Genomic DNA, 90186 nt, shown 5'->3' with positions numbered 1-90186 from the left:
AGCTAAGCCTTTCAGCGCCGATGGTACTGCATGGGGGACCGTGTGGGAGAGTAGGACGCCGCCGAGCAGTTATTGGTAAGCCCTGGTGGGAACTTAGGTTCCCGCCAGGGCTTACTTGCATTTGGTGGCCCCTCTGCGCGGGTTGGCCAAGGCTACGGGTAGGGTCGGAGTGCATCAATAGACACGTCCCCCACAGGAGGCCCCCGGGTGGAGGTCCAGGAGACGCGAGTCCAGACAGACCGCGTCCTCACCATCCCGAACATCCTCAGCATGGCACGCCTCGCAGGTGTGCCCCTTTTCCTGTGGCTGATTCTCTGGCCCAGGTTCGGTGGGCCGAACTGTGATCTCTGGGCGCTGCTGGTGCTGGCCCTGAGCGGGGTGAGCGACTACCTCGATGGAAAGCTCGCCCGGCGCTGGAACCAGATCAGCAGTCTCGGCAGACTGCTGGACCCGGCCGCTGACCGCCTCTACATCCTGTCCACACTCGTCGGCCTCACCTGGCGGGAGATCCTTCCGCTTTGGCTGACCGCCGCTCTGCTGGCGCGTGAGGCGATGCTGCTGGTTATGGTGTGGATTCTGAGACGCCATGGCTATCCACCACCCCAGGTGAACTTCCTCGGGAAGGCTGCGACTTTCAACTTGATGTATGCGTTCCCGTTGCTTCTTCTCAGTGACAGGGAGGGCTGGTTGCACTCAGTGGGTGCGATTTTCGGATGGGCGTTCGCCGGATGGGGTACAACCCTCTATTGGTGGGCAGGGATCCTGTATGTGGTGCAAGTCCGCCGACTGGTCAAGGCGGATACCACGGCCGACTGATCTCGCCGCAGTCCCTGAGCCTTGATACGGCGCTGAAGTCGGCCTGACCGTCGTCTCTCAAGGAGGACGCTTCCGACATGAAGGCCGTCGTGATGGCCGGCGGTGAAGGCACTCGCCTTCGCCCCATGACCTCGAGCATGCCCAAGCCGCTTCTACCGGTGGCCAATCGCCCGATCATGGAGCATGTGCTCCGGCTGCTCAAGCGGCATGGGCTCCATGAGACCGTGGTGACCGTTCAGTTCCTCGCCTCCCTGGTGAGGAACTATTTCGGTGACGGCGAGGAACTCGGCATGGAGCTCACCTATGCCAACGAGGAGAAGCCACTCGGCACGGCGGGAAGTGTCAAGAACGCGGAGGAAGCGCTCAAGGACGACACGTTCCTGGTTATCTCCGGTGACGCCCTCACCGATTTCGACCTGACGGACCTGATCCGATTTCACAAGGAAAAAGGTGCACTCGTCACGGTCTGCCTCACCCGGGTCCCCAATCCGCTTGAATTCGGCATCACCATCGTCGATGAAGCCGGACGGGTCGAACGGTTCCTCGAGAAACCCACCTGGGGACAGGTCTTCTCCGACACGGTGAATACGGGTATCTACGTCATGGAGCCCGAGGTCTTCGACTATGTCGCGGCCGATGTGTCCGTCGACTGGTCCGGGGATGTCTTCCCGCAATTGATGAAGGAAGGCAAGCCGATCTTCGGCTATATCGCCGAGGGCTACTGGGAGGACGTCGGCACCCACGAGAGCTATGTCAAGGCGCAGGCCGACGTCCTTGAGCGCAAGGTCGATGTCGAGATCGACGGCTTCGAGATTTCACCCGGAGTCTGGGTCGCCGAGGGTGCCGAGGTGCACCCGGACGCCGTCCTGCGCGGTCCGCTCTATGTCGGCGACTATGCGAAGGTCGAAGCCACCGCCGAACTTCGCGAACACACCGTCATCGGCTCCAATGTGGTGGTGAAGAGCGGTGCCTTCCTCCACAAGGCCGTTGTGCATGACAACGTCTATGTCGGCCAGCAGAGCAACCTCCGCGGCTGCGTGATCGGCAAGAACACCGACATCATGCGTGCGGCGAGAATCGAGGACGGAGCCGTCATCGGCGATGAATGCCTCGTCGGTGAGGAATCGATTATTCAGGGCAACGTCCGGGTCTACCCGTTCAAGACCATCGAGGCGGGCGCGTTCGTCAATACCTCGGTCATCTGGGAATCCCGAGGCCAGGCCCATCTTTTCGGGGCTCGGGGAGTGTCCGGCATCCTCAATGTGGAGATCACTCCTGAGCTCGCGGTACGGCTTGCGGGTGCCTATGCGACGACGCTCAAGAAGGGAGCGACCGTCACCACGGCACGTGACCACTCCCGCGGCGCCCGAGCCCTCAAGCGCGCGGTCATCTCGGCCCTTCAGGCCAGCGCGATCGAGGTGCGCGATCTCGAGAACGTACCGTTGCCGGTGGCCAGGCAGCAGACCGCCCGGGGCAGTGCCGGCGGGATCATGATCCGTACCACACCGGGGGTGCCCGACTCGGTGGACATCATGTTCTTTGACGAGCGCGGCGCCGACCTCTCCCAGGCCGGGCAGCGCAAGCTCGATCGCGTCTATGCCCGCCAGGAGTACCGGCGTGCGTTCCCGGGCGAGATCGGTGACCTGTCCTTTCCCTCCAGCGTCTACGACTCCTACACCGGTGCGCTCCTGCGCTCCGTGGACACCAGCGGAGTGGCCGAGGCCGGCCTCAAGGTCGTGGTCGACGCCTCGAACGGCAGCGCGGGACTGGTGCTGCCCAGTCTTCTCGGCCGGCTCGGTGTGGACGCCCTGACCATCAATCCGGGGCTCGACGAGGCACGTCCGACCGAGACTGCCGATACCCGCAGGTCCGGCCTGGTGCGACTCGGGGAGATCGTCGCGTCGGCGCGAGCCGCGTTCGGCGTGCGGTTCGACCCGGTGGGGGAGCGAATCTCCCTGGTGGACGAGCGTGGGCGCATCGTCGAGGACGACCGTGCCCTGCTGGTGCTGCTCGACCTGGTGGCCGCCGAGCGGCGCAGCGGGCGGGTGGCACTGCCGGTGACCACGACCCGGATCGCCGAGCAGGTCGCCGCATACCACGGCACCCAGGTGGAGTGGACCACAACGTCCCCCGACGATCTGACGCGGGTCGGCCGTGCGGAATCGACCATCTTCGGCGGGGATGGGCGAGGCGGATTCATCGTCCCCGAGTCCAGCAGCGTGTTCGATGGCGCGGCTGCGTTTGTGCGGCTGATCGGGCTGGTGGCTCGTACCCAGCTCACGCTCAGTCAGATCGATGCGCGCATTCCCCGGGCGCATGTCCTGCGCCGGGATCTGGCGACACCGTGGGCGGTCAAGGGCCTGGTCATGCGTCAGGTGGTGGAGGCGGCCGGGGACCGTTCGGTCGACACGACCGATGGGGTGCGGGTGGTCGAGACCGATGGGCGCTGGGTATTGGTGCTTCCGGACCCGGCGGAAGCGGTGACGCACCTGTGGGCGGAGGGGCCTGACGATGCCTCCGCGCAGGCACTGCTGGACGAGTGGTCCGCGGTGGTGGACGGCGCGGGACGCTGACCCGGTCCCGGAGTTGAGCCGGCGGGACATCGTCCTGCCGGTTCCGGATCCGGCACGCCGGTGGGGCCATTGGGAGACGACGCCCGCGACGTGCGACGATGTGCGGCATGCCGCAGCAGCCCCCCGTTCGGAGGACCTCGACCCCGCCTCCGCGCCCCGACGCCTCCATGTCGCTGCTGACCAATGTGATGGACCACAGCCTCGACGACGGCTATGCGGAGGCGGCGGCCAGGCGCACGGAGGGTGGCGGCGGGCTCCCGGGCAAGCTGCGGGCCAAGTTGGGGCTCGCCGCCGCGTTGTTGCTCGCCGCTGTGGTGGTGACCCTCGGAGCCGCTCAGGCGCGGATATCGGCGCCCACGCTGGCCAAGGAGCGCCAGGAGCTCATCAACCGCATCGAAGCCGAGACCTCATCGGCTGACTCGCTGCAGAAGGACGTCGACACCCTGCGCGACTCGGTCGGCACCACGCAGCGTGAGGCACTGCGGAAACACGGCGGTGACAAGGCGGAATTGGTGTCACTGCTCGCAGGCGCCACCGCGGTACGAGGGCCGGGTCTCAAGGTGGTCGTGGACGATGCCAAACAGGCCAGGACCAGCGGCGGCGGGCCGCGGGAGAGCAGTGGATTCTCGGACACCGGCCGGGTGCGCGACCGTGATATGCAGCGCATCGTCAACGGGCTCTGGCAGTCGGGCGCGGAAGCGATCGCCATCAACGACCAGCGGCTGACGGCGCTGTCGGCGATCAGGGCCGCCGGTGACGCCATACTGGTCGACAACAAGCCGCTGGTGCCGCCGTACACGGTGCTGGCGATCGGCAACGGCCAGCGGATGAGCACCTCGTTCCAGGACAGTGTCGACGGCCAGTATCTGCATGTGTTGCAGCAGAACTATGGGATCCGGACCGGTATTTCCGTCGAGGACGACATCCGGCTTCCGGCTGCGCCGAGTCTGATCGTGCGTACCGCACAGCCACGGACCAACACAGGGAAGGGCACATCGTGATCGCCGTACTGGGCCTCATCGTGGGAGTCGTGGTCGGGCTGGTGGTCCGTCCCGTGGTGCCGACGGCGGTTGAGCCCTATCTTCCCATCGCTGTCGTGGCGGCGCTCGACGCGGTGTTCGGCGGTCTCCGGGCGATGCTGGACGGGATCTTCGACGACAAGGTCTTCGTGGTCTCCTTCCTGTCCAATGTCGTGGTTGCCGCGCTGATCGTTTTCCTGGGCGACAAACTGGGCGTCGGGGCGCAGCTGTCCACCGGCGTCGTGGTCGTCCTGGGCATCCGCATCTTCTCCAACGCGGCCGCCATCCGGCGGCACGTCTTCCGGGCGTGAGGTCGATGAACACCGAGGACACACCGGGCGAGCCCGGCGAGCCGGAGCCGGGCGGTGAACGGGACGAGCCGAATCAGCCCGAGGAGAAGCCGTCGTCGGAAGTGGAAGCCGGTGCGGAGCCGTTGACCGGGCGTCAGCGGCTCATCAACGGCCTGTGGCCGCCTCGGCTGACCCGGGCACAGCTCACCGTGGCGCTGCTGCTGTGCGTACTGGGCCTGGGCCTGGCCATCCAGGTCCGGTCGAACAGCGAGAGCAATGCCTTGCGGGGCGCCCGTCAGGAGGACCTGGTACGGATCCTGGACGAGCTGGACAACCGCACCAGGCGGCTTGAGGACGAGAAGCGAAAGCTGGAGAGCCAGCGGACCGAGTTGGAGAGCAGTTCCAACCAGGCTGCCGAGGCCCGCAAGCAGACGTCTCAGAAGGAGCAGCAGCTCGGTGTGCTCGCGGGGACGGTGGCGGCACAGGGGCCCGGCATCGAGCTCACGGTGAGCGACAGCAAGGGGGCCGTGGAATCGGACATGTTGCTGGATGCCATTCAGGAACTGCGTGCCGCGGGTGCCGAGGCGATCCAGATCAACGATGTCCGGGTGATCGCCGGCACGTATTTCTCGGGCGGTGCCGGGAAGGTGACGATCGATGGCAAGAAGGTCTCGCAACCGTATAAGTTCAAGGTCATCGGCAAGCCTCAGGATTTGGAGCCGGCGCTCAACATCCCCGGCGGTGTGGTGCAGACTCTTCAGAAGGAACAGGCCGGAGTCAGCATCGTCCGGTCTGAGAAGATCGTTGTTGACGCCTTGCGCCCGGCGAAGCGGCCTGACTACGCTCGGTCGTCATCGCAGTGAGACGGGTGCGCGCAGGAGCTCTGCGGGGAGGGCGGCAGGTTGCGGGGGGTCGGCGCACCAAGATGGGGGTGCGTGATGGAAACTGTCTGTTGGCCGTGGACGTTGTAGAGATGTCCAGGTCGGATGGTGTGTGCAGCGAGGGTTGCCCTGCCCCACGGGCGGGTCTGTTTCGGTCAAGGGGAATCGCCCGTGAAGTTGTTTGCGAAGTTGTTCGGCAAGAGCGCACGCCAGAGTGGCGGCAGCGGTTCTGCTCGGCACCGGTCGGCGCGTCCGGTCGAGGGCGACGGGGGCCAGGAAGGGCGTCCCCTGTTCCGGGACCAGACGGCGCCGCCCGGCGGTGACGTTCCGGGTGGCCAGGGTCTTCCCCCCGTTGACCCCGCGGCGACAGGCCGCATAGGTTTCGGGGCACCACCGACCTCGAGCGCGGGTGGAGGGGCTGCCGTGCAGGTGTGTACGAGGTGCGGCCACCGGAGCGGCGAGACCAGCCGGTTCTGCTCCAACTGCGGTGCGCCGCTGCGGCAGGGGGCCGTTGCGGAGCGTGCCGCGGAGACCACCTCCACCATCTCCATTTCCGGCCTCGAGGCATATGACTCCGAGACCACCGGCCAGACGCCGATTCCGGCGCTCTCGCCGGAGGCGCAGGCGGCCGTCGAGGCACTGCCGCTGGGGTCGGCACTGCTGGTGGTCCGGCGCGGACCGAACTCCGGCAGCCGTTTCCTGCTGGACGGCGAGGTGACCACGGCGGGCCGTCATCCGCAGAGCGACATCTTCCTCGATGACGTCACCGTCTCGCGGCGCCATGTGGAGTTCCGGCGGGGTCATGACGGCAGTTTCACCGTCACGGATGTCGGCAGCCTCAACGGCACCTATGTCAACCGGGAGCAGATCGACTCGGCCGTGTTGTCGAATGGCGACGAGGTCCAGATCGGCAAGTACCGTCTGGTCTTCTTCGGCAGTCGGCGAGGCTTCTGACCCTCCCCCGAACTCCGTCCGGGGGGACCTCCAAGGGAAGGCCCATGCTGCAGACGTCGTCGGGCGGTTCCTGTTCTGCCGGATCCGCAAGTGCGGTTGATCGGCTGGTGAGCATCGGCACGGTGCTCAATCTGCTGCGTGAGGAGTTCCCCGAGGTCACCATCTCCAAGATCCGCTTTCTGGAGGCCGAGGGGCTGGTCGAGCCGCAGCGCACACCGTCCGGCTACCGCAAGTTCAGCGCGGCGGACGTCGAGCGGCTGGGACAGGTGCTGCGGATGCAGCGTGATCATTACCTGCCGCTCAAGGTCATCAGGGAGCACTTGGACGCGTTGGCCCGGGGTGAGCGAGTGCAGCTCCCCGCCCCCGGCCAGCCCCGGGATGCCGTCGGCCTTCAAGACGGTCCGGACGCGTCCGGGGGCGCCGACATCGGGCCCCAATCCCCGGCCGCCGGCCGGATCGGCCGGGAAGAGCTGCTGGCCGGCACGGGCGTGACCGAGTGCGAGCTGGCGGATTGGGAGTCCTATGGCCTGCTGGCGGCCCACCCGGACGGCGGATTCGACGCCGACTCCCTGGCCATAGCGCAGCTCATCGCCGACCTGGGCCGCTTTGGGCTGGAGCCACGACATCTGCGGGCCATGAAGGCCGCCGCCGACCGCGAGGCGGGGTTGGTCGAACAGGTGGTCGCACCGTTGCGCAGGCACCGTAATCCGCAGACCCGGGCCCATGCGGAGGCCACCGTCCGGGAGCTGGCCACGCTGTCCGTACGGCTGCATGCGGCTCTGGTTCAGACCGCACTGCAGATCCGCGCGCAGTGACGGCGGTGGCCCGACTACCCAAACCTGCCGAGCACGGCCTAGGGTTGCTGTGTGAACGAGCTCGATGTCGTGGGTGTCCGGGTGGAAATGCCCTCCAACCAGCCGATCGTGCTCCTGCGCGAAGTGGGAGGCGATCGTTACCTCCCCATTTGGATCGGACCGGGGGAGGCAACGGCCATTGCCTTCGCTCAGCAGGGCATGGCTCCCGCCAGGCCGCTGACCCACGACCTTTTCAAGGACGTGCTGGAGGCGGTCGGACAGCAGCTGGCGGAAGTCCGCATCACGGACCTGCGCGAAGGCGTTTTCTACGCGGAGCTTGTCTTCGCCAGCGGAGTGGAGGTCAGCGCCAGGCCGTCCGACGCCATAGCGCTGGCACTGCGCACCGGAACGCCGATCTACGGCAGTGACGGGGTGCTGGACGACGCGGGCATCGCCATCCCGGATGAGCAGGAGGACGAGGTCGAGAAGTTCCGCGAGTTCCTCGACCAGATCTCGCCGGAGGATTTCGGCACCAACAGCCAGTGAGGCGCGCCCGGTCGGTTGCGGCGCATTCGAGTAGCCTTTCCCGCTACGGGGACACGTAAAACCACTCTCTGGGTGATTATCACTCGGCGTGCCGAGTGTGGCGATCGTTGACGCACCCCGAGCGACTGCCTACCGTCGAGAAGGCAGGTCAAGGACGGAGGTCGGCGTGAGAAGCACGGGCGACGGTACAGCGGTCGGCAGTCCGTATCCGCTGCATGGGGGAACGGTCGAACCGGTGACCCTCCCCCATAACCTGAATGGCAGGGGAGGCACCCCCGTCCCCGCCGCGGCGGCGGTCACGGCTCCGCGCGGGCGAAACTCCCAGGGTTCGGTCGGCACGGACGATGGATCCGGCAGCTCCGACACCATCGGATACCGGGGACCGACCGCGTGTGCGGCTGCCGGGATCACCTATCGGCAGCTTGACTACTGGGCGCGTACGGGGCTCGTGGAACCCAGCGTCCGGCCCGCGTACGGCTCGGGCAGTCAGCGGCTCTACAGCTTCCGGGATGTTGTCGTCCTCAAGATCGTCAAGAGGCTGCTGGACACCGGGGTCTCCCTGCAGAACATCCGCACCGCCGTCCAGCACCTGCGCTCGCGCGGCATGGCCGATCTGGCCCAGATGACGCTGATGAGCGACGGCGCCACGGTGTATGAGTGTGTGTCGCCCGACGAGGTCGTCGGGCTTCTGCAGGGTGGCCAGGGCATCTTCGGAATCGCCGTCGGCGTCGTGTGGCGCGATGTGGAGAGCGCGCTCGCGCAGCTGCACGGGGAGCGCATCGACACCGGTGAGACGCTCGTCGGCCACAACCCCGCCGACGAACTGGCGCGACGCCGCAACCGGGCAGGCTGACCCTCCGGAACTCCGCGCCATGGGGGACGCCCGATCGTGCGTGCGGGCGATTGTCAGTGGTGTACGGCAGCATCGGTCGGGTGAGAGGCTCGCCGACCATCCTGCACCTGGACATGGACGCCTTCTACGCTTCGGCGGAGCAGGCGGCGAAGCCGAGCCTGCGCGGGAAACCGGTCGTGGTCGGCGGCATCGGCCCGCGAGGAGTGGTGGCCACGGCTTCGTACGAGGCGCGTGCGTTTGGTGTCCACTCGGCGATGGCGACGGCCCAGGCCCGGCGGCTCTGCCCCAACGCCGCTTACCTCACGCCCAGGTTCTCCCTTTACCGCCAGGTCAGCGATGTGGTCATGCGGCTGCTCGGCGAGCTGTCGCCATTGGTGGAGCCACTGAGTCTGGACGAGGCCTTTGTGGACTTGGAGGCGGGTGGCATCGAGCCCTCCTCGGCGGTCGTACGGGCGGTGGGCGAGGGGTTGCGCCGGGACATCCGGGCGGCCACCGGGCTGACCGGGTCGGTGGGGCTCGCCGGATCCAAGATGCTCGCGAAGATCGCTTCGGAGCAGGCCAAGCCCGATGGACTCATGGTCATCGAGCCCGGCACCGAGCTGGAGTTGCTGGGCCCGATGTCGGTGCGAGCGATCCCGGGTGTCGGCCCGGCCACCGCCGAGGCCCTGCGCAGGGCCGGTATCCACACCGTGGCCGAGACGGCCGAGGCCGGCGAGGCGGAGCTGGTCCGGCTGCTCGGCAGGGCACATGGCGCGGGGCTGTACGCCCTGGCCACCGGTCATGACGAGCGCCCCGTGGTGGCGGAGCGGGATGCCAAGTCCGTCTCGGTCGAGGACACCTTCGCCGAGGACCTGACCGATCGCACCCGGGTGCAGTTCGAGATCGCACGTCTCGCGGACCGCTGTGTCCAGCGGCTCAGGGCCGCCGGCCGGTCCGGCCGCACGGTCGTCATCAAGGTGCGGAGCTATGACTTCTCCACGCTGACCCGCTCGGAGACGCTGCGCGGCCCGACCGACGACCCCGCCGTGGTGCGGGAGGCCGCCGCCCGGCTGATCGACTCGGTGGACACCACGGCCGGAGTGCGATTGCTGGGAGTCGGCGTCAGTGGGCTCGCCGACTACACCCAGGAGGACCTCTTCGCCCAGGCGGCCGGCGACGCTGCCGAGGCAGGCCCACCGGAGGCCGTGGACGTCCGGGCGGAAGAGGAGGCCGGCGCCGCGCCGCGGCCCCGCCAGTGGCTGCCCGGGCTGGATGCGCGGCATGCCGAGTACGGGGCCGGATGGGTGCAGGGAAGCGGGGTCGGCAAGGTCACCGTGCGGTTTGAAGTGCCCTGGTCCGGCCCGGGGCGGGTGCGTACGTTCGCGGTCGACGACCCGGCGCTCGAGCCCGCGGACCCACTGCCGCTGATACGGCCCGCGGAGGCTCAGCCGCCCGGGCCGCCGCCCTCACCGGACAGCGATGAGGCCGACTGCGGGGCGCCCCACGACGGGAGGTCCAGCCGGTAGTGATGGTAGAGCTGCAACTCCTGCTCGGCGGAGAGATGTCGGCCGACCCCGAAGCCGGGGGCCTCCTTGATCAGCGCCCGCTCATAGGGGATGCGCAGTGTGCCGTCGACGATCTCGCTCGGCTCCAGCGGCACAAAGGCGTCCCGGCCGAACAGGCCGGTGCGTACGGCCGCCCACTCCGGTTCTCCGGTCGCATCGTCCAGATACACCTCGTCCACCGTGCCGATCTTCGCGCCGTCACGGTCGTATGCCTTGCGGCCGATCAGGCCGCGGGGGTCGATATCGGTCTGCACCTGTCCTCCCATGGGTCGCACCTGCCCCTTGGGTTATCTCGAGGGCTCGCCCGGAAGCTTCCGGACACCCCCGAAAACCACGAAAAGCCACAAAACAAGAAGTGGCCACTCGGGAAAGCCACTCGGAGCCCCGCTGGTAGGCTGGCGATTGGCCGCAGACCCCGTGCGGGAGAGTCCTCCAAAGGGCCCTGATGGGCATCGACGGAGGCGCCGAAGGAGCAAATCCTCCCCGGAATCTCTCAGGCACCCGTACCGCACGGACGAGGTCACTCTGGAAAGCAGGGCGGGCCTCGGTCGGGCACCATGCCGAGCCCCTCCTCACCGACGGTGAAAGCCGGGTTTCCGCGGCCCGGTGAAGCTCTCAGGTCGAGATGACAGAGGGGGAGGCCGTCCGGGTACCCGCGCCGTGGTACCCCTCGCAGGTCGCAATGACCAGGAGGCCTCCGCAGATGACCGCCCACCGCATCGCCCTTTCCGACCTGGAGCGCGGCATTCCGTTCGCCGACCGCCACATAGGCCCCGACGGCGAAGCCCAGGCCAAGATGCTCGCCCAGGTCGGCTTCGGCTCGCTCGACGAGCTCACCGCCGCCGCCGTGCCGGACGTGATCAAGAGCACCGAGGCGCTCCGGCTGCCCGCTCCCCGTACCGAGGCCGAGGTCCTCGCCGAGCTGCGCACGCTCGCGGACCGCAACCAGGTGCTCGTCCCGATGATCGGGCTCGGCTATCACGGCACGTTCACCCCGCCGGTGATCCTGCGCAATGTCATGGAGAATCCGGCCTGGTACACGGCCTACACGCCCTACCAGCCGGAGATCTCCCAAGGGCGTCTCGAGGCGCTCCTCAACTTCCAGACCGTCGTCGCCGACCTGACCGGACTGCCCACCTCCGGCGCCTCCCTGCTTGACGAGGGCACCGCGGCCGCCGAGGCGATGGCGCTCTCCCGCCGGGTCGGCAAGGTCAAGAACGGCGTCTTCCTCATCGACGCCGACACCCTGCCGCAGACCATCGCCGTCATCCGGACCCGGGCCGAACCCACCGGTGTCGAGGTCGTCGTCGCCGACCTCTCGGCGGGCATCCCCGACGAGATCGCCGAGCGCGGCGTCTTCGGCGTGCTGCTCCAGTACCCCGGCGCCTCCGGCGCCGTCAGGGAGCTCCGCCCGGTCATCGAGCGCGCCCATGAGCTGGGCGCGGTCGTCACCGTCGCCGCCGACCTGCTCGCGCTCACCCTGCTCACCCCGCCCGGCGAACTGGGCGCCGACATCGCCGTCGGCACCAGCCAGCGCTTCGGCGTCCCGATGGGATTCGGCGGCCCGCACGCCGGATTCATGGCCGTACGCGAGCAGTTCGCCCGCAGCCTCCCCGGCAGACTCGTCGGAGTCTCGGTCGACGCGGACGGCAACAAGGCATACCGCCTGGCGCTGCAGACCCGCGAGCAGCACATCCGCCGCGAGAAGGCCACCAGCAACATCTGCACCGCCCAGGTGCTGCTCGCCGTCATGGCCGGGATGTACGCGGTCCACCACGGGCCGGACGGCCTCGCCACCATCGCCCGCCGCGCCCACCGCTTTGCCACCCTGCTTGCCGAGGGGCTGCGCGCCGGCGGCGTCGAGGTCGTGCACGGCTCCTACTTCGACACCCTCACCACCCGGGTGCCCGGCCGGGCGGCCGAGGTGGTGGCGGCGGCCCGCGAACGGGGCGTCAATCTGCGCCTGGTGGACGCCGACCGGGTCGGCATCGCCTGTGACGAGACCACCACCCGGGCCCATCTCGCCTCCGTATGGGCCGCGTTCGGCGTGACGGCCGATGTGGCGGCGCTCGACGCGACGGTCGCCGAGGCACTTCCCGAGAGTCTGCTGCGCCGCTCCGACTACCTCGCCCATCCGGTCTTCCACCAGCACCGTTCCGAGACCGCGATGCTGCGTTATCTGCGCCGGCTCGCCGACCGCGACTATGCGCTGGACCGGGGCATGATCCCGCTCGGCTCCTGCACCATGAAGCTCAATGCCACGACCGAGATGGAGCCGGTCACCTGGCCGGAGTTCGGCGCGCTGCACCCCTTCGCCCCGGTCGAGCAGGCCGCGGGTTACCTCACGCTCATCGGTGAACTCGAGGAGCGGCTGGCCGAGATCACCGGATATGACAAGGTGTCCCTCCAGCCGAACGCCGGCTCGCAGGGCGAGTTGGCGGGGCTGCTGGCCGTACGGGCGTACCACCGCGCCAATGGGGACCTCCAGCGCACCGTCTGCCTCATCCCCTCCTCCGCGCACGGCACCAATGCCGCCAGCGCCGTGATGGCCGGCATGACGGTCGTCGTGGTCAAGACCGGTGAGGACGGAGAGGTCGACGCGGCGGATCTGCACGCCAAGATTGAGAAGCACCGTGACGAGCTGGCGGTGCTGATGGTCACCTACCCCTCCACGCATGGCGTGTTCGAGGAGCACATCAGTGACATCTGCGCCCTGGTGCACGAGGCGGGCGGTCAGGTGTATGTGGACGGGGCCAACCTCAACGCCCTGGTCGGCGTGGCCAAGCCGGGCGAGTTCGGCGGCGATGTCTCGCATCTGAACCTGCACAAGACCTTCTGCATCCCGCACGGCGGCGGCGGGCCGGGCGTCGGCCCGGTCGGCGTCCGCGCCCACCTGGCCCCGTACCTGCCCAACCACCCGCTGCAGCCCGCCGCGGGGCCGGTGACCGGTGTCGGGCCGATCTCGGCCGCGCCGTGGGGTTCCGCCGGGATCCTGCCAATCTCCTGGGCGTACGCACGCCTGATGGGCGGTGCGGGACTCAAGCGCGCGACCCAGGTGGCGGTGCTCGGGGCCAACTACATCGCCAAGCGTCTGGAACCGCACTACCCCGTGCTCTACACCGGCCCGGGCGGGCTGGTCGCGCATGAGTGCATCATCGACCTGCGGCCGCTCACCAAGGCGACCGGGGTGAGCGTGGACGATGTCGCCAAGCGGCTGATCGACTATGGCTTCCACGCGCCGACCATGTCGTTCCCGGTGGCCGGCACGCTGATGATCGAGCCGACCGAGAGCGAGGACCTTGCCGAGCTGGATCGTTTCTGTGAGGCGATGATCGCGATCCGCGCCGAGGTCGAGAAGGTCGGCTCGGGGGAGTGGGACAAGGACGACAACCCCCTGCGCAACGCGCCGCACACCGCGGCGTCGGTGGCCGGGGCATGGGAGCACTCGTACGGCCGTGACGAGGCAGTCTTCCCGGCGGGAGTGTCGGCGGCCGACAAGTACTGGCCGCCGGTGCGTCGTGTCGACGGTGCCTATGGCGACCGCAACCTGGTGTGCTCCTGCCCTCCGCTGGAGGAGTACGAGGGCTGACGTGCGTCGGGGCCGGCCCGGCGACCTCGCCGGGGCGGCCCCTCGGTGTTCCGTGCGTCGTCCTGCCGCGGCGCCGTCAGGCCGCGGTCACCACGTGTTCGGTGCCCAGCGGACGGTGCGGGTCGATGATCCGGCCGTCCGGCAGCAGCTCACCGGTGTCCTCGAAGCAGAGGACGCCATTGCACAGCAGGCTCCAGCCCTGTTCGGGGAAGTGCGCCACGAGATGGGCGGCTTCCCGGTCGGCGGAGTCGGCTGACGGGCACGCGGGCTGGTGCTGGCACATGGGAGGGTACTTTCGCTGGGATGTCGGTGATGCTGTCGCTGTGCTGCGGCTCGATGCGGTGGTCATGCCGCCCCCCGTTGCGATTCTGTCGGTCGGTCCCAGTGTTGCCCTACGGGCGTGATTCCGCAGGGATTTCACGTCAGCGGTCCTCACTGGGGAAGGACGCGTCACCCATGCGGGCGGTTGCCGTCAACCCGGCTGTCTCTTCGGGGGGTTCGGACCGCCGTGGCGGGCTAGTCCGATGGGGGGTACCTCTGTCCGTTCGGGGGGAGGGCGTCACCCTGCGTCCCCGGGCCGCGGGGCGCTCCCGGGATGTCTCAGGCCGAGGTCCGGAGCAGCGGTGCGGAGGTGAGCCGGAGGGTGAGGACGGGCAGCAGGTCGGCGAACCGGTGCGGACGGTGCGCGGCGATGCCCGGCGGGGCGGGCGCGAGTGGCACCAGCAGGTCTCCGGGGGCGGGTAGTCCGGATGCCGCGTCGGCGGTGAGATCGCCGTGCAGCCAGAGGGTGAGCATATAGAGGCCGGGGACGGACAGCAGGCGGGGCTGGTAGGGCGTCGTCAGCGACTCGGCCTGCCGAAGGGCGCGTTCGGTGGAGGCGACGTACGGCCCTTCGAAGAAGTGGGAGAACGCCCAGCCGTCCGGCGTCAGCATGGTCTCGCCCGCCGCCACCGCGTTATCGCCCGCCTTGATCAGGAAGCGCCATCCGGTGAGCCGGGTGCGGGGGGCCTTGCCGTCGGCGGCGCCGTGCTCCAGGACGTGCACGGGCAGCGGGAGTTCGCAGGTGAGCGGCCCCTGTGCGGACTTCAGGGATGGAGTGCGCGTCTCCCGGACTGCGGTGGGGGAGCCGAGGGCCGTGACGATGCTGCGGAGGGCAGGCGCGGGGGCAGGGAGTACGTGCAGCGGCATGATGGGTCGCCTCTCACTTCGGAGACACGTTGGTGCTGGGCAAGGTGACGACGCTGTCGGCGTGCGGGGTCAGAGGGGAGCCGGGGACCGACTGCCGGGGCGCCTGCTCTCTGCCTCACCCCGGAGTTTATACGACACATGTTCACATGATGTTTCGGCTAGCTGTCGCCGGTATTTCTGGCAAGGAGAAATCCGGGCCATGTGCCGGGAGGATTTCGGTGATTTCATGCCGGGCATACGCGCCTGGCCTCAGATTCTTTCCCGGCGACGGTAGGCCGAAACTCATCGGTATTTATCGCCAGCGCAATGCATCGTCTCGATCGGCAGCGCCTTGCCATCGGAATGTGCCGGAGTGCACTTGGGGAGAGCCTAGCGGTTATGCGGTGACGGCGAGGCGTTTCGATCGCCTCGCCTGGGCATCATCGACCGTGACGAGAGCGGCCGGCGCCGCGGGCGACCCGCTTGAGGAGGGACGCTGTCATGGGTGAGAAGGTCGCGGCCGAGGGGTTCGACCTGGCCGACCGGCAGCGCCACCGGGACAAGCTCCGGCAGTGCCTGGAAGGGCTGACGAGGCTGCTGGAGGAGAAGCGTTTCGACCGCCCTCGCAATCTGGTGGGATTGGAGATCGAACTGAATCTCGCGGGCTCCGACGGCATGCCGAGGATGATGAATGCAGAGGTGCTGGAGCGTATTGCGAGCCACGATTTCCAGACCGAACTCGGGCAGTTCAACCTGGAAGTGAACATTGTGCCGCACCGGTTGTCGGCGCGGGTTCTCGACCAGCTTGCCGAGGAGTTGCGCACGGGCCTCGCCTATGCCGACCGAAAGGCCCGGGAAGTCGGTTCCCGAATAGTGATGATCGGGATTCTGCCGACCCTCGCACAGGCGGACCTGGTGCCCGCGAACTTCTCCGCCGCCGACCGCTACATGTTGCTGAACGAACAGGTCGTCGCCGCTCGGGGCGAGGACTTCACCATCGACATCGCCGGGGTCGAACGGCTGACCTGCACCGCGCGCTCCATCTGTCCCGAAGCCGCCTGCACCTCCGTCCAGTTGCACCTCCAGGTCACCCCGGGCCGGTTCGCGGCCGTGTGGAACGCGGCCCAGTCCATCGCCGCCGTACAGATCGCGGTGGGCGCCAACTCCCCCTTCCTCTTCGGGCGCGAGCTGTGGCGAGAGTCCCGCCCGCCGCTGTTCGTCCAGTCCACCGACACCCGCCCGCCGGAGCTGCAGGCGCAGGGCGTACGGCCGCGTACCTGGTTCGGGGAGCGCTGGATCGATTCCGCGTATGAGCTCTTCGAGGAGAACCTCCGCTACTTCCCGCCGCTGCTGCCGGTCTCCGGTGACGAGGATCCGCTGCGGGTGCTGGACGAGGGCGGGGTGCCGCGACTGGAGGAACTCACCCTGCACAACGGAACGGTCTACCGATGGAACCGCCCCGTCTACGGGATCGCCGACGGGATCCCCCATCTGCGCGTGGAGAACCGGGTGCTGCCGGCCGGCCCCACGGTCACCGATGTCATCGCCAACACCGCCTTCTACTACGGCCTGATCCGGGCGCTCGCGGAGGAGCCACGGCCGGTGTGGACGCGGCTGCCGTTCGCGATCGCCGCGCACAACTTCGATGTCGCCTGCCGGCATGGCATCGACGCCGTCCTGCGCTGGCCGAAGGCGGGCCGCAACGGCACCCTGTTGCGCATGCCGGCCGTACGGCTCATCCGGGAGGAGCTGCTGCCGCTGGCGGCCGTCGGGCTCGATGCCTGGGGCGTCGAGCCGGCCGACCGCGACCGCTACCTCGGGGTCATCGAGGGCCGTTGCCGCTACCGCGTCAACGGGGCGTCGTGGCAGGCCGCCACCTATCACCAGGCGCTGGAACGAGGGCTGGACCGGGACCACGCCCTGGCCGCCACCACCCGCCGCTACTGCGAACTGATGCGGACGGGAGAGCCGGTCCACACCTGGCCGACCGGCCTCGCCGGCTGACACGGCCGCACCCCCTGTCGTACCGGCGCCGGGTCGTCGGGCAAGCTGTGACGACCGTGGTGTCCGCCGGGGCCACCCAAACGACTTGGGGAACGCGCCTCTCCTCACGTATGAGGGCGGGAGGAGAAAAGGAGACAGCTGTGCGGCAGAACGCCCAAGGCGGTACGGCCTCCCGGCCCGGGGTGCCCGCCGTGCCGCCCGCCGGCCCCGGCCTGTCGCGGCGGACGCTGCGGTCCGAGACTCTGCTGGTGCTGGCGCTGTCGCTCGGGGCCAGCGCGGTGTCGGCGCTGATCAGCTTTGTCGGCGCGGCCACCCGGCCGGGCGGGCTCAAGGAGCAGGCCGCCAGACTCAACTCCTCCCATGCCCCCGGACGGCCGTGGCTGGACCTCTCCTGGCAGCTCTTCGGCATCGCGACCGCCCTCGTCCCCGTCTTCCTGGTGGCCCATCTGCTGCTGCGCGAAGGCGCCGGCCTGCGATCCATCGGCTTCGACCGCCGGCGGCCGGGCTTCGACCTGGGACGGGGCGTGGCGGTCGCGGCGGCCATCGGCGGCACCGGACTGCTCTTCTACCTGGCGGTACGAGCAGCCGGATTCAACCTCACCGTGGTGCCGGAGTCGCTGCCCGATGTGTGGTGGAAGATCCCAGTGCTGATCGCCTCGGCCGTGCAGAACGCCGCGCTGGAAGAGGCGGTGGTCGTCGGCTATCTGCTGCGCAGGCTGGACCAGTTGGGCTGGACGCCCACGGCCGCGCTCGCGGCGAGCGCGGTGCTGCGCGGCTCCTACCACCTGTACCAGGGGATCGGCGGCCTCGTCGGCAACATGGTGATGGGCGTGGTCTTCGTCCTGCTCTACCGGCGCTGGGGCCGGGTCGGGCCGCTGGTGGCAGCGCATGCGCTGATCGACACCGTGGCCTTCGTCGGCTATGCGCTGCTCGCGGGCAAGGTGGGCTGGCTGCCCACGGCCTAGCGGCTCAGGCGAGCAACTCGCCGTCGATGACGGTGACGGCGGAACCGGTCAGCAGGGTGCGGTCGCCGCGCAGCGCCGTCCGTACCAGGCCGGTGCGGGCGGACGCCTGAAGGCCCGTCAACTCGGCGCGGTCCAGCCTGGCGGACCAGAAGGGGGCCAGGGCGGTGTGCGCGCTGCCGGTCACCGGGTCCTCGTCGACGCCGACGTTCGGGAAGAAGCAACGCGAGACGTAGTCGTAACCGCGTGCCGGGTCCTCGGCCGCGGCGGTGACGATGATGCCGCGGTGCGACCACCGGCCGAGCGCACGGATGTCGGGGGCCAGGGCCCGGACGGTCTTCTCGTCGGCGAGCTCGACCAGTAGGTCGCCGATGTGGCGGCCGGTGTCGTGGACGCTCAGCGGCCGGGCGCCCAATGCCTCCGCCAGACCGGCAGGGGCATCGGCTCCGGTGAGCGGCGAGGTCGGGAAGTCCAGGGTGATCGAACCGTCCTGGTGCGCCGTCGCGGCGAGGACGCCGCAGCGGGCGGTGAAGCGCACGGTGCCGGTGGCCAGGCCCATGGTGTGCAGGACATGTGCCGTGGCCAGCGTGGCATGTCCGCACATGTCCACCTCCGTCGTGGGGGTGAACCAGCGCAGCGCCCAGTCGGCGTTCGGGTCACCGGCCGGCTGCCGATGGGCGAACGCGGTCTCGGAGAGGTTGACCTCGGCGGCTGTCCGCTGCAGCCGGTCGTCCTCGGGGAATCCTCCGGAGTCCAGGAGTACGACCCCTGCGGGGTTGCCGGCGAACGGGCGGTCGGTGAAGGCGTCGACGATTCGGATTCGCATGGCCTGGACGCTAGGTGACCGCAAAAGCGCAGGCCAAGGCCAATTCGCGACACGTGGACCGATGAGCCGGCGCCACCTCTTGCGAACCGATCGGTTCCGATATATCGTTGACGCATCGCGAAAGGTCGATGATAAGAGGAGAAGACATGACGCGTTCCCATGGACATGAGCATCACCGCTCCGACCGGCCCGGTTGGGGCGATCGTGGCGGGCGGCGGGCCTTCGGGTCGTTCGGCCCTCCTTTCGGCGGGCCGCCCTTCGGGGGGCCGTTCGGCGGCCGCGGGCGCGGCGGACCGGGCGGCAGGGCCCGGCGCGGCGATGTGCGTGCCTCGATCCTGGCGCTGCTGGCGGACCGCCCGATGCATGGGTACGAGATGATCCGCGAGATCGCCGAGCGCAGCGGGGGCACCTGGAAGCCGAGCCCCGGTTCGGTCTACCCCACGCTCCAGCTGCTGGAGGACGAGGGTCTGATCACCAGCGCGAGTGAGGGCGGCAAGAAGCTGTTCACGCTCACCGAGGAAGGCCGCGCCGAGGCCGCCGCGGGGTCGAAGGCCCCCTGGGAAGAGGTCGGGCGCGGAGTCGACTGGGAGACGATGCAGGAGATCCGGCAGGCCGGCGTCGGGCTGATGGAGGCCTTCGGCCAGGTCTGGCGGACCGGCAGTGCCGAGCAGCGCGAGAAGGCCCTCGCAGTCGTCAATGAGTCGCGCAAGAAGCTGTATCTGATCCTTGCCGAGGAAGGCTGAGACCGGGGCGAAGTGCGGGTGTCCACACGGCATGTGGTGCGGACACCCGCGCAGCGCGTCCCTGAGGCCGGTCCGGCCTCCCTCCTCCTCAAGGAGGACAGCTCGTCCGCCCGTGCCCAACCGGGGTGGGACATACGAATGCTTCCCCCCGGGGATGCCGAGGACGGCCTGGGACTGATGGGGTAGGAAGGTGCAAAGCCGTACACCTGACACCGGACAGGCGGACGCGGCGCCCGCAAGACCGCTGAGCATGGCGCTGGCGTCGGCGGTCGCCGGCTCCCGCAGACGCGCCCTGCGCGATGCTGACCGGCAGGTCGACACCGCCCACCTGCTGCATACGCTGCTCGAGGCCGACCCCGAGGTCCGGGAGGCCCTCCCCGGTGGCCCGGCCCAGGTCGCACGGCTGCTCGGCTACCTCGTCCAGCGCTCCATCGGCTATGGGCTGCGCTGGCACGCCACCGTGGAGGACTCCGGTGCCCTGCCCGTACTCACCGACGGTGCCCTGCCCGGCTGGTCGCCCGCCGCCACTGCCGCCATGGCCCGGGCCCGCGCCCGGGCCGGTGCCCGGAGCTCCGGCCGGGTGGAAGGCCTCGACCTGTTCGCCGCCCTGGTGCGTGATCGCCGGTGCCGTGCGGTCGATGTGCTGCACCGGGCCGGCGTCGACACGGCGGCCCTGCTGGCGCGCCTCGACGGCCATGAGCGGGCTGCCATGAGCAAAAGAGGTGACGGTCCTGACGGCAGGTGACATGATGCCGCGATGCAGACAACTCAGGGGAGGGGTGCGGCGCTGGGGCTCGCCCTGGTCTCGGCGCTCGCGTTCGGCGGATCGGGGGTGGCGGCCAAGCCGCTGATCGAGGCGGGCCTGGACCCCCTCGACGTGGTGTGGCTGAGGGTGACGGGGGCGGCCCTGGTCCTGCTGCCCGTCGCCTGGCGGCATCGCGCGCTGGTGGTCCGTCGCCCCGCGCTGCTCGCGGGCTTCGGGCTGCTCGCCGTCGCGGGCGTACAGGCCTGCTACTTCGCGGCCATATCCCGGATACCGGTCGGCGTCGCCCTGCTGGTCGAGTATCTGGCGCCCGCGCTGGTGCTCGGCTGGGTGCGTTTCGTCCAGCGGCGGCCGGTGAGCCGTGCCGCGGCCGTGGGCGTGGTGCTCGCCGTCGGCGGGCTCGCCTGTGTGGTGGAGGCCTGGTCGGGGCTGGGCTTTGACGCCGTGGGTCTGCTGTTCGCGCTCGGTGCGGCGTGCTGCCAGGTGGGCTACTTCGTCCTGTCCGACCACGGAAGCGATGACGAGGAACCCGCCGACCCGCTCGGGGTCGTGGGGTACGGACTGCTGGTCGGCGCCCTGGTGCTGACCGTGGTCGCCCGCCCCTGGGACCTGCACTGGGCGCTGCTCGCCCGGCCCGCCGAGCTGAACGGCGTCCAAGTACCCGCGGCGGCGCTGCTGGGCTGGATCGTGCTGATCGCGACGGTGGCGGCCTATCTGACCGGAGTGCTCTCCGTGCGACGGCTTTCTCCGCAGGTGGCCGGGGTGGTGGCCTGCCTCGAGGCGGTCATCGCCACCGTGCTCGCCTGGGTGTTGCTCGGCGAGCGCCTCGGCGCGCCGCAGCTGGCGGGCGGCGCGACGGTACTGCTGGGCGCGCTGATCGCACAGACCTCCACGCCGAAGTCGGCCACCGGAGGGGATCCGGTGGCCGGCGGTGCGGGGCTACGGGCGGGTGCGGACGGGGAGTTGTCCGGCAGGTCCCTGTCGGCCTAGGAGAGGTCTAGGGGGTGTCCGGGGTGTTCCGGCCGCGGAGGCCGGTGAGATAGGCCGGGACGGGGATGCCGGGAGCCAGGTCGTCCGCCGGGACGGGTGCGCCGTATGCGGTGGCCACGGGAATGACCCCGCTCCAGTGCGGGAGGGCGACATCCTCCGGGTCGTCCCCGGGCCCGGCCGCCCGGACCTTGGCGGACACCTCGTCGAGGCCGATGTGCAGCACCGCCGTGGCCGCCAGCTCCTTGGCGCTCGGCGGGCGTGAGTCCGCGGCCCGGCCGGGTACGACCTGGTCGACGAGCGCGGCGAGGGCGGTGGTCAGCTCCGCGGCGTCGGTGACGGGGCGGGCCGTGCCGTGCACCACGACGGATCGGTAGTTGAGCGAGTGGTGGAAGGCGGAGCGGGCCAGCACCAGGCCGTCGACATGGGTGACGGTGAGGCAGACCGGCATGCCCGGATCCTCCGCCTGCCCGGCCGCGCGCAGCGGGGCGGAGCCCGTCGAACCGTGCAGGTAGAGGTTCTCGCCGATGCGTCCGTAGAGCGTGGGCAGGACGACGGGGGCCCCGTCGCGGACGAAGCCGAGGTGGCAGAGGTGGCCCGCGTCGAGTATCGAGTGGATCAACTCGCGGTCGTAGGACGTGCGGTCGCGGTAGCGGGTGGGGGTGGTGCGCTCGGTCCGTTCGTACTGCCCATGGCTCTCGGAAGAAGACGAAGAAGGCATTGCGTTCCCCATTGCACTAGTGCATACTCTGTTTTGTGTCAGGAGAATATCCGATCGAAGGTCGTTGTGGTGAGAGGTCTCATGTCGGGGGGCGCCTCATCGAGGGGCGTCGCGCAGCGGAGATCTCCGCGAGCGTGGAGCGCGCCGTCGGTTCCGGCCGGCTCGCTCCCGGGGAACTGCTTCCTCCCATGCGGGAGTTGGCGGTGGAGCTGGGCGTCAATCCCAATACCGTCGCGGCCGCCTACCGCGCTCTGCGCGACCGCGGGGTGATCGAGACGGCCGGGCGCCGCGGCAGCCGGGTGCGGCAGCGGCCGGCGAGCACCTCGCGCGAACTGATCGGGGTGGAAGCCGGTGAGGGCGTACGGGACCTCTCCACGGGCAACCCCGATCCGGCGTTGCTGCCCGAGCTCGGCGATGCCCTCGCCGCGGCGGCCGAACGTGCCCGCCGGCGCCCGGTGTTGTACGGGGCACCCGCCGTCGACACCGAGCTGGAGCGGCTGGCCCGTGCGGCCTTCGGCGCGGAGGGCGTGCCGGACGGCCCGCCGGCGGTCACCTCCGGAGCGCTGGATGGCATCGAGCGGGTGCTGGCCGCTCATCTGCGGCCGGGGGACGCGGTCGCCGTGGAGGATCCGGGCTGGGGCAGCCTCCTTGATCTCATTCCCGCCCTCGGTCTGCGAGCCGTTCCCGTGGCTCTGGACGACGACGGCCCCCTGCCCGAGGCGGTCGACCACGCCTTGCGGCAGGGAGCTCGCGCTCTTGTCGTCACCGGCCGGGCGCAGAACCCCACGGGGGCGGCCATCGGCGAGACCCGTGCCGAGGAGCTGCGCGCTGTTCTGTCCGGACACTCCCAGGTGCTGCTGATCGAGGACGACCACGGTCATGACATCGTCGATCTGCCCCTGTATCCGCTCGCCGGAGTCACCGAGCACTGGGCGCTGGTGCGCTCGGTCGCCAAGGCGTATGGGCCGGATCTGCGGCTGGGGGTGCTCACCGGCGATGTGGTGACGGTGGACCGGGTGCGCGGGCGGCAGCGCCTGGGACCCGGCTGGGTCAGCCATGTGCTGCAGGACACCGTGCTGCACCTCTGGCGATCCGGCGCGGTGGAGGCGGCGACGGTCGCCGCGTCCTATGGCAGACGCCGCGATGCCCTGGTGCGGGCGTTGGGAGAACGGGGGATCACGGCGTATGGGCGCAGCGGAATGAATGTGTGGCTGCCGGTGCCGGACGAAACCGGGGCCGTGGCCCGGCTGTTGCAGTCGGGGTGGGCGGTCGCGCCCGGTGCGCGGTTCCGGCTGGCCTCGCCACCCGGTGTGCGGGTGACGGTGTCGCCGCTGACCATGGAGGAAATAGGTCAGGTCGCGGACGCGCTGGCGTCCGCCACCGGACCGGTGCCCGCGGGGCGTTATGCCTGAGCAGGCTTCGACCGGCGTCTGTTCTGGGTGAGCGCCGCCCCGGCCAGCACGATCAGCGCTCCGACCGGGGTGTTCCAGGTGAGCTGCTCGCCGAGGATGGCGGCCCCGGCCGCGGTGGCGATGACCGGGATGAAATAGGTGGTCATGGTGGCCGTGGTCGGTCCGACCTCGGCGACCAGCCGGTACTGGACGAGCATGGCGAAGCCGGTGCCCAGCGCTCCAAGGGTGATGATCGCCAGGATCGGCATCAGATGAAGCGAGGTGGGCAGGGGAGCGGCCAGCGGGGCGGCAATGGCGAGTTGGGCGGTGCCGAGGAGCAACTGAGTGCCGCTCAAGGACAGATGGGAGTCGCCGGTGTCGGCCAGAGTGCGGCGCACATAGATCCAACCGACCGCATAGCTGGCGGAGGCCGTCAGTGCCATCGCGGTTCCGGCCGGGTCCTGCCCGGAGAAACCCTGCCAGGCCCCGAGCACGGTGAGGACGCCGATGAAACCGAGTCCAAGACCGGCGAACCGGCGCCGGGTCGGCCGGTCCTCGGAGAGCGCCACCAGGGAGAGCAGCATGCCCCACAGCGGCGTGGTGGCATTGCAGATGCCGGCCAGGGTGGAGGAGATGGTCAGTTCCGAGTAGGCGAACAGCGTGAAGGGGAGGGCGTTGAGGAGGAACGCCGCGACGGTCAGATGCCCCCAGGTGCGGGCGGAGCGCGGCAGCCGCTCGCGCTTGATGGCCAGGGCCGCGATGAGCACCGCCGTGCCGAAGAGCATGCGGCCGAAGGAGACATAGGGAGGGGCATAGCCATCGGTCCCCAGCTTCATAAAGAGGAAGCTGAAGCCCCAGACGAGGGAGAGGGCGCCGAACCGGACGCGCCAGTCCAGGGCGGGACGCCGCCGCCCGAGGACGTCGGCGGAGAGGGCCGTGCCGGAAGGCGATGACGAGGAGGGGGGTGAGGAAGGGCGGGACGCGGCGGTGGTGCTCATGGAATCACCATGGCGGATCACACCTATTAGGACAATCAAATAAATTTGGGCATTATCGCGTAGCATCGCTTACATGTTGAACCTGGACCGTCTTCGGACCCTCAGTGCCGTCGCCCGCCATGGTTCCGTCAGTGCCGCGGCCGATGGACTGCATGTGACGACCTCCGCGGTGTCGCAGCAGCTGGCCAAGCTGGAGCGGGAGACCGGCCAGCGGCTGTTGACGAAGCACGGCCGAGGGGTACGGCTGACCGATGCCGGGCGGCTGCTCGCCGAGCATGCCGCGCGCATCCTCTCCCAGGTGGAGCTGGCCCAGGCCGACCTCGAGGCCCAGCGTGGCCGGGCCGTCGGAGACGTCCTGCTCGGTGCCTTCCCCACGGCCGCCCGCGGCATGCTTCCCGCCGCGCTGGCCGAGCTGCGCGAAGCCCACCCCCAACTGCGCGCCAGGATGGAGGAGATGGACCCCGACGAGGGAGTACGGAAGGTGGAGCGCGGTGACATCGACATCGCCGTCGTCCTCGACTGGAACAACAAGCCGCTGCCGCTGCCGGACGGGCTGCACAAGGTCCTGCTCCTCGACGACCCCGCCGATGTCGCGGTGCCCGCCGGGCACCCGCTCGCGGGCCGCGAGGAGGTCACGCTGGAGGACTTCGCCGACGAGGATTGGGTCTCCTGGCCCCGGGGAGAGTTCTGCCACGACTGGCTGCTGTTCACCCTGCGCAGCAAGGGCATCGAACCCCGCATCTCACACATGGCCGACGAGCATCACACCCAGCTCACCCTGGTCGCCGCCGGGCTCGGCGTCGTGATCGCGCCCCGCCTCGGCCGGGGCCCGCTCCCGGACGGGGTCCGCATCATGCCCGTACGGCACACGATGTGCCGCCATGTCCATGCGATCTGGCGGACCGACGCGGACCGCAGGCCCTCGATCAGAGCGGCGGTCGGGGCACTGCTCAAGGCCGGGGCGGCCGTCGCCGGATAGCGCCGCACTACCGGGGCGGCCGCTTGCGGAAGTCCCAGGAGACCACCGTCTCCGGGGACAGCCGCAGCCATGCGTGGCGCCCGTCGTGCGGCATGGCCCGCGCCCCGAAGTACTTGGCGGCGAACAGCCGTTCAGGAGCACCGAGTTCCGGGCATTGCCCGCCGGTGCGCGGCACCTCGCCGACGACGGTGACCGGCCCGGCGAGCTCGGCGCCGCGCAGCTCCCCGTACTCCCGCCCGTCGTCCACCACCACCGCGACGCGGGCATCATGCCGCAGCTGGGCCCAACGCCTGCTGCGCACGAGGGAGTACAGCCACAACGCGTCTCCGTCCCACACAAACCACAGTGGCCCGATGTGCGGACGGCCGTCCCGGTCCACCGTCGCCACCCGGCAGATGCGCTGCCCGGTGAGGAAGGTGCCCAGTTCCTCCTCCGTCATCATGATCCGACGGCCGTTCCGTTGTGTTCCCGCCATCCCCGGGCCTCCTGACTGAATGTCAGAAATGGTGGACCCGGGTCCTCCCCGCCGCAAGGCCGGCCGCCGGCTGCTCAGCCCAGCGTGACGGAGTCGCCGCTCACCGAGATCTTCTCCTGTGACAGCGGCCGGGCGGCCGGTCCATGCCGCACACTGCCGTCCTTGATGTCGAACTTGCTGCCGTGACAGGGGCAGTTGATGGTCCCGCCCGACACGGTCCCGACCAGGCATCCCTGGTGGGTGCACACTGCCGAGAACGCCTTGAACTCGCCCTTCGTCGGCTGGGTCACCACCACCTTCCGACTGGCGAAGACCTTCCCGCCGCCCTCCGGGATGTCCGACGTCCGGGCCAGTGCCCCCTGGGCCGGTGCCTGGCTCTTCGGTGCCCGGCCGGTGGCCGTCGGCTGCTGTGGCGCGGTGCTCTGCTGCGACGCGGTGCTCTCGGGGTGCGTGCTCTTCTCGCCGCCACCCGACCCGCCGCACGCGGAGAGCGCGGCGGCCAGGCCGGCGGCTCCCGCCGTGACGACGGCGGTACGGCGGGTCGCACCCACCCGGGCCGCCCGTGGCGACGAAGACGAAGACGGTGATGAAGATGAAGATGATGAAAGGGTCATGCCCACTCCTCGGATGTACTTGCTGCCGGTCCTGCCGAAGACGGAAGGCCATACGCGACGGCCCGGCCCGGCGTTCAACTCCGTGCGCGGCCATTTTCGCGAGTCCGCGGTCCGCACCGCTGAGCGCCACGCGCCCGAAACACCGTCATCCCCGCAGTAACCTGGGGCGATGCTCCCCGAAGTCATCGCCACCCGGTATGTCACGCCCTTGCGTGAGGGTGGTTCGCTCCCCGGCATCGTCGAGGCCGACGATCTCGGCACCTATGTCATGAAGTTCACCGGAGCCGGACAGGGCCGCAAGACCCTGGTCGCCGAGGTCATCTGCGGGCAGCTGGCCCGACGGCTCGGCCTGCGCGTCCCGGACCTGGTGCGCATCCAGCTGGACCCCGTCATCGGCCGGGGCGAGCCGGACCCGGAGGTACAGGGGCTGCTGAAGGCCAGCGGGGGACTCAACCTCGGCATGGACTTCCTGCCCGGCGCTCTCGGCTTCGACCCGCTCGCCTTCGAGACCGATGCGGCCGAGGCCGGGCGCGTGGTGTGGTTCGACGCCCTCGTCGGCAATGTCGACCGCTCCTGGCGCAACCCCAATCTGCTGGTCTGGCATGGCGCGCTCTGGCTCATCGACCACGGCGCGACCATGATCTGGCACCACAACTGGCCGACCGCACAGGCCGCGGCCGCCCGCGGATACGACGCCTCCGACCATGTCCTGGCCACCTTCGACCCGGACCTCGCCGCCGCCGCGGCCGACCTGGCCCCGCAGGTCACCGAGGAGCTGCTGACCGAGGTCGTGGCCGACGTACCGGACGAATGGCTGGCCGGTGAGCCCGGCTTCGACGCTCCCGACGCCCTGCGCCGGGCCTATGTCGGGGTGCTGCTCGGGCGGGCCACCACCATCGGCGAACGGATCACGGTCGGCGAACGCAGCGGGGAAAAGCCCTCACAGGCGCCGGACTGGGTGCGGGTCAGGCTGAACAGGAAGACCGAGAAGTGATGACGCACAACGGACGCGAAGTCTTTGAATACGCGCTGCTGCGCGTCGTCCCGCGCGTCGAGCGCGGCGAGCAGATCAACGCCGGGGTGGTCGTCTACTGCCAGGCGCGATCCTTTGTCGCGGCCCGGGTCCACCTCGACGAGGCCCGCCTGCTGGCGCTCGACCCGACGGCGGACGTGGCGGGCGTACGGGCCGCGCTGCACGCGGTCGAGGGCGTGTGCGCCGGCGGGGACCGGGCCGGGCAGGCGGCCTGCGACGACGCCGGACGGCGGTTCCGCTGGCTGATCGCACCGCGCAGCACGGTCGTACAGCCCGGACCGGTGCACACCGGCCTGACCGCCGACCCGCAGGGCGAACCGGAGCGCCTGCTCGATCTGCTGGTCAGATGAGGTCGGTGCCCGTGCCATGGGCGTTGACAGCGGATGGCGCGGCTTCTAGCGTCTGATCGGCCAAGCTACTGAGCGGTTGCTCACCTGCGGTTTCCCGGGCGGTGAGCCACCTTCGAGGTGAGGAGAACCTGCATGTCCACCACCGAGCAGCGCGTAGCCCTGGTCACGGGCGCGGCCCGCGGCATCGGCGCCGCGACGGCCGTGCGCCTGGCCGAGGAGGGGCGCGCCGTGGCCGTTCTCGACCTCGACGAGGCGGCCTGCGCGGACACCGTGGAGAAGATCACGGCGGCGGGCGGCAAGGCGCTGGCGGTCGGCTGTGACGTCTCCGACTCCGCCCAGGTGGACACCGCCGTCGCCCGCGTCGCCGCCGGGCTGGGCGCGCCGTTGATCCTGGTCAACAACGCGGGTGTGCTCCGCGACAACCTGCTGTTCAAGATGAGCGACAGTGACTGGGACACCGTCATGAACGTGCATCTGCGCGGCGCGTTCCTGATGTCGCGGGCCTGTCAGAAGCACATGGTGGACGCCGGCTTCGGCCGCATCGTCAACCTCTCCAGCAGCTCGGCCCTCGGCAACCGGGGCCAGGCCAACTACGCCGCCGCCAAGGCCGGGATGCAGGGCTTCACCAAGACGCTCGCCAAGGAGCTCGGCAAGTTCGGCATCACCGCCAACTCCGTGGCGCCGGGCTTTATCGCCACCGATATGACGGCCGCCACCGCCGCCCGGGTCGGCATGGGCTTCGAGGACTTCCAGGCCGCGGCCGCGAGCCAGATCCCGGTGCAGCGGGTCGGGCAGCCCGGGGACATCGCCAACGCCATCGCCTTCTTCACCGGTGAGCAGGCCGGTTTTGTATCCGGCCAGGTCCTGTATGTGGCCGGTGGCCCGCTCAACTGACGGAGGAACACGGACAGATGGCAGCACAGGAGTGGGAGCCGACCGGACGCGTCGCCCTGGTCACGGGCGCCAGCCGGGGGATCGGCCGGGGGATCGCCGAGGCGCTGGTCGCCCGGGGCGACCGGGTGGTCATCACCGGCCGCAATGCGGAGGCCCTTGAGCAGGCGGTCGACAAGCTCGGCACCGACCGGGCGATGGGTGTGCCGGGCAAGGCCCATGACGAGGCCCACCAGGCGGTCGCCGTCGAGCGGGCCATGGAGGCCTTCGGCCGCATCGACTACCTGGTCAACAACGCCGGAACGAATCCGGTGTTCGGCCCGATCGCCGAGGTCGACCTCGGCGTCGTCCGCAAGGTCTTTGAGACCAATGTCGTCTCGGCGCTCGGCTTCGCCCAGCAGGTGTGGCGGGCCTGGCAGAAGGAGAACGGCGGGGCGATCGTCAATATCGCCTCCATCACCGGCCTCGCGGCCTCCCCCCTGGTCGGCGCCTATGGCATGAGCAAGGCCGCCATGGTCAATCTCACCCTGCAGCTCGCCCAGGAGCTGGCACCGGGGGTCAGGGTCAACGCGATCGCCCCCGCCGTGGTGAGGACCAGGTTCGCGGCCGCCCTCTACGAGGGGCGGGAGGCCGAGGCCATGGCGTCCTATCCGCTGGGACGGCTGGGTGAGCCCGAGGACATCGGGGGAGCGGCCGCGTTCCTGCTGTCCGATGCCGCGGGCTGGATCACCGGGCAGACGCTCGTCGTCGACGGGGGGCTCTTTCTGAACGCCGCGTTCTGAGCCCGGACGAGGACCGCGCGGCAAGCGTTGTCAGTGGGCGCCGGTAGGTTCTCTCCCGAGATCGGAACGAACCCCTGGAGGTTGCTGACGTGACCGTCACCGACGTGCTGCCCGAGTCCTGGCTCGGTGTCCTCGGCGAAGAGCTCGAGAAGCCCTACTTCAAGGAGCTCACCGCCTTTGTGGAGGAGGAGCGGGCCAAAGCGCCGGTGTATCCGCCGCGCGGGGAGGTGTTCGCCGCCCTGGAGGCCACCCCTTATGAGCGGGTGAAGGTCCTCATCCTGGGCCAGGACCCCTACCACGGCGCCGGGCAGGGGCACGGCCTGTGCTTCTCGGTCCGGCCCGGGGTCAGGACCCCGCCCTCGCTGCGCAACATCTACAAGGAGATGCGCGAGGAGCTCGGCTATGAGGTGCCGGACAACGGCTTCCTCATGCCCTGGGCCCGGCAGGGCGTCCTGCTGCTCAACGCGGTGCTCACCGTCCGGGGCGGCGAGCCCAACTCCCACAAGGGCAAGGGCTGGGAGAAGTTCACGGACTCCGTCATCCGTGCCGTGGCCGCCCGCCCCGACCCGGCCGTCTTCGTCCTGTGGGGCAACTATGCCCAAAAGAAACTGCCGTTGATCGACGAGGGGCGGCATACCGTCGTCAAGGGCGCCCACCCCTCGCCGCTGTCCGCAAAGAAGTTCTTCGGCAGCCGCCCCTTCACCCAGATCAATGAGGCGGTCTCGGCGCAGGGGCACCAGCCGATCGACTGGCGGATCCCGGACCTGGCCGTCTGACGGCTCAGCCCAGCTGGTGGCCGGGCTTGCGGCCCGCTATGCGGTGGGTGAGGGCTCAACGCCCGTACACCTGGCGGCAGATCCGTGACGCATCGCTGCCCTGCTGCCAGCGGCCATAGGTCTCGCCGAGCCCGCACACGCCCGTACGCGCCGGCGGTGCGGGAGCCGGGCGCCGGGGTTCGGGGGCAGGCCGGGGATCGGCGTGCTGGGCCGGTGGGGGAGGCGCGGGCGCCTGGGGTGGTGGCGCCTCGTGGACCGGCCCGGGCGCGGGCGGCGCCTGGTGGTCCGGTTCCCTGACCGGCTCGGTGCGGTCCGGCACCGGTGCGGCCGGGTGACCCACCGGGGCGGGGGGCTCGGCCGGGGCCGGATCCCCCGCGGCCGGGCTCCGGGACGGCTCCGGCTGCCCGGTCCGCGCCCCGGGGGACGCGGAGTTCGCTTCCGGTGCGGGCTCCCGCCCGGTACCGGTCAGGGACTCGCGCGCGGGACGCTGACCGATGCGCGGTCCGGTCACCCGGGAGGCGGCGGGACCGGCGGGCGGGGGAGCGTGCGAGGAGAGGGCGACACAGCCGACGGCGGACGTCATGGTCACCACCACCAGGGCCGCCACTGCGGGCATACGGTGCACCCGCCCAACCATGCGGCAGCGAACGCGCGTTGGGAACTCCCCGCAGGGGTGACGTGGAATCCCCGCCACTGCTGCGCGCCGTCCACCACCCGGTTCACTCTCCGGTCGCGCCGTCGATCCGTTCGCGCAGCAGATCGGCGTGACCGTTGTGCCGCGCATACTCCTCGATCATGTGGACGTAGATATAGCGCAGATCGTAGGAGGCGCCGTTCCGCGGCCGGCCGAGGCCTATGTGGTCCAGCGGCCTCCCGGCCGCCGCCTCCCGGGCCGCGGCGATCTCCTCGTCATCGCCCGGGAGGCGCGCCATCCCTTTTGCGGCCCGGGACCGGCCGGGAGTCCGTCGTACGCCCACACGTATGCTGCCCCCAAGCGACACATCCGAGGAGGATCAGTGAAGATCGGTTGCATTGGGCTCGGGGACATCGCGCAGAAGGCGTATCTGCCCGTCCTCATGTCCCTGCCGGGTCTTGAGCCGCATCTTCAGACCCGCACCCCGGCCACTCTGCACCGGGTCGCGGAGGCCCACCGGGTGCCGGAGGCACACCGTCACACCGACCTCGACTCGCTGCTCTCGGCCGGTGTCGACGCGGCGTTCGTCCATGCGCCGACCGCCGCGCACCCCGAGATCGTCACCCGCCTGCTGGAGGCGGGAGTACCCGTCTATGTGGACAAGCCCCTGGCCCGTGACCTCGCCGAGAGCGAGCGGCTGGTCCAACTGGCCCGGCGGCGGCGGGTCTCGCTGACCGTCGGCTTCAACCGCCGCCATGCCCCCGGCTATCTGCAGTGCCAGGATCATCCGCGCGACCTGATCCTGATGCAGAAGAACCGGGTCGGCCTCGCCGAGACTCCGCGGTCCCTGGTGTTCGACGACTTCATCCATGTCGTCGACACGCTGCGGTTCCTGGCGCCGGGCCCCATCGGCCACCGGGATGTGCGGGCCAGGGCCCGGGAGGGGCTCGCCCACCATGTGGTGCTGCAGCTCTCCGGCGACGGATTCACCGCCGTGGGCATCATGAACCGGATGAGCGGCTCCACCGAGGAGATCCTGGAGGTCTCGGGCCAGGACTCCAAGCGGCAGGTCCTCAACCTGGCCGATGTGGTGGACCACAAGGGTCAGCCGACCGTCCGCCGGCGCGGCGACTGGGTGCCGGTGGCCCGGCAGCGCGGCATCGAGCAGTCCGTCCGGGCCTTCCTCACTGCGGTCGGGGAAGGCCGGACACTGGACGCCGAAGACGCCCTGCGCACCCATGAACTGTGCGAGTGGATCGTCAACGAGGTGGAGCGGCAGGCCTCTTGACGAACCGTCGGGTGGACTCGGCGACACCCCACCCGGCGAGCGCGGCCAGGGAGCCGTAGACGGCCCAGTCGCCGGTCCGTACATAGGGACTGGTTCCCCGGGCCAGCGGTACCTCATAGACGGCGGACGCGCTGCGGCCGGTGCCCAGCCGGCTGCCGACCATCCGGCCCCGCGGGTCGGCCACCGTGCTCACGCCGGTCAGGGTGGCGTGCACCATCGGCCGCCAGGTCTCGGCGGCCCGCAGCGCCGCCAGCGAGGCATGCTGGCCGGGTGCCCAACTGTGCTGGAAGGTGGCGGTCGAGGACTGGGCGACCAGCACCTGGGCGCCCATCCGGGCGAGTTGCCTGCTCATATCGGGAAAGGCCGATTCAAAGCACACCAGCGGACCGACGCGCAGACCCGCACCGCTCCCGGCGGGCAACCGCATCACCACCTGCCGGGTCCCGCGCTTGCGGTCCTCGCCCGCCGCCTTGCCCACCGAGGTGGCCCAGCCCAGCACCGAACGCGCCGGTACGTATTCGCCGAACGGCACCAGCCGCATCTTGTCGTAGCGGTCCCCGGTCGGCCCGTCCGGTCCGACCAGCACCGAACTCTTGAAGATCCCCCGCTGGTCCGGGCGCCGGGCGTCGACATTGACCAGCAGATCCGCACCGACCGTACGGGACAGCGCGGCCAGCCGCGCGCGCAGGTCGGGCCGCTGTCCCAGATCCGAGCCGACGCCGCTCTCGCCCCACACCACCAAGTTCACCCGCCGCCCGGCCAGTTCACGGGTGAGCGCCTCCTCACGGTCGAAGCGCCGCCGTACACTGTCGCTCCCGCCGAGCACTCCGGGCTGGACGAGCGCGATCCGCGCCGTGCCCGCGGACCGCGGCAGTGGCGCCCAAAGCCACACCCCGGCCACCACCGCCGCACAGACGAGCAGGGCGGAGAGCGCGGTGCTCCGCCCCCGAGGCACCGAAATCAGCACGGCCAGCGCGGTGTTGACGGCGACCAGCAGAAAGCTCACCAGCCAGATGCCTCCGACCGAGGCGAGCCGCAGCGCGGGCGGGACCTGCCACTGGCTCGCGCCCAACAGCCCCCAGGGGCCGCCCAGATACTCCCAGGAGCGGACGAGTTCCACCGTCAGCCAGCCCGACGGCACCAGGACCAGCGCCGCCGCGACCCGGCCGGGCCCCGGGGAACCGCCCAGCAGCCGTCGTACCAGGAGGCCCCAGGGAGCCCACAACAGCCCCAGCAGCGCGGCCAGTACCAGGATGAAGACATGCAGGCTCGGTAGCAGCCAGTGGTGCACCGCGAGCAGGAACCCGGCGCCGCCCAGCCAGCCCTCCAGTGCCGCACGGCGGTTGGCGGCGGCCGAGCGCACCAGCAGCAGCCAGGGCACCAGGGCCACCGGGGCCAGCCACCACAGCGACGGCTCGGGAAAGGCCAGCGCGGGCAGCGCACCCAGGACAGGCGCCGCGATGACCCGCCTCCGTGCAGCGGCGGAGAACAACCCCCGCCGCCCCGGCCGCGATTCCTCCACCATGCGCCGCTCCCTCGTTCCGGACCCGCTCCCGCCCCGCTTCGGGCGGACACCAGTGTGCGGCAGGTGTCGGATCGAGCACAGAGTGCGACGGCAGCGACACGCTGGGATCCGGGGCAATGGGAGGACGCCGTGAAAGGGCGCATGCACAGAAGTGGTAGCGCCCCCTTCGATCGCCAGCACACCATACGCGCGAGCGGGATCCAGCCATATGCGGCGGGTCCGGATATCGGTCGGTGGGGAGTCCAAAACCCCGACAACGGCGTGCAATTTTCAGCCTTTCCGGTCGCTACGTAATGCAATAACGCCTCAATTTGGTCTAAAGTGAAGTGAAATGATCCCGACGATGCACGCCAGAAAGGCGCACGGCGGTACGTAACGTGGGTTATCGGCGGTAGGCCGTGGGCAGGTACCGGGCAAAACTGGACAGTAATGCTGGTCGTCTGTTGCCGGGGGGCGGCGTGACTCGCACGTGTGATCAAACAGCAATCCAGTTGCCGCCGGGGGCCGATGAGGTGGCCTTCCGAACCCGACTTCCCCGTCCATCTGTCCACCGACAGCCGATGTCTCGGAGGGATCCCATGGACAACCTTGTTGCAGAGGTGACCACTGCTTCGGATGCGGTGTGTGATGAGCCCCCGGTGCCCTCGTACTACTCCCGGAAGACCGCGGACATCCTGCACAAGTACGGCCCCGGGCCCCGAATCCACTTCCATGTGGGGATGTTCGAGGCGGGCGCCACCCCGAACACCACGGTCTCCCAACGGGTCATCAGAGACCGGCTCCGGGCATCACAGGAGGCGGCACTCGACTGCGCCGCCCACAGCTGGGGGGTGCCCGAGAACCCGCCCGCCCAGCTCTTCGACATCGGCTGCGGCCTGGGCGGCGGGTCCATCTACTGGGCCCAGGAATACGGTTGCACGGTCACCGCCATCACGGTCACCGCGAAACACGTCCCCGTGATGGCCGACCTGGTCCGGCAGGCGGGGGTGGAGGATCAGGTCACCCCGGTCCTCGGGGACATCCACGACCTGTGCGAGGAACGCACCTACGACGCCGCGGTGGCGATCGAGAGCTCCGGATACATGGATCGCGAGCGGCTGTTCACCGTGGTCGCCAAGGCGCTCAAGCCCGGTGGCTGGTTCGGCATCCAGGAGCACTTCCTGTGCCGCCCCGAGTGGACGGCGTTTATCGACGGGTACTACAAGACCCGCCTGGGAACGTTCGCGGAGTACATCGCGGCCGCCCGCTCGGCCGGCTTCGAACTGGAGCAGGACGAGGACATCACCGACCGCGTGGCGGAGTTCTGGGTCCAGTCCATGGCCTGGTCCACGGCGGAACTGGACCGGATGGAGCGCACCGACGCGGTGTCCCCGATCGCCCGTGACCGGCTGCTGGAATCCGCGCTCACCCATGGGAAGTTGTTCCGGGTGTGGCGGGATCATGCCATCGAGACACGGCTGTTGCTCTTCCGGCTGGAAGGCAGGTGACCATGGCCGCACCGGTCACCGAGACCGCACCCCGTCCCTCGGCGCTGGGCCGGCGGCTGCCGCCCTTCTACTGCCCGATCGAGGCCGCGGTCCACCCGCGCGTCCGACAGCTGGAGCAGCGTGCCATCGACTGGCTGGACCGGACCGGCATCTTCGGCAACGCCACCGAACGGGCCTGGAGCATCGCGACCCACAGCACCGACTTCAGCTGCCGGATGATTCCCCATGGACACGATGAACCCCTGCTGCTGTTCATCGAGTGGAACCACTGGGCGTTCGCCCTCGACGACATCGTGCACGACACCGGGGCCGCCGACGTCCAGACCGCGCGCATCGTCGACCTCAACGCCCGGATCTCCCGCTGTCTCGAGGCGCCGGGATCGGCCATGCTCGGCAGCACTCCCTTCGATGCCGCGCTGGAGGACCTCGCGGCCCGGACCCGGGCCCTGGCCACGCCGGTTCAGCTGCGCCGGGTGGCCGAGGGGATGCGTGACTGGCTGTTCGGCGCGGCCTGGCAGGTCAGCAATGTCGAGCGCGGGGTCATGCCCACCCTGTCGGACTATGTCGCCCTGCGGCCCTCCATCAACGGCACCCGCTTCTCACTGTCGTGGAGCGAGGTGGCGAGCGGCATCGAGGTACCGGACAGCGAGTTGTACTCCGCTCCCGTCCAAGCCCTCACCGAGGCCGCCGGGTTCATCGTGAGCTGCGACAACGACCTGTTCTCCTATGCCAAGGAGGACGACCAGGAAACCACCGACCAGAACATCGTCAATGTGCTCGCCCATCACCAGGGCAGCTCCCCGGGGCAGGCGCTCAGCCACGCCCTGGCCGTACGGGACCGGGCCATGACGCTCTTCCTGACCCTGCGCGACCAGGTGGCCCGGGATGCCGGTGCGGATCTGCGCCGCTATCTGGAGTCCCTGGGGCACTACATCGCCGGCTGCATCCGGTGGATGAACGCTGCCCCCCGCTACGCCAGCCCCCGGAACCGGCACAAGCTCCCGGTGCCAGGGGCGACTTACGGCATCACCTGGCGGGACACGCCCAGCGACCCCGACACCCGTCCGCTGCCCATACCGGCCGCGGCCTGGTGGTGGGATCAGCTCGACGCCCTGCCCGCTCAGCGCCTGCCCAGCCAGCGGGTCAGCGACCTCCACCAGGTGGTCCGCGGGCGGGCCGACGGCGGCGGCGCGGGAACCGCCGTGGGGGGCTGAGGCTCGCCGGGGACCTGTGCCACCGGCATCGGTGCTTCGGGCAGCGCGGGGGGTGCGGGCGGCAGCGGTGCCTGGGCGGTGAACTCCACCGGCAGTTCGACGAGATGGCGGGACATCAGGGACGAGACCCAGTTCAGCTCGGACTCGGTGACCGCCATCCGGACGTCGGGCAGCCGGTTCATCAGCGCGTCGATGCCGGTGTCCGCGATGGCGCGGCCGATGTCCTGGCCGGGGCACTCATGTGCGCCCCCGCTGAAGGCGAGGTGGGAGCGGTTGCCATGGACGGGGGCGGTCGGGTCGGGCCGGATCGCCGAGTCCACATTGGCCGCCGCGAGCCCGAGCACCAGGGCGTCCCCGGCCTTGATCTGCTGCCCGGCGAGCTCGGTGTCCTGGGTCGCCCAGCGCCCGAGGATGGTGGTGAACGGCGGCTCGTCCCAGAGCGTCTGCTCGACGGCGTCCGGCAGGGTCATGTGGCCGCCGGCCAGATTGGCGCGGCAACGGGGGTCGGTCAGCACCATGCGCAGGGTGTTCGCGATGAGGTTCGCGGTGGTTTCGAACGCCGCGATGAGCACCAGGCGCAGATGCTGCTGCACCTCGTCGTCGGAGAGCTCGGCCGGATGCTCCAGCAGCCAGCTGGTGAAGTCCGGGCCCGGGTCGGCGTGTTTGCGGGCGACCGTCTTGCGCAGCACTTCCTGTACGTATTCATTGCTGGCGACCGCGGTCTCGGTGCCCTTGATCATGTCGCGGGCGGCCTGGACCAGCTGGGGGCCGTACTCCTCCGGCATGCCCAGCAGCTGGGTCATCACCAGCATGGGGAGCGGCTCGGCGAAGGCATGCACCAGGTCGGTGCTTCCGGAGGCGCAGAAGTCGTCGACCAGCTGGTTGGCGAAGCGTGTGATGTGACGGCGGACACCACGGCGGTCGAAGCGCCCCAGGGCGTCGTTGATGGCGTCGCGCCACCGCTCGTGCACCTGGCCGTCCGCGAACGCGCAGATGGGCTGCCAGGCGGTGATGGGGGCCAGCGGATGCTCCATGGTGAGCTTGCCCTCGCGCGCGGCGTGCCAGATCCGCGAATCACGGGAGAACCGTGAGGGGGTGCGGGTGACGTCGAGGTTCTCCCGGTAGCCGAGGACCAGCCAGGCGGGCAGGTCGCCGTGCAGCAGCACGGGCGCCACCGCGCCGTGCCGCTCGCGCAGTTGCTCGTACAGTCCCATGGGGTCGGCCTCCGCGACGGGCCCGTACAGCCGGGCGACACCGCCGGTGCCATAGGCGTGGGCGGGGCACTGCGGGGGAGCGGCCAGCGCGGAGTCGGCGCGGGAGTGCTCGTCGGGTGGGGTCACTGTGGCTCCGGGGTCTTGTGTGCGAGGTCGTACAGGTAGCGCATGAGGGTCATCAGGGCGTCCCGGCAGGAGGCCCGGTCGCGGGCGTCGCACGCGAAGATGGGTACGGAGTCGGGCAGGTCCATGGCCGCCCGTAGCTCGGCGACCGGGTGGACGGGGGCTCCGGGGAAGGAGTTGACGGCGACGACGAAGGGCACCCCGCGCTCCTCCAGGATGCCGACGACCTCGTAACTCACCTCCAGACGGCGGGTGTCGAGCAGGACCACCGCGCCCAGCGCCCCCTCGAAGAGGCCGTCCCACAGGAACCAGAAGCGCTCCTGGCCGGGGGTGCCGAACAGATACAGCACCAGCTGCTCGTTGATGCTGATGCGGCCGAAGTCCATGGCCACGGTGGTTTCGATCTTGTGCTCGACCCCGACGAGGTCGTCCACGCCGACTCCCGCCTGGGTCATGGTCTCCTCGGTGGTCAGCGGTCTGATCTCGCTCACCGTGCCGACCAGGGTCGTCTTGCCCACACCGAAGCCGCCGACGATCACCACCTTGACGGCGGCCGCCGCGGTGGCCGGAAGGGTGTCCTCCCTCCTGGGGCCAGCGTGTGAGTCAGAGGTTTTGTAGTCCATGCATCACCGCCTCCAGGAGGCTTACGTCAGGGAGCGCAGCAATCGGGACCGGGGGCCTGGCTTCCACATGACCACGCGTGAGCAGGTCGGTGAGCAGGACGGTCACTGTGCTGACGGGCAGCGTGAGATAGGCGGATATCTCGGCCACGGAGAGCGGATAGTCGCACATGCGCACGATGGTGCTGTGCTCCGGCTGCAAGCCGGGGTCCGTCTCGGACCGGGCGACGATCAACGTCACCAGGTCGAGTCTGGTCGGCTTGTCGGCATCGCCGCAGCCGTTGGTGACGATGTACAACCGGTCCGGATTGCCGGGATCCCATGCCCTTTCGGGTTTGCTCATGCCACCGGCCCGCTGACCCGCGGCGGACTGGTGAGGTGCTCGCCGATGCGGGCCACGAGGTCGCGCATCCGCTGGCCCATCAGCCCGGCGTCCACGTCGTCGTCGGCCAGTACCGCCAGATACGCTCCCGCGCCGGCCGCCATCAGATAGAAGAAGCCGCCGTCGACTTCGATCACCACCAGGCGCATCTGCCCGTCGCCCTGCGGGAATTCGGCAGCCACCGCCGTGGACAGGCTCTGCAGTCCCGCACAGGCGGCGGCCAGGCGGTCGGCGGCGTCCGCGTCCGTGCCGTGCTGAGCCATGCGCAGGCCGTCCGAGGACAGCACGATCACGTGGCGGGTCTGAGGAACGCTGGATGCCAGATCCTTGAGCATCCAGTCCATGTTGAACCGCTGCTGCGTCACTTGGCTACTCTTTCTCGTCTGACGATTCATCACTGGTCGGCCCGCGGTCGGCAGTCGGCGTCTCGCCCTTGAGGGCGCTGGTGAAGGCTGCCAGCCACATTCCCGGTTGGGTGGGCTCGGATGCCGGGGGTTGCCGGCGCGGGCTGTCCGCCGGGGCCACCGCGGCGGCCCGCGCGGCCATGCCCAGCGCGCGCCGACGGCGCTGCGGAAGGCCGCCGGGGGTGTGCGACCCCGCGGCCGGGGTCTCGAGTGGTGGGGGCTCCGGAAGCGGTCGGCCGGGCTTCTTCCTGACCTTGGGCGGGGGCAGGGTGGCGGCCCGGGCGATCTCGCCGCCCGGAGTGGCGCTCGCCGTGATGAGGTGCGGCGGGATGATCAGGACCGCGCGCACACCGCCGTACACCGAGGGCCGCAGGGAGACCCGGAACTGGTAGGTCCTGGCGAGCCGGCTGACCACGGCCAGGCCGAGCCGCGGGGTTTCGCCCAGGTCGTTGAGGTCGAGGCCGCGGTCGGCCAGTTCGAGCATCGCCTCGGTGCGGCGGCGGGTCTCCTCGGTCAGGCCGACGCCGGCGTCCTCGATCTCGATGGCCACCCCCGACTGGATCTCCACCGCGGTCAGATGCACCCGCGTCTCCGGCGGTGAGTACCGGGTCGCGTTGTCCAGCAGCTCCGCCGCCGCGTGGATCACCGGCTCGACCCCGGGGCCGGTGACGGCGACGTCCGCGACCGAATGCAGGTCCACCCGGCGGTAGTCCATGATCCGGGACATGGCGCCGCGCAGCACGTTGTAGAGGGGCACCGGGTTCTTCCACTGGCGTCCGGGCCGGGAGCCGCCCAGCACGGCGATGCTGTCGGCGAGCCGGCCGATCAGCGCCGTGCCGTGGTCCAGGTGGAGCAGGTCGCCGAAGAAGTCGGGGTGGTTGCCGTGCCGGTCCTCCATCTCCCGGAGGTCGGTGGCCTGTTGGTGGACGATCGCCTGGACCCGCCGGGCGATGTTGACGAACGCGCGGTGCGCGGAGTCGCGCAGCCCCTCCTCGGCCTGCACCGCTTCGACCACCGAGCGCAGGACGGACCGGTGCTCGGCGGCGAAGAGCACGTCGGGGGAGGGGGCCGGTGCGACCTCGCGCAGCACCTCGTCGGCGGAGGCGCCCTGCTGGAGCATCCGCACCGCGGTGGGCAGCAGCACTCCGGCCAACCGCTGGGTCTCTGCCTCTTGTTGGGCGATCCGCCTGCGGAGCGCGGCCTCCTGATCGGTGCACCGCCGCCGGAGTCCGCTGATCACCCGTCCGCGCCGGACCGCCTCCGACGAGGTGATGGCCACCGCCACGGTCGCCACCGTCCCGCACCAGGCCGTCGGGGTGCGGACCTGGACGGGTGCGAGGAAGGCCGCGGTTGCGGTGCAGACGGCCAGCACAACAGGAGGGACCAGCCATATGAGAGTGGAGGTGGGCCGCCTGACTCGGGGTGACGATCCGGTACCAGCCATCGAGGTCCTCGGGGTTCGGAAAATAGTCGGGGGCGACATGGGAATGGGTGCCGTCGGCAGGCAAGGGAAGAACGACGGCGTGGAGTTCTCCGGTCGCGTCGGCACGGCGGTGGCGACAGCATGCCGCAGTCGCCACGACCCGCTGCGCGAGATGGAGCGTAGCCTGTCGCGCGCTGTTCCGGCGTGATGTTGTCATATTCGCGGAAAGCGCTGACAAGCGAATTCGAAAGGCGTCACAATGCCCCCGAGACCTGATTCTCGAAAGAATTTTTGAGTGTTATGGATGCGCGTTCGGAATGATCTACGGGTCATGCTCACGAGTGGTCTGTCCGGCGAACCCTGCCCCGGCGGCCGCACCCGGGGCTAGGCTCGCTCCACCACACTCATCCGGGAGACTCCGGGAGACACTGCCATGACGGGGCAACAGCACGAACACCGCCCGCACTCCGCCCTGTTCGAGCGTGAGCAGGAGATCGTCGCAGCGGCACAGGCGGTGGACGCCTTGTGCGGCCGAGGAGCCGACGAAGAGCCCGGCCTGGGCGGGTTGCTGCTCTACAACGGCGAAGCGGGCGTCGGCAAAACGGCGTTGCTCGGCGAGCTGCGCCGGCTGGTCGCCGAGCGAGGCGGCTGTACGGTGCTGTCCGCGCGGGGCACCGAGCAGTCCGAGGCCGTACCGTTCCATGTGGTACGGCAGTTGCTGCAGCCCGCGCTCGCTCCCCTGGAGGAGGAGCAGCGGCGGCACATGCTCGGTGCCTGGTACGACATCGCCGGGCCGGCCCTGGGCATCACACCGCCGGTGGGGTCGCAGGCCGACCCCCAGGGCGTGCGGGACGGACTCGACTGGCTGGTCACCCGGTTCGCGATGGCACAGGAGCCGCTGGTCCTGATCGTCGACGACGCCCAGTGGGGCGACGCGGCCTCGCTCGCCTGGCTCTCGTCGTTCGCCGGGCGGCTGGCGGACCTGCCGATCCTGCTGGCGGTCGCCTACCGTCCGGACGAACTCCCGGACCACTCACCGGGGTTCCGGGAGCTGGTCGCGGGCCGCGGCAACCGGCCGGTGACCCTGCGCCCGCTGACCCCGGGCGCGGTGGCCGAGCTGGTGCGGACGACCCTGGCCCGGCGGGCCGACGATCCCTTCTGCCGGGAGGTCTGGGCCGTCACCGGCGGAAACCCCTATGAGGCCGTCGAGTTGATCGCCAAGGCCCGGGACCGGCGGCTGGAGCCGCTGGAGGAGTCCGCCGCGCTGCTGCGCGAGCTCGGCGCCGCCGCGCGCGGCAGTGGTCTGGTCGCCCGGCTGGAGCGGCTGGGCAATCCCGCCACCCGGTTCGCCTGGGGCGCGTCCGTGCTCGGCAGCGAGATCACCCCACGGCTGGCCGCCATGCTCGCCGGAATGACCCCGGCGGAGGGCCTCGTCTGCGCGGACCGGTTGCGGGAGGCCCGCATCCTCACCGGCGCCTCGGTCCTGGAGTTCGTCCACCCGCTGATCGCCACCGCCGTCTACCAGGCGATTCCGGCCGCGACCCGCACCGCGATGCACGGGCTGGCGGCCTGGGCGGTCGCCAACGCCGGCCAGGGCGTCGCCGTTGCGTCGCGGCACCTGCTGGAGGTCCACCCCGACGGCGACCCGGATCTCGTGCGGCACATGCGCGCCGCGGCCCGCGAACACCTGGCCGTCGGCGCGCCGGAGGCCGCTCAGCGCTGTCTCGAGCGGGCGCTCGCCGAACCGCCGCCGGAGGAGGAGCGGGCGGAAGTCCTCTTCGAGCTGGGCTGTTCGGCGCTGCTCACCTCGCCGCCGACCACCATCAACCACCTGCGGTCCGCCCTTGAGCTGCCCGGGCTTCCCAGGGAGTTGCGTGTCGACGCCACCTACCGGCTCTCCCAGGCCTACGCACACAACAACCAACTCGGGGAAGCGGCCAAGGTGGTGGCCGAGCACGCCGTCCGCACGCCGAACGGGCCGGGCCGGATGCGGCTCCAGGCGGCGCACTTCCTATGGAAGGGGATCCAGCTCGAGGAGGAGGGCTCCCAGGAGCGGTCCCGTCAGATCGCGGAACTCGCCGACCACTTGGAGGGCCGGGACAACGCCGAGCGGGCCCTGCTCGCCCTTCGCGCCTTCGACGGCATGATCCGCGGTGAAAACGCCTTGCAGGTGGTCGAGTTTGCGGACCGGGTGCTCGAGGACGGCCGGTTCTCCGAAGGCCTGGGCTGGACCAATACCGAGTGGGGCTTTGAACTCCCCAGTATCGTCGGCATCACCTACGCCTATGCCGACCGGCTCGACTGCGCGGAATCGCTCTTCGAGGAGGCGGTGCGGGAGTTCGAGATCTCCGGCTGGCGCGGCGGCCATCTCGCCTTCGCCCATGATTACCTCGGCTTGGTCCATCGCAGGCGCGGTGACCTGGTGCTGGCCGAGAAGTTCCTGCGCGAGGGGCTGCGGCTGGCCGACCGGCTGGGTCCCGGAGTGCCCATCCAGTGGGACGGCACCTGTCTGCTCGTCGAGACCCTGCTGGCCCGCGGCCACCTGGAAGAGGCCCAGATCGTGGCGGAGAAGTACTCCTTCGGTCCGCCCTATCCACCGGCCATGGTGATGCCCGACGCAGTCTGTGTGGTGGGTCGGCTGCTGCTCGCGCTCGGCCGCACCAAGGAGGCCGTGGTCGAGCTCGAGGCCGCGGGCCACCGGCTGGGCGAGCGCGGGCGGCACAATACGCTGTGGGCACCCTGGGCCCTGGATCTGGCCCCCGCCATCGCCCCCGAGGAGCCCGAGCGGGCCCAGGCGCTGGCCGCCCAGGCCGTTCGGTACGCCGTGCGGTTCGGCACCGACTCCGCCATCGGCGAGGCCCTGCGCCGGGTGGCGCCGCTCGCCGAACCGGCCGAGGCGCTCACCAAGCTGGGCCAGGCGGTCGAGCATCTGCGCAGGTCCCCGTGCCGCTATGAGTATGCCGCGGCCCTGGTGGACCACGGCACCGCGCTGCGCAAGGCCGGCCGCACCGAGGAGGCGGCCGCCCGGCTGCGGGCGGGGCTGGAGATCGCCGAGCGGTGCGGAGCCGATGGGCTCGCGGGGGTCGCCCGGGCGGAAGCCACGATCGTGGGGTGCGGGGAGTAGGGCGCCTCTGGTCCGCCGAATGTCCCGCGCCGGGATGCGATCACCGTTCGACCGGGGTCCGATGGAGGAAACCCGGAGGTGTGGGACGCCATGGCGCATGCGGTCTGGAGCGGGGCCCTGTCATTCGGGCTGGTCGCCATTCCCGTCCAGCTGTTCTCGGCCACCGAGAGCCACACGATCCGCTTCAACCAGCTCCAGCGCGGCACCTCCGACCGAGTGCGCAACAAGCGGGTGAACGAGCGCACCGGTGAGGAAGTCCCCCTGGCCGAGATCGTCAAGGGTTACGACCTGGGGGACGACTATGTCGTGGTGGAACCCGGCGAGCTGGACGAGATCGCCCCGGGCCGGTCCAGGACCCTGGAGATCACCGGCTTTGTCGGTCTGGACGCGGTCGATCCGATCTTCTTCGACAAGACCTACTACCTCGGCCCGAAGAACACCGAATACACCAAGGTCTATGCACTGCTGCACGAGGCGTTGCGGCGGTCCGGCAAGGCCGGAATCGCCACCATCGTCATGCGGAACCGTGAATATCTGGTGGCGGTGAAACCCGAGGGCGACATCCTGACGCTGCACACCCTGCACTGGGCCGATGAGATCCGGGATCCCCGCACCGAGATCGGCAATCTGCCGGAACGGGGAAAGGTCGCCGAGCGCGAACTGCGGACGGCGGTACAACTGGTCGAGGCGCTGAGCGTCGACTGGGAGCCGGAGGCCTATCACGACACCTACCGGGAGAAGGTGCTCGAGCTCGTCCAGGCCAAGCGCAGTGGGGCGACGGTGGAGAAGGGCAGGCCGCCGCCGCGCTCCACGAATGTCATCGATCTGATGGGGGCCCTGCAGGCCAGCATCGACAAGGCCAAGTCCGGCAGCGGACGCGCGGAGGCGACGGAGGCCGGGCCGCCCGCGAAGCCCACCGAACTCAAGAAGCCCACAGAACTCAAGAAGGCGGCCGAAAGGCGGCGTTCCGGACAGACGGCGGAGCTCGAGGGCCTGACCAAGACCGAGCTCCATCGGCGGGCGGCCGACGCGGACATCCCCGGCCGGTCCACCATGAGCCGCGAAGAACTGGTCACGGCGCTCTCGGCGGTGAGCGCGCGGCGCCGGAAGCGGGCATCCTGAGTGGGAGGCCAGGTGGTGGAGGTCGAGGGCCACCGGCTGTCCCTGTCCCATCTGGAGCGGGTGCTCTTTCCCGCCTCGGGGCACACCAAGGCGCAGGTGCTGCGCTATTACGCCGGTATCGCCCCGGTGATGCTGCCGCACATCGGCGGGCGCCCGGCCTCGTTCGTCCGCGCGCCCGAGGGGCCCGCGGGCCGGCGCTGGGTCGCCAAGAATCCGCCTCCCGGCGCGCCCGCCTGGGTGCCCCGGGTACCGGTGGAGCACCGGACGGGCATCACCGAGCAGGTCGTGATCGACTCCACGGCGGCGCTGGTGGCGATGGCCAACCTCGGCGCGTACGAGGTGCACGTCCCGCAGTGGACGGCGGCCGCCGGCCGCGACCGGCACGACCGCCTCGTCCTCGACCTGGATCCCGGGCCCGGCACCGACCTGGTCGTCTGCTGTCGTGTCGCCCAGCGATTGCGCCGGCTGCTGGACGACGACGGGCTCACCGGATACCCCGTCGTCTCGGGTGCCAAGGGGCTGCATCTGTACGCACCCATCGACCCCGCGCCGGGCAAGGCGGTCAGCGGCTATGCCAAGGAGCTGGCCGCCCGGATGATGGGCGAGCACCCCGGCCTGGTGGTGGTCTCGATGACCCGCCTCGAACGCCGCGGCAGGGTGCTCATCGACTGGAGCCAGAACGCCGACGCGAAGACCACCGCCGCCCCCTACACCGTGCGCCTGCGCGATCGTCCCGGGGTGGCCGCACCGGTCACCTGGGACGAGGTCGCCGACTGCCGGGACCCCGATGACCTCGCCTTCGGCCCGGAGCAGGTACTCGAACGCGTCGCCGAACGGGGGGACTTGCTGGTGCCGTTGCTGGGCGAGGCATGCCGGGGACGGGTGCCGTGAGGTGGCCTGGGGGGTGTCCGGTGGGTCACCGCTGAGCCACCTCTCCGGGTATCTACCTCACCGCTAAGTCAGCTGGCTAGGCTGAGGGCATGGCGGATCATGTGGACCGGGTGCTGAAGCAGTGGGCCGAGGAGCGTCCCGGCCTCGATGTCTCACCGATGGCAGTGATCGGGCGCCTGAAGCGCGCCATGCGGCTGATCGAGGCCGAGCTCAGCCGTACCTACCGTGCGCACGGGCTCGATGCCGCCTCGTTCGACGTCCTGATGACCCTGCGGCGCAGCGGGCCGCCACACAGCCTGACCCCCACCGAACTGAAGCGGTCGGCGATGGTGACCTCCGGGGCCATCACCCAGCGCCTGGACCGGATGGAGGGACGTGGCCTGGTGGCACGCGCCTCCAACAGATCGGACGGCCGAAGCGTGCGGGTGGGGCTCACCGAGGAGGGGCGGGCGCTGGTCGACCGGGCGCTGCCCGATCATCTCGCCACCGGACACCGGCTGCTCGCCGCGCTCACCGGGGATCGGCACGACGTCCTCGCCGACACCCTCCGGCAGCTCCTGGAGTCGCTGGGCGACACCGACACCGTGGACTGAGCCGCTCGCGCCGCGGTGCGGAATGCGCCGGTTCCCCGCTGCTCACCGGCGCAGGGCGGTGGGCGGCAGGAACTCGCGCTCCAGGGTGCGGTGCCACCAGGCCCCGGTGCTGCGCAGCTCCTGCCAGGTGGTGAAGCGGTAGAGGTAGAGCCGGGCGCGCACATGAGTGGGCGGAGTGCCGGGGAAGGGGTTGTGCCGCAGCAGCCGCAGGGTCGCGGGATCATTGCGGAGCAGCCGCTCGACGAAGGGACCGAACCAGTCGCGGGCATAGGCCGGGGAGATCCCGGCGAACCACATCAGCCAGTCCAGCCGCAGGTGGTAGGGGGCGAACTGGCGGGGCCGACGGCGGGGATCGCCCGGCTTGCCCTTGAAGTCGTACTCCTGCCATGTCGTCCGGGCGGTGATCCTGGACTCATCGGTGCCCTCGATGACGACCTCATGCCGGGAGCGGTTGATGCTGCCAAACGCCCCATAGGTGTTGACCAGGTGAAACGCATTGAAGGACATATTCATCCGCTGCTGTGCGGAGATCAGGTTGCGCACCGGCCACCAGCTCAGTACGGCCACCAGCACGGTGACGGCGATGACCAGGCCCTCGTACCAGACGGGCGGTGCGGCGGCCGGTGCGTGGTGCGGCAGGGAGAACAGCTCCGCCGCGGCCGCACCGTCCACCGCGGAGAGGGCGAGGACGATCGTCAGCCAGTTCAGCCAGGAGAAGTTGCCGGAGGCGACGAGCCAGAGCTGGGTGAGGATGATCAGCCCCGCGGCGACGCTCGCCACCGGCTGCGGCGCGCCCAGGCCGAGCGGGACCACCAGCTGGGCGATGTGGTTGGCCGCGACCTCGACGCGGTGCAGGGGCTTCGGCAGCCGGTGGAAGAACCAGCTCAGCGGGCCCGGCATGGGCTGGGTCTCGTGGTGGTAGTACAGACAGGTCAGATCGCGCCAGCAGCGGTCCCCGCGCAACTTGATCAGCCCCGCCCCGAACTCGACGCGGAAGACCAGCCAGCGCATCAGCCACAGCACCAGCACGGGCGGGCCGGTGCGGGCATTGCCGAGGAAGACGGCGAGGAACCCCGCCTCCAGCAGCAGGGACTCCCAGCCGAAGGCGTACCAGGTCTGGCCCACATTGACGATCGACAGATACAGCAGCCACAGCACCGCCCACATCGCCATCGCCGCCCACAGCGGCACCTGGTCCGCCCCGCCCGCCACGATCGCGGCGGACAGCAGTGCGCCGCCCCAGGCGCAGCCGGCGAAGAAACGGTCGGTGTAGTGGAGCTGGAAGAGGCTGGGTGCCCGGCGGGCCGGGACCTGGGCCACCAGGCGGGGGACCGGCAGCATGCCCCGCTCGCCGATGAGCGCGCGGAACTGCAGGGCCGCCGACAGAAAGGCGACCAGGTAGACGACCGCGAGCGCCCGCTGGAGAACCAGCCGGCTCAGCCAGTAGCCGTGTGCGGTGAACCACTCCATGGCCGTCGCTCCTCCTGTTTCGCCCCTGGGTATCCGTACCACCGGGGCCGGACCGGACCGCACAGCCGCATCGAAGAAAGCGACAAATCGAAGAAAGCGACAAAAGGTGGCAGAGTGGCTGCATGGTTGATCGGGGAGCGACGCCTGCCGTCGAACCACCGCCGGACGACTGGCCCGCCCGCCCGGAGCTGAGCCTCGCCCTCAATCGCATGGGGAGCTTCGACTGGGACCTCATCGGTGACCGGCTGTACCTGGATCCGTCGGCCCTGGAGGTCCTGCAGGTGCCCCCGGAGGCGTTCGACGGCCGTCTCGCCGACCTCGCCGGCCGGGTGCCCAGGGCCGAGGCGGCCAGGCTCGACGCCCTGGTGTCCCGGGCGCTGAAGGACGGCAGCGAGAGCTATGGCGCCTACTACCGGATCCGCACCGGCGACGGCGGCCTGCGCTGGACATACACCCAGGGCCGGATCCGGCGGGACGAGGACGGCCGCCCCTGCCGCATCATCGGCATCGTCCGTGACGCCAGCGAGGAGCTGGGCCACGCCGGGCCGCGGGAGCCGGACGAGGAGCGCCGGCATCAGACCAGCGTCGTGGAGACGATCACCGCCGCCCTCGCCCACGCCAGAACGGTCCAGGACGTCATCGACTTCTTCAAGGATGCCAAGTCCGTCGAACACCTCGGCTCCGACCTGCTTGTCCTCGGCCTCCTCGAGGCCGGCCGGATCCACCTGGTCGCCGAGGGCCCCGCCGAGCACTTCATCCCGGGCACCCGCTATACCCGGATCGACGACAACTTCCCCATGAGCGAGGTCATTCGCACCATGGCCCCGCGCTTCATCGAGTCCCGCGAGGAGTTCGCCACCGGCTACCCCTGGCTGTGGGAGCGCATCAAGGGCATCGGCATCTCCTCCGCCGCCTACCTCCCGCTGATCGCCCAGGCCCGCCCCATCGGAGCCCTCGGCCTGCTCTACACGGAGGCGCGCGGCTTCACCCGGCAGGAGCGCAACCTCTTCATCGCGCTGAGCAGCAGCCTGGCGCAGAGCATCGCCCGCGCGATGCTCTTCGACCAGGAGCACGACCTCGCCGAGGGCCTGCAGCAGGCCATGCTGCCGCGCCGCATCCCCGACATCCCCGGCGCCCAGATCGCCGTCCGCTACCGCGCCGCCCGCATGGGCCGGGACATCGGCGGCGACTGGTACGACGTGATCCCGCTGCCCGGCGGCCGGGTCGGGGCGGTCATCGGTGACGTACAGGGCCATGACACCCATGCCGCCGCCGTCATGGGGCAGTTGCGGATCGTCCTGCGGGCCTACGCTGCCGAGGGCCACGCCCCGGCCACGGTCATGGCCCGCGCCTCCTCCTTCCTCCATGAACTGGACACCGACCGCTTCGCCACCTGCACCTATGCCGAGGCCGACCTGGCCACCGGCGTGGTGCAGCTCGTCCGGGCCGGCCACATCGACCCCCTGCTGTGGGGCGCCGATGCCACCTGCCGCCGCCTCCCCGTCGCGGGCGGCCTGCCGCTGGGCCTCTCCGCCGAGTTCGGCCGGCTCGACTACCCGGTGACGGCCGTGGAACTCGACCAGGGCGAGACCCTGTTGCTGTTCACCGACGGACTGGTCGAACAGCCGGGATCGGACCTCGACGAGGGCATCCAGCTGATCGCCACGCTCGTCGGCCGGGGACCCCATGAACTCCACGAGCTGGCCGACCGCCTGTGCGACGTGGTCGACGAGCGGGTCGGCGAAGACGACATGGCGGTCCTCCTGCTCCGCCGCCACGGCGCCACCGCCCGCACCGGCGGCCGGCTCCAGCAGCACATCGCCCCCGCCGACCCGGAGGCCCTGCACTCCGCCCGGCACATGGTCCGCACGGCGGTCCAGGCCTGGGGCGGGCGGGAGAGAATCGATGAAATCGAGCTGGTGGCCGATGAGTTGGCCACCAACGCCCTCCTTCACACGGAGGGCGCGGCCGTGGTGACCGTCCGCATGATCGCGGCCCCCGAACGCCGGGTCCGGGTCGAGGTCGAGGACAAGTCCAGCGCCCTCCCACGCCGCCGTGAGGCCGGCGCATCGGGAGTGTCGGGCCGGGGGCTGCTGCTGGTGGACCGGCTGGCCGACGGCTGGGGCGTGGAACCACGCGGCACCGGCAAGTCCGTCTGGTGTGAATTCGTGCTGACGGACCGGCAGTAACGCGGGCCACCACCCCCCGGCCCCCCGAAATGGGAAGAGGCCAAGGTCACAGCCATTGCCCCTGCTGCCCACCACACCCGCTCGCCTAGCCTTCCCCCATGACGGTCCTGCCCGATGAAGGCTTCTCCCTGGCCGCCGAGTTCCCGGACGCGACCCGCCGGCAGTGGCAGCGCCTTGTCGAAGGCGTGCTGCGCAAAACGGGCACCGCCGCCGAGGGCCCGGCGGCCGAGGACGCGCTGGCCACCGCGCTCCCGGACGGGCTCACCACCCGACCCCTCTACACGGCCGACGACGCCCCCGCCCTGCCCGGGCTCCCCGGGCTGCCCCCGTTTGTGCGCGGCGGACGCGCCGAGGCGACCGCGCTCTCCGGGTGGGACGTCCGCCAGCACCACGCGCACCCCGACCCCCACCACACCAATGAAGCCATCCTCGCGGACCTCGAGAACGGCGCCACCTCCCTCTGGCTGACCGTCGGAGAAACCGGGCTGCCGGTGGACGGGCTCCCGGCCGCCCTCGACGGCGTCCACCTCGACCTGGCCCCCGTCGTCCTGGATGCCGGCCCAGAAACCGAGATCGCCGCCGATGCGCTGCTGCACCTCTGTGACCGGCGCGGCGTGCCCCGTCAGGCGATCACCGGAAACCTCGGCGCCGACCCGCTGGGCACCCTGGCCCGTACCGGCCGGGACCCCTCGGTCGACATCGGGGAACTCGCCACCCGGTGCACCCGCGACTACCCGGGTCTGCGCGCCGTCCTGGTGGACGCGCTGCCCTACCACGAGGCCGGCGGTTCGGCCGCCCAGGAGCTGGGCTGCTCGCTGGCCACCGGCGTCGCCTATCTCCGCGCGCTCACGGCGGCCGGGCTGACCGTCGACGAGGCCTGCGCACAGCTGGAGTTCCGCTACGCGGCCACCGCCGACCAGTTCCTGACCATCGCCACCCTGCGCGCCGCCCGCCGGCTGTGGGCCCGGGTCGCCGAGGTCAGCGGCGCATCCCCGGCCCACCGCGCGCAGCGCCAACACGCCGTCACCTCACGGGTGATGATGGCCAGACGCGACCCCTGGGTGAACATGCTGCGCACCACCCTCGCCTGTCTGGGCGCGGGAGCGGGCGGCGCGGACGCCGTCACCGTACTGCCCTTCGACGAGGCGCTCGGACTGCCGGACGCCTTCGCCCGCCGCATCGCGCGCAACACCTCGTCCATCCTCCTCGAAGAGTCCCACCTGGCCCGGGTCATCGACCCGGCGGGCGGATCCTGGTATGTGGAACGGCTCACCGACGAGCTCGCGCACACGGCCTGGGCCTGGTTCCAGGAGATCGAACGCGCCGGAGGGCAGCAGGCCGCGCACGGTCTGATCGGCCGACGGCTGGCCGCCACCTGGGAGGCCCGGTCCGCCGAACTCGCCACCCGCCGTGAACCCATCACCGGCGTCAGCGAGTTCCCGCACCTCGGCGAGCAGCCGGTCGCCCGCGAACCCGCGCCACGGCGGCCGCCTGGCGGCCTGCCCGGGGTCCGCCGCGACGAGGCGTACGAGGCACTGCGTGCCCGGTCCGACGCCCACCTGGCCGCCACCGGTGCCCGGCCCAAGGTCTTCCTCGCCGCCCTGGGCCCCGCCGCCGCGCACACCGGCCGCGCCACCTTCGCGGCCAACCTCTTCCAGGCGGGCGGCATCGAGCCCGTGCACCGGCCCTCCTCGGTCGACGCCGGCTCGGTGGCCGAGGCGTTCGCCCACAGCGGTGCCGCGATCGCCTGCCTGTGCTCGGGCGACGCGCTGTACGCCGAACAGGCCGAGGCCGTCGCCGCCGCGCTCAAGTCGGCCGGTGCCCGACGGGTGTTCCTCGCCGGCCGGCCGGGCGACCGGCGGGATGCGTATCTGCGGGCCGGGGTCGACGAGTTCGTCTTCGCGGGCGGTGACGCGGTCGCCGTCCTCTCCTCCGTCCTCGACCGCATGGGAGTGGCGTGATGCGGCCCGATCTTTCCAGTGTCCCGGCCGACTTCTCCGGGATCGAACTCGGCCCGGTCAACGCCCCGGCCGATCCGCAGACCTGGCGCGCGGCCCTGAAGGAGAGCACCGGCAAGAGTGCCGGGGAACTGCTCTGGGAGACCCCGGAGGGCATCGGCGTCAAACCGCTCTACACCGCCGAGGACCTGCACGGGCTGGACTTCCTGGCCACCTACCCGGGCATCGCGCCCTATCTGCGCGGCCCGTACCCGACGATGTACGTCAACCAGCCCTGGACCATCCGGCAGTACGCCGGATTCTCCACCGCCGAGGAGTCCAACGCCTTCTACCGGCGCAATCTGGCGGCCGGGCAGAAGGGCCTGTCCGTCGCCTTCGACCTGCCGACCCACCGCGGTTACGACAGCGACCACCCCCGCGTCACCGGAGACGTCGGCATGGCGGGCGTCGCCATCGACTCCATCTACGACATGCGGCAGCTCTTCGACGGCATCCCACTGGACCGGATGAGCGTGTCGATGACGATGAACGGTGCCGTGCTGCCCGTCCTCGCCCTCTATATCGTCGCCGCCGAGGAACAGGGCGTGCCGCCCGAGAAACTGGCCGGGACCATCCAGAACGACATCCTCAAGGAGTTCATGGTCCGCAACACCTATATCTATCCGCCCCAGCCCTCGATGCGGATCATCTCCGACATCTTCGCGTACACCTCGCAGAAGATGCCGCGCTACAACTCCATCTCCATCTCCGGCTACCACATCCAGGAGGCCGGGGCCACTGCCGACCTGGAGCTCGCCTACACCCTCGCGGACGGGGTCGAGTATCTGCGCGCCGGTCTCGGCGCCGGACTCGATGTCGACGCCTTCGCACCCCGGCTGTCGTTCTTCTGGGCGATCGGCATGAACTTCTTCATGGAGATCGCCAAGCTCCGGGCCGCCCGGCTGCTGTGGGCCCGCCTCGTCGCGCAGTTCGAGCCGGAGAACCCCAAGTCACTGTCGCTGCGCACCCATTCACAGACCTCCGGCTGGTCGCTGACCGCCCAGGACGTCTTCAACAATGTGACGCGCACCTGTGTCGAGGCCATGGCCGCCACCCAGGGCCACACCCAGTCGCTGCACACCAACGCCCTGGACGAGGCCCTCGCCCTGCCCACCGACTTCTCCGCCCGCATCGCCCGCAACACCCAGCTGCTGCTCCAGCAGGAGTCCGGCACCTGCCGGGTGATCGATCCCTGGGGCGGCAGCGCCTATGTCGAGAAGCTGACGCACGACCTGGCCCGGCGCGCCTGGCAGCACATCCAGGAGGTCGAGGCGGCGGGCGGCATGGCCCAGGCCATCGACGCGGGCATCCCCAAGCTGCGCGTCGAGGAGGCCGCGGCCCGCACCCAGGCCCGGATCGACTCGGGCCGGCAGCCGGTGATCGGCGTCAACAAGTACCGGGCCGACAGCGACGAGCAGATCGAGGTGCTCAAGGTCGACAACTCCGCGGTGCGCGCCCAGCAGATCGACAAGCTGCGGCGGTTGCGCGCCGAGCGCGACGAGGACGGCTGCCGGCAGGCGCTGCACGCGCTCACCCGCGCCGCCGAAGCGGGCCCCGGCCGCGGGCTGGAGGGCAACCTGCTGGCGCTCGCCGTCGACGCGGCACGCGCCCAGGCGACCGTCGGGGAGATCTCGGACGCCCTGGAGAAGGTGTACGGGCGGCACGCCGGGCAGATCCGTACGATCTCCGGCGTGTACCGCGAGGAGGCCGGAGACTCCTCCGGGGTGGAGCGCACCCGCGCACTGGTGGCGGCGTTCGAGCGGGAGGACGGCCGCCGGCCGCGCATCCTGGTCGCCAAGATGGGCCAGGACGGCCATGACCGCGGTCAGAAGGTGATTGCCACCGCCTTCGCCGACCTCGGCTTCGACGTGGACGTCGGCCCGCTCTTCCAGACCCCGGCCGAGGTCGCCCGGCAGGCGGTGGAGGCCGACGCGCACATCGTCGGCGTCAACTCGCTGGCGGCCGGCCATCTCACGCTGGTCCCGGCGCTGCGTGAGCAACTGGCCGCGGAGGGACGGGCGGACATCATGATCGTCGTCGGTGGGGTCATTCCGCCGCAGGACGTTCCGGCCCTGCTCGAAGCCGGTGCCGCCGCGGTGTTCCCGCCGGGCACGGTGATTCCCGACGCCGCCCACGAGCTGCTGACGACCCTCGCGGGGGCCCTCGGCCACGAGCTGTGACCTCGCCATGGCACCGACCATCGACCTCGACGCCTATGTGAAGGGCGTGCTCGACGGCAAGCGGGCGGCCGTCGCGCGCGCCATCACCCTGGTGGAGTCCACCCGCGCCGACCACCGGGAGCCGGCCCAGCGGATGCTGGTCCAGCTGCAGGCGCATGCCGGTCCGGCTCGGCGGATCGGCATCACCGGGGTGCCCGGGGTGGGCAAGTCCACCTTCATCGACGCGCTGGGTACCATGCTGACCGGCCTGGGCCACCGGGTCGCGGTGCTCGCCGTCGACCCGTCCTCCAGCCGTACGGGCGGGTCCATCCTGGGCGACAAGACCCGGATGGAGCGGCTCGCCGTCGATCCCGCCGCCTTTGTCCGCCCCTCGCCCACCGCCGGGACCCTGGGCGGGGTCGCCAGGGCCACCCGCGAGACCATCGTGGTGATGGAAGCGGCAGGGTATGACGTGGTGCTGGTGGAGACGGTCGGCGTCGGCCAGTCCGAGACGGCGGTCGCGGGCATGGTCGACACCTTTCTGATGCTCACCCTGGCCCGCACCGGCGATCAGCTCCAGGGCATCAAGAAGGGCGTGCTCGAACTCGCCGACATCGTCGCGGTCAACAAGGCGGACGGTCCGCATGAACGCGACGCCAAGTCCGCCGCCCGTGAACTGGCGGGCGCGCTCCGGCTGTTGCAGTCCCCGGACGCCACCTGGAACCCGCCCGTACTCACCTGCAGCGCCCGCGAGGGCACCGGCCTGGACACCCTGTGGGAGCGGCTGGAACAGCACCGCCGGGTGCTGGAGGCCACCGGCGGGCTCGAGGGACGGCGCCGTGAGCAACAGGTCGAATGGGCCTGGTCGATGGTCCGCGAACAGCTTCTCGCGGAGTTGCGCGACCACCCCGAGGTGCGCCGGATGACCCCCGGCCTGGAACAGGGCCTGCGCGAGGGCACCTTGACGGCGACCCTGGCGGCGGAGCGCGTCCTGCGCGCGTTCCGCACCAGCGCTTCCGCTTCCTGACGCGCCCTCCGACTCCCCCAACGGGAGTGTCAGCCGACGAGCTCGAGCACCGGCCGCAGCCCGTCCGGCCGCTCCGCCACCGGCCGGTGCTCCACCAGGCGTACCGCACAGCCCAGTTCGGCCGCCCCGCCATCGGCCCGCGCGTCATCACCGACCATCAGCGCTTCCTCCGGCGCCACCCCGAGCGCATCGCACGCCGCCGCGAACAGCCGCCGGTCGGGCTTCTGCGCACCGTGCTCAAAAGAGAGCACATACGCATCCACCCATGGGTCGAGCCCATGCGTCCGGAACACCGGACGCAGATCCCAGCCGATGTTGCTCACCACGGCGACCCGCACCCCACGCCGCCGCAACTCGGCGAGAACCGCGGCCGCATCGGGATACGGATGCCAGGCCTCCGGCTCCATGTGTCGTGCGTACAAGGCCTCGTGGAGCCCGGCCCCCGGCAGCCGGACCTGCCGCATCAGCCCGAGATACGCGGCCCGATGCTCCTGGGCGCTGCGGTCCCGCTGCGCCCAGGCCCCGGCGAGGGACGTCGGCACGGTGCGCGGGGGCACGCCACCGGGCAGCGCACCGGCCTCCTCCAGCTCATGCGCGAGCCGGGCGAACTCGCCCTCGTCCGGCCGGATGCCGGCCCGGCCGAGCACGGTCCGCAGCCATGAGGCGGTGGATTCGACACGGAAGAGGGTGCCGGAGAAGTCGAAGAGAACAGCTTTGACCGTCATGGCACCAGTTTCTCAAGTGCCCCCCCGAGGCACGAGCTCAGTGCCGCGGCTGCGCCTCGATTCCGTCGAGTAGGAATTCCAGCCCGACCGCGAAGTTGGTGTCCCAGTCGTCATCGGCGATGTAATTGTTTGCCGCGACGGTCGGGTACTGATTGCGCTGGCTCTCCAGGTATTCCTGGCCCGCCCGGGTCTCCTCGGCGGAAAGCTGCAGGTTGGACTGGGTGGCTGTGGCGCCCATCACATGGTTGTAAAGCGCCCATGTCGCGGCGTTGAGCCGTTTGTCGGTCAGTCCCGCGCGCAGCAGCGCGGATTGCAGGAATTCCATCCAGGTCAGGAAGTTGGGCCCCATCAGCGGCCGTTGGCGCGAAGGCACGGTGGCCGCCCAGGGGTGCCGCAGCATCGCCTGTCGCCAGTCGTTGACCAGGGTCGCGATGTCCTCCCGCGGATGGTCGGCGCGGTGGGCCGGGACCGGCGTTTCCCCGAAGATCGCGTCGACCGCGAGGTCGATGACGTCGCCCTTGGTCGCCACGTGCCAGTACAGGGTTGTCGCGCCCACCTGGAGCCGCTCGGCCAGACGACGCATCGTCAGCCGCTCCATGCCCTCCTCGTCCAGCAGGGTGACGGCGGCTCGGACGATGCGTTCCCGTGTGAGCGGTGGTTCCTCTCTGGTGCCACGCGCGGGCCGAAGCCAGACATTGCCGACTCCTCCGCTGCCGGACCGGCTCTTCACACGCTCTTTGTCTGCGATGACGTTCACCTCCAGATTCACGCGGCTCACCCCGAGGGCGCACTACGCATTGCCGAGTGTTCGCAGTCGAGTCTTACACGCCCGGGCGCCTGGTCCGAGCCCCGCGGGTGCCCATGCGGCCCGTGGAACGGACGCGGCGACACGGCGTCCGGCCGGTCGTGTCCGGCCCGCTGCCGGGTGCCCTCGGCCGCGCCGACCGCGCCCCCGGTCCGCGTCCGCATCGATTTCAAAAACTCGCAACTTGCCTGGGCACAGGCTTACTTGGGGCTCCCGGGCGGCGTCCGCAACCGGCTTTCCGTCCTGACCCGCTGCGCAGAGTTGTAGTAGAGTCACTCAGCACTAGACCAACGTTCTAGACACCCGACCATAGTGCGAGTTGTTGTGACAGACATTCAGCAAGAGATCTCAGCGCCGCCGGCTCAGTCCGCGAAGCGCTGGTGGACCCTCCCCGTAGTGAGCCTTGCTCAGCTGATGGTCGTTCTGGACGCGACCATCGTGAACATCGCGCTTCCCTCGGCACAGCAAGACCTGGGAATGACGGACGTCGACCGGCACTGGGTGATCACGGCCTACGCCCTCGCCTTCGGCGGCCTGCTGCTCGTCGGCGGACGCGTGTGCGGTGCGCTCGGCAACCGGCGGTCCTTCACCATCGGCCTGGTCGGCTTCGCGCTGGCCTCGGGGCTCGGTGGCGCGGCGAGCAACGCGAGCACCCTGTTCGCCGCCCGCGCGGCACAAGGCGTCTTCGCCGCGCTGCTGGCCCCGGCGGCGCTGACCCTGATCATCCTGACCTTCACCGACGGGCGGGAACGCGGAAAGGCCTTCGGAGTCTTCGCCGGCGTCGGCGCGGGCGGGGCGGCGCTCGGCCTGGTGGCGGGTGGACTGCTCACCGAGTACGCCGACTGGCGCTGGTGCCTCTACATCAACCTCCCGATGGCCGCGATCGCCCTGGTCGGTGTTCCGCTCATCCTGCGGGACCGTCCGAGCGGCAACCTGCGCAATCTCGACATCCCCGGAGTGCTGCTCAGCGCGGCGGGTCTGGTCTCACTGGTCTACGGCTTCACTCAGGCCGAACCCCATGGCTGGGCCGACCCGAAGGTGCTCGCCCTGCTCATCGGCGGCGTGGTTCTGCTCGGTCTGTTCGTCCTGGTGGAGGCCAAGTCCCAGCATCCGCTGCTGCCGCTGCGCATTCTCGTCCACCGGGCCCGGGGCTCCGCGTTCGTATCCGTCTGCGTGATGTTCATCGCGATGTTCGGCTTCTACCTCTTCGTGAGCTACTACACGCAGACGATCCTCGGCTACTCGCCCGTCAAGGCGGGCATGACGATTCTGGTGAACGCCGTCAGCACCACCGTCGGCGCGATGCTGATCGCCGGGAAGCTGCACCGGCGGGTCGCCCCGAACGTCCTGATCGCGGGCAGCCTGTTGTCCTCCGCCCTCGGCATGCTGATCCTCACCCAGCTGACCGTGGACAGCTCGCATGTGTTCCTGGTGTACCTGACGCCATCCATGATCCTGACCGGTATCGGCCTCGGCTGCCTGCTGGCGGTGGCGACCAACATGGCGACGGTCGCGCTGAACCCGGCCGAGGCCGGTGTCGCCTCGGCGGCGTACAACACGGTGCAGCAGGTGGGCGCCGCGTTCGGCACCGCGCTGCTCAACTCCATCGCGGCCAGCGTCACCACGTCGTACCTCAAGGACCACGGGAACCGTCCGGAAGCCCTTAACGCCGGGACCGTGCATGGCTATGCGGTGGCGCTCTGGGTGGCATTCGGAGTCCTGGTGAGCGGCGCGCTCGCTGTCGGCCTGTTCTCCCGAGGGGGGCAGCGATCCGCCCAACCGGAAGTGGCACTCGAACCGTCGAACTAGATCAAGAAGCAGCCGGAGAGGAGAGACTGGCGAGATGCATGGCAACCAGGTGGCCGCCGCCGCTGCCCGTGGTTTTGTACCCGTCATCGACCTGTCCTCAAAGGACACAGCCCACAGACGCGTTGCGATCGCGGAGGCGATCGACCGGGCATGCGTGAGCTCCGGGTTCTTCGTCATCGTCGGTCATGGGGTGCCCCAGGAGCTCATCGACCGCATGTTCACGGTGACGAACGCGTTCTTCAAGCTGCCCGGCGAGGAAAAGGACCGGATCGCACACCGGCCGGGGGTCTCCGGCTTCCGGCGGATGGGCGGCACGACCGCGCGCAGCCTCGACCAGGAGACGCCCCCGGACCTGTGCGAGGCCTTCGCCGCGCATGTGACGGGCGAGTTGAGCGAGGAGGAGCGCGCAAAGCTCGGTGACCAGTGGGCGACCTGGACGCTGGCGAACATCTGGCCGGAGAATCCTGGGGATTTCAGGGGGGTGTGGCAGGAGTACATGGTGGCGATGGGTGATCTGGCGGCTGATCTCATGCGCCTGTTCGCCCTGGCGCTCGGTCTGGAGGAGGAGTTCTTCGGTGACAAGTTTGACCGCCATGGTTCGTCCGTGGCCGTCAACTACTATCCTCCGCAGATCGAGGCTCCGCTGCCGGGGCAGTTGCGGCGTGGTCCGCATACGGATTTCGGCAGTCTGACGGTTCTCTATCAGGAGGACGACCGTGGTGGTCTGCAGGTCCTTCATGGTGAGGACGACTGGCGTGATGTCGCTGCCATTCCCGGCAGTTTTGTGGTCAACATCGGTGATCTGATGGCTCTGTGGACCGGTGGGCGCTGGGTCTCGACCTTGCACCGTGTGGTCAACCCCGAGCGTGGTGACACCTCTTCCCGGCTCACCATCCCGTTCTTCTACCTCCCCAACCACGACGCCTCCATCGAACCGCTACGACCGTGTGTGGAATCGCCTGACGGCCGGCCGCGGTTCGACACCGGCGTGATTGCCGGGCAGTGGATATCGGGCAAGATCCAGAAGATGTTCGCCGGAACTCCATAGCGAAAAGGAGGTTGCCGCTACCGAACCTGGCCGATTCGCCGCCGATGTGCCCGCCCCCGAGAGGCACATCGGCCGGCGGATCGGCTGTTCGTCGTGCGTGCGGGAGTCAAGGACCGGAGCGAGTAGCGGAGATCCTGCGCTCGGGGCTCCGATGAGTTGACAGATCCCGCCATAAAGGCGTGGCAGCCTGCTGTCGGCCGCACCTACGCTCAACACGGGACGCCGCTGCCGGATCCCGAGAGCATCAGGCGAGAGGAAATTCCATGAATGGCGATCAGTTGGCTGTCACGGTGGCCGATGGGTTTGTGCCGGTCATCGACCTTTCTTTCAGGGACAGTGCGCAAGGGCGCGCTGCGATTGCCGAGGCGATCGGCAATGCGCTGCAGAGCTCCGGATTTTTCATCATCGTGGGGCATGGAGTTTCCCCGGAGCTCACCAACCGCATGTTCACAGCGACCAATTCGTTCTTCAAGCTGCCGGACGAGGAAAAGGACCTGGTCGCCTCCCGTCCCGGCGTGTCCGGATATCGCAGGGCCGGTGGCACACTTGCCCGCAGCCTCGATCAGGAGACGCCCCCGGACCTGTGCGAGACGTTCGCCGCGCATGTGACGGGCGAGTTGAGCGAGGAGGAGCGCGGGAATCTCGGTGACCAGTGGGCGAGCTGGACGCACAAGAACATTTGGCCGGAGAATCCTGGGGATTTCAGGGGGGTGTGGCAGGAGTACATGGTGGCGATGGGTGATCTGGCGGCTGATCTCATGCGCCTGTTCGCCCTGGCGCTCGGTCTGGAGGAGGAGTTCTTCGGTGACAAGTTTGACCGCCATGGTTCGTCCGTGGCCGTCAACTACTATCCTCCGCAGATCGAGGCTCCGCTGCCGGGGCAGTTGCGGCGTGGTCCGCATACGGATTTCGGCAGTCTGACGGTTCTCTATCAGGAGGACGACCGTGGTGGTCTGCAGGTCCTTCATGGTGAGGACGACTGGCGTGATGTCGCTGCCATTCCCGGCAGTTTTGTGGTCAACATCGGTGATCTGATGGCTCTGTGGACCGGTGGGCGCTGGGTCTCGACCTTGCACCGTGTGGTCAACCCCGAGCGTGGTGACACCTCTTCCCGGCTCACCATCCCGTTCTTCTACCTCCCCAACCACGACGCCTCCATCGAACCGATGCGGCCGTTCCGGGACTCACCCTCCGTGGAGCGGTTCGATGCCGTGACCGTCAGTGAGTGGGTATCCCGCAAGGTGCAGAAGATATTCACCTGATTTGACCCGAGTTGACAGATGCCAAGGCCGGGCGTGGCCCCCCGCCGCCGGCCAAACTACTGTCAAATCCAGGCACCGCTTCCGGATAGGCTGCGGGATGGCTGCACGGAAATTCAACTGGCTTGCCATCCTGCTCCACAGAAAGGCAGTGGATCGTGCAGAAGAGCGTTCACCACGACAGGATCAGTGAGCAGTACCAGGCTTCGAGCACCCAGTACGACAACGTCAAGAATCTCCCGTACGCCTTTGTCGAACGGGAGACACTGCTCTCCGGAATTCCCGACCTCACCGGGAAGCGAATCCTGGACGTGGCCTGCGGCACGGGGTTCTACTCCCGTATCTTCAAGCGGCTTGGTGCCGAAAAGGTCGTCGGCGTCGACATCGAACAGAGCATGGTCGACGTGGCTCGCCAGATCGAGGCCGAACAGCCGCTGGGCATCACATACGAGGCAGTCGACGCCGCCGAGCTGCCGGTACTCGGCGAATTCGACATCGTGGCACCCATCTGGGCGTTTGTACACGCCAAGGATGCCGCTGAATACCACGAGATGGTGTCGCGGTGCGCCAAGAATCTGGTGTCCGGCGGCAAGATGGTCGCGCTGTGTTCGAACCCGGACATCGATCTTGAGAAGATGTCCGTCTACGGGCGCTATGGCCTCTCCATCACCCCCAAGGAGAAGCATGGGGACCGCCAGGTGATCCACATCGAGATGGATGTCGATCCACACGTTGGATTCGACGGATTCTTCTGGCCGGCCGGCACCACGGAAGAAGCGATGGAGAAGGCCGGTCTCATCGATGTCCGGCGTCTCCCGAACCGCGCCCCCGGGCATCTGGCCGGCCTGTCCGAGAAGGGATACTGGGCCGACTTCGTGGCGAACCCGCCGTTCGCTCTCTACACGGCCGTCAAGCCGTAATCCGAAACAGCCGGAACCGGAGCTGCGGAACCTTCTCGAGACGGAGAATCCCATTGAAGCTCGCTGTATTCGGAGCAAACAGTTCGACCGGGCGGCATCTCACCGGGCAGGCGCTCGCCGCGGGCCACACGGTGACCGCCGTCGTGCGACGGCCCGATGGTTTTCCGCTGTCCGACCCGCGCCTGCAGACCTTCGGTGCGGACGTGTACGACAAGGCGGCGGTCGAGCGTGCGGTGGCCGGACAGGATGCGGTGATATCGATCCTGGGTGTGCCTTATGGGCGCGAGCCCGTGACGGTGCTTTCCCGTGGCATCACGCATATCACCGATGCGATGACCCTGCACGGTGTCAAGCGATTGGTCACGGTGACCTCCCGTCTGCTCGCCGTGCACGCCAATCGGTCGGCCGGCGAAAAGCCGCTCTATGAGCGATTCATGTACCGCAGAGTGCTCTACCCCATCCTGACCACCCTCGGCCGGACACTGTACGACGACATGGTGCGCATGGAGCAGATCGTGCGCGCGACGGACCTCGACTGGACCATCGTCCGGCCGTCCGCACTCTTCAACACCGACCTCGTCAGCAATTACCACTTCGGCCCGCCGGAGTCACCCGGGCTTTACACATCACGTATCGACCTGGCGCATTCCCTGCTGCGCGAGGTGACCGATGACGCTCATGTTCGCTCGGTCGTCTCGGTGTTCACCACCGATGGAGTTCCGACCTTCGGAGACGTATTGAAGAAGGAAGTTATGCGCATCGGATCCTGGGACCACAAGTAGACTTCTGGCCATGCCCGGATGGCGACACCACCTGCAATGAGAGTGGTGCCGCCATCCGCGTGTTTATCCCCCTGTCCCCCAAGTCTCTGGTTGCACGATCGACTTGAGCTGCACCTGTCGCTACAATGCTACGGCGGTATGGGAACAGATGTGCCAATCAGGTAGGTTGAAAAAGTCTGACCGTGCGCTCGAAGGACAGCCTCAAGGGGGAGATGCACCAGTGCGCAAAGGGTCGAAGCTCGCAACATTCCTCGAAATTCTGCACTGGTCACCCGAGCGGCTTGCCCGGGAAATCAATCGACGATACGGCGAGGGCACCGTCAGCCTCAAGGCGCCGTATGGCTGGGCAAAAGGCGCGTACCCCCGGGGCCAGGTGCCTGATTTTGTCGTCGCCATCCTCTCCGACCAGCTGGGCAGAAGGATCGATATCGGCCAGATCTGGCCGCAGCGTTTCCCGGACACCGAGCCCGGTGGTACTGACGACCCGGGCCTCGGCCCGCCGTGGTCGGAGGAGCACGTCGACCACATCCTGCGCTCGCTCGTCGGTCCGGATGAGCACGAGAGCGGGGGACCTCCGCGGCCGGGCGAGCCGGTGCCCGGTGCCGTGCTGGTGCTGCTCGCCGTCGACTGGCTGACGACCGACAGCAGGCCGGCCGTGGCGCGGCCGGAGGGCGCCGAGCTCTCCGCGGAAATGGTCGACGTACTGGTCGCCCGGGTCGCGCGGTTACGCAGGCTGTGCGCCTCACAGGACAGCGCGCTCATCATGAACTGGGTGGTGCACGAGCTGCGTTGGGCCCGGTACTTGACCAAAAAGGCGGCCTATGACGCGCCGACCGGCAAACGGCTCTACCGGGCGATAGCGGAGCTGGCGCAGCTCGCCGGCTGGCTGGCCGAGGACCAGGGCCAGTATGTGCGGGGCCAGCAGTACCTGCTGGCGGCACTGCGGGCGTCCGGCCTCGCGGGCGACCGGCACCTGGGCGCGTACATCCTGTCCTGTCTCAGCTATCACCTCACAAAGTGCGGCAACGGACGGGACGCGCAGCGGCTCAGCAAGCTCGCGGACGCCGGCATGGACGGCGCGGTGCCGGGCGTCCTGCGCTCGCTCCTGGTCTCGTACGAGCCCCGGGTGCCGACCCGGTTCGGCGATGAGCCGGTGCTCGTCGACCGGGACAGCAGCGCCGTCCGGCGGATCGGGATCGAGGAGTGTGCCGTCGTGGGCGCCGTGGGCCAGGAAGACAAGGGCCGGCTGCCACGGCAGGTCTGAGGTCAAGTCCCGGTCGCCGACGCGGGTTCGCAGATGGCCGGGTCACCACCGGTTTGCCCGGACCGGTGCGGTGCGCGAGGGCCGCGGACCGCACCGACCGGGGCGGCCTCAGGCTTCGGGCTCGATGTTCTGGTTGCGGCGGAAGACATTGGCCGGGTCGTAGACGGCCTTGAGCGAGGCCAGCCGTTCCAGGACGGGCTTCTCGTACAGCTCGGACCGGAAGTCGTCGGCGGCCCGCTTGCCGTAGACGAAGTTGAGCGACCGGCCCAGCGTCCAGGGCGCGACGGCGTCATCGAGACGCCGGTGGACGGCGCGGATGTCCGCCAACTCCGGCCCGTCGGTCGAGGACACCACGCGCAGGACGTAGCCGGCCTCCCGGAAGGAGACCGCGTTCGGTACCGCGGGCCGGCGCGACAGGGCTCCGCCGAGGTGGCGGAGCTCCACGATGCACCCCACCGGTGCGTCCGCACCGGCCAGTTCGCGGACCGCGTCGAGCACCGCCGGGTCCAGCTCGCTCAGCAGCACGTTGTTGCCGTCGTAGGCGTTGGGGAAGTTCGGTTCGCGGTAGATCGAGCCGGCTTCGCCGTAGGGCAGCTCGCCGAGGTGGTCGAGGAGGACGGGGGCGACGTCGAGCCAGGGCCGCACCAGCTCGGGTCCGCCGGTGAGGTCGGTGCTGGCGAAGCGGATGTGCACCGCATGCCGGCCGCGCAGCGGCTCGGGCAACGCGGGGTTCGGCGGGTAGCCGAGCATGCCCAGGGACGCGGTCATGGTCTCGGGGACCCGGGCGGTCCACTCGCGGAAGAAGGACATGACGGCCTCGGCGTGTTCGGAACCGAAGAACAGGCCGCCGCCGTAGATGCGTTCGACCGGCTGGAGCCCGATCTCCAGGCCGGTGACGACACCGAAGTTGTCGCGTGCGCCACGCAGGGCCCAGAAGAGGCCGGGATCGCTGTCGGCCGTCACATGCCGCAACTCACCGTCGGCGGTGACCACGTCGAGAGCATGGACATGGTCGGCCGCATAGCCGAATTCGCGGGCGAGCAGACCCACGCCACCGGCCAGTGTGTAGCCGGCGACACCGACGTGCCCGGCGGAGCCATTGAGCGGAACCAGCCCGTGCGGCCCGGCCTTTTCCATCACCTGCTCCCAACGTGCTCCGGCCTCGACCCAGGCGCGCCTGGCCACCGGGTCCACGGTGATCCGGGCCATCCGGTCGGTCTTGATCAGTAGGCCGCCCTCGTCGGGCACGGTGATTCCGTGCCCGGTGGACTGCACCGCGACCGCCATCCCCCGCGCGACGGCGTATTTCACGGCCGCCTGCACATCCTCGGCCCCGAGCGCACTCACCAGCACCGCGGGCCGGTGGCGGAATCCGGTCTGGTAGCCGCTGAGTTCCTCGTCATAGCCGTCCTGGCCGGCAGCCAGCACCCGGCCCCGGACGGTGTCCACCAGAGGGAAGAACTCGTCCGGCGGGTTGTCGATGATCATCTACAGCGGTCCCTTTCCTGCAGGAGAGTCGGTCCCCTGGGCGAGAAGTCACGATGACGTCAGCTCTCGGGCTCCAGATAGCCCCCCAGGGTGTAAGTGCCGGACGGCGTGGCCCGGTCCGGGCGTTCCCCGTGCGCGGGGCCGAGATAGCCCGCCAGCGTGTAGGTGCCCTCGTCCGCGGGGCCCGGCGGTGAGCCGGCGTCCGGTGCCGCGAAACTCCGCGCACCGTGCAGCCATGCCACGTAGTCGTACAGGTCGGTCGCCGACATTGCGGCCAGCGCCGTGTTGCGGGCGGCGGCCACCGCGTCCCTGGCGTGCCACAGCCCGATGCTGTCCCGGGCCAGCCGGTGCACTCGCGCGGTGCGCTCCCGGCGATCCGCGTGGTAGCGGCGAAGCCGCGAACCGAACCGTGCCGCGGGGCAGTTCAGCAGTTCACCGAGCACCACCGCGTCCTCCAGGGCCATACACGCACCCTGCGCCGCGTAGTGCAGCATCGGGTGGGCCGCGTCGCCGAGGAGGGCGACACATCCGTCGGTCCAGCGGTCCACCGGCTCCCGGTCGACCAGGACCCACGCCTTCCACTCCGTGCCCAGTTCCAGAAGCCGCCGCGCGGTGTCGCAGAGCACCGCGAATTCCCCGAGTACTTCCGCGGCCGGCACCGCCGTTCCGGAGAAGGTCTCGGCCGGCTGGTTCTCCACGCTGGGCGCCAGGTTGAGATAGCGGCCTCCGGCGATGGGATAGTGCACAAAGTGGCGCCCCGGTCCGGCCCACCACGTCACCGACTGGTGACGCAGGCCCGGGGGCACTCGCTCCATGGGCACGATCGACCGGTACACGGTGATGCCCGCGTTGCGTGGCCTGCCGTCCCCCACCAGCTGCGCGCGCACCGCGGAGTGCAGGCCGTCGGCGCCCACCAGGGCGTCCGCGGTCAGGGCGGTCCCGTCCCCCAGCAGCACCCGCACTCCCCGGTCGGCGTGTTGGTAGCCGACGACCGGGCAGGACGGCCGCAGTTCGATCAGGTCGCCGTCCCGGCAGGCCTGCAGCAGCAGCCGGTAGAGCTCGCCGCGGTGCACCACGACGTAGGCGTTGCCGAAGCGGGCGCGGTAGCGCTCGTCCAGCGGCATGCTGACGACGTGCTCACCGGAGACGCCGTCCATGAAGCGCAGCTCCCCGACCGGCACCGCGATCCGGCGGACGGCCGCGGCCAGGCCGAGCCGGCTGAGCGCGGACATGCCGTTCGGGGCGAGCTGGATGCCCGCGCCGAGTTCGGCGAACTCGGCGTTGCGCTCACACACCACGACGCGGTGCCCCTGGGCCGAGACACTGAGCGCCGTGGCGAGGCCGCCGATGCCACCGCCGGCGATGACGACCGTCGTCATGCCTGCTCCCCGGGCCGCTCGTCGGCCGCGACCGGGCGCGCTCCGACCAGGCGGGCCAGCTCAAGTCGTTTGATCTTGGTGGTGGCCGTCTGCGGCAGGTCCGCCTGCCGCCACTGCACCGGCGCGGCCATCTCCGGCAGGCCGGCCACCGCCAGACGCCAGGCCGTGCGGTCCAGCGGCCGGTCGTCCTTGGTGCACACCACCGGGCGGGGCGGCCCGTCCTCCGAGGGGATGATCACGACTTCGGACAGCTCGGCGAGGCGGGAGAACAGCTGGTCCTCCACCGACAGGGTGCTGCCGAATCCGGGGATCTCGTCCACCTCCCGGTCCATGAGGTGCAGACACCCCCAGCGGGTGCGGTAGCCCAAGTCGCCCATGCGCCACCACCGTTCGGCGGCCTGCTGCTCGAACCGGTCCTGCTCGCCCAGATAGGTCCGGATCCGGCCGTCACTGCTGACCTCGATATAGCCCGGTGAGGATGCGGTCGGCCGCTTCCCGTCGCGGCTCACCACCCGCACCCCGGTCATGCCCGGGAACGGGATGCCCACGCAGCGCCCGTCCGCCTCCGGCGAGCGACGCCCGCTGTACGAACGGGCGACGCTCGGGCCGACTTCGCTCTGCCCGTAGATCTGGCCGAACCGCGGGGACCGGCGCCGGGACGCGCCGAGCAGGGTGCGCACGGTGCGCGGGTGCAGGGCGTCGAACGTACTGCTGAAGAATTTGACGTTGGACAGGGGCTCCAGCGGGTCGGAGGCGAGCTGCTCCCAGCTCAGGTAGGTGTTCGGGTGGGCTTCGAGCACGGCCGGGCGCAGCCGGGCGAACAGCCGGGACACTCCTCGCGGATCGGCGTCCGCGAGGACCGCCACCGGGAAGCCGCGCAGCAGCGAGATGGCGAGGGCGGTGAAGAGGCGCGAGTGCACAAAGGAGACATGGATGGCCACCGGCTCGCGTCGCCTCATCAGCGCCGTGGCCAGCGCCTGCGGTCGGTAGCGGGCCTCAAGGCTGAAGGCGGTGTGCACGGCAAGCTTGGGGATGCCCGTGGTGCCGGAGGTGTGCGTGACCAGGGTCGGATGGTCGGGTGGCAGCTCCAGCGCGGGGATGCGCGGTGTGCCGGCCAACTCGGCCAGATTCGTGGCGCGTTCGTCGGTACCCGAGCCCAGCAGTACCCGGTGGCTGAGCGCGAAGACCGCGTCGGGCAGCGAACCGGCCAGCTTCGCGGCATCGGTGATCAGGTACGGGCGGTCGACCCGGCGCAGCAGCGCGGTGACCGTCTCACCGTCCAGGTGCGGCGACAGAAGGATCGGGACGGCGCCGATCCGTGCGGCGGCGATGGCGAGCAGGGTGATGTCAAATGAATTGCTCTTGTGAATCACCGCATGGTCGCCGGGCCGTAGGCCCGCGCGCCACAGCCGGGAGCCGAAGTCGCTGACGAGATCGGCGACGTCCGTCATCGTCATGCTCCGTCCCCGTTCCGGCGCGATGTCCAGATCGTGGTCGAGAAGCAGGACGTTCGTCGGATACCTGGCGGCTGCCCGGTCGAACAGCGTGCCCAGCCTGATGCCGCGATTTCCTACGCGCTGGAGAAGCATGCGCCCACCTCGGATCAACGGGTATTTTCGGGGACGTTGGGTTGGTGACGTTGGGTCAGTCGGCCTCGATGACCTTCTTGAGGCGACCGACGGTGGCAGCCATGTCGGTTTTCACCTTGGCTCCCCATTCCTTGAAGAACCTCTTCTTCTCGTCGTCGTTCATCTCGGCCGTGATGCCCTGGATTCCCTCGGTGGGGGCGCCCATACGGAAGTGGTGAGTGAGCGCCGTGCCACCTTCGGCAGGGCGGAGGACAAAGCTCCAGACGCTGTCCTGGGGCCGGCCGATGTTGCTGCGCATCGCCCAGGAGAAGCGGCGGCCGGGCTCGGCCGACACCACCTCGGCCGTCGTGGTCCACGGGCCGCGGACCACCGGTGCCCACGCCACCACGTCGGCCCGCCGGAAGTTGTGGCCGCGGAACACCGAGCCCAGGGCGCCGGGTTCGCCGTGAATCCATTCGCCGCCGGTGCATTCCTCGCTCCACTGGTGACAGCGCGGGAGGTCGCTGACCACCGAGTAGACGAATTTAGGAGTTTTGGCGATATGGGATTCGATGCTGATCTCGAAGAGGAACGCGCTTTCGGTGCCTGGGGTCATGAGGGAAATCATCTCCACGATTTTTCGGGCCGGGCAAAGATGCCCAGGGCGGATCAGTCAGGTTTCGCCGTCATGCGCGGCCCGGCGCCGACTTTTCGAGCGCGTCCTCCGGGCGCGTCCTCCGGGTGCGGCGCCTGCCATTCGACCAGGGCGAGGCCCGCGGCCATGCCCCCGCCGAATCCGGCGAGCACCACCAGATCGCCGGGGGCGAATCGGCCGGCGGCCCTGTCGAGGGTGATCGGCACGGACGCCGCCCCGGTGTTGCCGAAGCACCGCACCGTGGTGTGCGTGTGCTCGGGCAGAAAACCGAGGTCCGCGGCGAGGGCCTCGATCATCCGGCCGTTGGCCTGGTGCGGCACGAAGTGCAACGGCCGTACGCGGTCCGGCAGATGGGTGTCCAGGAAGGAGCGGATCAGCGGTCCGACCCGGCTCTCCACGAAGCGGCGCACCGCCGGGCCGTCCATCGTGAAGTAGTGCAAACCCTGCTCGACGGACGCCGGTGAGGCGGGAATCAGCGAGCCGCCCGCGGGGACCCGGATCAGCTCCCGCTCCGCCGGGAAGGTGGCGAGCCGGGTGGCGAGCACCCCGCCGCCCGTGGCGGGCCCCAGGACCACGGCGCCCGCGCCGTCACCGAAGAGCACGACGGTCCGGCGGTCGGTGGGGTCGAGCGTGCGGGAATAGATGTCCGCGCCGATGACGACGGCGTGTGTGCCGGTGCCGCGGATCATGCGTTCCGCCGTGGCCAGGGCAAAGACGAAGCCGCTGCACACCGCGTTGATGTCGAATGCGGGTGTGCCCGCGGGAACACCGAGTTCGGCCGCGACCGCCGTGGCGGTGGGCGGCTGCGGCGAGTCCGGCGTGGAGGTGGCCACCAGGACCAGTGCGATGTCCTCGGCGCGCACCCCGGCGTTGTCCAGCGCCATGCGCGCGGCCATCGCCGCCAGGTCCGAGGTGGCCTCGTCCGACTTCGCCCAACGGCGTTCGCGGATTGCGGTCTTGCGGGTGATCCACTCGTCCGTCACGCCGGCCGGTGCTCCGACCTCGTCATTGGTCACGACATTGCCGGGGAGACAGGAACCGGTGCCGAGGATTCCGACCGCGTCCGCGTCATGGACCGCTGCTGCACACATGGCCATGGTGACTCATTTCGGGTCGTCGCCGGGCAGACGTACCAGGATGGAGTTCTGCGCGGCGTCCGGTACGACAGCTCTGCGTCGGAAGATAGTCAGCGGCATGTCCCACCCCCCAGACAATGCGGCAATAACTGTCAGCTCCGGTGGGATGCGTGGTGGTTCGATACCCGGAGCGGGCAGGAGTTGACAGATTTCCCGACCGATGCGTCGACGCCCATCGGTCGAATACGTAGCGTTGAGCGTCGATGTGCCCTGCCGTCCGGACAAGGGATATTCATGGGGACAAGCAATTCCGCAGCAACAGGCCCGCCATGGTCCAATGCCATCGACGTACATCACCACATCATTCCGGAGTTCTATGTCGAAGGGCTCCGGAAACTCGGGTTCGCGTCCACGCTGCCCGGCGTCGACAAACCCGAGTGGAAGATCGAGACCAGTCTGTCGATGATGGACCGGCAGGGCATACGGGCAGCGGTGGTCAATGTCTGGCCGGGGGTGCCCGCCGTGGACGCCGCCACGGGCGCCCGGTTCGCCCGCCGGGTCAATGAGTTCCTCGCCGAGCTGGTCGCCGCCCATCCCGGCCGTCTCGGGGCGTTTGCCGTGCTGCCGTTGCCGCACCTGGACGCCGCGCTCGACGAGCTCGCCTACAGCATGGACGTGCTCGGCCTGGACGGTGTCGGCCTGGTCACCAACTACGACGGCCGGTACGTCGGGGATCCGTCGCTGGACGCGTTCCACGCCGAGGCGGCCCGGCGGGGCACGCCCCTGTTCGTCCACCCGACCGCGCCCCCGGCCGACCAGCCGACCTTCGGACTGCCGGTGTCGCTCTGCGAGTTCCCGTTCGAGACCGTGCGTCTGACGGCGCAGTTGCTGTACAACCGCACTCTGGACCGGCACCCCGGGCTGCGCGTGATCCTGTCCCACGGCGGTGGCGGCGTCGCGTACTACGCCGCCAGGCTCGCCTGCGGCCCGCTGATCCGCGCCGACCTGGCCGAGCGGCTGCCCGCCGACCCGATCGGCTACCTGCGGCGTCTCTACGGCGACACCGCCATGATCGGCGATCCGCATGCCTTCGGCTCGGTGCGCTCGTTCGCGGGGGCGGACCGGATGCTCGTCGGCTCGGACTTCCCGTTCATGCCGGAGTCGTTCGGTTCGGAGAGCTTCCGCTACATCGTCGACCACGGCGGATTCACACCGGATCAACTGGCCCGCATCGAGCTCGGCAACGCCATCGATCTCTTCCCACGATTCGCCAACGACCAGCAGGAGGGCCGTTAGCTTGCTCGACGACACCATGGTCACCGCATATCTGGACCGCATTTCGGCGCAGCACCCCGTGAAAGCCGACCTGGAATCACTTCGAACCTTGCAGATGCGACATCTGCTCTCGGTGCCCTTCGAAAACCTTGGCTATCACCTCGGTGAAGAGATCCACATGGACGAGAGGGTCGTCGGCAAGATCGTCGAAGAACGGCGGGGCGGCGGCTGTTACGAGGTCAATCCGGCCCTCTCCTTCCTCCTCGAAAGCCTCGGCTACGACGTTTCCCTGATGCCCGGCCGGGTGTGGATCAAGGGCGAGCTCACCGCCCCGCTGTGTCATCTGGCGCTCAAGGTCCGCATCGGCGGGCGCAGTTGGCTGGTCGATGTCGGATTCGGCCGCAACAGCAGGTACCCGCTGTCCATGGAAACGGAGGAGGTTCAGCAGGACCCGCACGGCCGCTTCCAGGTCGCCGCCGCCGACGACGGCGGCATCGATGTGCGGGCGAACGACACACTGCAGTACCGGGTGTACGACATACCATGCCGCATCCCCGACTTCGGGCCCACGCTGTGGTGGTACCGCACCGCGCCGGATTCGCCGTTCCTGCAGAACCTGTTCTGCTCGCTGCCGACCGAGAACGGCCGGATCACGCTGAAGGAGGACCAGCTCACGCGCGTCGTCGGCGGCGAGCGGGAGAGCCGGCGGCTGGCCGGCGACGACGAGATCCTCAAGGCGTACGACGAATGGTTCGGGATCAAGTTGGAGCGGCTGCCGGTGAAGGCGGCCGGGGGCAACACCGTGCCGATGTCGTTCGACTGATCCTCCGGGCCGGCCGCGCGGTCCGGGCGCCCGGCCGACGGGACACCGCGTCCCGTCGGCCGGGCGCCCCCGGGCGAGCCGGGTGCCGAGGGGTCAGGCCGTGCCGGAGGGGTTGGAGATCAGATACCGCCAGTATCCGTCCGCGCCCTTACGGGCGATGTCCGTCGCCGTGCCCTCGATGTGCACCCGGGTGCCGTCCGGGCCGATGCCGTCGTGGACATAGTCGTTGATCAACAGGGCGGTGTCGCCCACCACATAGACCTGGCGCAGCGTGACGTCGATCGGGATCCGGTCGCGCACCACCGCCGGGAGCGCGGCCCGCCGCCGCGCCCCGGAGGACGTCTCGCCGGGCCGCACCACATGCATGCCCTCCGGCACGAAGAGGGCATCGAGCAGTCGGAGATTCCGCGCATTGAAGGCGGCCGCGAAGGCCTGGGGAAGATCGGCCGGATCGGCCGGAAGGCCGTCTCCGTTTTGTATGTCGGACATCGGTCGAGTACAGCAGTCGAGAATGCCGGCGTACAGCGGCCGGGACGGATATCTGTCAGCTCCGGGTTTTCGGTGCGAACAACTCCCGGCCGGATCTGACAGATCGCGGAAGAAGACCTGGCCCGGCCTTTCACGGAACCGGCACGATGCCGGTGGTATCCGAGCGCCGCGAATCCAAAACCGGTTGACAAGGAGCAAATCCCTTGACCAGGCTCACCATTCTCTTCCATTCCCGCAGCGGAAACACCTACCAGCTCGTGGAAAAGGCCGCGAAGACGGCGCTCGACGCGGGCGCCGAGGTACGTGTGCGCAAGGCGCCCGAGATCCCCGACCCGATGATCCTCGACAAACCCGCCTATGCCGAGCTCGCGACGGCCACCGCGGACCTCCCGGACGCGGGCCTGGACGACCTGGTCTGGGCCGACGCGATAATGGTCGGCACACCGGTCCACTACGGCCTCCCCGCCCCGCAGATCATGAACTTCATCGACCACACCGGGCCGGTTGCCATTCCCGGCAAGCTGATGAACAAGGCAGTGTCCGCGTTCGCCTCCGGGTCGATGCCGCACGCCGGGCAGCAAGCCGCGATCCTGGCCCTGCACAACGCGTTCTGCCACTGGGGCGCGGTGATCGTGCCGAACGGCTCGGCCGCCGCCGTGCTGCACCAGCCGGGCAACGGGGCTCCGTACGGCACCGGCACTATTTCGCGGCACCAGGCGAACAGCGTGACCGAGGACAACTTTGACGCGATCACATATCAGACGCTGCGCACCCTCCAGATAGCCGGGGCACTCACCCGGGGTCTTCAGCCCGAGCCGAAGATCACCATGGTGAGCGATGAACGGCTGCGCACCTTCGGCTTGAACATCTGACGGGCCCGGCATGACGATGCGCGACACTCCCTGGCCGGAAGGCACGCCGTGCTGGGTGGAGGTGCAGGTCGACGACCCGGTACGGACGAGCGCGTTCTACCGGCGGCTGTTCGGCTGGACGTTCTTCGACCACGGTGCGGAGTATCACCACTATCTGACGGCGCGGCTGGATGGCCGGGCCGTCGCCGACATCGGGCCGCGGCCGTCGGGGCGGGTGGCCGGCGGGCCGTCGGCGTGGCTCGTCTGTTTCGCCGTCCGGAGCGCCGACGCGGTGGCGGAGAAGATCACCGAAGCCGGGGGCGGGCTGCTGCTGCCGCCGGGCGATGTGGGCTCGCACGGCAGGTTCGCGGTCGCCGCCGACCCGGCCGGCGCAGAGTTCGCGATCTGGCAGGCGAACGAATACCTGGGCGCGGAGGTCGCCGGCGTCGCGGGCTCGGTGGTGTGGCACCACTGCCTGAGCAGGGATGCCGAGGCGTCAAAGGCCTTCTACGCCACGGTGTTCGGCCACACCGTGACGCAGGCCCCCGGCTCCGACGCGGGCGACGGCTGCATCACGCTCGACATCGACGGACGCCCGGTGGCCGGAATCGACGAGCCGGCCGCCGAGGCGCCGATGGATGTTCCCTCGCACTGGAAGGTCACGTTCGGTGTCACCGACGTCGACGCCGCGATAGCGAAGACCACCGAGCTGGGCGGCTCGCTGCTCGACGGACCCTTCGACACTCGGCACGGCCGGTGTGCCCTGGTCGCCGACGAACAGGGCACACCGTTCGAAGTGCTCGCGGTCGGCGGCTGACTTCCCGGCGCGGGCCGGCATCGGCGCGGGCCGGGTCGGTCATCGGGACCGACCCGGCCCACCGGGTTTTCTCCGCCGCGAGGAATTCCGGTATCCGTAACACGAGCACAGGCCGGGAAATACGGAGCGAGGCGGACCGGCAGCAGCTGCCAAGTGCGCATAATTGACAGACTTCTGCTGACCTGACGAACCGGGCCACCGTATCTTGGGAAGCCCGCGCTCAGGCGCGAGGGTGGAGACGTGCCCCCTTTACTGATCTCGGTTCGATATTCAGGTGATTGCCGATGCCGGGCGATGGTCCGAATAACCTCGGCCGTCCCGGACCGCCGTTTGGAAGCTGGAGCCAGCCTTGAAAAGGTACATGCTGCCAATTCCGCTGGAAAAGGCAAGACAGCAACCGGAATGGGAGGACCAGGCGCAAGTACAGCGAGCGCGGGAAACCCTGGCCGGCCGGCCCGGACTCGTCGACGCGGCCGATGTGCGCGCACTGGGTACGCAGCTGGCGAAAGTCAGCGCCGGTGCGGCCGAAGTCATCCAGGCCGGTGACTGCGCCGAGGACCCGGCCGAATGCACGGCGGACGACGTCGCCCGCAAGGCCGCCGTCCTCGATGTGCTCGCCGGTGCGATGAAGCTGGCCGGACGCCGTCCGGTGCTGCGCGTGGGACGGATCGCGGGCCAGTTCGCCAAGCCCCGTTCACAGCCGGCCGAGCGCCTCGGTGGGCAGGAACTGGCCGTATTCCGCGGCCACTTGGTCAATGGGCCGGCCCCGGATGCCGATGAACGGCGCCCGGATCCGCTGCGCCTGGTCACCGGGTACATGGCCGCCGCCGACATCATGACCCACCTCGACCGGAGCCGGGCCGGCGGCATCGAGCCCCCGGTGTGGACCAGTCACGAGGCGCTGCTCCTCGACTATGAACTCCCCTTGCTGCGCCGGACCCTCGACGGGAGGCTGCTGCTCGCGTCGACGCACTGGCCCTGGATCGGGGAGCGTACCCGCCAGGTCGACGGCCCGCATGTGGCACTGCTCGCCCAGGTGATCAACCCTGTCGCGGTCAAGGTGGGACCCGGCGTCGGCGCGGACGAACTGCGGGCGCTGTGCGGGGTGCTGGACCCCGAGCGGCAGCCGGGGCGGCTCACCCTGATCGTCCGGATGGGCGCCGGGACCGTGGCCGAGCGCTTGCCCGGCCTGGTCCGCGCGGTGCGCTCGGCCGGGCATCCGGTGGTATGGCTGACCGACCCCATGCACGCCAACACCGTTGTCACACAGGGCGGTCACAAGACGCGCTACGTACGGACGCTCAGGCGCGAGGTCCGCGAGTTCCGCGCCGTGCTGGCCGAGGCCGGGGCGTTCCCCGGCGGTGTGCACCTGGAGACGACGCCCGACCAGGTCACCGAGTGCGTACTCGACGAGTGGGAGGCCGACCGGGCCGGAAAGGTCTATACGAGCTTCTGCGACCCCCGGCTCACCGTGGACCAGGCGCTCGACGTCCTGGGCGCGTGGGGTGAGACCGGACCCCTGACGATGGCGCCCGAAGCGGCCGTGCCGCGACAAGTGACAGGAGGCTGACCGGAATGACAGGAGTGACCGGAGCAACGGGCATGGCGGGCAAGGTCGCACTCGTCACCGGGGCCGCCGGCGGGATCGGCCGGGCCGTGGTGCGTGCGCTCGCCGAGCAGGGCACGGTCGTGGCCGCCGTCGACCGCGACGGCGGGCTGCGCGAGTGCGTCGCCGAACTGACCCGCTCGGGCCTGCCCGTCACGGCCTACCCCGCCGATGTCACCGACGCCGCCGAGGTCGAGGCGACGGTCGTGGCCGTCGAGGCGCGGCTGGGTCCGGTGGAATATCTGGTCAACGCGGCAGGGCTGCTGCGCATGGGCGAGGTCCGCGAGCTGAGCGGCCGCGACTGGGCGGACATGTTCGCGGTCAACGCGGGCGGAGTCTTCCATGTGTCCCGCGCCGTGGTGGACCGGATGGTGCCGCGCCGCCGTGGCGCCCTCGTCACCGTGGCCTCGAACGCCGCGGCGACGCCACGGGCGAAGATGGCCGGATATGCCGCATCCAAGGCGGCGGCCACCATGTTCACCAAGTCGCTCGGCCTCGAGGTCGCCCCGTACGGCATCCGCTGCAACGTGGTGGCGCCCGGGTCGACCGAGACCCCGATGCTGTGGTCGATGTGGCAGGACGACGGCGGACGCGCACACACGCTCAACGGCAACGCGGCCGACTTCCGGGTGGGCATCCCGCTGGGCAAGACCGCCCGCCCCGAGGACGTGGCCGCCGCGGTGCTCTTCCTGCTGTCCGAACAAGCCGGGCACATCACGCTGCACGACCTCACGGTCGACGGTGGCGCGGCGCTCGGCGCCTGAGTGGAACTTCGAGAGGGAGCTGATCATGACCGGGATCCCCGACATCGCCGCGTACCCGATGCCCGGTGAGCGCGACCTGCCGGCCAACACCGCGCGGTGGACGGTGCGTCCGGACCGTGCCGTCCTGCTGGTACACGACATGCAGCGGTACTTCCTGCGACCGTTCGCCGAGGCGCAGCGCCGCGAGCTGATCGGCAGCGTCGTGCTGCTGCGCGAGCGGTGCGCACGTCTTGGCATACCCGTCGCGTTCACGGCGCAGCCCGGCGGCATGACCGAAGAACAGCGCGGACTCCTCAACGACTTCTGGGGTCCGGGCATGCGCCTCGACCCCGCGGACCGGGCCATCACCGACGAGCTGGCCCCGCGCCCGGGCGACTGTGTGCTCACCAAGTGGCGCTACAGCGCCTTCTTCCGTTCGGACCTGCTGGAGCGAATGCGCGCGCAGGGCCGGGACCAGCTGATCGTCTGCGGAATCTACGCCCACATCGGAGTCCTCTCGACCGCCGTCGACGCGTTCACACACGACATCCAGACCTTCCTCGTGGCCGACGCCGTCGCCGACTTCTCCGCGGAGGAGCACCGGCTCGCCCTCACCTACGCCGCGCGCCGGTGCGCGGTGGTGGCCACCACCCGCGGCCTGCCCGCTGGCCGCGGCACGCTCCTCGGGCACGACACCGCGGCGCCCGTGACGGGGGCCGTCGGATGAGCGCCGAGCAGACGGCGACCCGCGCGGCCGAGGCGCTCCTGGACCGGGTGCTCGCCCCCGAGCCGCCGCCGTTCGCCCTGCTCTACCGTCCGACGGCCACCGGTGCCGATCAGGTGGACATCCTCACCGGCCCCGTCCGCGCGGTGGACCGCGTCGCCGGCCTGCCGGTCCCCGAGTCGCCGCACGGCCCCGCCGGGGCGGACGTGCTGGCGCTGCTGCCGTACCGGCAGCTGGCCGAGCGCGGCTTCCCCGCGCCGGACGACGGGCGGCCGTTGCTCGCCATGACGGTACGGGAGCAGGCCGCACTGGGCCGGGCCGAGCTGCTGGACCGCATCCCGGACGTGCCGATCCGGCTGACGGGCGATCACTTCGACATCGACGACGATGCGTACGCGAACCTGGTGCGCCGGGTCCTCGCCGACGAGATCAGCGCGGGCGCGGGCGCCAACTTCGTCATCAAGCGCCGTTTCCTCGCCGACATCACCGACTACACCCCGGCCACGGCGGCCGCGTTCTTCCGGCGCCTGCTGGCCCGCGAGTCCGGCGTCTACTGGACGTTCCTGATCCACACCGGCGACCGCACCCTGGTCGGAGCCACCCCGGAGCGGCACCTCAGCCTGCACGACGGCACCGCGGTGATGAACCCGATCAGCGGCACCTACCGCTATCCCGCATCCGGGCCCACCCTCACCGGTGTCATGGACTTCCTGGGAGACCGCAAGGAGACGTACGAGCTCTTCATGGTCGTGGACGAGGAACTCAAGATGATGTCCCAGTTCTGCGATGCGGGCGTGCGCGTGGTGGGGCCGTTCCTCAAGGAGATGGCCCGCCTCGCACACACCGAGTACTTCATCGAGGGGCGCACCGAGCGCGACATCCGGGAGATCCTGCGCAGCACCCTGTTCGCCCCGACCGTCATCGGCAGTCCGCTGGAGAGCGCAAGCCGGGTGATCAACCGGTATGAACCACACGGACGTGGCTACTACAGCGGGGTGGTCGCGCTCATCGGCCGGGACGGTCACGGCCGCCGAACCCTGGATTCGTCGATCCTCATCCGCACCGCCGACATCGACTCCGCCGGCCGGATGGCGATCGGGGTGGGCGCCACCCTGGTGCGCGACTCCGAGCCGGAGGCCGAAGTGGCGGAGACGCGGGCGAAGGCGACCGGCCTGCTCACCGCGCTGCGGGCCGCACCAGAGGGCCCCCTGGGACGCCATCCCTCGGTACGGTCCGCGCTGCGGGCCCGCAACGAGGACATCGCGCGCTTCTGGCTGCAGGGGCCCGAGCCCGCGGCGGGCGGCCGTCCGGTGCCGGCCGGGCGCCGGGTCCTGGTCGTCGACGCCGAGGACATGTTCACCTCGATGATCGCCCACCAACTGCGGTCGGCCGGGCTACGGGTGACCGTGCGCCGCTTCGACGAGCCGTACTCCTTCGCCGACCACGACCTCGTCGTGATGGGGCCCGGCCCCGGCAGCCCGCTGGATGTGAGCGAGGCCAGGATCGCCCATCTGCACGACGGAATGGGCCGATTGCTCGCCGAGCGTCATCCGTTCCTGGCGGTCTGCCTGAGCCACCAGGTCCTCAGCCACCGGCTCGGCCTGGACGTGCGGCGCCGCGACACACCCCACCAGGGGGTGCAGAAGGACATCGACCTCTTCGGCCGCCGCGAGCGCGTGGGCTTCTACAACAGCTTTGTGGCACACAGTGCGTCCGACCGGCTGAGTCCGGTGGGCGTCGGCCCGGTGGAGGTCTGCCGGGACGCCGTCACCGGCGAGGTGCACGCGCTGCGCGGCCCGCACTTCGCCGGAGTGCAGTTCCACGCCGAGTCGGTGCTCACCCACGATGGAGTGCGCATTCTCGGCACGCTGCTGACCGGCGCGCTCGACGGGTCGCGGCCCCCCGTCCGGTTGTGAACCACGGGTGGGAACTCCCGTCGCAAGCACGGGAGTTCCCACCTTTTCCAGGGCGCCGCCGCCCGGCGGTCTCACGCCGTGCTCAACACCACCCGCCTGCCGTGCAGTTCGCCCGCCTCCAGCATGCGGTGGGCTTCGGCGGTGGCGCTCAGCGGCAGGGTGCGCACCTCCCGCGGCCGGAGACGGCCGTCGGTCAGCAGGCCGTTGACGCAGTGGGCCGCCGCGGCGAGTTCGGCGACGGTGGCCCTGGTGATGGCGAACCCGACGACCGACCGGTCCTGCACATACAGCGGGCCGACGGGCAGCGAGGGCGTGGTGGGCAGCCCGGCGAGCAGGACGATCCGGCCCCGCCAGGCCAGCAGGCCGACGGCGGTGGCCAGGTCGTTGACACCCGCCGCGTCCAGGTAGAGGTCGACCCCTTTCGGGCACGCCCGGGACAGCCGTGCGCCGAGGTCGTCGCCACCGCGGGCGACCACCGTGTCGGCGCCCAGCGCACGGCAGTACGCGGCGTCATGTTCCTGGGCGACGGCCACCACCCGGGCGCCCGCCCCCGCCGCGATGGCCACCATGGCGGCCCCGACGTTGCCCGCCGCCCCGATGACCACCACGGTCGTCCCGGCGCGCAGCCCGCCGTGGGTCACCAGGCCCAGGTAAGCGGTGGCGGCGGGGTGCAGGAGTGTCACCGCGGTCTCCGGAGCCGCGCCGTTCGGCAGTCGGTAGAGCCGCTCGGCCGGCACGACCGCCCGCTCGGCCGCGGCGCCCTGTCTGCCGCCGTGACCGAGGCTGTTGCACCACACCCGCTCGCCCGGCTCGAACCCCGTCACCCCGTGGCCCACGGCGGCGACCCGGCCGACCAGGTCGCGGCCGACCACAAACGGGAACTCCATGGGCTCGTTCACCGCGCCGGACCGTATGAAGGTGTCGACATGATTGGCCGTCGTCACCTCGACGTCCACCAGCACGTCGTGCGCACCCGGTCGTGGATCGGGCAGTTCACCGAATCGTATGGAATGTGCGGGGCCGAATGCATTGATATACGCAGCACGCATGCCGAGCATCTTCCCGGAGGATTTCGTTTCGGCCGCCCAGTCGGCCGATCAGCCATGGAATGTGTCAACTCCGGTCTGATACCGGGCCGATGCCGTGACGCACTTGACTGATTGCCTCAGCCGTCGTTGCCAGCGGTCCGCCGGCGATTCCAGGATCGAATCGTGCTCTGTCGAACATGCTCGGCTCATTGCCGTGACGGCTTCAGCGCTCCCGCAAGTCCACGGCGGTCCGGAGTGACGAAGGGATGCTCGGAATGAACGCGACGGCGTACGAGATCGCGGTTATCGGCGCAGGTCCTCGCGGGCTTGCCGTGCTGGAGAGGCTGTGCGCCAACGAGCGGGCGCGGCCGTCCCACTCGCGGGTGCTCGTCCATGTCGTCGATTCGGCCCGGCCCGGCGCCGGTGCGGTGTGGCGCACCGATCAGTCGCGGCACCTGCTGGCGAATACCGTCGCCTCCCAGATCACCGTCTATTCCGACGCGGCATCCCGCATCGAAGGGCCGATCGAACCCGGGCCGAGCCTGTATGAATGGGCCGCGTCACTCGCCGTGCCCCAGCCGCACGGCAGTGCGGTCAATCATGCGTATGAGGCCGGCCTGCTGGCCGAGGCACGGTCACTGGAGCCGAATTCCTATCCGACGCGTGCCTTGTGCGGACGGTACTTCGCCGACTGTTTCCGCCGTGTCCTGGACGGCGCACCCGCCCATGTCGAGATCCGGGTTCACCAGTCGCGCGCCGTGGCCATGGCCGACACCCACGGATATCCGGGCGGGCCACAAGGGGTCCGCCTCGCCAACGGAACACGGCTGAACCACCTGGACGCCGTCGTGCTCACCCTGGGCCATCTGCCGGCCCGGCCGACCCCGCAGGAGGAGCGCACCGCGAGCCTGTCCCGGATCAATCACCTGATCTATCTTCCCCCCGCCAACCCCGCCGACGCCGGCCTCGACGGCATCCCGGCCGGGGAACCGGTGCTGCTGCGGGGTCTCGGGCTGTGCTTCTTCGACTATCTCGCGCTGTTCACGCTCGGCCGCGGCGGCCGCTTCGACCGGGACGGTGACGAGCTGGTGTACCGGCCCAGCGGCAAAGAGCCGGTGCTGTACGCCAGTTCGCGGCGGGGTGTGCCCTTCCACTCCCGGGGCGAGAACGAGAAGGGGGCACACGGCCGTTACCTGCCGCGCCTCCTCACGGCCGGCCACATAGCCGGCCTGCGCTCCCGAGCCGGCGGCGGGGCCCCGCTGCTGTCCTTCAAGAAGGACCTGTGGCCGCTCATCGCGCGCGAGGTGGAGACCGTCTACTACGAGACCCTGCTGACCTGCCGCCAACGGGCCGGCGAACGAGCGGCGTTCGCCGAAAGCTACCTGGCCTGCACGGCGCCGGCCGAGTGCGAGGCCGTGCTGGACGCCTACCGCATCCCGGCCGCGGACCGGTGGGACTGGAACACGGTCACCGACTCCGCGCGGGAGCGGAAGTTCGCCGACCGCCATGACTTCCGCACCTGGCTGCTCGGACGGTTGGACGACGATGTCCGACAGGCGCGCCAGGGCAATGTCAGCGGCCCGCTCAAGGCCGCTCTCGATGTCCTGCGCGACCTGCGCAACGAGGTGCGCCTCGCGGTCGACCAGGGCGGCCTGGAGGGGACGTCGCACCGTGACGAGCTGGAACGCTGGTACACGCCGCTCAACGCGTTCCTCTCCATCGGCCCGCCACCGAGGCGCGTCGAGGAGATGATCGCGCTGATCAAAGCCGGCGTCCTGGAGCTGACCGGCCCGGACACCCGGATCAGGATCGACACCCGGGGCCGTTCGTTCGTGGCCGGCTCCGACACGGTCCCCGGACCCACCATCCGTGCCCATGTCCTCATCGAGGCGCGGCTGCCGGAACCGGACCTGCGGCGCACCGCCGACCCGCTGCTGCAACACCTGCTCAACACCGAGGCGTGTGCCCCCTACCGCATCGGCACCGCGGACGGCGGCGCGTACGAGACCGGCGGGCTGGCGGTGACGGAGCGGCCGTACCGGCTGACCGACGCCCAGGGGCGGGCACACCCGCGGCGCTTTGCGTATGGCGTGCCGACCGAGTCGGTGCACTGGGTGACGGCGGCCGGGATCCGGCCCGGCGTGGACTCGGTGACCATCGCCGACGCCGACGCGATCGCGCGCGCCGTGCTCGCCCTGGGCACCAGCGCGGCCGAAGCCGGTACGGCGGCCGAGAGCGATCGCACCGAGGTCGTGGTGTGAGCGAGTCATCCGCCGGCGCCGTCGCCCAGGCGGCCGGTCTGCACACCATGGACGCCGGACTGCTGTCGCCGGTACGCGCCGGAACCCCCGTGGAGCACGCCGTGTCCGACGCCGCGTGGGTGCAGGCCATGCTGGATGCCGAGGCCGCGCTCGCCCGTGCCCAGGCCGCCGTCGGCGTCGTGCCGCCGTCGGCCGCGCAGGCCATCACCGCCGCCGCCCGGGCCGACCGGCTGGACCTGCGGACCCTGGCGGTGGACGCGCGCGAGAGCGCCAACCCCGTGGTCGGCCTGGTCCGGGCCCTGACCCGGGCGGTGTCCGCCGTGGACCCGGCCGCCGCCGAGTATGTGCACTGCGGCTCGACCAGCCAGGACATCTTCGACACCGCCGCGATGCTCATCGCCCGCAGTGCGCTGCGACTGCTGCACAAGGACCTGGCCCGGGTCGCGGCCGCGCTCGCGGGCCTCGCCCGCGAACACCGTGACACGGTGCTTCCCGGACGCACCTTGGCACTTCAGGCCGTGCCCACCACCTTTGGGCTCAAGGCCGCCGGGTGGCGGCGGCTGGTGCTCGACACCGACGCCCGGGTGGCCACCGTCCTGTCGGCGCTGCCCATCTCACTCGGCGGCGCCGCGGGCACGATGGCCGGATATGTGGAGTACGGCGCCGACGCGGAACGCCTGATGTCGGCGTTCGCCACCGAGACCGGGCTGAGCGTGCCGGTGCTGCCGTGGCACACACTGCGCACCCCGGTCGCCGACCTCGCCGCCGTGCTGGCACACGGCGCCGGGGCGCTCGGCAAGTTCGCGGTCGATGTGCAGTCGCTCACCCGCACCGAGGTCGGCGAGGTCGTCGAGCCGCACCTGCCCGGACGCGGCAGTTCCTCGGCCATGCCGCAGAAGCGCAACCCGGTGCTGGCCACGCTGATTCGCAGCGCCGCGCTGCAAGTCCCGGCACTGGCCGCCGTACTGACCCAGTGCATGCTCACCGAGGACGAGCGCTCGGCCGGCGCATGGCACGCGGAGTGGCAACCACTGCGCGAATGCCTGCGCCTGACGGGCGGCGCCGCGCACACGGCGGTGGAGCTGGCCGAGGGCCTGGTGGTGCGGCCGGAGCGGATGCGCGCCAACCTCGCGCTCACCGGCGGTCAGATCGCCGCCGAGCGCCTGGTGGCCGCGCTGGCCCCGCTGCTGGGCAAGGGCGCCGCGCGAGACCTGCTCAACCGTGCCGCCGAGGCGGCGGAACGGCACGGCCGGCCACTGGCCGAGCAGCTCGGGACGGCGCCCGAGCTCGCGGCCCGGATCGACCCGGCGGAGCTCGCCCGGTTGTGCGACCCCACCGGTTATGTCGGCGCCGCGGCCACCCTCGTGGAGCGGTCCCTGGCCCCCGGCGCCGAGGCCTGACGGAACCACCTCGGCCCTGACGCCGGTGACGACGCCCCTGACCGTCGTCCCGCCTCGGAACCCGGACCGCCTTCGACGTCGTCGAAGGCGGCGAGCAAATGCCCCATTCCGGCAGAGGCACTTCCTCGGGTCACCATGGAATCCTCGGTCGGCCACGATGCTGACCAGTCTGACCTTGCTCATGACCAGCTGACCGGCCGACAGCCTTGCGCGGCACCTGGGCGGTGCGTTTGGATTTTTCAGAGCCTTCGGGGCCGGGAGAAGCCAAGGCCGCTTGAATCATCGGCGACGAATGCAGCCTTGCCGCTCCTGAGACCGGCCATCAGCGGCACAATGCGGCCGGAACAAAGGGGGAGAAATGAACGAGCGTCGAAAGCTTCGGGAACCGGCGAGCCGTCGGGACTCTTTACCCCGCTGACCGTGGCGCACCATGGATCGCCCGCCTCCGAGGCGATCGATGGTCCGACTGGCTCAGCAATTCGTTCCCATTTCAATTCGGCCCGGAATTCATGGACATGCGCGCAGTGAGCACGCTCGGCTGCGCGGTCCTGCCGGGCACGCGCCCGAGCGCCAACCCACCCGTGCGGCACCTGGACGGAGCGCCCGGCAGCCGGTGATCCGGCCGCCTCCGCGTACCACAGGTGATCCATCACATCTTCCGGAACTCTTCCGAACAGCAAGTCTCCGAGCCTACGCACCCGCGTGCGCCGACGATGCCGCACGCGCTGACGACCGGCACTGTGCCACCGCACCCCGCGATGGCGCACACCGTCGACCCCCCACCGGATTCAGCTGCGCCCTCATCCATGCCTTCGCGCAATGCAGGGCCGCCTCCTGCTCTCGCCCCCCACATCCATCCATGGCAACCACGCACCCTGTGTGCGCACCGCAACTCGCCCCAAAACCGCACGAGTCACAGAAGCACAAGCGACCTTGACAAGCGCACTCGACCGGAGCCCCGGATACGAGCTGCACAACACACAAGGAGAAGTGACATGACTCTTGTAAGTGGCGAACCACATGGCATCGACTTTCCGGGTTCCTTAGCAAATGGAGCCGATCCCGACGCGACCAGGCGAGTGGCCCTCGACCGGTCGGTGGCGGAGCTGTCTCCCATAGCCTTCTCCTCGCTGCCGCGGGCCGATCAACGCCGAAAAGGCCTGATGTATCTGCGCGGCCTCCTGGGAGCGACGGGGAGGAAGTCGGTAAGGAACATTGCGGCCTTCCTGGGAGAACAGGTCAACGATCAGGGCCTGCACCACTTCATCAACGACTCCACCTGGGAATGGGACCCCATGCGAGAAGCCCTGGGTCGCTATCTGGTCGGCCGACTGCCCCCACAGGCATGCGTGTTGCACCTCATGGTCATCCCGAAATCGGGCACCCACTCCGCGGGTGTGGCCCGGACGTTCTCATGGGAACGCGGCCAAGCCGTCACCGCACAGCAGGCGATAGGGGTGTGGGGTGTGTCCGCACACACGGCGACCCCGCTGAACTGGTGGCTGCACATGCCCTCTCACCGGCCGCGAGGCGACGGGGCCTCGGTGCCGCACGAGGCGGGCCCGACGACACCGGAGGATTCGATGGTGCGGGCCTACCTCGAAACGGCAGCACGCCTCCGCCTGCCACAGTGCCCGGTGATTTTGAACGCCGAGCGGCTGGACGGCATCAGACTGGTCACCAAGCTCGGCGCGGCGGGACTGAGGCATATCTCCAGCATCGCCAAGGACACCTGGCTGCTGCCCAACGACCCCACGCTGCCCGGTTGGGGCGAGAGTCCGCTGCAGGCAGGCCAGATCGCACAGCTGGCCAAGACGGGCCGCAAACGCGTGGCCCTGATCCCCTCAGGAACCCCGGACGCCATGGAACTCGTCGCCGCCGTACGAGTCCGCCTTCCGGCCGTGCTCGACACGACGGAACGCGCCCACGGAAGCGGGGACTTCCTCCTGCTGGGCGTCGGCCGTGGCGGCCCGCAGTGGCCTGAGAAACTCTGGCTGACCGACATGGCGACGACCGACCACGCCACCCTGCTGCGCTTCGTGGGACTCAGCCGACGGGTCGAGTGCCGCGGTGTGCCACGCGCCGAGCGCGTGGGCATCCGGGACTTCGTCGGCCGCTCGTTCGCAGGCTGGCACCGCCACGCCACCCTCGCCACGGTCGCCCACGCGGTCACGGAGCTGGCCGAGCACAGACTGGCGAGCTGCCCCGTCTGACCTGCGGCCCACTGCCGGCCCCGCGGGGGTGGGAACGGCCACCATGATCCGGTGGATCCTCGGTTCGTCCAGCCGGGGATCCACCGCTCCCACCTCAAGCTCCCACCACGACTGTGGTTCGCGCGGTTCAGCGGACCCTTCCCCGCGGTTTGAGCGCCACCGGCGGCAGTTCGGGGGCGGGCAGCCGGTCCCCGTCGTACCCGTGCACCGCACCGAAGCGGGAGCCGGTCATCCAGTCCGTACGGGCCTGTGCGACATCCTCGTGGGACCGGCCCACGAAGTTCCACCACATCACGATCCGCTCCTCGAAGGGCTCGCCGCCGAGCAGCATGAAGGCACTGTCCACATCGGCCCGCAGCGGCAGTTCGGAGCGGCCGCAGCCGAGGTAGAGCATGGACCCGGGAGCCAGCCGCACCCCGTCGATCTCCGCCTCGCCGGACATGGTCAGCGCCGCGTACTCGAAGTCCGGCCGCACGGGGAGGCGGGCGGAGGAGCCCGCGGGCAGGGTGACGTCCGCGCCCACGATCGGGGTGAAGGTGGTGGCGGGGGAGCCGGTGCCGTCCAGTTCACCCATGATGACGGTCGCGTCGATGCCGCCCCCGGCCACCCGGGGCAGCTCGCCATGGTGCTCCCAGGTGGGCGCCGTGTGCCGGTGCGCATCGGGCAGTGCCACCCACAACTGCGCACCGTGCAACAGGCGGGCATGCTCGCGGGGCGACTCCTCGGAGTGTGAGATCGCCCGCCCCGAGGTCATCAGCCCCAGCTCGCCCGGGCGCAGCGTCTGCAGACTGCCGAGGCTGTCGCGGTGCAACACCTCGCCCTCGCGCAGCCAGCTGACGGTCTGCAGGCCCAGGTGCGGATGGGGTGGAACCTGCATGCCGGGCTCGTCGGCGATGTCATCCGGCCCGTAGTGGTCGACGAAGCACCAGGCGCCGACCATCCGGCGGCCGAGGCTCGGCAGCAGGCGTCGCACGACGGTGCTTTCGCCGAGCGGCACATTCTTGGCGGGCAGCAGGTCGTGAACGGGCCGAGCGGTGATGTGGTCGCGGCCGCCGCAGAGAGTGGGGGAGGGCTTGAGGTCGAGGTTGCTCATGGGTGCACTCTGCCAGGGCGGGCATCGGTTGAGGACGGTGGTCACCGGTTGTCCGGCGGGGTTCCCGGTCGGAGCCCGGCCGTAAGGATTTGGGATCATGAGGTGTGACCCGAATCCTGACCAGAAGTGACCTGGAAGCCGTGCTGGAGCCCGGGCCCTGCGCGGCTGCCCTGGAAGAAGGCTTTCGCGGCGCCGACCGCTCGTCGGTGACCGGGCAGCGAGTGCGCACCGACCTGCCGTTCCCCGGCACGGCCACCGCACTGATCCCCGGGCTGTTGCCCGGCATCGACGCGTACACGGTGAAGGTGAACGCCAAGTTCCCCGGCGGGGATCCGGCCCTCCGTGGGGTGATCTGCCTGCACAGCGGACGCGATGGTGAGCTCCTCGCGCTGCTGGATTCCGCCACCATCACCGCCTGGCGCACCGGACTGGCCGCGGCCCTGGGCACTCATGTCCTCGCCGGTCCCGACCCGGGCGGTGAGCTGGTGCTCGGGGTGGTGGGCGCGGGCGCGCAGGCCGAGCTCATGGTCCGTGGGCTGCGCGGCATGCGGCGGTTTCGCGCCGTCGTCGTGCAGGACACGGATCCGGCCCGGGCCGCCGCCTTCGCCGCCCGGCACGGCGGGCGCGTACTCGCCGCTCCGGGAGAGGTGGCCGCTGCCGCCGATGTCGTCCTGCTGGCGACCTGGTCGCGCACGCCGTTGCTGCACCTCGCCGACACCCGGCCGGGACAGCACTTCACCTCGCTGGGGGCCGATGAGCCCGGGAAGCAAGAGCTCTCCGCCGACCTGCTGACTTCCGCGCTCCTGGTGGTCGATGACCGTGAGCTGGCCGCCGCCATGGGGGCCCTGGCGGCGGCGGGACTTCCCGCCACGGCCGCCGGGGCCACCCTCGGCGAGATCCTGCGCGGCGAGCACCCCGGCCGCGGCGCCCAGCCGACGCGATCCATCTATGCCCCGGTCGGGCTTCCCTGGCAGGATCTCGCTCTTGCCTGGCTCGCGTATCAGCAGGCCGAACGGCGTGGCGTGGGAACGCATATCGACCTGCTCGGCTGATCGGGAGCGCCCGCGCCGACGGTCAAGCGGTGAAAACGCGGTCGAGTTGGCGGTCGACCAGGGCCAGCGCCTCCTCGGGGGTCCGCTGCCCGAGCAGCACCCTGGTCTGCAGGCCATCGGTGCCGGCCAGGAGGAACTCGGCCTCGGCGACGGGGTCGACGGCCGAGGGCACCTGGCCCAGCTCCTGGCCCTGGGCGATCAGCCCGGCGATCAGGGCCTCGAGCGCGGGGGGCGCGTCGCGGGCCACCGCCGCGAGGCCGGGGTCGGTCAGAAATCTCACGAAGTACGCCACATACACCAGATGCCGGGTCCGCCGCTCCTCGTCCAGCGGGAGCATTTCCATCAGTACCCCGCGCACGATCGCCCGCGGCCCGGGGTCGTCGCCGAGGGCCAGCACGCGCTGCCGGGCCTGTTGTTCGGCATCGGTGTTCAGTATCTCCAGCGCGGTGAGCAGCAGGCCGTCGCGGGTGCCGAAATAGTACTGGACCAGCCGTACGGAGACCCCGGCCTCGGCGGCCACCTGCCGCAGGGTGACGTCCTCCAGCCCGCCCTGGCAGGCCAGTCGCCACACGGCCTCGGCGATCTGGCGACGACGCTGGTCGTGATCTGCCTGTCGGGGCATGGGAACTCGTCCTTTCGTGCCTCACGGTGGCGGGCCTCGCGAGTGTTATGGTTCGATCGTATCAAAACGGTGCGGGCGGGCCGTCGTCCGCGGTCGCGGCCCAGGGGCCGACGGGGAGTGAGGTAGCGATGAAACCAGTGGCAGGGCAGGTCGTCGGCATGATCCTTTTGGTGCTGGGGGGCCAGGGCGCCATCCGGCTATTGGTCGACCACGGCAACTCCGGGATCCTCGGCTGGGTTTCGGGCGGGTTCATGGTACGGATGATCTGCTACGCGGCGATCACCGTGGTGGGGGTGTCCCTGGCCGTCTGGGGGAGCAACGCGCGGACGAAGAAGGCCGGGCAGGGAGCGTGACCGCCGGGGCCGGCTGTGTCGTCGGCCCCGCGTCCGGCCGGGGCCCAGGGCCCTCATGACGGATCAGGCGTGGAGAATGGGGGCATGAGAGAGATCGTCAACTCCCAGGAGCTGTACGCCTGGTGCGGGGATGACCTGCTGTGCAGATGGGCGGCCCAAGATCGGGACGGGCGGGTCCGTGCCTGGGCGAGCGAGGACCGTCGTGCAATGGTCGCCGCACGGCCGGCCCTCTCGGGGCGTGACCGGCTTGTGGTGTGGGGAGCCGACGATGCCGCGGTGCCCCTGGTGCGTGAGGTGCTGGCGGAAGTCGGCCCCGCCTACCGGCCGTTCGGCGATGGCGCGGTGATCGATGCGCTGGTCCGCGAGATACCGGCCCTGACGGAGGTCGGCGGCTTCGGCTGGATGGACTGTACGGAGACGGTCGATCCCACCGCCGTTGCGGACGGGGCCGAGTGGCTGCCGCAGGAGGCGCTGCCCGCGGTGAGTGCTCTGGTGGAGGCCCACTTCCCCGCCTCGCATGCGAAACCGGGAGTCCCGGGCGTCGAGCGCTGGGCCGGGGTGCGGGACGATGCCGGCCGGCTGGCCGCGGTGGGGGCGTTGGCCTGGTCCGCTCCGACGGTGGGATTCCTCTCGGGCGTCGCGGTGCGGCCCGAGGCCCGCAACCAGGGGATGGGGCGGCGGATCTGCGGATTCCTGCTCGCCGAGGCGCTGAGGTCGTACGGGGCGGCCGGGCTCATGGTGGACGACTGGAATCATTCCGCCGTGCGGCTGTACCGGGGCATGGGCATGCGCTACCGGGCCCTGCGGGCCGCCGCCGTCGAGCCGGCCGCCGGCCCCTCGGCCCGGAGGCCGAAGGGCCGCGGCGGCGCCTAGGAGTGTGCTGAAGATCTAGGCCGGATCAGCGAGCGGCGTCCGGTGCGTGCAGCTGCAAGGCG

82 protein-coding genes, 1 rRNA gene, 1 pseudogene and 1 riboswitch are annotated in these 90186 nt (G+C 70.1%); of the genes and pseudogenes, 55 read left to right on the top strand and 29 right to left on the bottom strand.

The window, feature by feature from the left end; translation table 11 throughout:
- From rrf to ABCR83_RS14665, 11 genes are all read left to right on the top strand, one after another.
- Positions 1–67: ribosomal RNA gene (gene rrf / locus ABCR83_RS14715) — 5S ribosomal RNA — on the top strand; the annotation flags it as partial.
- A gap of 140 nt (positions 68–207) precedes the next feature.
- Positions 208–816, top strand: coding sequence for a CDP-alcohol phosphatidyltransferase family protein (locus tag ABCR83_RS14710; protein ID WP_462695422.1), 609 nt, complete (start codon positions 208–210; stop codon positions 814–816).
- 77 nt (positions 817–893) lie between these two features.
- On the top strand, positions 894–3389 hold the full coding sequence (locus ABCR83_RS14705) for a sugar phosphate nucleotidyltransferase (RefSeq protein ID WP_462695421.1): 2496 nt from the start codon (positions 894–896) through the stop codon (positions 3387–3389).
- A 98-nt stretch (positions 3390–3487) separates the two neighbouring features.
- Positions 3488–4390, top strand: a complete 903-nt coding sequence (locus tag ABCR83_RS14700; RefSeq protein WP_462695420.1) for a DUF881 domain-containing protein — start codon at positions 3488–3490, stop codon at positions 4388–4390.
- On the top strand, positions 4387–4719 hold the full coding sequence (locus ABCR83_RS14695) for a small basic family protein (RefSeq protein WP_004947174.1): 333 nt from the start codon (positions 4387–4389) through the stop codon (positions 4717–4719). The genes ABCR83_RS14700 and ABCR83_RS14695 overlap by 4 nt, the downstream gene beginning before the upstream one ends.
- Before the next feature lie 5 nt (positions 4720–4724).
- On the top strand, positions 4725–5561 hold the full coding sequence (locus tag ABCR83_RS14690) for a DUF881 domain-containing protein (RefSeq protein WP_462695419.1): 837 nt from the start codon (positions 4725–4727) through the stop codon (positions 5559–5561).
- 441 nt (positions 5562–6002) lie between these two features.
- The gene (locus ABCR83_RS14685) at positions 6003–6533 is read left to right on the top strand and encodes an FHA domain-containing protein (protein WP_462695418.1); all 531 of its coding nucleotides are present in this window, start codon (positions 6003–6005) and stop codon (positions 6531–6533) included.
- Between the two features lie 44 nt (positions 6534–6577).
- Entirely contained in the window at positions 6578–7348 is a 771-nt protein-coding gene (ftsR, locus tag ABCR83_RS14680) for a transcriptional regulator FtsR (protein WP_462695417.1), read from the top strand.
- Positions 7349–7399: 51 nt separating this feature from the next.
- On the top strand, positions 7400–7873 hold the full coding sequence (locus tag ABCR83_RS14675) for a bifunctional nuclease family protein (RefSeq protein ID WP_004947186.1): 474 nt from the start codon (positions 7400–7402) through the stop codon (positions 7871–7873).
- 166 nt (positions 7874–8039) lie between these two features.
- Positions 8040–8726 carry a MerR family transcriptional regulator gene (locus ABCR83_RS14670; RefSeq protein WP_462695416.1) on the top strand — a complete coding sequence of 229 codons (687 nt, stop codon included), beginning with the start codon at positions 8040–8042 and terminating at the stop codon, positions 8724–8726.
- Between the two features lie 80 nt (positions 8727–8806).
- A complete protein-coding gene (locus tag ABCR83_RS14665; RefSeq protein ID WP_462695415.1) occupies positions 8807–10231 on the top strand; it encodes a DNA polymerase IV in 1425 nt (474 codons plus the stop codon).
- Here ABCR83_RS14665 and ABCR83_RS14660 read toward each other — a convergent pair.
- The gene (locus ABCR83_RS14660; protein ID WP_462695425.1) at positions 10150–10524 is read right to left on the bottom strand and encodes a PRC-barrel domain-containing protein; all 375 of its coding nucleotides are present in this window, start codon (positions 10522–10524) and stop codon (positions 10150–10152) included. The genes ABCR83_RS14665 and ABCR83_RS14660 overlap by 82 nt on opposite strands.
- 156 nt (positions 10525–10680) lie before the next feature.
- A riboswitch (glycine riboswitch) is annotated at positions 10681–10789 on the top strand.
- A 184-nt stretch (positions 10790–10973) separates the two neighbouring features.
- Between ABCR83_RS14660 and gcvP the strand changes: the two genes are divergently transcribed.
- Complete coding sequence (gene gcvP / locus ABCR83_RS14655) at positions 10974–13859, top strand: aminomethyl-transferring glycine dehydrogenase (RefSeq protein WP_462695414.1); 2886 nt, start codon at positions 10974–10976, stop codon at positions 13857–13859.
- 76 nt (positions 13860–13935) lie between these two features.
- Here gcvP and ABCR83_RS14650 read toward each other — a convergent pair whose 3' ends face one another.
- Together ABCR83_RS14650 and ABCR83_RS14645 are read right to left on the bottom strand one after the other, a co-directional pair.
- Positions 13936–14142, bottom strand: a complete 207-nt coding sequence (locus ABCR83_RS14650; RefSeq protein WP_462695413.1) for a DUF5999 family protein — start codon at positions 14140–14142, stop codon at positions 13936–13938.
- A gap of 317 nt (positions 14143–14459) precedes the next feature.
- Positions 14460–15047 (bottom strand): hypothetical protein, encoded by a 588-nt coding sequence (locus tag ABCR83_RS14645; protein ID WP_462695412.1) that lies wholly within the window; start codon positions 15045–15047, stop codon positions 14460–14462.
- A 480-nt stretch (positions 15048–15527) separates the two neighbouring features.
- Here ABCR83_RS14645 and ABCR83_RS14640 point away from each other — a divergent pair, with 480 nt between their 5' ends.
- Both ABCR83_RS14640 and ABCR83_RS14635 read left to right on the top strand, forming a co-directional pair.
- Positions 15528–17030, top strand: coding sequence for a glutamate--cysteine ligase (locus ABCR83_RS14640; RefSeq protein WP_462695411.1), 1503 nt, complete (start codon positions 15528–15530; stop codon positions 17028–17030).
- A gap of 140 nt (positions 17031–17170) precedes the next feature.
- Positions 17171–17995 carry a CPBP family intramembrane glutamic endopeptidase gene (locus ABCR83_RS14635; protein ID WP_462695410.1) on the top strand — a complete coding sequence of 275 codons (825 nt, stop codon included), beginning with the start codon at positions 17171–17173 and terminating at the stop codon, positions 17993–17995.
- A 4-nt stretch (positions 17996–17999) separates the two neighbouring features.
- Here ABCR83_RS14635 and ABCR83_RS14630 read toward each other — a convergent pair whose 3' ends face one another.
- Complete coding sequence (locus tag ABCR83_RS14630; protein ID WP_462695409.1) at positions 18000–18818, bottom strand: PhzF family phenazine biosynthesis protein; 819 nt, start codon at positions 18816–18818, stop codon at positions 18000–18002.
- A 146-nt stretch (positions 18819–18964) separates the two neighbouring features.
- Here ABCR83_RS14630 and ABCR83_RS14625 point away from each other — a divergent pair, with 146 nt between their 5' ends.
- From ABCR83_RS14625 to ABCR83_RS14615, 3 genes are all read left to right on the top strand, one after another.
- Positions 18965–19561, top strand: a complete 597-nt coding sequence (locus tag ABCR83_RS14625) for a PadR family transcriptional regulator (protein WP_462695408.1) — start codon at positions 18965–18967, stop codon at positions 19559–19561.
- Positions 19562–19751: 190 nt separating this feature from the next.
- On the top strand, positions 19752–20306 hold the full coding sequence (locus ABCR83_RS14620) for a Clp protease N-terminal domain-containing protein (protein ID WP_462695407.1): 555 nt from the start codon (positions 19752–19754) through the stop codon (positions 20304–20306).
- A 12-nt stretch (positions 20307–20318) separates the two neighbouring features.
- Positions 20319–21314, top strand: a complete 996-nt coding sequence (locus ABCR83_RS14615; protein ID WP_462695406.1) for an EamA family transporter — start codon at positions 20319–20321, stop codon at positions 21312–21314.
- 7 nt (positions 21315–21321) lie between these two features.
- Here the strand turns inward: ABCR83_RS14615 and ABCR83_RS14610 are convergent, their stop codons facing one another.
- Positions 21322–22044, bottom strand: coding sequence for a pyridoxamine 5'-phosphate oxidase family protein (locus ABCR83_RS14610; protein WP_462695405.1), 723 nt, complete (start codon positions 22042–22044; stop codon positions 21322–21324).
- Positions 22045–22085: 41 nt separating this feature from the next.
- On the opposite strand from ABCR83_RS14610, the gene ABCR83_RS14605 reads away from it, so the two are divergent.
- The gene (locus ABCR83_RS14605) at positions 22086–23444 is read left to right on the top strand and encodes an aminotransferase class I/II-fold pyridoxal phosphate-dependent enzyme (RefSeq protein WP_462695424.1); all 1359 of its coding nucleotides are present in this window, start codon (positions 22086–22088) and stop codon (positions 23442–23444) included.
- Here ABCR83_RS14605 and ABCR83_RS14600 read toward each other — a convergent pair.
- Complete coding sequence (locus ABCR83_RS14600; RefSeq protein ID WP_462695404.1) at positions 23435–24421, bottom strand: DMT family transporter; 987 nt, start codon at positions 24419–24421, stop codon at positions 23435–23437. The two genes, ABCR83_RS14605 and ABCR83_RS14600, sit on opposite strands and share 10 nt — an antisense overlap.
- Positions 24422–24494: 73 nt before the next feature.
- Here ABCR83_RS14600 and ABCR83_RS14595 point away from each other — a divergent pair, with 73 nt between their 5' ends.
- Positions 24495–25400: a LysR family transcriptional regulator gene (locus ABCR83_RS14595; protein WP_462695403.1), complete on the top strand. Its 906-nt coding sequence runs from the start codon at positions 24495–24497 to the stop codon at positions 25398–25400.
- A gap of 7 nt (positions 25401–25407) precedes the next feature.
- Here ABCR83_RS14595 and ABCR83_RS14590 read toward each other — a convergent pair whose 3' ends face one another.
- Positions 25408–25875, bottom strand: coding sequence for a pyridoxamine 5'-phosphate oxidase family protein (locus tag ABCR83_RS14590; protein WP_462695402.1), 468 nt, complete (start codon positions 25873–25875; stop codon positions 25408–25410).
- Positions 25876–25949: 74 nt separating this feature from the next.
- Positions 25950–26426, bottom strand: coding sequence for a Rieske (2Fe-2S) protein (locus tag ABCR83_RS14585; RefSeq protein WP_462695401.1), 477 nt, complete (start codon positions 26424–26426; stop codon positions 25950–25952).
- Positions 26427–26658: 232 nt separating this feature from the next.
- On the opposite strand from ABCR83_RS14585, the gene ABCR83_RS14580 reads away from it, so the two are divergent.
- From ABCR83_RS14580 to ABCR83_RS14560, 5 genes are all read left to right on the top strand, one after another.
- Positions 26659–27483 carry a HipA family kinase gene (locus ABCR83_RS14580; RefSeq protein ID WP_462695400.1) on the top strand — a complete coding sequence of 275 codons (825 nt, stop codon included), beginning with the start codon at positions 26659–26661 and terminating at the stop codon, positions 27481–27483.
- The gene (locus ABCR83_RS14575) at positions 27483–27872 is read left to right on the top strand and encodes a DUF3037 domain-containing protein (RefSeq protein ID WP_462695399.1); all 390 of its coding nucleotides are present in this window, start codon (positions 27483–27485) and stop codon (positions 27870–27872) included. Before ABCR83_RS14580 ends, ABCR83_RS14575 begins: the two co-directional genes overlap by 1 nt.
- 132 nt (positions 27873–28004) lie before the next feature.
- Entirely contained in the window at positions 28005–28766 is a 762-nt protein-coding gene (gene fabG / locus ABCR83_RS14570) for a 3-oxoacyl-ACP reductase FabG (RefSeq protein WP_462695398.1), read from the top strand.
- Positions 28767–28783: 17 nt separating this feature from the next.
- Positions 28784–29545: an SDR family oxidoreductase gene (locus ABCR83_RS14565; protein ID WP_462695397.1), complete on the top strand. Its 762-nt coding sequence runs from the start codon at positions 28784–28786 to the stop codon at positions 29543–29545.
- A gap of 89 nt (positions 29546–29634) precedes the next feature.
- The gene (locus ABCR83_RS14560) at positions 29635–30321 is read left to right on the top strand and encodes a uracil-DNA glycosylase (protein WP_462695396.1); all 687 of its coding nucleotides are present in this window, start codon (positions 29635–29637) and stop codon (positions 30319–30321) included.
- Between the two features lie 55 nt (positions 30322–30376).
- Here the strand turns inward: ABCR83_RS14560 and ABCR83_RS14555 are convergent, their stop codons facing one another.
- Positions 30377–30937: a hypothetical protein gene (locus tag ABCR83_RS14555; protein ID WP_462695395.1), complete on the bottom strand. Its 561-nt coding sequence runs from the start codon at positions 30935–30937 to the stop codon at positions 30377–30379.
- A 103-nt stretch (positions 30938–31040) separates the two neighbouring features.
- Positions 31041–31226 (bottom strand): annotated as a pseudogene (locus ABCR83_RS14550) (mycothiol transferase); the annotation flags it as partial.
- A gap of 111 nt (positions 31227–31337) precedes the next feature.
- Here ABCR83_RS14550 and ABCR83_RS14545 point away from each other — a divergent pair.
- The gene (locus ABCR83_RS14545; RefSeq protein WP_462695394.1) at positions 31338–32243 is read left to right on the top strand and encodes a Gfo/Idh/MocA family protein; all 906 of its coding nucleotides are present in this window, start codon (positions 31338–31340) and stop codon (positions 32241–32243) included.
- Here the strand turns inward: ABCR83_RS14545 and lnt are convergent.
- A complete protein-coding gene (gene lnt, locus ABCR83_RS14540) occupies positions 32215–33768 on the bottom strand; it encodes an apolipoprotein N-acyltransferase (protein ID WP_462695393.1) in 1554 nt (517 codons plus the stop codon). The two genes, ABCR83_RS14545 and lnt, sit on opposite strands and share 29 nt — an antisense overlap.
- Positions 33769–34346: 578 nt before the next feature.
- On the opposite strand from lnt, the gene ABCR83_RS14535 reads away from it, so the two are divergent.
- Complete coding sequence (locus tag ABCR83_RS14535) at positions 34347–35255, top strand: SAM-dependent methyltransferase (protein ID WP_462695392.1); 909 nt, start codon at positions 34347–34349, stop codon at positions 35253–35255.
- Between the two features lie 2 nt (positions 35256–35257).
- Positions 35258–36469, top strand: coding sequence for a terpene synthase family protein (locus ABCR83_RS14530; RefSeq protein WP_462695391.1), 1212 nt, complete (start codon positions 35258–35260; stop codon positions 36467–36469).
- Here the strand turns inward: ABCR83_RS14530 and ABCR83_RS14525 are convergent.
- From ABCR83_RS14525 to ABCR83_RS14505, 5 genes are read right to left on the bottom strand one after another with little or no spacing between them, the layout of a single operon-like run.
- Positions 36376–37809: a cytochrome P450 gene (locus ABCR83_RS14525; RefSeq protein WP_462695390.1), complete on the bottom strand. Its 1434-nt coding sequence runs from the start codon at positions 37807–37809 to the stop codon at positions 36376–36378. The genes ABCR83_RS14530 and ABCR83_RS14525 overlap by 94 nt on opposite strands.
- The gene (locus tag ABCR83_RS14520; protein ID WP_462695389.1) at positions 37806–38429 is read right to left on the bottom strand and encodes a GTP-binding protein; all 624 of its coding nucleotides are present in this window, start codon (positions 38427–38429) and stop codon (positions 37806–37808) included. The genes ABCR83_RS14525 and ABCR83_RS14520 overlap by 4 nt, the downstream gene beginning before the upstream one ends.
- Positions 38410–38769 carry a DUF742 domain-containing protein gene (locus tag ABCR83_RS14515; protein ID WP_462695388.1) on the bottom strand — a complete coding sequence of 120 codons (360 nt, stop codon included), beginning with the start codon at positions 38767–38769 and terminating at the stop codon, positions 38410–38412. Before ABCR83_RS14515 ends, ABCR83_RS14520 begins: the two co-directional genes overlap by 20 nt.
- Positions 38766–39173 carry a roadblock/LC7 domain-containing protein gene (locus ABCR83_RS14510; protein ID WP_462695387.1) on the bottom strand — a complete coding sequence of 136 codons (408 nt, stop codon included), beginning with the start codon at positions 39171–39173 and terminating at the stop codon, positions 38766–38768. Before ABCR83_RS14510 ends, ABCR83_RS14515 begins: the two co-directional genes overlap by 4 nt.
- Positions 39174–39177: 4 nt before the next feature.
- Complete coding sequence (locus ABCR83_RS14505; protein WP_462695386.1) at positions 39178–40656, bottom strand: sensor histidine kinase; 1479 nt, start codon at positions 40654–40656, stop codon at positions 39178–39180.
- A gap of 412 nt (positions 40657–41068) precedes the next feature.
- Between ABCR83_RS14505 and ABCR83_RS14500 the strand changes: the two genes are divergently transcribed.
- The 4 genes from ABCR83_RS14500 to ABCR83_RS14485 all read left to right on the top strand — a co-directional run bounded on the left by ABCR83_RS14500 (position 41069) and on the right by ABCR83_RS14485 (position 46365).
- Positions 41069–43759: an ATP-binding protein gene (locus ABCR83_RS14500; protein ID WP_462695385.1), complete on the top strand. Its 2691-nt coding sequence runs from the start codon at positions 41069–41071 to the stop codon at positions 43757–43759.
- A 90-nt stretch (positions 43760–43849) separates the two neighbouring features.
- The gene (gene ku / locus ABCR83_RS14495; protein ID WP_462695384.1) at positions 43850–44881 is read left to right on the top strand and encodes a non-homologous end joining protein Ku; all 1032 of its coding nucleotides are present in this window, start codon (positions 43850–43852) and stop codon (positions 44879–44881) included.
- A gap of 12 nt (positions 44882–44893) precedes the next feature.
- Positions 44894–45772 (top strand): non-homologous end-joining DNA ligase, encoded by an 879-nt coding sequence (gene ligD / locus ABCR83_RS14490; RefSeq protein WP_462695383.1) that lies wholly within the window; start codon positions 44894–44896, stop codon positions 45770–45772.
- Positions 45773–45861: 89 nt separating this feature from the next.
- Complete coding sequence (locus ABCR83_RS14485; RefSeq protein WP_462695382.1) at positions 45862–46365, top strand: MarR family winged helix-turn-helix transcriptional regulator; 504 nt, start codon at positions 45862–45864, stop codon at positions 46363–46365.
- Positions 46366–46407: 42 nt separating this feature from the next.
- Here ABCR83_RS14485 and ABCR83_RS14480 read toward each other — a convergent pair whose 3' ends face one another.
- Positions 46408–47835, bottom strand: a complete 1428-nt coding sequence (locus ABCR83_RS14480) for a lipase maturation factor family protein (RefSeq protein ID WP_462695381.1) — start codon at positions 47833–47835, stop codon at positions 46408–46410.
- Between the two features lie 122 nt (positions 47836–47957).
- Between ABCR83_RS14480 and ABCR83_RS14475 the strand changes: the two genes are divergently transcribed.
- The 4 genes from ABCR83_RS14475 to meaB all read left to right on the top strand — a co-directional run bounded on the left by ABCR83_RS14475 (position 47958) and on the right by meaB (position 55207).
- A complete protein-coding gene (locus tag ABCR83_RS14475) occupies positions 47958–50024 on the top strand; it encodes a SpoIIE family protein phosphatase (RefSeq protein ID WP_462695380.1) in 2067 nt (688 codons plus the stop codon).
- Positions 50025–50122: 98 nt separating this feature from the next.
- Positions 50123–51985 carry a methylmalonyl-CoA mutase small subunit gene (gene mutA, locus ABCR83_RS14470; RefSeq protein ID WP_462695379.1) on the top strand — a complete coding sequence of 621 codons (1863 nt, stop codon included), beginning with the start codon at positions 50123–50125 and terminating at the stop codon, positions 51983–51985.
- A complete protein-coding gene (scpA, locus tag ABCR83_RS14465; RefSeq protein WP_462695378.1) occupies positions 51985–54201 on the top strand; it encodes a methylmalonyl-CoA mutase in 2217 nt (738 codons plus the stop codon). The genes mutA and scpA overlap by 1 nt, the downstream gene beginning before the upstream one ends.
- Positions 54202–54208: 7 nt before the next feature.
- Complete coding sequence (gene meaB / locus ABCR83_RS14460; protein WP_462695377.1) at positions 54209–55207, top strand: methylmalonyl Co-A mutase-associated GTPase MeaB; 999 nt, start codon at positions 54209–54211, stop codon at positions 55205–55207.
- Between the two features lie 29 nt (positions 55208–55236).
- Here the strand turns inward: meaB and ABCR83_RS14455 are convergent, their stop codons facing one another.
- Together ABCR83_RS14455 and ABCR83_RS14450 are read right to left on the bottom strand one after the other, a co-directional pair.
- Complete coding sequence (locus ABCR83_RS14455) at positions 55237–55932, bottom strand: HAD family hydrolase (protein WP_462695376.1); 696 nt, start codon at positions 55930–55932, stop codon at positions 55237–55239.
- 37 nt (positions 55933–55969) lie between these two features.
- Positions 55970–56701, bottom strand: coding sequence for a TetR/AcrR family transcriptional regulator (locus tag ABCR83_RS14450; RefSeq protein WP_462695375.1), 732 nt, complete (start codon positions 56699–56701; stop codon positions 55970–55972).
- 348 nt (positions 56702–57049) lie between these two features.
- Here ABCR83_RS14450 and ABCR83_RS14445 point away from each other — a divergent pair, with 348 nt between their 5' ends.
- From ABCR83_RS14445 to ABCR83_RS14420, 6 genes are all read left to right on the top strand, one after another.
- Positions 57050–58546, top strand: a complete 1497-nt coding sequence (locus tag ABCR83_RS14445; RefSeq protein WP_462695374.1) for an MFS transporter — start codon at positions 57050–57052, stop codon at positions 58544–58546.
- Positions 58547–58580: 34 nt separating this feature from the next.
- Complete coding sequence (locus ABCR83_RS14440; RefSeq protein ID WP_462695373.1) at positions 58581–59594, top strand: isopenicillin N synthase family dioxygenase; 1014 nt, start codon at positions 58581–58583, stop codon at positions 59592–59594.
- A 263-nt stretch (positions 59595–59857) separates the two neighbouring features.
- The gene (locus tag ABCR83_RS14435; protein ID WP_462695372.1) at positions 59858–60856 is read left to right on the top strand and encodes an isopenicillin N synthase family dioxygenase; all 999 of its coding nucleotides are present in this window, start codon (positions 59858–59860) and stop codon (positions 60854–60856) included.
- Between the two features lie 155 nt (positions 60857–61011).
- Positions 61012–61773 (top strand): class I SAM-dependent methyltransferase, encoded by a 762-nt coding sequence (locus ABCR83_RS14430; protein WP_462695371.1) that lies wholly within the window; start codon positions 61012–61014, stop codon positions 61771–61773.
- Between the two features lie 53 nt (positions 61774–61826).
- Positions 61827–62555, top strand: coding sequence for an NAD(P)-dependent oxidoreductase (locus ABCR83_RS14425; RefSeq protein ID WP_462695370.1), 729 nt, complete (start codon positions 61827–61829; stop codon positions 62553–62555).
- 373 nt (positions 62556–62928) lie between these two features.
- A complete protein-coding gene (locus tag ABCR83_RS14420) occupies positions 62929–63819 on the top strand; it encodes a hypothetical protein (RefSeq protein WP_462695369.1) in 891 nt (296 codons plus the stop codon).
- Between the two features lie 108 nt (positions 63820–63927).
- On the opposite strand, the gene ABCR83_RS14415 is transcribed toward ABCR83_RS14420, so the two are convergent.
- The 5 genes from ABCR83_RS14415 to ABCR83_RS14395 are packed head-to-tail and all read right to left on the bottom strand — an operon-like array spanning position 63928 to position 70000.
- Positions 63928–65307: an FAD-binding oxidoreductase gene (locus ABCR83_RS14415; protein ID WP_462695368.1), complete on the bottom strand. Its 1380-nt coding sequence runs from the start codon at positions 65305–65307 to the stop codon at positions 63928–63930.
- A 59-nt stretch (positions 65308–65366) separates the two neighbouring features.
- Positions 65367–66686, bottom strand: coding sequence for an FAD-dependent monooxygenase (locus ABCR83_RS14410; protein ID WP_462695367.1), 1320 nt, complete (start codon positions 66684–66686; stop codon positions 65367–65369).
- The gene (locus tag ABCR83_RS14405) at positions 66683–68275 is read right to left on the bottom strand and encodes a class I adenylate-forming enzyme family protein (RefSeq protein ID WP_462695366.1); all 1593 of its coding nucleotides are present in this window, start codon (positions 68273–68275) and stop codon (positions 66683–66685) included. Before ABCR83_RS14405 ends, ABCR83_RS14410 begins: the two co-directional genes overlap by 4 nt.
- A gap of 55 nt (positions 68276–68330) precedes the next feature.
- Positions 68331–68870, bottom strand: coding sequence for an SRPBCC family protein (locus ABCR83_RS14400; RefSeq protein ID WP_462695365.1), 540 nt, complete (start codon positions 68868–68870; stop codon positions 68331–68333).
- Between the two features lie 53 nt (positions 68871–68923).
- Positions 68924–70000: a 3-oxoacyl-ACP synthase III family protein gene (locus ABCR83_RS14395; protein WP_462695364.1), complete on the bottom strand. Its 1077-nt coding sequence runs from the start codon at positions 69998–70000 to the stop codon at positions 68924–68926.
- Positions 70001–70279: 279 nt separating this feature from the next.
- On the opposite strand from ABCR83_RS14395, the gene ABCR83_RS14390 reads away from it, so the two are divergent.
- A complete protein-coding gene (locus tag ABCR83_RS14390) occupies positions 70280–71281 on the top strand; it encodes an amidohydrolase family protein (protein WP_462695363.1) in 1002 nt (333 codons plus the stop codon).
- A gap of 1 nt (position 71282) precedes the next feature.
- A complete protein-coding gene (locus ABCR83_RS14385; RefSeq protein ID WP_462695362.1) occupies positions 71283–72083 on the top strand; it encodes an arylamine N-acetyltransferase family protein in 801 nt (266 codons plus the stop codon).
- Between the two features lie 93 nt (positions 72084–72176).
- Here ABCR83_RS14385 and ABCR83_RS14380 read toward each other — a convergent pair whose 3' ends face one another.
- Entirely contained in the window at positions 72177–72572 is a 396-nt protein-coding gene (locus ABCR83_RS14380) for a YybH family protein (RefSeq protein WP_462695361.1), read from the bottom strand.
- Positions 72573–72775: 203 nt separating this feature from the next.
- Between ABCR83_RS14380 and ABCR83_RS14375 the strand changes: the two genes are divergently transcribed.
- The 6 genes from ABCR83_RS14375 (at position 72776) to ABCR83_RS14350 (ending at position 79229) form a co-directional block, all read left to right on the top strand.
- A complete protein-coding gene (locus tag ABCR83_RS14375) occupies positions 72776–73444 on the top strand; it encodes a flavodoxin family protein (RefSeq protein WP_462695360.1) in 669 nt (222 codons plus the stop codon).
- A 10-nt stretch (positions 73445–73454) separates the two neighbouring features.
- The gene (locus tag ABCR83_RS14370; protein ID WP_462695359.1) at positions 73455–74240 is read left to right on the top strand and encodes a VOC family protein; all 786 of its coding nucleotides are present in this window, start codon (positions 73455–73457) and stop codon (positions 74238–74240) included.
- A gap of 361 nt (positions 74241–74601) precedes the next feature.
- On the top strand, positions 74602–75810 hold the full coding sequence (locus ABCR83_RS14365; protein ID WP_462695358.1) for a 3-deoxy-7-phosphoheptulonate synthase: 1209 nt from the start codon (positions 74602–74604) through the stop codon (positions 75808–75810).
- 32 nt (positions 75811–75842) lie between these two features.
- Positions 75843–76610, top strand: a complete 768-nt coding sequence (locus tag ABCR83_RS14360; protein WP_462695423.1) for a 2,3-dihydro-2,3-dihydroxybenzoate dehydrogenase — start codon at positions 75843–75845, stop codon at positions 76608–76610.
- 25 nt (positions 76611–76635) lie between these two features.
- Positions 76636–77316, top strand: a complete 681-nt coding sequence (locus ABCR83_RS14355; protein WP_462695357.1) for an isochorismatase family protein — start codon at positions 76636–76638, stop codon at positions 77314–77316.
- Positions 77313–79229, top strand: coding sequence for an anthranilate synthase family protein (locus tag ABCR83_RS14350; protein ID WP_462695356.1), 1917 nt, complete (start codon positions 77313–77315; stop codon positions 79227–79229). Before ABCR83_RS14355 ends, ABCR83_RS14350 begins: the two co-directional genes overlap by 4 nt.
- Positions 79230–79300: 71 nt before the next feature.
- Here ABCR83_RS14350 and ABCR83_RS14345 read toward each other — a convergent pair whose 3' ends face one another.
- The gene (locus ABCR83_RS14345; protein WP_462695355.1) at positions 79301–80278 is read right to left on the bottom strand and encodes an NADPH:quinone reductase; all 978 of its coding nucleotides are present in this window, start codon (positions 80276–80278) and stop codon (positions 79301–79303) included.
- Between the two features lie 254 nt (positions 80279–80532).
- Between ABCR83_RS14345 and ABCR83_RS14340 the strand changes: the two genes are divergently transcribed.
- Both ABCR83_RS14340 and ABCR83_RS14335 read left to right on the top strand, forming a co-directional pair.
- Positions 80533–82518, top strand: coding sequence for an FAD/NAD(P)-binding protein (locus ABCR83_RS14340; RefSeq protein WP_462695354.1), 1986 nt, complete (start codon positions 80533–80535; stop codon positions 82516–82518).
- Positions 82515–83918 (top strand): nitrosuccinate lyase, encoded by a 1404-nt coding sequence (locus ABCR83_RS14335; RefSeq protein WP_462695353.1) that lies wholly within the window; start codon positions 82515–82517, stop codon positions 83916–83918. Before ABCR83_RS14340 ends, ABCR83_RS14335 begins: the two co-directional genes overlap by 4 nt.
- A gap of 239 nt (positions 83919–84157) precedes the next feature.
- Here ABCR83_RS14335 and ABCR83_RS14330 read toward each other — a convergent pair whose 3' ends face one another.
- Positions 84158–84598, bottom strand: coding sequence for a hypothetical protein (locus ABCR83_RS14330; protein WP_462695352.1), 441 nt, complete (start codon positions 84596–84598; stop codon positions 84158–84160).
- Between the two features lie 315 nt (positions 84599–84913).
- On the opposite strand from ABCR83_RS14330, the gene ABCR83_RS14325 reads away from it, so the two are divergent.
- Complete coding sequence (locus ABCR83_RS14325; RefSeq protein ID WP_462695351.1) at positions 84914–86131, top strand: IS701 family transposase; 1218 nt, start codon at positions 84914–84916, stop codon at positions 86129–86131.
- A gap of 127 nt (positions 86132–86258) precedes the next feature.
- Here ABCR83_RS14325 and ABCR83_RS14320 read toward each other — a convergent pair whose 3' ends face one another.
- A complete protein-coding gene (locus ABCR83_RS14320; RefSeq protein WP_462695350.1) occupies positions 86259–87224 on the bottom strand; it encodes a pirin family protein in 966 nt (321 codons plus the stop codon).
- 104 nt (positions 87225–87328) lie between these two features.
- Between ABCR83_RS14320 and ABCR83_RS14315 the strand changes: the two genes are divergently transcribed.
- Positions 87329–88276, top strand: coding sequence for an ornithine cyclodeaminase family protein (locus ABCR83_RS14315; RefSeq protein WP_462695349.1), 948 nt, complete (start codon positions 87329–87331; stop codon positions 88274–88276).
- A 22-nt stretch (positions 88277–88298) separates the two neighbouring features.
- On the opposite strand, the gene ABCR83_RS14310 is transcribed toward ABCR83_RS14315, so the two are convergent.
- Positions 88299–88898, bottom strand: a complete 600-nt coding sequence (locus ABCR83_RS14310; protein ID WP_462695348.1) for a TetR/AcrR family transcriptional regulator — start codon at positions 88896–88898, stop codon at positions 88299–88301.
- A gap of 128 nt (positions 88899–89026) precedes the next feature.
- Here ABCR83_RS14310 and ABCR83_RS14305 point away from each other — a divergent pair, with 128 nt between their 5' ends.
- Positions 89027–89251 carry a hypothetical protein gene (locus ABCR83_RS14305; RefSeq protein WP_462695347.1) on the top strand — a complete coding sequence of 75 codons (225 nt, stop codon included), beginning with the start codon at positions 89027–89029 and terminating at the stop codon, positions 89249–89251.
- A gap of 84 nt (positions 89252–89335) precedes the next feature.
- Complete coding sequence (locus ABCR83_RS14300; RefSeq protein ID WP_462695346.1) at positions 89336–90124, top strand: GNAT family N-acetyltransferase; 789 nt, start codon at positions 89336–89338, stop codon at positions 90122–90124.
- The last annotated feature ends 62 nt before the right edge of the window (positions 90125–90186 follow it).

This window comes from Streptomyces xingningensis, assembly GCF_054957865.1.
The sequence above is the reverse complement of the archived record's forward strand: the minus strand, read 5'-3'. Positions and strand labels throughout refer to the sequence as shown.

Bases quoted from the DNA above. Each gene is read 5' to 3' on its own strand.
- ABCR83_RS14580 (WP_462695400.1), top strand. From the start codon at position 26,659: ATGCTCCCCGAAGTCATCGCCACCCGGTATGTCACGCCCTTGCGTGAG.
- ABCR83_RS14480 (WP_462695381.1), bottom strand. From the start codon at position 47,835: ATGGAGTGGTTCACCGCACACGGCTACTGGCTGAGCCGGCTGGTTCTC.
- ABCR83_RS14415 (WP_462695368.1), bottom strand. From the start codon at position 65,307: ATGATCATCGACAACCCGCCGGACGAGTTCTTCCCTCTGGTGGACACC.
- ABCR83_RS14370 (WP_462695359.1), top strand. From the start codon at position 73,455: ATGACGATGCGCGACACTCCCTGGCCGGAAGGCACGCCGTGCTGGGTG.
- meaB (WP_462695377.1), top strand. From the start codon at position 54,209: ATGGCACCGACCATCGACCTCGACGCCTATGTGAAGGGCGTGCTCGAC.
- ABCR83_RS14600 (WP_462695404.1), bottom strand. From the start codon at position 24,421: ATGAGCACCACCGCCGCGTCCCGCCCTTCCTCACCCCCCTCCTCGTCA.
- ABCR83_RS14505 (WP_462695386.1), bottom strand. From the start codon at position 40,656: ATGGCTGGTACCGGATCGTCACCCCGAGTCAGGCGGCCCACCTCCACT.
- ABCR83_RS14305 (WP_462695347.1), top strand. From the start codon at position 89,027: ATGAAACCAGTGGCAGGGCAGGTCGTCGGCATGATCCTTTTGGTGCTG.
- ABCR83_RS14380 (WP_462695361.1), bottom strand. From the start codon at position 72,572: ATGTCCGACATACAAAACGGAGACGGCCTTCCGGCCGATCCGGCCGAT.
- ABCR83_RS14360 (WP_462695423.1), top strand. From the start codon at position 75,843: ATGGCGGGCAAGGTCGCACTCGTCACCGGGGCCGCCGGCGGGATCGGC.
- ABCR83_RS14435 (WP_462695372.1), top strand. From the start codon at position 59,858: ATGAATGGCGATCAGTTGGCTGTCACGGTGGCCGATGGGTTTGTGCCG.
- ABCR83_RS14395 (WP_462695364.1), bottom strand. From the start codon at position 70,000: ATGTGTGCAGCAGCGGTCCATGACGCGGACGCGGTCGGAATCCTCGGC.
- ABCR83_RS14630 (WP_462695409.1), bottom strand. From the start codon at position 18,818: ATGCGAATCCGAATCGTCGACGCCTTCACCGACCGCCCGTTCGCCGGC.
- ABCR83_RS14610 (WP_462695405.1), bottom strand. From the start codon at position 22,044: ATGGGGAACGCAATGCCTTCTTCGTCTTCTTCCGAGAGCCATGGGCAG.
- lnt (WP_462695393.1), bottom strand. From the start codon at position 33,768: ATGGTGGAGGAATCGCGGCCGGGGCGGCGGGGGTTGTTCTCCGCCGCT.
- ABCR83_RS14705 (WP_462695421.1), top strand. From the start codon at position 894: ATGAAGGCCGTCGTGATGGCCGGCGGTGAAGGCACTCGCCTTCGCCCC.
- ftsR (WP_462695417.1), top strand. From the start codon at position 6,578: ATGCTGCAGACGTCGTCGGGCGGTTCCTGTTCTGCCGGATCCGCAAGT.
- ABCR83_RS14365 (WP_462695358.1), top strand. From the start codon at position 74,602: ATGCTGCCAATTCCGCTGGAAAAGGCAAGACAGCAACCGGAATGGGAG.
- ABCR83_RS14325 (WP_462695351.1), top strand. From the start codon at position 84,914: ATGACTCTTGTAAGTGGCGAACCACATGGCATCGACTTTCCGGGTTCC.
- ABCR83_RS14650 (WP_462695413.1), bottom strand. From the start codon at position 14,142: ATGTGCCAGCACCAGCCCGCGTGCCCGTCAGCCGACTCCGCCGACCGG.
- ABCR83_RS14590 (WP_462695402.1), bottom strand. From the start codon at position 25,875: ATGGCGGGAACACAACGGAACGGCCGTCGGATCATGATGACGGAGGAG.
- ABCR83_RS14455 (WP_462695376.1), bottom strand. From the start codon at position 55,932: ATGACGGTCAAAGCTGTTCTCTTCGACTTCTCCGGCACCCTCTTCCGT.
- ABCR83_RS14405 (WP_462695366.1), bottom strand. From the start codon at position 68,275: ATGCTTCTCCAGCGCGTAGGAAATCGCGGCATCAGGCTGGGCACGCTG.
- ABCR83_RS14700 (WP_462695420.1), top strand. From the start codon at position 3,488: ATGTGCGGCATGCCGCAGCAGCCCCCCGTTCGGAGGACCTCGACCCCG.
- ABCR83_RS14625 (WP_462695408.1), top strand. From the start codon at position 18,965: ATGACGCGTTCCCATGGACATGAGCATCACCGCTCCGACCGGCCCGGT.
- ABCR83_RS14355 (WP_462695357.1), top strand. From the start codon at position 76,636: ATGACCGGGATCCCCGACATCGCCGCGTACCCGATGCCCGGTGAGCGC.
- ABCR83_RS14595 (WP_462695403.1), top strand. From the start codon at position 24,495: ATGTTGAACCTGGACCGTCTTCGGACCCTCAGTGCCGTCGCCCGCCAT.
- ABCR83_RS14500 (WP_462695385.1), top strand. From the start codon at position 41,069: ATGACGGGGCAACAGCACGAACACCGCCCGCACTCCGCCCTGTTCGAG.
- ABCR83_RS14555 (WP_462695395.1), bottom strand. From the start codon at position 30,937: ATGCCCGCAGTGGCGGCCCTGGTGGTGGTGACCATGACGTCCGCCGTC.
- ABCR83_RS14440 (WP_462695373.1), top strand. From the start codon at position 58,581: ATGCATGGCAACCAGGTGGCCGCCGCCGCTGCCCGTGGTTTTGTACCC.
- ABCR83_RS14645 (WP_462695412.1), bottom strand. From the start codon at position 15,047: ATGCCGCTGCACGTACTCCCTGCCCCCGCGCCTGCCCTCCGCAGCATC.
- ABCR83_RS14535 (WP_462695392.1), top strand. From the start codon at position 34,347: ATGGACAACCTTGTTGCAGAGGTGACCACTGCTTCGGATGCGGTGTGT.
- ABCR83_RS14310 (WP_462695348.1), bottom strand. From the start codon at position 88,898: ATGCCCCGACAGGCAGATCACGACCAGCGTCGTCGCCAGATCGCCGAG.
- ABCR83_RS14520 (WP_462695389.1), bottom strand. From the start codon at position 38,429: ATGGACTACAAAACCTCTGACTCACACGCTGGCCCCAGGAGGGAGGAC.
- ABCR83_RS14350 (WP_462695356.1), top strand. From the start codon at position 77,313: ATGAGCGCCGAGCAGACGGCGACCCGCGCGGCCGAGGCGCTCCTGGAC.
- ABCR83_RS14300 (WP_462695346.1), top strand. From the start codon at position 89,336: ATGAGAGAGATCGTCAACTCCCAGGAGCTGTACGCCTGGTGCGGGGAT.
- ABCR83_RS14390 (WP_462695363.1), top strand. From the start codon at position 70,280: ATGGGGACAAGCAATTCCGCAGCAACAGGCCCGCCATGGTCCAATGCC.
- ABCR83_RS14320 (WP_462695350.1), bottom strand. From the start codon at position 87,224: ATGAGCAACCTCGACCTCAAGCCCTCCCCCACTCTCTGCGGCGGCCGC.
- ABCR83_RS14640 (WP_462695411.1), top strand. From the start codon at position 15,528: ATGGGTGAGAAGGTCGCGGCCGAGGGGTTCGACCTGGCCGACCGGCAG.
- ABCR83_RS14410 (WP_462695367.1), bottom strand. From the start codon at position 66,686: ATGACGACGGTCGTCATCGCCGGCGGTGGCATCGGCGGCCTCGCCACG.
- mutA (WP_462695379.1), top strand. From the start codon at position 50,123: ATGACGGTCCTGCCCGATGAAGGCTTCTCCCTGGCCGCCGAGTTCCCG.
- ABCR83_RS14565 (WP_462695397.1), top strand. From the start codon at position 28,784: ATGGCAGCACAGGAGTGGGAGCCGACCGGACGCGTCGCCCTGGTCACG.
- ABCR83_RS14690 (WP_462695419.1), top strand. From the start codon at position 4,725: ATGAACACCGAGGACACACCGGGCGAGCCCGGCGAGCCGGAGCCGGGC.
- ABCR83_RS14475 (WP_462695380.1), top strand. From the start codon at position 47,958: ATGGTTGATCGGGGAGCGACGCCTGCCGTCGAACCACCGCCGGACGAC.
- ABCR83_RS14530 (WP_462695391.1), top strand. From the start codon at position 35,258: ATGGCCGCACCGGTCACCGAGACCGCACCCCGTCCCTCGGCGCTGGGC.
- ABCR83_RS14340 (WP_462695354.1), top strand. From the start codon at position 80,533: ATGAACGCGACGGCGTACGAGATCGCGGTTATCGGCGCAGGTCCTCGC.
- scpA (WP_462695378.1), top strand. From the start codon at position 51,985: ATGCGGCCCGATCTTTCCAGTGTCCCGGCCGACTTCTCCGGGATCGAA.
- ku (WP_462695384.1), top strand. From the start codon at position 43,850: ATGGCGCATGCGGTCTGGAGCGGGGCCCTGTCATTCGGGCTGGTCGCC.
- ABCR83_RS14615 (WP_462695406.1), top strand. From the start codon at position 20,319: ATGCAGACAACTCAGGGGAGGGGTGCGGCGCTGGGGCTCGCCCTGGTC.
- gcvP (WP_462695414.1), top strand. From the start codon at position 10,974: ATGACCGCCCACCGCATCGCCCTTTCCGACCTGGAGCGCGGCATTCCG.
- ABCR83_RS14515 (WP_462695388.1), bottom strand. From the start codon at position 38,769: ATGAGCAAACCCGAAAGGGCATGGGATCCCGGCAATCCGGACCGGTTG.
- ABCR83_RS14575 (WP_462695399.1), top strand. From the start codon at position 27,483: ATGACGCACAACGGACGCGAAGTCTTTGAATACGCGCTGCTGCGCGTC.
- ABCR83_RS14485 (WP_462695382.1), top strand. From the start codon at position 45,862: ATGGCGGATCATGTGGACCGGGTGCTGAAGCAGTGGGCCGAGGAGCGT.
- fabG (WP_462695398.1), top strand. From the start codon at position 28,005: ATGTCCACCACCGAGCAGCGCGTAGCCCTGGTCACGGGCGCGGCCCGC.
- ABCR83_RS14345 (WP_462695355.1), bottom strand. From the start codon at position 80,278: ATGCGTGCTGCGTATATCAATGCATTCGGCCCCGCACATTCCATACGA.
- ABCR83_RS14400 (WP_462695365.1), bottom strand. From the start codon at position 68,870: ATGACCCCAGGCACCGAAAGCGCGTTCCTCTTCGAGATCAGCATCGAA.